Genomic DNA, 108,540 nt, shown 5'->3' on the forward strand with positions numbered 1-108,540 from the left:
ACCCACGATGAGGGAGCGGCTTTTAATCAGCCCGGCGGCTAGTGGGTGGCGATTTCGTATGCCATGCCAATATGGTCGATGCCGTCCTCGTCGTAGACATCGGTCACCGGCACAAAGCCGAAGCTGGCGTAGAATTTTTGCAGATGCGCCTGGGCGCCAAGATAGATGGCCTTCTGCGGCCAGTGTTGACGGCAGCTGGCCAGCGCCTGCTCCATCAGCTGATAGCCCAGCTTTTCGCCGCGCACCGCCGGGCTGACGATCACCCGGCCAATCACGACCGGCTCATATTCATCATCGCTCTTGAGAATGCGCGCATAGGCCACCAGTTCATCGCCGCGCCAGCCGAGAAGATGGCGGTTCTCCCCTACCAGATCGTCGCCGTCGATATCCTGATAGGCGCAGGTTTGTTCGACAACGAACACCGCACAGCGTAATTTCAGCACAGCATAGAGCTGGGGGACGGTCAGTTCAGCGTGGTGAAGATCCTGCCATGTCATCATCTGCGGTTCCTTAGTTGGTATACTTTGTTTTTTGACCCACGCCCTGAGGACACTGGACGATGGAATTACTCTTTTTGGGGACATCCGCTGGCGTGCCAACCCGTACGCGTAATATGACGTCGATGGTGCTGAATTTGCAACAGCCAACTATGGCGGAGATGTGGCTGTTCGACTGCGGGGAGGGAACGCAGCATCAGTTTCTCCACACCCCTTATCATCCCGGCAAGCTGAATAAGATCTTTATTACCCATTTACATGGCGATCATCTTTTCGGTCTTCCCGGCCTGCTGTGCAGCCGCTCAATGCAGGGTAATTCTCTGCCATTAACGCTGTACGGGCCAAAGGGGCTTAAGGAGTTTGTGGAAACCGCACTGCGTCTTAGCGGTTCCTGGACCGATTATCCACTGGCTATCGTCGAAGTCGAACCGGGTCTGGTATTTGATGAAGCCGGTTTCCGGGTCACCGCCTGGCCGTTAAACCATCCGGTTGAGTGCTACGGCTATCGGATCGAACAGCATGATAAGCCGGGTACCCTTGATGCCGCACAGCTTATCGCCGAGGGCGTACCTCCCGGTCCGTTGTTCCACCGCTTAAAACTGGGGCTGACGGTTGAACTGGAAGATGGTCGGTTGATTGACGGCAGTCGCTACCTTGGGCCGGCAACGCCGGGTAAGAAGCTGGCGATTTTCGGCGATACCGCCCCCTGCCCGGAGGCGCTGGAGCTGGCGCGCGGCGTGGACGTTATGGTTCATGAGGTTACGCTCGAACAGGCGATGGCGGAAAAAGCCAACGGTCGCGGGCATTCATCCAGCCAGCAAACGGCGGCGTTAGCGAGGGAAGCAGGCGTCGGGACGCTTATCGCCACTCATTTTAGCTCGCGCTATGATGCCGAAGGTTGTCAGCGGCTGTTGGCTGAGTGTCGGGAGGTCTTTCCCCCTACCGTGCTGGCGGAAGATTTTATGGTTTATAACATCGAATAAAAAAAACAGGCGTAACGCGGGAGATGAATGTTACCCGCGATTACGCCAAAAATTACTCTTCAACATAACCGTTATAACGCAGAATAGATTTTAAATTGCGATAGCCCAGATAATCCTGGATAGAGTCATCATCTATGCCTTTTTTGCCCAATTCATATCCGCAAGCATGGCGCAGCATCCGCGGGTGAATATTTTGCTTCAGTTTCGCCAGCTCACAGCATTCACGAATGATTTGATAAAAACGCTGGCGAGTCATCTGATTTCCCCGCGAAGAGATAAAGAGTAAATCATTATGGGCTGGATAACACTCTCTGGCCAACAGCCAGCGCTGTAATGAGATAATCTCTTTGGGTTGTAATGGATGATACCCCGAGATACCGTGACGCGCCCGGCGAATATAAATTCGTTTTCCCGGCAGGTCGACATCCCGCAAAGTTAATGCGGTAATTTCATTAATCCGACAACCGTGCAAAAAGCACATTTGGATCATGCAGCTATTTCTCTCGGGGTGCGCACAATAATGTGCGGCAAGCACCAGGCGCTCAACGTCTTTAACGCTCAGATATTCCGTCTCATCCTGCATATGACATTCCTTTTCATCCATTTAATACATACAATTACTGATAGGTAAAAGTCAGCTGCACCACCGACTCGAATTTTCCCACTTTTGCTCCGCCCTGCGTTGAATATAAGCGCGCGGCCAGCGGGAATTCGCCTTTGCCGGTGCTACCGTTAATAGCAATAGTCATCCGATCCTGGTTTTTATAGGTTGTGGAATGATCGGTATTGGTTATCTGCAGCGCGATATTTTGCGCCGCATCGCTGGCGGCCATATTGGCGAAATGCGTGGCATCATCGCCGTCGGTCACGCCATCAAATTTCACCGTCGCTTTCGTCGTACCCGCCGGGCAATTTTCAACGTTCAGGCTAAAGGTTTTCCACTCAGAAGCGGTGCCGGCAGTTTGAAAATCGATATTCAGCAGCGTGCCGAAATTCACCTCCTGATACTTCGTGTCGGTGCTGACGTCGCAGGGGAGATAATAAATATTACCCTTCACGTTCAGAGGGATGCCGCCCCAGGATGAAAAAACAGGCAGCAGCAATGCCAGCCATAGCGCCTTTTTCATTATTCACTCCTGCTATTCGATTTCTGCTTGAATGGTTGCCGTCGCCGTAAATCCGCCGCCATCGGGTACATTCCCGGTGGTATTAATCGGATAGATTTTCATGGTCGTGTCCCCTTTCTGGGTCGCGTAATTCAGATTGACCGGCAGCATTCCGGATATAACAGGGATTTTGACACCAGTAATATTTTCTATACGAACCGCAATATCACTATTTGTGGTCGCCAGCGCGGTACTGTCATTCGTATCCGCCGTTCCCTGGAAGGAAAGCGCAATTTTTACCCCTGAGGAAATATTAGTACAGGCTACCGTCATATTGACAACATGCGGCGTAAAGCCCGTCGGCATCTGACCTGAAGTTTTAAAGTTATTCGCGGCAATATCGCCGAAGTCGATATTAATCGGCTGACCGGTATTAATCTCGCAGGACTGCGGTACTGTTACCGAGCCGCTCATTGAGATCTGCGTGAGAGGAATACTGCTATAGCTCCCCGTTTTCCGCGACCCGTAAACGTTCAGGATCACCGTTGGCGGGATCGTCACCTGACCGACGAACGGCCGGGTAAAGTAGAGCGAGATATATCCCACTGAACCGGTATTAAACAGCGTACCGCCCGGGTTACAGGCATAACCCTGATTATTTAGATTGCTTTTATCCTGAATGGGCGTCGGTAAATACTGATTCACCCCGCCGGCAATAAATAGCTCGCTGGCGATTTCCAGGTATTTATTCAGCTGATAATAATTCAAGCCGCTTCGGGTTTGCGTCGCGACTAATCCCGGAACAGTGGCTCGAAAATACGTAGTACCAGTAACATCGCTACCGCAATCACATTTCGCCTGATAGGTTCCCCCGGTAGTCCAATGGTACAGACGAGGGAACGCCATTCCGGCCTGGTTTTGCGAAGGGTTAGTAAAAGTTTCAATAAATGAAAAGCTGTCCTGGAAAGGAGCTCCGCCATTACCCGTATTCTGACACCAGCCCGTTTCCGCCATAGTCTGCGGCGATATCGCCAGCGCCGCCAGACCGGTCAGTAATCCCCATGAAAATAGTTTCATTGTCTCTGCATCCTTTCGATTAACGGCATAGCCCCTGGGCTACGATAATGCCGGTGAGGCTTTTCCCTGACGGCAGCGCATACTGGACCCGGCAGCGATCTTGCGCGCTGGCCCCCCATTTCACGTTAAGTACGCCGCTAGATTCCAGCCCGGTCAGATAGACCTGGCCGCTATCGCCAACGATAAAAGCTTGCTCAGATGACGCGGCTCCAGGAATGCTGACCATGGCGCCAAAAGGCACCGGCCGCCCGTTATCCTGACGCACCGTCATCAGCACCCGGCTACCGACGCTGGTAGCGTAATTAGCGCGCACTACCGCCCCGCGGGTTGGCACCACCGTTTGCGTCGTTAGCTCAAGGTCGACATCATCCGGCATCGTGCTGGTATCAAGCGTTAAGGTGTTTTTACGATACGGCGAGGTGTAAGGCACCAGGGCATAGCCCCGCCAGTCAGTTCTGACGCCGGTCTGGTTGTTGATGCCAACGCCAGCGGCGCCTGGTGCTTTAACTAAAGCGAGGGTTTCACCAAATGGCTGCCCGAGCGTCAGCCCATTCTCATGCGCCAGAACTCCGCCGCGCAGGGCGTAGTTAAGGCGGTGGCTATATTTATCATGACTGTAGCCGCCGGTCAGTTCCGCGTAGGTCGCACGCCAGTCGGCGTTAACGCTGCCGCTCTCCCCTCTTCCCTGGCTGGTGTAACCTTCCTGTACGCTCCAGCTCAGGTTGTTACGCTCCAGCAAGGTACCGGAGAGGCCAAGGTTGTTGGTAGTGGAGCCATTTTTGCTGCTGTTAAGGGAGTAGTTGGCATAGACCGGATTAGGTAGCCATTCGCCCAGCGGTATGCTGATGCTTAAGGCGAACAGATGGTCTTCATCATTACGTTTACCGGTGTTCTGATCGGTGGTATTGCGATTGTAGCTATAGTTCATGCTATAGCTGATGCCGCGCCAGCTATTGTTGTAACCGACGCCCACGGACTCCATGGTACGACCAGTGTTCCAGTAGTCCTCGCGAATATAGCTTAGCGATAGCGACCCCATCTCATCGCCAAGACTCTGGCTGATCGTCACCTCCCCCCGGTTGCGCCGCCGTTCCACTGAAGGCGTATAGGCGTCATCGCGATAGGTATCCAGCACCTCCTGCATATCCCAGTAACCGCTGGTGGCATAGCGATATCCTGCCAGGCTGACGTTGGTCCCTAATCCCGGAAGATCTTTGCTGTAACGAAGACGAACCGACTGACCGCTCTCTTTATCTTTATCCTGGCGATTCGACCAGGCCTGGGTAACGTCGGTCGACACGGCTCCCAGTTCGCCGAGGTTTTTGCCCATACCCAACGCCAGCGACTGATATTTGCTACTAAACTGACCGCCGCCGTACAACGTCCATCCCCATGGCAGACCGTAGATGGCCGTTGCCTGAGAGAGAGGCGTCTCGTCAATACTATTGTCGTAGGCGCGATACACCCCAGTAGTTACGCTATATTTCAGACGCCCTTCACGCTGCAGAACGGGGAGTGAAGCATAGGGCACGATCAGGTTCTGCTCGCTGCCATCGGCCTCTTTGATAGTCACCAACAGATCGCCAGAACCCCCGGTCGGATACATATCGGTGATTTCAAATGCCCCGGGGGAGACATAGGTCTGATAAATCTCATAGCCGTTCTGGCGAATAATGACCTGGGCGTTAGTCCGCGCGATCCCGCGCACAACCGGCGCATAGCCGCGCAGGCTTTCCGGCAGCATATCGTCATCGGAAGCCAGCATAGCTCCGCGAAAGGGAATACCTTCAAAAACGTCGGCGTCGGTGCTACTGTCGCCCAGCGTCATCACCCCTTGCAGAGCATTAATATTGCGCTGCGCATAGGTGTAGACCGTATCCCAGCTGTTACTCGACTCGCCGCCGCCGCTGCTGCGGGTCCAGGTCGTGTAGTTACGCAAACGCCACGGTCCGATGTTAATACCGGGACGGAGGTTAACGTATTGATTATCGCTATCCGGCGTGTCGTTCTTGCGCGACCAGTTGTTGGCTCCGCTAAAAGCGTAATTCAGCAGCAGCGCCGTCACCCCGTCATCCCACTGTTTAGGATCGACCCAGCCCCGGGCTGCGCTGGACACTGCCGCCTGAGGGAAGCTTAATAACAGCCGCTGTTGGCTGAAACGAAACTCGGCTTTCGCCTGCGGTATGACGCTCATATCCGCGCAGTTTGCTGACTTACGCCCTAAATCTGGAAATCGGGAGACGCGCACGCCCCATTCCGCAAGCTCTTCGACCTTCAGGCACGGCTGCAGTTCCGTTTTCCCGGCGCCTTCCCCCTGCTGAAAAGTCACATCGCGGGTATCCATAAAAACGTTATTAAGGTAAATATCCACCCGATAGCTGCCCGGCTGCTGGCCTCCGACCTGCTCATAGGCTGATAAATCCCTGATGCCCGTCTGAGGTCCATCCATTTCCAACAGGGCCGGGTTGAAAACATCCCGCGCCAGGACCTCGTCACACAGCGGTAACAGCGCAACGGCCAGAGCTCCGGCTATCCGGTTAAGCCGCCATTTTTTATGATTATTTTTCATTTTCTCTGGAACTCCCTGGCCAGACAGCCTCTACAAATTAGCGCGGTGCTGCGCGCCGATTCCGCCGTAATCGTTAATCAGCTTCCACTGCAAAGCGCCGGCGCTGCCGCGCGGTAGTTCAAAGCGCGCCGTTTCCCCTGGCCCCACCCAGTTGGCGTCCTTGACTTCGGCCCCGCCTATTTTGACCTCGGCGAAATTCATATAGAACGCGGTCGGATTGGTTACCTGGAGCGTGTTACCGCTACGCGCCCAGCGAAGCTGTTCCGTTACCATCTCCGGCGAACCCACGACGGATTTAGGTCGATAGATGAGTTTGATGCGCGTTTTGATCGCGATCTGCAGGGTGTTGGCCCCGGCTTTCGCTTGCGAAGAAGGAATCGCTTTGATGTTCATCCAGAACATGCTCTCTTTGTTTTCCGGCAGGCCGCCGCTATAAATCACCCGCAGACGGGTTTGCTGCTCGCCATCCAGGCGAAATAAAGGCGGAGTCAACAGAAAAGGGGCGGCCCCCTGCGCAGCTTCTACCCAGCTTTGAATGAGATAAGGCGTAGCATCGGTATTGGTAACGCTCAGAGAGGACTCTTTTTTGCCCCCGGGATATATCAGGCGAGTGCCCCCGGTGACGACGCCCGCATGTGCCGCAGCGCCCACTAACAGCCATCCAGCCATTAGCACTTTCAGGTATCGTTTCATCTCCAGCTCCCTGGAAAAGCGAGCCACGCAGGGCTCGCTAACACTGTCATACAAACGGAGAATCAGTTGTAGCTGATAGTGAAGTTCGCGCTACCGTCTGCCTTACCGGCAACCACTGTGGTATCAGTCTGGATATAACGAACGCGGAACGGCAGATCGATTTTGCCGGTAGCCGGAATATTCAGGCTGGTGGAACGGGTGAACAGCGGCAGGGTATTGTTGTTGCTGCCATCAACCAGCTGCAGGGCCACGCCTTCGGCAACGTCAGGATCGGTACCGGCGCCGGTCAGCTCCAGTTTTTCATTATCACCGTTGACGTTAGGGCCGGAGAACAGTACCGATGCTTTGGCGACGGTCGTCGGGCAGTTTTCCAGTTTGATCGAGAAATCCTGTTCAGCCGCAGTAGAACCGGTACCGCTAAACGCGGTCTTGGCAATCTGCCCCATATGAACTTCCAGCGGGTTGGTCATGTCGTTAACCACGTCACAGCCAGCATCGATGATTTCGCCGAGAAACTTCACCTGACCGTCATCCGCCAGCGCAGCACCAGAGAACGCCGCGCAACCGGCAACTACAGCAGCAAGTAATGTTTTTTTCATGATTTATCCTTTTCAATGCAGTCAATGCATTAATTTAAAAGCGCAATACTGAGCGCATCCTTTTATTTACGCTTGATATTAATAACGCTTCAAAACATTGACCCATGAATGGATATAATATTTTGAAGTGGTCATTTTGTATCAATTTGACCACTTCAATTAATTGAAATATAAATTGCCAGGGAAGGCATATTTGATTTTATATTTGCCAGGTGAAACCTTAATAAACACGATAAAACACTAAGGGTCGAAAGGAGAGACAACTCATGCATTAAACTAATTTAAATAACCCCAAGAATAAATGACACCAATATATAATTTAAGCATATGAAAAACATAACAAAAAATATTGTTAATCATAAATTGACATTGTTACCACCTGTGGATAGCATAGGAGACAGTTTGATACAAAATGACTATTTCATTTACCAAACCTCTCTAAATCTTGCATCATTACTTGCTGTATAAATGACCGTATGCTGAATATTCCTGTGGCCGAGAAAATCCTGGATTAATCGCGTATCGACACCGTTGTTAGCCAGCGCAAAACCGCAGGCGTGGCGCAGCATATGGGGATGAGCGCTGATCTCCAGCTGGGCGACAAGACTCAGGTTCTTCATCATCTGATATATTCGCTGCCGGGATAAAGGTTGACCATTGCGCGATAAAAAGAGCCAGCCGGAATGATTACCGGGATAATCCTTACGCACGCGCAGCCATTCATTAAGAACTTTCACCTCTTGTTTATATATGGGATGGGTCGTTGAAAAGCCATTTTTTAACCGTCGAATATAAATAACCCCGCTTTGAATATCGATATCCGAGAGCTTCCAGTGACGAATTTCACTCACCCTGCATCCATGATTAAAACACATCCACAATAAACAGACATCGCGTTCCGGGTTAGCCCCCCGCCTGGCTGCATCAACCAAACGCTGAACTTCACCGACAGTCAAATGCTTACGCCTTGTTTTCATTCACTTTCTCCATCTACAGAACACAACAGTGTGCGTATCAATAATAGTACGGAAAATAAGAGGATGAGTGGAAACGTAAAGTGTGATTAATATGATAAAAAGCATGAATAATACGAAAAATAGGCAATATTAAAGAAAATTCCCATCGCTTGCTGGTAGAGATAAAAAAGGACCGCCGAAGCGGTCCTTGTTCGTTCCCAACCTGCGTGCAGCATTACATCAGCGGCGTCGCCAGCTGTACGATGTTGATGAGCGGTTGCGGCCACACGCCGAGCACCAGCACCAGCAGCGCGGAGATCAGCACGACGATGCCGCCGGCGCTGTACTGCCAGTTAGATGGCGCATCGCGATTCAGTTTCTCCGGCGCGCTGAGGTAGAGGCTCACCGCCACGCGCAGATAGTAGTAGAGGCCAATCGCCGAACCCACGACCACCGCCCCGACCAGCCACCACAGGTGCGCATGCACACCCACCGCCAGCACGTAGAACTTACCGATAAAGCCCAGCGTCATCGGGATACCGGCAAGAGACAGCATCATCACCGTCATCACCGCCGACAGAATAGGTCGGTGCCAGAACAGGCCGCGATAGGAGTAGAGCGAATCCGCATCCGGTCCACGATACGGGCTGGACATCAGGCTCACCACGCCGAAAGCGCCGAGGCTGCTGAACAGATATCCGGCCAGATAGACGCCCACCGCTTCCATCGACATCTCACCGCTCTGCAGGGCAATCAGCGCCACCAGCAGATAGCCAAGATGGGAAATGGAAGAGTAGCCGAGCAGACGTTTGATGTTGGTCTGGCTCAGGGCCATCAGGTTACCAAAGATAATCGATGCAAAGGCGATCAGACCCAGTACCACCCGCACTGCCTCGCTGTCACCCACCGGCATGTAAAGGAACAGACGCATGACCACGCCGAAGATAGCAATCTTGCTGGCAGTGGCCAGAAAGGTCGATACTGGGGCAGGCGCGCCCTGGTAGACGTCCGGCGTCCACAGATGGAACGGCACCAGCGACAGCTTAAAACCAAGACCGACAATCATCAGGCCGAGACCGGCCAGCAGCAGCGGCTCATGCAGCATGCCATCCGTCAGGCTCTTACCGAGCGCCAGGAAGGAGAGGTTACCGGAATTGGCATACACCAGCGCCATACCGAACAGCAGGAACGAAGAGGCAACGGCGGACAGGATCGTATATTTGATACTGGCCTCCAGCGAACGTTTCTGGCGGAAAGCGTAGCCGACCAGGCCAAACAGCGGCAGCGAAATCAGCTCAATGCCGAGGAACAGCGCTGCCAGATGGTTCGCGCCCGCCAGCAGAATGCCGCCCAGCGCGGCAATCAGCACCAGCAGATAGAACTCTTCTTTATTGTCCTTGTAACCCTCAAGCCACGGGTAGGCAAAGGTGCAGGTTGCCAGGCTGGCCAGCAGCACCAGGCCGGTATAGAGCATGGCGTAGCCGTCAACGCGGATCAGCGGCGTGACGTCCATCGCCCCGTTCTGGCCTACGAACCAGAGTGAGATCAGCGCGGCGTTAAGGCCGAGAACCGACAGCGTGGCATTAAGGAAATGATTGCGTCGCCACGCAATGGAGAGCATCACAACCACCACCGTCAAGCCGACGATCAGCAACGGTAGCAGTGCGATCAGTTGTTGTGGAGTTATTGTCATGGCGAATTACGGCCTTGTAGTAGAAACAGAATTAACAAACCACTGCTGAATGTTGCTCATCGCAGAGTGCGAGGTGTCCAGAATCGGCTGCGGGAAGAAGCCCAGCAGCACCAGCAGAACAACCAGCAGCAGGATGATCGACAGTTCACGCAGGGACATTCCCGGCAGCGCTTTGGCGGCGATTTCGCTTTTTGCTTTACCGAAGTACGCGCGATGCAGCATAGACAGCGAGTACACGGAAGCGAATACCAGACCAAAGGTAGAAATAACGGTAATCACCGGCACGGTCTTATAGCTACCGAACAGAATCATAAATTCGCCGACGAAGTTACCGGTGCCCGGCATCCCGAGGGTCGCTACCGCAAAGAACATCGACAGCGCCGGCAGCCACTTAATTTTGCTCCACAGACCGCCCATCTGGCGCATATCGCGCGTATGCAGACGCTCGTAAAGCTGACCGCAAAGGATAAACAGACCGGCTGCTGACAGACCATGAGCGATCATCTGAATCACCGCCCCCTGGTAAGCCAGCTGGCTGCCGGTGTAGATAGCAATCAGCACGAAGCCCATATGGGAGACGGAGGTGTAAGCGATCAGACGCTTAATATCGTACTGGCTGAAGGCCATCCACGCGCCGTAGAAAATACCGATCACGCCAAGCCACATCGCGATCGGCGCAAATTCGGCGGAAGCGTTCGGGAACAGCGGCAGCGCAAAGCGCAGCAGGCCGTAGGCCGCGGTTTTCAACAGGATCCCCGCGAGGTCAACGGAACCCGCGGTCGGCGCCTGAGAGTGCGCATCCGGCAGCCAGCCGTGCAGCGGAACCACCGGCATTTTTACCGCGAAAGCGATAAAGAAGCCCAGCATCAGCAGGTATTCCACGCCGTGGGACATCGGCGTCTTCAGCAGCTCTTCATAGTTGAAGGTCCATACGCCGGTAGCGTTGAAGTGCACAAACGCCAGCGCCAGGATGGATATCAGCATCACCAGACCGCTCGCCTGGGTATAAATGAAGAACTTGGTTGCCGCCGTGATACGCGTTTTACCGTCGGAAGCCTTATGGCCCCACAGCGCGATCAGGAAGTACATCGGCACCAGCATCATTTCCCAGAAGAAGAAGAACAGGAACAGGTCGATAGCCAGGAATACGCCGATCACGCCGCCGAGGATCCACATCAGGTTAAGATGGAAAAACCCCTGATATTTCTCGATTTCGCGCCACGAACAGAGCACCGCCAGCACGCCGAGCAGCCCGGTCAGTACGACCATCAGCAGCGACAGACCATCGATGGCCAGATGGATGCTAATACCGAAGCGTGGGATCCACGGCATGACGAATTCCGACTGCCACTGCGGAATGCCGGTTGATTGCGTGAGAGAATAGCCGCCCTGCATCCACAACTGCAGGCCAAGCAGAAACGTCAATCCCATAGTGATCAGCGCGATCCAGCGCGGCACCTTTACGCCAAAGCGTTCAGTCTGCCAGCACAGGAAGCCGCCGATGAAGGGAATTAATATTAGCCAGGGTAATAACATGGCGATCTTTATTCCTTGTTAAAGTCCCGTTCAGGACCGATTTTCAACGAATTCTCACAGAAAATTCACTTCGGATTGCGGGTGTTATTGCCCGGCAGCGCTATGCTTGCCGGGCCTACTGCTTGTAAGTCGGGTTAACCGACAACGCCCACAATCCTCAAACTCAGCGCAATACCATCAGTAACGCCAGCACCACGACAGCGCCAATGCCCATTGAAGCCACATACCAGCGCAGATAGCCGTTCTCGCTTACCACCAGGCCTTTACCTGCGAAGCGGGAAAGGATCGCCGGAATGTTCATCAGCGCATTCAGCGGATCGCTCTTCAGCAGCCACGCCACGCCGAGGAACGGCTTGACGAACACTTTGTCGTACAGCCAGTCAAAGCCCCAGGCGTTGTACCACCAAGTCCCGAGCAGACGACCCGGCGCGCTGTTGGCAATCGATGTGACCAACGTGCGTTTACCCAGCCACAGCCAGGCGGCAATCAGAATACCGGCGATGGCAATCACTCCGGAGGCAATCTCCAGGGTCATGACGCGTCCATGCTCAAGCTCGGTGGTCTGCGGCAGTACGCCATCCAGCGGCGGCACAATCAGCGCGCCAACGAAGGTTGAGAGCACCAGCAACACAATCAGCGGCAGATGATGGGTAATCCCCTTCCCTGCGTGAGCATGAATTTGTTCTTTGCCGTGGAACACGATGAAAATCATACGGAAGGTGTACAGGGAGGTCATAAATGCCCCGACCAGACCGGCCACCATCAGATTCAGATGACCGTTCGCCATCGCGCCCGCCAGGATCTCATCCTTACTGAAGAAGCCTGCCGTCACCAGCGGCAGTGCGGACAGCGCCGCGCCACCCACCAGGAAGCAGACGTACACCAGCGGAATAGACTTACGCAGGCCGCCCATCTTGAAGATATTCTGTTCGTGGTGGCAGGCGAGGATCACCGAGCCGGACGACAGGAACAGCAGCGCTTTGAAGAACGCATGGGTCATCAGGTGGAAAATCGCCGCATCCCACGCCTGCACGCCGAGCGCAAGGAACATGTAGCCAATCTGGCTCATGGTGGAATACGCGAGTACGCGTTTGATATCGGTCTGCACCAGCGCGGCGAAACCTGCCAGCACCAGCGTTACCGCCCCAACGATCCCGACGAGATGCAGAATTTCCGGGGTCATCAGGAACAGGCCATGCGTGCGCGCAATCAGGTAGACGCCGGCGGTCACCATGGTGGCGGCGTGGATCAGCGCGGAGACCGGAGTTGGACCAGCCATCGCGTCCGCAAGCCAGGTCTGCAACGGCAGCTGCGCAGATTTACCCACCGCGCCGCCCAGCAGCATCAGGGTTGCCCACATCAGCATGTTATTACCGGCGGCAAAGTGCGCAGGCGCCAGCTCAACCATTTCGCGGAAGTTCAGGGTGCCCAGCTCGTTGTAGAGAATGAACAGCGCGAACGCCAGGAACACGTCGCCGACGCGGGTCACTACGAACGCTTTCATTGCCGCCGCGCCGTTCTTCGGATCGGTGTAGTAGAAACCGATCAGCAGATAGGAGCAGAGGCCCACGCCTTCCCAGCCGAGGTACATCAGCAGTAGGTTATCAGCGAGCACCAGAACCACCATGCTGGCGATAAACAGGTTGGTATAAGCGAAGAAGCGGGAGTAGCCCTCTTCACCGCGCATATACCAGGAGGCGAACATATGGATCAGGAAACCGACGCCGGTGACCACGGACAGCATGGTCAGAGAGAGACCGTCCAGCACCAGGTTGAAGCCAACATTGAAGTCGCCCACCGACATCCAGGCCCACAGCGGAACGCTGACCGCCTGTTTGCCGTTGGCAAAGAAGTCGACGCCAACAAACGCCGTCGCCAGCGCCGCCAGACCGACCGAACCCACCCCCACGGTGGCGGATAAATTCTCCGACCAGCGTCCGCGAGAGAAGGCCAGCAAAACAAAGCCAATCAATGGCAAAAGAATGGTTAGGGTAAGCATGTTCATCCGCGCAACTCACTTACTGAATCGATGTTCAGGTTCTGGCGACGACGATGGAGCTGCAGCAGCAGCGCCAGGCCGATACTCGCTTCCGCGGCGGCGAGGGTGATGGCGAGGATATACATTATCTGGCCATCGGTCTGGCCCCAGTAGCTTCCTGCAACCACGAAAGCCAGCGCCGCGGCATTGATCATGATCTCCAGGCTAATCAGCATAAACAGCAGATTGCGGCGGATAACCAGCCCCGTCAGGCCGAGGACAAACAGGACAGAGGCGAGGATCAGTCCATGTGTTAAGGGGATCATGCGTGTTCCTCCGTTTTTCTTTTATCGCTGTCGTTCGGGCGGTTGCTCAGCACTTCCCCGGCGCGCTCTTCGCGGCCGATATGGAAGGCAACAACCAGGCCCGCGAGCAGCAGCATGGAGGCCAGCTCCACCGCCAGAACGTACGGACCAAACAGCGCAATACCGACCTCTTTGGCGTTAATCGCCGCACCGTCAATTCCCTGATCGTTAATACCGAGGATGGCGTAAACGATAACCACCAGCAGTACCGCAGAGAGGATGGCGGGGCCAATCCAGATCCCGGGTTTCAGCCACTGGCGCTCCTGCTCAATTTCGCTGCCGCCCAGATTGAGCATCATCACCACGAACACGAACAGCACCATAATGGCCCCGGCGTAGACGATAATTTCCAGCGCACCGGCAAAGTAAGCCCCTAGCGAGAAGAACACCCCGGCGATCGCCAACAGCGAAATGATCAGGTACAGCAGCGCGTGCACCGGATTGGTGTGGGTGATCACCCGCAGGGTTGCGAGGATGGCTATCAGGCCACAGATATAAAAAGCGAATTCCATTGCCCTCTCCTTACGGTAACAGGCTCTTGACGTCGATAGGCTTAGCTTCGTTCTCTGCTTCGCCCTTATCTTTGCCGTCGATTGCCATACCCGCCATCCGGTAGAAGTTATATTCCGGGTATTTACCCGGACCGGAAATCAGCAGATCCTCTTTTTCGTACACCAGATCCTGACGTTTGTATTCGCCCAGCTCAAAGTCCGGGGTCAACTGAATCGCCGTCGTCGGGCATGCTTCTTCGCACAGACCGCAGAAAATGCAGCGTGAGAAGTTGATGCGGAAAAACTCCGGATACCAGCGGCCGTCTTTAGTTTCGGCTTTTTGCAGAGAGATACAGCCTACCGGACAAGCTACCGCACACAGGTTACAGGCAACGCAGCGCTCCTCGCCGTCCGGATCGCGCGTCAGCACGATGCGGCCACGGTAGCGCGGCGGCAGATATACCGGCTCTTCCGGGTACATCCGAGTTTCACGTTTGGCAAAGGCGTGCATCCCGATCATGCAGATACTGCGGACCTGGGTGCCAAACCCTACCAATAATTCTTTTAAGGTCATGGTCAATTCACCCCTTATTGCGCCTGCCAGAGAATGACAGCCGCCGTTACCAACAAGTTGATCAGCGTTAACGGCAGGCATACCTTCCAGCCAAAGGACATTACCTGGTCATAGCGCGGACGCGGTAATGATGCGCGGATCAAAATGAACATCATCATAAAGAACGCGGTTTTCAGCGCGAACCAGATGAAAGGAGGTAACCATGGGCCATTCCAGCCGCCGAAGAACAGCGTCACGATCAGCGCCGATACGGTAACAATCCCGATATATTCACCGACGAAGAACAGACCGAACTTCATGCCGGAGTATTCGATGTGGTAACCGTCAGCCAGCTCCTGTTCCGCTTCCGGTTGGTCAAACGGGTGACGGTGACATACCGCCACGCCCGCAATCGCAAAGGTCACGAAACCAAAGAACTGCGGGATGACGTTCCACAGATGCGCCTGGTTATTGACGATATCGGTCATGTTGAATGAACCGGCCTGCGCCACTACGCCCATCAGGGAAAGGCCGAGGAACACTTCGTAGCTCAGGGTCTGGGCAGAAGCACGCATCGCGCCAAGCAGCGAGTATTTGTTGTTGCTCGACCAGCCGGCGAACAGCACCGCATAGACCGCCAGGCCCGCCATCATCAGGAAGAACAGGATACCGATGTTCAGATCGGCCACCACCCACGTCGGGCTGACCGGCACGATGGCGAAGGCCAGCAGCAGCGAAGTAAAGGCGATCACCGGCGCCAGAGTAAAGATCACGCGATCCGAGAAGCGCGGAACCCAGTCCTCTTTAAAGAACATTTTGATCATGTCGGCGACAAGCTGCAGCGAACCGCCCCAGCCCACGCGGTTAGGTCCGTAACGGTTCTGGAACAGGCCCAGCAGACGACGTTCGCCAAAGCTCATAAACGCGCCGCAGGTGACCACCACCAGTAGAATCACTACCGCCTTAAGGATGCCTAACAGAATGTCGATGAGATCGGGAGTTAACCAACTCATGCTTTCGCCTCCTGCAGAGTATCAATACGCGCTCCGGTCAGCACCGGCGCAATCCCTGGCAAGCCCATCGGTAAGCCAACCTGCCCTGCCGTCAGCCCCGCCGAGATTACCAGCGGCAGGCTAAGCGCCTGGCCATCAACGCTGAAGGAAACCATCGCCCCTTCGTTCACGCCAAGCTTCGCGGCATCTGCCGAGTTGAGCTTAACGTACGGCTGCGGCATGCGGCTCTGGAATACCGGAGCACGCTGCGACAGCTCGTCGCTGCCGAACAGATGATAGTAAGGCGCGATACGCCATTTCCCTTCTTCAGCCTGGAAGCTTGCCGGTACCGCGGTAAAGTACTCAAGACCGCTGGCGGAGGCTTCAATCAGACGCACGCCCGGATCGCCGTGGCGCAGTTTACCGCCCACTTCATCCTGGAACTTGTTCCACGCCTGAGGGGAGTTCCAGCCCGGAGCCCAGGCAAACGGAATTTGCGAACGCGGCGCGGACGGCTGGTTGTTCCCTTCCATAGAGAAGGCGAACATGGTGTCTTTATCCTGCGGCTGACGCGGTTCATGCACGCTGATGTTGGCGCGCATCGCCGTACGTCCGCTGTAGCGGTGCGGTTCACGAGCCAGCTTCTGACCGCGAATGCGGAAGGTCGCATCCGGCGCGGCGTCTTTGATCCCGGCCAGCTGCGGCAGGGCGGCAATGGCGGCGTCAATCACGTGGTCCAGCTGCGTCCAGTCAACCTGACGATTGTTCACTGTGCTGTGCAACGAGTGCAGCCAGCGCCAGCTTTCCAGCATCACGGTTTTCGCATCGTAATAGGCCGGGTCGTAAACCTGGAAGAAGCGCTGGGCGCGACCTTCGTTGTTGACCACGGTGCCATCGCTTTCCGCAAAGCTTGCCGCGGAGAGCACCAGATGCGCTTTTTCCATAATCGCCGTACGCTGATGGTCAACCACCAGCACCAGCGGCGCTTTCGCCAGCGCCGCATCTACGCGGGCGGCTGAAGCGTGGCGGTGCAGATCGTTTTCCAGCACGATAACCGCATCGGCTGCGCCGGTTTCCAGTTCACTCAGCGCCTCTTCAAGCGAGCCGCCGCCGATCATCCCGAGACCAACGCTATTCACTGCCCGGGCGACCATGGTCACGCCAACATCGGCGCCGCGGCCTTTCAGGGCTTTCGCCACGTTCGCTGCAGCCTGAATCACCTCGATGCTGCCGGCGTTAGTTCCGGAAACAATCAGCGGTTTTTTCGCTCCGGCTAACGCCTGAACGATCACCTCGATTTTGCCTTTCAGTTCGCTGCTCAGACCTTCGACCGCCGGCGCGCTATCGTCCAGCGCGTGGGCAATGGCGAAGCCAAGACGCGCCTGATCTTCCACCGGCGCGCGATAGGTCCATGCCGCAATGTCATCAAGACGGGTGTCGTCGATGTTGGTCACGAACAGCGGATGCTTTGCACGCTGGCCGATGTTAAGGATCGCGGCGATCTGCCAGTCGGCGACCTTCTGCGCCGCCGCCATTTCGCGCGCTTTGCCTTTCACCGCCTGACGCACCGCCAGCGCGATACGCGCGCCGGTCTGGGTAATATCTTCACCTAGGATCAGCACCGCATCGTAAGATTCGATCTCGCGCAGCGCCGGGGTATGAATACCGCCTTCGCGCAGCACTTTCAGCATCATCTGCAGGCGTTCCTGTTCGCCCTTCGCGATGCCGGTATAGAAGTTGTCGGCGCCGACCAGCTCACGCAGCGCAAAGTTGCTTTCAATGCTGGCGCGCGGGGAGCCGATACCAATCACTTTCTTCGACTGGCGCAGAATATCTGCCGCCCCCTGCATCGCCTGCTCGGCGTTAAGGGTAATCAGATCGTCGCCGCGACGCTGAACCGGCTGACGCGGGCGATCTTTCAGATTCACATAGCCGTAGCCAAAACGTCCGCGGTCGCAGAGGAAGTAACGGTTAACGGTACCGTTATAGCGGTTTTCGATACGACGCAGTTCGCCGTAGCGCTCGCCGGGGCTGATGTTACAGCCGATGGAACACTGCTGGCAGATGCTTGGTGCAAACTGCATATCCCATTTACGGTTATAGCGCTCGGAGTGTGTTTTATCGGTAAAGACGCCGGTCGGACAGACTTCAACCAGGTTGCCGGAGAATTCGCTCTCCAGCACGCCGTCTTCCGGGCGACCGAAGTAGACGTTATCGTGAGCGCCATAGACGCCCAGGTCGGTACCGTCGGCATAGTCTTTATAGTAGCGGACGCAGCGGTAGCAGGCGATGCAGCGGTTCATTTCGTGGGAGATGAACGGCCCCAGATCCTGGTTACGGTGGGTACGCTTGGTAAAGCGGTAGCGACGGAAGCTATGACCGGTCATCACGGTCATATCCTGTAAGTGACAGTTGCCGCCCTCTTCGCACACCGGACAGTCGTGCGGGTGGTTGGTCATCAGCCACTCAACTACGCTTTCGCGAAACTGCTTCGCTTCTGCGTCGTCGATAGAAATAAAAGTGCCGTCGGATGCCGGAGTCATACAGGACATCACCAGGCGGCCACGCGTGTCTTCCGCGTTCTGATATTGCTTCACCGCACACTGGCGGCAAGCACCAACGCTTCCCAGCGCCGGATGCCAGCAAAAGTAAGGAATATCAAGACCCAGAGAGAGACAAGCTTCTAACAGGTTGTCCGCTCCGTTGACCTCGTACTCTTTGCCGTCTACATGAATCGTAGCCATTAGCGTGCTTCCAAAGTAAAAAAATCTTTTCCACTTCTTCATTCAGGCGGCCTCTGCGTTGGCTGCCTTCGTTCACCCCGGTCACTTACTGTAGTAAGTCCTGGGGGTTCACTCAGTTGCCGCCTTGATGCAACCTGAATGATCTTGTGGATACATTACCAGCGCGTCTTAAGCAGGTTCGGCTGAATCCCGTTGATTGCATGGGTATTGCTGAACTGCTGTTTAATGCCAGCTTCGAATTCTTCGCGGAAATATTTAATCGCGCTCTGTAGCGGCTCAACCGCACCCGGCGCGTGCGCGCAGAAGGTTTTACCCGGTCCGAGGAATCGACACAGTTGCTCAAGCGTCTCGATATCCCCCGGCTGCCCTTCGCCGCGCTCGAGAGCGCGCAGAATTTTCACGCTCCACGGCAGACCGTCGCGGCAAGGCGTGCACCAGCCGCAGGACTCGCGGGCGAAAAACTCTTCGAGGTTGCGCACCAGCGATACCATGTTGATCTCGTGGTCAACGGCCATCGCCAGCGACGTCCCCAGGCGGCTTCCCGCTTTACCGATGCTTTCGAACTCCATCGGCAGGTCAAGATGCGCTTCAGTCAGGAAGTCGGTACCCGCGCCGCCCGGCTGCCAGGCCTTGAACTTCAGGCCATCGCGCATGCCGCCGGCGTAATCTTCGAGGATCTCGCGCGCGGTGGTGCCGAACGGCAGCTCCCAGACGCCCGGATTTTTCACCCGCCCGGAGAAGCCCATCAGCTTGGTGCCGGCATCTTTACTGGTGGAAATGTTCTGATACCACTCAACGCCGTTAGCCAGAATCGCCGGCACGTTGCACAGGGTTTCAACGTTGTTAACGCAGGTCGGTTTGCCCCATACGCCGGAGCTGGCCGGGAACGGCGGCTTCGAGCGCGGGTTCGCGCGGCGGCCTTCGAGAGAGTTAATCAACGCGGTTTCTTCGCCGCAAATATAGCGCCCTGCCCCGGTATGGACGAACAGCTCGAAGTCAAAACCGGTGCCGAGTATGTTTTTACCGAGCAGGCCCGCTTCGGTCGCTTCGGCAATCGCCCGGCGCAGATGCTGAGCCGCTTCAACATATTCTCCGCGCAGGAAGATGTAGCCGCGGTAAGCTTTCAGCGCAAAAGCGGAGATCAGCATACCCTCCACCAGCAGGTGCGGCAGCTGCTCCATCAGTAGGCGGTCTTTATAGGTACCCGGCTCCATTTCATCGGCGTTACACAGCAGATAACGGATGTTCATGGATTCGTCTTTCGGCATCAGGCTCCACTTCAAACCGGTGGAAAAGCCCGCGCCGCCGCGCCCTTTCAGGCCAGCGTCTTTTACCGCCGTGACGATTTCATCCGGCGCCATCCCGGAGAGCGCTTTACGCGCCCCGGCGTAGCCATTTTTGCTCTGGTATTCATCCAGCCATACCGGCTGCTTGTCGTCGCGCAGCCGCCAGGTCAGCGGATGGGTTTCGGCAGTACGAATAATGGTTTTCATTTATACCGCTCCAGGAGGTCAGGAATCGCTTCCGGCGTCAGATAACTGTGAGTGTCCTCATCAATCATCATCGTCGGCCCCTTGTCGCAGTTGCCCAGACAGCAGGTCGGCAGCAGAGTGAAGCGGCCATCAAAGGTCGTTTGACCCGGTTTGATATCCAGCTTCTTCTCGATCGCCGACTGAATGCCCTGGAACCCGGTAATATGGCACACCACGCTATCGCAGTAGCGAATGACGTGACGCCCTACCGGCTGGCGGAAAATCTGGCTATAAAACGTCGCCACGCCTTCTACGTCGCTGGCCGGGATCCCCAGCACATCGGCGATAGCGTAGATTGCGCCGTCCGGCACCCAGCCGCGCTGCTTCTGAACGATCTTCAGCGCTTCAATGGACGCCGCACGCGGGTCTTCGTAGTGGTGCTTCTCGTGCTCAATCGCCTCACGCTCTGCCGCACTCAGCTCAAAAGCCTCGGTTTGTGGTTGTTGATTCTCGTGCATAATTAGCGGTCCACGTCTGACATAACAAAATCGATACTACCCAGATAGACAATCAGGTCAGAGACCAGACTGCCGCGAATGGCGGCCGGGATCTGCTGCAGGTGCGCGAAGCTCGGCGTACGCACGCGGGTACGGTAGCTCATGGTGCTACCGTCGCTGGTCAGGTAGTAACTGTTAATCCCCTTCGTCGCTTCAATCATCTGGAAGGATTCCTGCGCCGGCATCACCGGCCCCCAGGAAACCTGCAGGAAGTGCGTAATCAGGGTTTCGATATGCTGCAGCGTGCGCTCTTTCGGCGGCGGCGTCGTGAGCGGGTGATCCGCCTTGAACGGGCCTTCCGGCATGTTATCGAGGCACTGCTGAAGAATGCGCAGGCTCTGGCGCAGCTCTTCCACTTTCAGCATCACGCGGGTGTAGCAGTCGGAGACGCCACCGCCGGTCGGGATCTCAAAGTCGAAGTTTTCATAGCCAGAATAGGGACGCCATTTACGTACGTCGAAGCCGATGCCGGTGGCGCGCAGGCCCGCGCCGGTGGTGCCCCACTCCAGCGCTTCTTTCGCATTATAGGCGGCAACCCCTTTCGAACGACCGATCAGGATAGTGTTGCGTAGCGCGGCTTTCTCATAGGAATCCAGACGCTTCGGCATCCACTCGAGGAATTCGCGCAGCAGGCGATCCCAGCCGCGAGGCAGGTCGTGCGCGACGCCGCCGATGCGGAACCAGGCCGGGTGCATACGGAAACCAGTAATCGCCTCCACCAGATCGTAGATCTTCTGGCGGTCGGTAAAGGCAAAGAATACCGGCGTCATCGCCCCGACGTCCTGGATAAAGGTGGAGATGTACAGCAGATGGCTGTTGATGCGGAACAGCTCGGAGAGCATCACGCGGATCACGTTGACGCGGTCCGGCACGGTAATACCCGCCAGTTTCTCTACCGCCAGTACGTACGGCATTTCGTTAACGCAGCCGCCAAGATATTCAATACGGTCGGTATAAGGAATGTAGCTATGCCAGGACTGGCGTTCGCCCATCTTCTCCGCGCCGCGGTGGTGGTAACCGATATCGGGCACGCAGTCGATAATCTCTTCGCCATCGAGCTGCAGAATAATACGGAACGCACCGTGCGCTGAAGGGTGGTTCGGGCCGAGGTTAAGGAACATGAAGTCCTCGTTTTCGGTCCCGCGCTTCATGCCCCACTCTTCCGGTTTGAAGGTCAGCGCTTCCATTTCCAGATCCTGTTTGGCTTTGGTCAGCTCAAACGGGTCAAATTCGGTGGCGCGCGCCGGATAGTCTTTACGCAGCGGATGGCCTTCCCATGTCGGCGGCATCATGATGCGCCTGAGGTTCGGGTGGCCGTCGAAGGTCACGCCAAACATCTCCCAGGTTTCACGCTCATACCAGTTAGCGTTAGGGAACAGTTTGGTGAAGGTCGGCAGATGCAGATCGTTTTCAGACAAGGCAACCTTGAGCATGATGTCGCGGTTGCGGTCTATTGAAATCAGGTGATAGAAAACGGAAAAATCCGCGGCGGGTAAACCGTCGCGGTGCGTGCGCAGACGTTCGTCCATGCCGTGCAGGTCGAACAGCATCACGTAAGGCTTCGGCAATTTCTTCAGGAAATCACCCACCTCAAGCAGCTGTTCGCGCTTAACCCAAACCACCGGAACGCCGGTGCGGGTAGGCTGAACGGTAAAGGCATCCGGCCCAAAACGGTTGCGCAGTTCGCCGATCACCGGGTCATCAAGGTGATCGCGGGTTTGCCAGGCTGGTGCGGCGTCATGCGCGGTTAAATCGGTCATATTGTTCACCATTGCAAAAGGTCCGTGGTGACTGCTGGCGAGGCTTCGCGCTGTAGTAGATTGATTTGCGAAGTTTTCATCCCGCCCGCAGGCGCAAGTTAAATCTCGTCCGGAGTCCGCAGATTGGTCACTGCAATACGCTCGCCGCGTTTACGCTCGCGTTCCGACTGCATATTGGCGCGGTACACGCCCTGATCGCCTACCACCCACGAGAGCGGACGGCGTTCTTTACCAATGGATTCCTGCAGCAGCATCAGCGCCTGCATGTAAGCTTCCGGACGCGGTGGACAGCCCGGGATGTAAACATCGACCGGAATAAACTTATCCACGCCCTGGACGACGGAGTAAATATCGTACATTCCGCCGGAGTTGGCGCATGCGCCCATCGAGATAACCCACTTCGGCTCCAGCATCTGGTCATAAAGACGCTGAATGACCGGCGCCATTTTGGTGAAGCAGGTACCCGCAACCACCATCAGGTCAGCCTGACGCGGGGAGGCACGTAATACTTCTGCACCAAAGCGCGCAACGTCATGCACCGCGGTGAATGACGTCACCATTTCCACGTAGCAGCAAGAAAGGCCGAAGTTATAAGGCCAGATTGAGTTCTTACGGCCCCAGTTCACCATGTCATGCAAGGCGTGTTCGAGTTTCCCCATATACACGCTTTTATTGACTTCTTGCTCCAGGGGGTCGGTTACGATCTCCTGTTTTTGCAGGGGGTAACGGTCGTTCTCACCGTTAGGATCGATGCGGGTGAGCGTATAATCCATCTTATTGCCTCGCTTTTACTGCGTATGACGGTTAGTGGGACTGTCTGTTTCCGGGTTAACCAGCGTGCGACGGGAGCGCGCAGGCGTCCAGTCCAGTGCGCCGATACGAACGAGGTAAACCAGACCAGCCAGTAGCACTAAAATGAAAATTGCGGCTTCCACAAAGCCGACCCAGCCGCTTTCACGGATAGAGGCCGACCATGCGTAGAGATACAGGGCTTCCACGTCGAAAATCACGAAGAACATGGCTACCAGATAAAACTTCGCAGAAAGACGTAAGCGAGCCGAACCGACGGAGTCGATCCCGGATTCAAACGGCGTATTCTTGCTACGCGCGCGCGCGCGTCCGCCAAGATACCAGCCGCCGACGAGCATCAGGCAGCACAGGCCGATAGCGATGATGAGAAATATAGCGAATGCCCAATGATGAGCGATGACTTCAGTGGATGTTGACATACGCATTGCTTAACCAAAAAAGTGTAGCGCTAAAACCCTCTGCTCTTACTGGCAGATGAACGCCACAGCGTTTCACGGGGAGGAATAAAAAAAATGCCGTGCAAAAAAGCGTCCCTGGGTGATGTGGAAGGCCAGTTGCGGTGGCTTTTTACTCCTTTCATTAACCTTTTGTCAACTTTAACAAAAGTTTTCACAACATTAATTTACATTGGATTTTTTTCATTAACATTAAATGCCCTTTCATGCGGAATAACCTTGCATACTGTTCGGCTTTAGTGTTGTTGAATCGTGTCCGTTTCCGCCGTAAATCAAAATTACCCGTCTATTTTGACAGGATTCAGACACGATTCCTCCCCCTAAGGAGGGGTATTTTCTTGATCTGCGACACGCTTTTGTTAATTCAACCAAGAAAACAGCAACAAACCAGATGGTTTTTTAACATTAGCAGGAAGTATTGAAAGTGCAGAGAAAAGTGGAGAAATGAGAGGAAGAGCAGAACTAAGCCACTGATTTAGATGCAAAGAAACCAACAAAACATTTAATTCATCAATAAAATTTGAAAAAAACGAACCACAGTGGCGATTTTGCAGGTCTGTGGTTCGTTTTTGCACTTACATTTTGTTACCAGTTTTTGTGATGTTTGTTAGCTTTTTCCCTTCAGGAAACAAGGGAATTATCTCCCCCTTCAGGGGTATAAATGCGCTGGCTAGACCATGGCTGGTACTCCGTGCTCAACGACTGGAAAATCGCCTGAGTGAGCTCGCTTGCCTTCTGAGGGTTACAGTTCAACATGTAGTGGGTATCCGGCAGCACCGGTAACCCGTCGCTTCTGCCCGGCACGCGAAACTCCGGGCTCATCATCTCTACCGGCTGCGCGGTTACGCCAAGTCCGGCTTTCACCGCCGCTTTGACCCCAGCCATTGATGACGCCGTATGGGACAGATGCCAGGGAACCCGGGCAACATCGAGTACCGTAGTGATATCTTCGCGAAACGGATCTGCGGCATCCAGCAATACAAGCGGGACCGACTCGCCCTGCGGGAGAACGTAATCCGCCGCGCAGTACCACAGGGTTGGCGAAGTGCGCAGCGTCAGCATTTCCGAACCCTTCGTTGGTCGGGTAGTTAGCGCGAGATCGATCGCCCCATTGTTCAGCATATCTACTATATCGGGATGATTGAGGACTTTAATTTCAAGGGTCAGCTTGGGATAAAAACTGCCGATCCGATTTAATAAGAACGGTAAAATGGTATCCGCTGTCTCATCAGAAGCACCCACTGTCAGCGTCCCCTGGAGGCTGCCGAACATGAGCGACATACAGGCTTCATCGTTAAAACGCAGAATCTTCCGCGCATAGCCTAACAGCTGAATACCCTGTTCTGTCAGGAGTTTATTGCGCCCGTGGCGAGCAAAAAGTTCTTTGCCGACCAACTGCTCCAGCCGCTGCATCTGCTGGCTTACCGCTGACTGAGTCCGGCACACCGCAACGGCGGCAGCGGCAAATGTACTGAGATCGGCGACGGCAACAAAGGTTCTCAAGAGGTCGAGGTCTAAATTTAGTATCGAACGATTTTCATTTATCATATTTGCTTCACTTTCAGGCGGCTAATGCTTACCTGCCTTGTTGATGCTGTGCTCCAGGCTTCCGGCTAATCCTTCAGCTTCGCGTTATCCGCCAGGAGAGAGGCGAATGAACAACTGGACGAACGTTATTGCATTAGAAAGCACTCATCCGCAGCAAATGTGCGGAATTTCTGAGTAATATTTTGTTCGTAGGCCTAAGCGCTTTTAATTACGACGCGCTGGCTTTTTGTGATGTGACGCAAAAAAACAGCCAGCGATGGCCATCTTCGGCATCCTCACGGGCGACAAACTTGCCATAGCCCTCAGGAAGATAACAAAAACCTGCAATAACAATGTATTAATAAAAAGACTAGCTACCGGGTATAGCTCTACGTCCGTATTAACGGCGATATTCTAACCGAAAACCACAATATTTATAAGAGTTAATCAGTATTAACTCAGCTAATTTTAAACGCTTTTCAGAACCTTAATTAAATTAACAAATCTAAGAATATTCCTTATGTAAAATAAAGCTCATTTATCGATTAAATACTTTCATTAAAAATAGCGCGTCAAGTTGTTACAACCTGCTGTGTATTGTGAAATAAACGTTCTCATTTAAGAGACGCTTTATTGCGCAAAAAATAATCCGCTCATCCTCCAGGCAGAAAAAACCATATAAACGTTCGCAAAAACACGACATCACACAATATAAGACCAATTATAAAACCAGAGAAGGCATAATGTATAAACAAAATCGCCTGACGCCAGGGAAATTGATTAAACCAAAAAAACATGAATAGCAAAATCTTCTCCTGTTAACCCTTCAAAACAGCGGGGATGCGGAGTACATTGTTCCGTGCTGACTTCCACGGCAGGGAGTGGCGATAACAGCTAAAAGGTCAAGGTTCATGTCCCCCATCGAAAAATCCAGCAAGTTAGATAACGTCTGTTACGACATCCGCGGCCCGGTTCTGAAAGAGGCGAAACGCCTTGAAGAAGAAGGCAATAAAGTCCTGAAGCTGAACATCGGCAACCCAGCGCCGTTCGGCTTTGACGCACCTGACGAAATCCTCGTTGACGTCATCCGCAATCTCCCCACATCCCAGGGCTATAGCGATTCAAAAGGTCTTTATTCCGCGCGTAAGGCCATCATGCAGCACTATCAGGCCCGCGGTATGCGCGATGTGACGGTCGAAGACATCTATATCGGTAACGGCGTTTCCGAGCTTATCGTCCAGGCCATGCAGGCCCTGCTGAACAGCGGTGATGAAATGCTGGTTCCGGCGCCGGATTATCCGCTCTGGACCGCCGCGGTCGCGCTTTCCAGCGGTAAAGCGGTGCATTATCTTTGCGATGAATCGTCCGACTGGTTCCCGGATCTCGACGATATTCGCGCCAAAATCACCCCGCGCACCCGCGGCATTGTGATTATCAACCCGAATAACCCAACCGGGGCGGTATACTCAAAAGAGCTGCTGATGGAGATCGTTGAGATCGCCCGGCAGAATAACCTGATTATTTTCGCCGACGAGATCTACGATAAGATCCTCTACGATGATGCGCAGCACCATTCGATAGCCCCGCTGGCCCCGGATCTGCTCACTGTAACCTTTAACGGTCTGTCAAAAACCTACCGCGTCGCCGGCTTCCGCCAGGGCTGGATGGTGCTTAACGGCCCGAAGAAACACGCTAAAGGCTACATCGAAGGCCTGGAGATGCTGGCTTCCATGCGCCTGTGCGCCAACGTTCCGGCCCAGCATGCAATTCAAACGGCCCTCGGCGGTTATCAGAGCATCAGCGAGTTTATCGTTCCCGGCGGCCGTTTATATGAACAGCGTAATCGCGCCTGGGAGCTGATTAACGAAATCCCCGGCGTCTCGTGCACTAAGCCGAAAGGCGCGCTGTATATGTTCCCGAAAATCGATGCTAAACGCTTTAATATTCACGATGACCAAAAAATGGTGCTCGATTTTCTGCTGCAGGAGAAAGTCCTGCTGGTTCAGGGAACCGCCTTTAACTGGCCGTGGCCGGATCACGTACGTATTGTGACCCTCCCGCGCGAAGACGATCTTGAAATGGCGATTACCCGCTTCGGACGCTTCCTTTCCGGCTACCACCAGCTCTGATTAAGCCTGTCCAGCCGCCGGTATTTGCATCCGGCGGCGATCCCTGCGCACAATGGCACCCGACGTCGTAACTGATTAAGGGTTCCTATGAGTCAGAGTCATTTCTTTGCCCACCTCTCCCGCCTGAAACTGATCAACCGCTGGCCGCTGATGCGCAATGTCCGCACAGAAAACGTCTCCGAACACAGCTTACAGGTCGCCATGGTTGCCCATGCGCTGGCGGCGATTAAAAATCGCAAATTTGGCGGCCAGGTTAACGCTGAGCGAATCGCGCTGCTGGCGATGTATCATGATGCTTCGGAAGTGCTGACCGGCGATCTGCCGACGCCGGTGAAGTATTTCAATTCGCAAATTGCGCAAGAGTACAAAGCCATCGAGAAAATCGCCCAGCAGAAGCTGGTCGATATGGTTCCTGACGAGCTGCGCGACATTTTTGCGCCACTCATTGACGAACATCACTATAGCGAAGAGGAAAAATCCATTGTCAAACAGGCCGATGCGCTTTGCGCCTACCTGAAGTGTCTGGAAGAGCTATCGGCGGGTAACAATGAATTTCTGCTGGCCAAGGGCCGCCTGGAGAAAACGCTGGAATCGCGCCGCAGTCCAGAGATGGACTACTTTATGCGGGTATTTGTACCGAGCTTCCATCTTTCCCTTGATGAAATTAGCCAGGATTCGCCTTTATAAATCACTTCCCGGCCGGCGCGCGCCTGACCGGGAATTTTTACAGCGCTATCAAAACGGGAACAGTACCGGGATTAGCAGTACGCACACCACCATCACCATGATGGTAAACGGTACGCCAATTTTGACGAAATCGCTAAATGAGTACTTACCCGGCCCCAGCACCAGCGTGTTCACCGGTGACGATACCGGCGTCATAAACGCCGCAGAAGCCGCCATAGCCACGACCATCGCAAAGGGATATGGCGATACGCCCATCGACTTCGCCGCAGCCAGCGCAATCGGCGCCATCAGCACCGCGGTAGCGGTATTGGAAATAAACAGGCCGATAGCCGCGCACATCACGAACAGGCAGCCCAGCATCAGATAGGGCCCTTTACTCCCCGCCACGTCCATCAGGCCTTTCACAACCAGATCCACCCCGCCGGTTTTCTGCAGCGCCAGGGCAAAAGGCATCATTCCGACGATCAAAATAATGCTCGGCCAGTGGATGGCTTTATAGGCGCTTTCCGCGTTGATGCAGCGGAATTTACCCATCAGCAGGCAGGCAATGATGGCCGCTATAGGGTTAGGTATTTCGTCAGTCAGCATAAGCGCCACCATCAGCACCAGACAGAAAATGGCGTGCGGCGCCTGGCTGTGCGCCGGCGAGGCGTCATTGACCTCAATGGGCATATTCAGCACCACGAAGTCCCGCCCCCGCTTGGCCAGCAGGGCTATCTGCCGCCAGTTGCCAACCACCAGCATGATATCGCCAAGCTGCAGGGGTTCATCGGTGACTGCGCCGTCAATGGCTTTGCCATCGCGCTTCAGGCCCACGATGTTCAAATCAAAACGGGTACGAAAAGCGATTTCGCGCACCGACTTGCCAATCAGTTCTGAATCCGGGATCAGAGAGACTTCCGCCATCCCTACGTCCAGCGCCTGATCGGAAAAATATTCACCGCGCAGCACCATCGGCTCAAGCATCTGCTCGCCGCAAAACTGGCGTAAATCAACGTCCGAAGCCGACATATCGATCAGCAAAACGTCACGGGCGCGGAATTCTGATACCCCATTAACGTTCACGATAACCCGCCGAAAGCGCCGCCAGCGCTCAACGCCGATAACGTTCGCCCCATAGCGCTCGCGTAGTTTCAGGTCGTCCAGGCGCTGGCCAATCATCGGCGAGCCGGGGCGAATAGCCAGGCGACGCGCCCTGCCGGTCAGATGATAATCTTTGATGAGATCGCGAAAGGTGCTGCGTTTACGCCCATCTCTGACCTGTTCGCTTTCATCTCCCTTAAGCATAAAGCGCATCACCAGCATATAGAAAACGCCCAGAACCAGCACCACCAGGCCTATCGGCGTGACGCTAAAAAAGCTGAATCCTTGCAGCCCTTCGCGTAATAGTTCGCTGTTGACGACCAGGTTGGGCGGCGTGGCGACAAGCGTCATCATCCCGCTGATAAGCCCGGCAAAACTGAGCGGCATCATTAACCGCGAAGGCGAGGTGTTCATGCGCATTGATACGCTGAGCACCACCGGAATAAAAATGGCCACCACGCCCGTCGAGCTCATAAAAGCGCCCAGCCCGGCAACGGTCAGCATCAAAAAAACCAGCATTTTGGTTTCGCTGTTACCGGCAACCTTCACCAGCCAGGAACCCATTTTAGTGGCAACCCCGGTACGCACCAGCCCATCGCCAATAATGAAAAGCGCGGCAATAAGGATAACGTTGGGATCGCTAAAACCGGAGAAGGCCTCGCTGAGCGTCAAGGTATCGCTGAGGACAAACGCGACAATCACCAGCAAAGCGATAGCGTCCATGCGCACTTTTCCGGTGGCAAAGAGCACGACGGCTACGGCAAGAAGAGATAACACCCAAATCAATTCACCGTTCACAACTTATCCTTGTCAGAAGATGGAGTTGGAAGTTTGGCATAAAAAAGCCCCGCCAACGCGGGGCTAAATCATGAGATTAGTTTTTAAGGCTAACATTCACCTTGCCGTCAGGCAGACGCTCAACCTGCAGGCTTTCCAGCGTCGTTAATACTAAATCCGCTTCATCAAGACGCGGTGCATCGGCGGGCACGTTGACCGCGATGGTCCGACAGCCGGCATTCAGGCCGGAAAGCAGACCGGCAGGGGCATCCTCCACGACGGCGCAATCCGCCGGGGCCAGGCCCAACAGTTCGGCCCCCAGCAGATAGGCATCCGGAGCGGGTTTCCCGTGCTTTACGCGCTCGGCAGTGACGAACACCTCAGCTTCAGGCAGACCTGCGGCACGGTGACGAGCGTGGGCCACGGGTATCGAACCCGACGTCACAATCGCCCAGGGGATCCCGGCTTCATCCAGGGTTTTGAGCAACGCAACCGCACCCGGCAGCGCCGTAACGCCATCGGTATCCGTCGCTTCTACCGTTTCCAGCAGGGTGAATTCAGCCTGAATCTCTTCTTCGCTGCGGCCGGGGAGAAAGTGACGCAACGAGGTGATTGCCTGCTTGCCATGAATGAAGTTCAGCACTTCATCATGAGGGATACTGAATCGATCCGCCCATTTGCACCACGAACGCTCCACCACCGGCAACGAATCGACTAATGTCCCGTCAAGATCAAACAGGAAACCTTTACACTGCACGGGAACCTCCATCAGGCGTTGATAATTTGATTAATTTCGTTACTGCTCAGATGATACTGACGCGGGCAGGCGTGCCAGGTGCTCAGCATACGCTGGTATTTTTCCCACATCGGGGTCTGGGAGTTAAAGCCGTGAGTCCCGGCGTCAAAGTGGCTGTAGCGTCCCTCAACGTTGACCATAAAGCGAACGTAGCCGAGATAGCGAGCTTCAGTGGCAACGTCAAAACCGAGGAATGTGACCCGACGCTCGTCGATTCCGCTGGCGTCCTTCAGGTTGGTCCAGGAGACATGCAGCGCATGATACATCTCCATGATATCAATGATGGTACGACACGTTTCCTCGGTAAGCTGGCCAAACTCGCGGTCCAGCTCGCGCATCTGCAGCCCGTATCCACGCTCAATGATGGTCTGTAGACGGCGATAGCGTTCGGCGTTGTCCGGGTCGAGCATCGTCATCATCTTGTACTGATTCGACAGAATCAGACGTTGCGCATTGGTCATTTCCATTTTTGACTCCTGTTGCACTTTTTACGGCGTGAAAAAAGAAGGCGCATGAATTATGCGCCTTCTTTTATATGCGTTTTCCTGATGCAATTACAAATCATCCAGGAAAGTTTTATCCAGTTGTTTGAAGGCGCGCTTAAGCGTGTCAGCTAAAGCCTGATAATCAGGCTTACCGTCGACCGGCGTTAATGCTTGTCCGGCCTCCTGCAATTTACCGCGCACTTCATAAAACCAGTTTAAAATCGACGGCGGCAGCGGCGTCACCGAGCGCTTGCCCAACCACCATAATCCCTGCATCGGCAGGCTCAGCGCAAACAGCGCGGTAGCCACGGCCGGGCCAAGCTGGCCGCCAAGGGCGATTTGCCAGCACAGCGTGAAAATCGCTACGGGCGGCATGATACGAATCGCATAGCGCGTGGCGCGAATAATACGGTTTTCGATAAACACCGGGGCAAGGCGCTTATCCAGAGGCCAGGTCTTTGCATAATGCTGCCCGTGGCGAAACAAGCCGAAAAAACTTACAGGGCGATTTTCTGGACCAGACATGGCTTACCTCAACTTTACATATAAAACTTAAAAAATTTGTGCAAAACACCAACTGTGTATGACAACGTTCAAAAGATTTTGGCAATGGCGGCCTCAATCAGGTATTCTGTGCGCACCTGAGGGGCGGTTAGACCCTTTTACCAGGTTAGTCAAATTATCGCATATTCTGCCACTGGCTGAAAATTATGCAAAATGACATAAAATCAAATGTACTTCTCCCATCGTGCCGAAAACAGTGCAAGGCATGATGTTAATCATAAATGTCGATGTCATCCTGCGCTACGCTTTGTGACACACTGACGTTTTTTTAGCCACGTATCATAAAAGGTACTTCCATGTCGAGTAAGTTAGTACTGGTTCTGAACTGCGGTAGCTCCTCTCTGAAATTCGCTATCCTTGATGCCGTCAACGGTGACGAATACCTGTCCGGTTTAGCAGAATGTTTTCATCTTCCAGAAGCCCGTATCAAATGGAAAATGGATGGCAGCAAACAAGAAGCCGAGCTAGGCGCTGGCGCTGCTCACAGTGAAGCGCTGAACTTTATCGTTAACACTATTCTGGCACAAAAACCAGAACTGTCTGCTCAGCTGACCGCAATCGGCCATCGTATCGTTCACGGCGGTGAGAAATACACCAGCTCCGTTGTTATCGATGACTCCGTCATTCAGGGCATTAAAGATTCCGCATCTTTCGCTCCGCTGCACAACCCTGCGCACCTGATCGGTATCGCTGAAGCGCTGAAATCCTTCCCGCATCTGAAAGATAAGAACGTTGCCGTGTTCGACACCGCGTTCCACCAGACCATGCCGGAAGAATCTTACCTCTATGCCCTGCCGTACAGCCTGTACAAAGAACACGGCGTACGTCGCTACGGCGCGCACGGTACCAGCCACTTCTATGTGACTCAGGAAGCTGCGAAAGTTCTGAACAAACCGGTTGAAGAGCTGAACATCATCACCTGCCATCTGGGCAACGGTGGTTCCGTTTCCGCTATCCGTAACGGTAAATGCGTTGACACCTCTATGGGTCTGACTCCGCTGGAAGGCCTGGTTATGGGTACGCGTTCTGGCGATATCGACCCGGCAATCATTTTCCATCTGCACGATGCCCTGGGCATGAGCGTAGACGCCATCAACAAAATGCTGACCAAAGAGTCCGGTCTGCTCGGCCTGACCGAAGTGACCAGCGACTGCCGCTATGTTGAAGACAACTACCAGGACAAAGCGGATGCTAAACGCGCTATGGACGTTTACTGCCACCGCCTGGCAAAATACATCGGTTCCTACACCGCGCTGATGGATGGCCGTCTGGACGCGGTTATTTTCACCGGCGGTATCGGTGAGAACGCGGCGATGGTTCGCGAACTGTCTCTGGGCAAACTGGGCGTACTGGGCTTTGAAGTTGATCACGAGCGCAACCTGGCTGCCCGTTTCGGCAAGTCTGGCTTCATCAACAAAGAAGGCACTCGCCCGGCTATCGTCATTCCGACCAACGAAGAGCTGGTCATCGCGCAAGACGCCAACCGTCTGACCGCCTGATTCCACACCGCCAGCCATAAACCTAAATAATTCGAGTTGCAGGAAGGCGGCGACGCAGCGAATCCCCAGGAGCGTATGAGGAGTACGTGACTGGGGTGAGCAAGTAAAGCCAACGCACATGCAACTTGAAGTATGACGGGAAGCTGGTGGTGCAGTTTTGTATCCCGCCCGATACTGGCGGTAACGAAAGAGGATATATCGTGTCCCGTACAATTATGCTGATCCCTACCGGAACCAGCGTAGGCCTGACCAGCGTCAGCCTCGGTGTTGTCCGTGCTATGGAACGTAAAGGCGTGCGCCTGAGCGTCTTTAAACCAATCGCTCAACCACGCGCCGGTGGCGATGCGCCAGACCAGACGACGACCATCATTCGCGCGAACTCCGACCTTCCGGCCGCAGAACCGCTGAAGATGAGCCACGTTGAGTCGCTGCTCTCCAGCAACCAGAAAGACGTGCTGATGGAAGAGATCATCGCCAACTACCACGCCAACGCTCAGGATGCTGAAGTGGTGCTGGTTGAAGGTCTGGTCCCGACCCGCAAACATCAGTTTGCCCAGTCGCTGAACTACGAAATCGCCAAAACGCTGAACGCTGAAATCGTCTTCGTCATGTCCCAGGGTACCGATACTCCGGAACAGCTGAAAGAACGCGTTGAGCTGACTCGCAGCAGCTTCGGCGGCGCGAAAAACACCAGCATTACCGGCGTAATCGTCAACAAGCTGAATGCGCCAGTTGACGAACAGGGCCGTACTCGCCCTGACCTGTCAGAAATCTTCGACGACTCTTCCAAAGCGAAAGTCGTGAAGATCGATCCGGCTCAGCTGCAGAACGGTAGCCCATTACCGGTTCTGGGCGCGGTGCCGTGGAGCTTCGATCTGATCGCCACCCGCGCGATCGATATGGCGCGTCACCTGAACGCCACCATCATCAACGAAGGCGACATTAATACCCGCCGCGTGAAGTCCGTGACCTTCTGCGCACGCAGCATTCCACACATGCTGGAGCACTTCCGCGCAGGATCGCTGCTGGTCACTTCCGCAGACCGTCCCGACGTTCTGGTCGCCGCCTGCCTGGCCGCGATGAACGGCGTGGAAATCGGCGCCATCCTGCTGACCGGCGGCTACGAAATGGACGAGCGCATCAGCAAGCTGTGCGAACGCGCATTCGCGACCGGCCTGCCGGTATTTATGGTCAACACCAATACCTGGCAGACCTCCCTGAGCCTGCAGAGCTTCAACCTGGAAGTTCCGGTTGACGATCACGAGCGCATCGAGAAAGTTCAGGAATACGTGGCTAACTACATTAACGCTGACTGGATCGAGTCGCTCACCGCGACTTCCGAGCGTAGCCGTCGCCTCTCTCCGCCAGCCTTCCGCTATCAGCTCACCGAGCTGGCGCGTAAAGCAGGCAAGCGCGTTGTTCTGCCGGAAGGTAACGAACCGCGTACCGTTAAAGCCGCCGCTATCTGCGCCGAGCGCGGTATCGCCACCTGCGTCCTGCTGGGCAACCCCGAAGAAATCACCCGCGTTGCCGCGTCTCAGGGCGTAGAGCTGGGCGCCGGGATTGAAATCGTCGATCCGGAAGTGGTTCGCGAAAGCTACGTAGCTCGCCTGGTCGAGCTGCGTAAGAGCAAAGGTATGACCGAAGCGGTTGCTCGCGAGCAGCTGGAAGACAACGTGGTTCTTGGCACCCTGATGCTGGAGCAAGACGAAGTTGACGGTCTGGTCTCCGGCGCGGTTCACACCACCGCCAACACCATCCGTCCGCCACTGCAGCTGATCAAAACGGCCCCTGGCAGCTCTCTGGTCTCCTCCGTATTCTTCATGCTGCTGCCGGAACAGGTTTACGTTTACGGCGACTGCGCGATCAACCCGGATCCGACCGCTGAGCAGCTGGCTGAAATCGCCATTCAGTCTGCTGAATCCGCAATTGCCTTTGGCATCGAGCCGCGCGTGGCAATGCTCTCCTACTCCACCGGCACTTCAGGCGCAGGCAGCGATGTAGAGAAAGTTCGCGAAGCAACTCGTCTGGCGCAGGAAAAACGTCCTGACCTGATGATCGACGGCCCGCTGCAGTATGATGCTGCGGTAATGGCTGACGTTGCGAAATCCAAAGCGCCGAACTCCCCGGTTGCCGGACGCGCTACCGTGTTCATCTTCCCGGATCTGAACACCGGTAATACCACTTACAAAGCCGTACAGCGTTCCGCCGACCTGATCTCCATCGGGCCGATGCTGCAAGGCATGCGTAAGCCGGTGAACGACCTGTCCCGCGGCGCGCTGGTTGACGATATCGTCTATACCATCGCCCTGACCGCGATTCAGTCGTCCCAGCAGCAAGCATAATCTGCCCGCTGCATGAAAAAAGGCGACCGGGTGGTCGCCTTTTTTATTTACAGCAGCTCGCGCGCCGCTGAGACAATATCATGCGCCGTCAGGCCATACTCCTTCTGCAAGAACTCCTGCGTTCCCACCTGACCGTAGCGCTCTTTCACTCCTACGCGCCGCATCGGTACCGGACAGGTTTCCACCAGCACCTCCGCCACCGCCGATCCCAGTCCATTGTGAATACTGTGGTTTTCGCAGGTCACGATGCGCCCGGTTTTTTCGGCGTAATTTTTCACCAGCATGCGGTCAATGGGCTTCAGGGTAAACATATCAATCACCGCCGCGCTAACGCCTTCCTGCTCAAGCTGGCGCGCCGCCTCCAGCGCTTCCGCCACCATAATCCCATTGGCAATCAGCGTGATATCTTCACCTTCGCGCAGTACATTCCCTTTACCAATGGTGAACGTTGAACCCGGCGCGTACACGCTCGGCGCCTGTTTGCGAATGGTGCGAACCCAGTAGAAGCCGTCGAGATCGATAAGCTGACGCAGAATCTCATCGAACATCACCGCATCGGTCACTTCCAGTACGACCGAATGCGCCAGGCCGCGCACAATCCCCATATCTTCAAACGACATATGGGTTCCGCCGTTATGGCAGGCGGTCACCCCCGCATCGGAAGCAATCACTTTGACGTTATTCCGCTGATAATCGAGCGACATAAACAGCTGGTCGAAACAGCGGCGGCTGGCAAAAGCGGTAAAGGTGTGCACAAACGGCTTGCGTCCGGTCAACGATAGCCCGGCGGCAGTGCCTATCACGTTGGCTTCCATGATGCCGCAGTTGATGACGTGCTGCGGATGCTCCCGCGCGACGCCGTCCATCGCCATGGAACTCATCAAATCCGCTTCCAGCGCGATAATTGGGCTCTTGTCTGCAATCTGCTCTGCGACGAACCCGGCATAAACCTTACGCATCTCTACGGCATCTTTTTGCCCTGCTGGTGCAAGCTTAATCATGTTCGGCCTCCAGTTGGCGAATCGCCTCGTTTAGCGTCTCTTTCATTTCGCCCGTCAGGCGCAAATGGTGGTTGTTGCTGAGATTTTCGAGATACGGCACGCCCTGGCCTTTCACGCTATCGAGAATGACTACCCGCGGTCGCGCATCGACGGGCGGAACGGGCTGTACCGCAGCCAGCAGTCCGGGAACGTCATCGCCTTTAACGGTCACGACATCAAAACCAAAGGCGCGGAATTTATCTTCCAGATTAAAAGCGCGAATGATCTCATCCAGCCTGCCGTCAAGCTGTAGCTTGTTCCAGTCAACAAACACAGTCAGATTATTCAGGCGATGATGGGCGATAAACTGGAATGCTTCCCAGCACTGGCCTTCATTCAGTTCACCGTCGCCAACGATACAGAACACACGATTCGTCCGTCCCGCCAGCTTATGCGACAGCGCCATCCCGCCAGCGATGGAAATCCCCTGCCCCAGCGACCCCGTTGTAGCGTCTACGCCGCGCGTTTTTAGCCGATCCGGATGGCTTGGCAGCCGCGTACCGTTCTGGTTCAGCGTGCTTAGTTCCTCCATCGGGAAATATCCCTTTATCGCCAGCGTACTGTACAGCGCCGGGCCGGCATGGCCTTTCGATAACACAAAGTAGTCGCGCTCGGGCCAGTCCGGATCGGCGGGATCAATTTTCATCACCGCGCCGTACAGTACCGCCAGCGTTTCCACGACCGACATACTGCCGCCGTAGTGGCCGAAACCGAGATCCGTCAGCGATTTAAGGGTTGCGACGCGAATGTCTCGCGCCAGTTTAGTCACTTCTTGCACATTCATGATTTCGCTCCGCTGTTCTCCTGCGCGCCGCGGCCCACAGATTTCTTTTTCGCAAAAACGTTGTACGCCACCAGCAGTACGAACAACGCCACAACCAGGCCAGTTATCGCAAACGGCGACAGATAGCGGGCCAGGTTACCCAGCACGATGCCGACGACGCCGAAATCAGCATCCGAGAAAGTGGTATTGGCAAAACCAATCGCCCCCAGTACAGGCAGGAGCAGCACCGGCAGGAAGGTGATCAGCAGACCGTTGGCAAACGCGCCGATCATTGCCCCGCGCCGCCCGCCGGTCGCGTTGCCAAACACGCCAGCGGTCGCGCCGGTAAAGAAATGCGGCACCACGCCGGGCAGAATCAACACCCACTTAAATTGCCCGCAGAGGAACAGCCCGACCAGCCCGCCGAGGAAGCTAAACAGGAAGCCAATCAGTACCGCATTGGGCGCATAGGGATAAACAACCGGACAGTCCAGCGCCGGACGGGCATTCGGCACCAGCTTTTCCGAAAACCCGGTAAAAGCCGGTACGATTTCCGCCAGAATCAGGCGTACCCCTTGCAGGATGATGAACACCCCGGCAGCGAAGGTGATCGCCATAATGATGGCGTAGACCAGGTAGTTCTGGCCGCCGCTGAAGGTGCTTTCAACGTATTCACGCCCTGCGCTCACCGCCATAATCAGATAGATGATCATCATGGTCAGCGAAATAGAGATGGAGCTGTCGCGCAGGAAGCTCAGGTTTTTCGGCAGGTTCATCTCTTCTGTTGAACGCGAGCCTTTACCGCAAACGCTACCGATCCACCCCGACAGTACGTAGCCCAGAGTGCCGAAGTGGCCGAAAGCAATGTCATCGGTTCCGGTAATACGCTTCATATAGCGCTGGGCCAACGCCGGGAAGAATGCCATGACCAGACCAAGGATCAGCGAACCGGTAAATACCAGCCCGACCCCCTCAAAACCCGCCACGGTGAGAATCACGCCAATCATGCAGGCCATATAGAAGGTGTGGTGCCCGGTGAGAAAAATGTACTTCAGGCGCGTAAACCGGGCGACCACAATATTTGCCACCATCCCAAACGCCATAATCAGCGCGGTTGAAGCACCATATTTTTCCAGCGCAATAGAAACTATCGCCTCATTATTAGGGATAATTCCCTGAATATTAAATGCGTGTTCAAACATCCCCCCCAATGGATTCAGCGAGCCGACTAATACCGTCGCGCCACCGCCGAGAACGATAAAGCCCAGAATAGTTTTAATTGTTCCCTTCACGACGTCGGAGAAAGATTTTTTTTGCGCCACCAGACCAATTAACGCAATTAAACCGACCAGTACTGAAGGGACTTTAAGAATATCAACAACAAAATTCAGCGTTTCAAGGATATACATATCCACCTCGCTATAAATAGTTATTGTCTGGCGAACCACGCGCGCAGCTGCGCTTCGAGTTCATTAATATCGATGATGTTAGTAATCACCACCAGCTGGCTTTCCGGTACGCTGGCGCTGGCAGCAATATCTTTAGCCATCACAAACAGATCCGCCGCGCCAGGAGTTGCCGACGACAGATCGGAGTGCTCTACCTCGGCCTCGATTTCGAGCTTTTTAAGCACTTTTTTAATATTCATTTCAACCATAAAACTGCTGCCCAGGCCAGAACCGCAAATTGCCATAATTTTCATTGTTATCACCTTTTTTGGGTAGAGTAGGTCCGCATCACGCAGGCGCGTAATGTCCGATAAGTCGGATGTTTAAATTAACTCAGAAGCGTGCGATGATTTTTTTAATCTCCTCAAGGCCGGTTGCCTGATGTAATTGATGCATATCTTCATCGCTGGAAAATAATTCCGCCAGAGCCGCGATCATTTCGAGATGGCTATGTTTATCCGGTGCCGCAAGCATAATGATAATATCAACCAGGTCGAACTCCTCTGAGCCAAACGATACGCCCTGTTCCAGTTTCAACAGCGATAGTCCTAAGCCCTTTGCCCCCTCCTCTGGCCGCGCATGCGGCATCGCCAGTCCCGGCGCCAGCACGTAATACGGCCCCAGCCTGCGATGCTGCTCCACGATCGCCTTCACGTAAGCAGGTTCGATAACGCCGGCCTCGAGCAGCGGCCGGGCGCAGATATCCAGCGCCTGGGGCCAGCTGTCTACGTTCTGCCGCAGCGCAATGGTGGCATCAGAGAGCCATGTGTTGAGCATTTTATCCCCCGTCTTTTAGCAAAAGATGGGCAAACTTTATGCAAGCAGGGAAGAGTTATCTGCGAGAACGATCACAAAGATAGCGCTACCAAAAAGGAACATTCAGATTTGTGATAGCGCTATCAATTCACAATCATCCTGTGAAAACGCAGCAAAAAGCCCCGGTTAAGGCGTATACTCCCTGACACGTGAAGTAATGGATGAAAATAAAAAACGTCTGTTTAGCAGGAATATGTATGTCTCTAACCCGAAAACGGCGTAGTACCGGTAAAGTGACGATCGCCGATGTTGCTCAGCTGGCAGGTGTGGGAACCATGACCGTATCCCGCGCGCTTCGCACGCCGGAACAAGTTTCCGATAAACTCCGTGAAAAAATCGAAGCGGCGGTGCAAGAACTCGGGTATATGCCTAACCTCGCCGCCAGCGCCCTGGCATCAGCCTCTTCAAGAACTATCGCGATGGTGGTCCCCAATCTGGCGGAGGCGGGCTGCTCAGCGATGTTTGCCGGGCTTCAGCAGGTACTACAGCCGGCGGGTTATCAAATCATGCTCGCGGAATCGCAGCACCGTCTTGAGCAGGAAGAAAAGTTGCTGGAAACGCTGCTGGCTTCGAATATCGCCGCCGCCATTCTGCTTAGCGTTGAACATAGCGATACCGTACGCCACTGGCTGCAAAACGCCTCGATTCCGGTGGTGGAAATGGGGGCGATGCGCGCCGATCCTATCGACATGAATATCGGCATTGATAACGTAGCGGCGATGTTCGAGCTGACGGAGATGCTCATTCACCGCGGCTATCAGAATATCGGTCTGCTGTGCGCCAATCAGGAACAGTGGATTTTTCAGCAGCATTTGCAGGGGTGGTACAAGGCCATGCTGCGCCATCATATGTCGCCTAACCGGGTGATTAACGCTGCGCTACCGGCCAACTTTTCCACCGGCGCTTCGCAGCTGCCGGAGTTTTTGCTGGCATGGCCAGAACTCGATGCGCTAGTCTGCGTTTCCGATGAGCTGGCATGCGGGGCGCTGTATGAGTGCCAGCGTCGGCGCATCAAGGTGCCTGATGATTTAGCCGTCGTCGGCTTTGGCGACAGTGACGTGAGTCGGGTGTGCCAGCCGCCGTTAACGACCATGGCTGTGCCGCACCACAAGATTGGTATAGAAGCCGGGCGAGCCCTTCTGGAGCGTTTTAATGAGGGAAACTGGAGCGACAGGAAACCCATCGCGTCCAGTTTATGCATGCGGGATAGCTGCTAAAGGCTATTCCGCCTCTTCCTGTTTTTCGGCTTTTGTTGGCTCATTGTTGGCATTGCGGGTCATCCACAGCGCCAGCGCTTTTAATGAATCCGGAGTGAACTCATCGCAGCGGGCGGTGATCTCTTCCGGCGTCAGCCAGCACACTTCGCTCACTTCTTCTTCTTGCAGCGCGAACGGTCCGTGCGATACGCAGCTAAACAGACCGCCCCAGACGCGGCAGTGCTTATCTTCGTAGTAGAACTGCCCGTGGTCAGCGAAGGGCACGCCGGCAATGCCGAGCTCTTCTTCCGCCTCGCGGCGCGCGGACTCCAGCATTTGCTCATCAGCCTGCACTACGCCACCGGCGGTGGCGTCCAGCATGCCCGGCTGGAAATCTTTCGTTTCGGTACGACGCTGCACCAGGATTTTGCCCATCCCATCATGAACAACAATGTAGGTCGCGCGATGACGCAGACACTCCGCGCGCATTTGTTCGCGGCTGGATTGTGCTATCACCTCGTTGTTTTCATTAACAATATCGACCCATTCTGTGCTTGCCAAATGATTCTGTTCCGCCATCAGGAAACCTTACTTTTTAAAGCGCTCTCGCGGCGCGTCTATACGATTGAGGGGTAAATTACGGGTAAATTGCGACCTCTGCAATAACCTGATGATCATCGAGTGCTAAAACCTGCAATCGCCCCTCGTTCAGAAGACCGTAGCTGGCGGTAAATCCCCCTTTAGGGATGCTGACCGAGCCGGGATTGAAGAGAAAAATCTCGCCGCGTTTCTCGGCTACCGGAATATGAGTATGGCCGTAAGCCAGCACATCGCCAGCGGCGAGTGGAGGCAAATTATCGGGGCTGTACAGATGTCCGTGAGTGAGAAACAGGCGGGTTCGCTCGCTCAAAACCTGCTGCCAGGGGGCGGTTATGGGGAAATGGAGCAGCATCTGATCGACTTCGCTGTCGCAGTTGCCGCGAACGGCAATCACCCGCTCCGCTACGCGGTTTAACGCCTCTGCGACCTGGGCCGGGGCATAACCTTCAGGAAGCGCGTTACGCGGTCCGTGATTCAGCACATCACCGAGAATAACCAGCCACTGCGCCCCGCTTCGCGCGAACAGCTCAAGCACGCGTTCGGCTGCAGGTAGAGAGCCATGGATATCCGAGGCAAACATCAGCTTCATACAATTCATCTCCACGCATTACGATGCCGCTATGATAACGGAACCGCTGACGCTTATCAGCCCGCTCGTTTGGCTGAGAGTGCGACGTAGCGCTGGACTGACGCTCGCTGCCACTGGAAGGTGGCATAATCAGCCAGCGCGGTCGGAACCTCATCGCCGTTCAGAACCAGACGATTGAGCATCAGCGCAAGATCGGTATCGGCTATAGACCATTCGCCAAATAAATTCTGCCCGCCATGGGATAGCAGAACGCCAGCCGTTTCAAACAGCTTGCCGGCGCTTTTTTTCCCGGCTTCGCTGAGCGGCGGTTTCTTTTCTCCGGCAAAAACCACGGCCGTCGAGCGTTCTTCACGAATCGGCATTAAATCGCTACGCAGCCAGGCCTGCACCTGACGCGCCCGCGCGCGCTTTTGCAGGTCATGCGGATACAGTCTCTCCCACTCCGGAGGCGCGAAGCGTTCATCGAGATATTCGGTAATCGCGGAGGATTCGCTCAGGAAGAACTCACCGACCTCCAGCAGCGGTACGCGCCGCGTCACGCTGTAGCCTTTCCAGCCGCTTTGCAGATGCTCGCCGCTGTCGAGATCGACGGTTTTTAGAGTAAAAGGCAGGCTCTTTTCCTGCAGGGCAACGTACACGGACATCACATAGGGCGAGAAAAAATCGGCGTCGGACCACAGGGTAATCGCGGACTGGCTCATAGCATCCTCAATGGCTAATGTAATGGGGCGATAAGCCAACATAGCCTGTCTTTCAGAAGATGTCACTGACCGTCGCCTTGAGGATCTTACATACTTAATTGCGGTGAACTTGCCTGGCAAAAATCATCCCGGATTCGGTTAGCCTGCCGAATAACGTCAGTTCACCTATACTCGAAAAGTTTGCGACCCGTAACGGCGAGGGATTTTCATGATCGATCTTTACTACGCACCCACTCCCAATGGCCACAAAATCACGCTCTTCCTCGAAGAAGCTCAGTTGGCCTATCGTCTCATCCGGGTGGATATCGGCAAAGGGGAGCAGTTCCAACCCTCCTACCTTGCGATTTCGCCAAATAACAAGATCCCGGCGATCGTTGACCATGAACCCGCCGACGGCGGTGGCCCGTTAAACCTGTTTGAGTCCGGAGCAATCCTGCTCTACCTTGCAGAAAAAAGCGGCAAGTTACTGAGCGGTGAGCTCCGCGAGCGCCACGCTACGCTCCAGTGGTTATTCTGGCAGGTCGGCGGTTTAGGGCCGATGCTCGGGCAAAACCACCACTTTAACCACTGCGCCCCGCAGGCGGTACCCTATGCCATCGAGCGCTATCAGGTTGAAACTCAGCGGCTGTACGGCGTGCTCAACCGGCGCCTTGGCGAGAGCCCCTGGCTGGGCGGCAACCACTACAGTATCGCCGATATCGCCTGCTGGCCGTGGGTGAATGCCCATCAGCGCCAGCGCATCGACCTCGCCAGTTTTCCGGCGGTTCACAACTGGTTTGAACGCATTCGTCATCGCCCGGCGACCGTTGAGGCGCTTCTGAAAACAGAAGCCTGGTAACCCCCTGCTCGGCCGGGAAGCTTTGATGTATGATGGCGGAAATTACTACCCGGAGGAAGCCTGCAATGTCTCAACCAGACGCCATTATTCGAATTAAGAACCTGCGCCTGCGTACTTTTATCGGAATTAAAGAGGAAGAGATCGCCAACCGCCAGGATGTGGTGGTCAACGTCGCTATCCACTATCCGGCGGAGAAATCACGCAACAGCGAAGATATTAACGATGCGCTGAACTACCGCACCATTACTAAGCGCATTATTAGTCATATCGAAAATAACCGCTTTTCTCTACTGGAAAAATTAACTCAGGATGTGCTCGACATCGCACGCGAACATCACTGGGTCACATATGCTGAAGTAGAGATCGACAAACTGCATGCACTGCGCTACGCCGATTCCGTCTCCATGACGATGAGCTGGCGGCGCTAGATGCATCTTCGGGAGGCGCTATGAACGTTCTGCTTACTGGCGGTACCGGCCTGATTGGCCGGCATCTGATACCCCGGCTGCTGGAGCTGGGGCATCGCGTAACGGTTTCAACCCGCAGCCCTGAAAAGGCGAAAAACCGCCTCGATTCTCGCGTCACTCTGTGGCGCGATTTTGAGCATCAGGTGAATCTTAACGGTTTTGATGCCGTCATCAATCTGGCAGGCGAACCTATCGCCGATAAACGCTGGACGGCGGAGCAGAAGCAGCGCCTCTGCCACAGCCGTTGGGATATCACCCAAAAGCTGGTCACCCTAATCAACGCCAGCGACGCGCCGCCCGCGGTGCTGATTAGCGGTTCAGCCGCCGGCTATTATGGCGATCTCGGCGAAGTTGTCGTCACCGAAGAAGAGCCGCCGCATAATGAGTTTACCCACAAGCTTTGCGCCCGCTGGGAGCAGATTGCCTGCGAAGCGCAGAGCGATCGCACCCGCGTATGCCTGCTGCGTACCGGGGTGGTGCTGGCGCCGCGAGGCGGCATTCTGGCCAAAATGGCGCCCGCCTTTAAGCTTGGCCTCGGCGGCCCTATCGGCAGCGGCAGACAGTATCTGGCCTGGATCCACATCGACGATATGGTCAACGGTATACTGTGGCTGCTTGATAACGACCTGCGCGGGCCGTTTAATATGGTTTCCCCTTACCCGGTTCGTAACGAGCAGTTCGCTCATGCGCTGGGCCATGCGCTAAACCGTCCGGCGATTTTCCGCGTCCCGGCGGCGGCTATTCGTCTGCTGATGGGAGAATCTTCCGTTCTGGTACTCGGCGGCCAGCGCGCGTTGCCTAAACGCCTGGAAGCGGCCGGATTTGGCTTTCGTTGGTACGATCTGGAAGAGGCGCTGGCCGACGTGCTGCGGTAGTTCAGTTTACTCAGGGAGAGCGCTACGTTCTCCCTGAGCGATTAATTTGTGGAACCCACCTCGCAGCGCGCAAAAATCACCATTCCTGTGTCGCCTTAACTGTGAATCTTATTCCAGTGATATGTCTTTCACTCTGCCATAACCCCTGTGTGTAATTTAACACCACCACACCGTTGACATTCGTCAACAACTTATTCAATATTACCAGGATGAATTGATGAAGGAACATCCGGATAAACATATCAGAGCAGCTATTGACTACGCGCTGGCACGGGGCTGGATTTTTATCACTGGCGGCAAAAGCGCTCACTGTTTTGGCAGGTTGATGTGTGGGACGGTCCGGCACCGGGAACATATGATGAGCATCTGGTCAACGCCTGCGGTACCCATTAACCACGCCAGGCAAATTATCAGAATGGTCGACCGCTGCCAGCCGCCTGCCTCGGGTCAGATTAACCACAAGAAGGATTAAACAATGGCGCTGTATAATTTTACGCTCACCCTCTCCGGCGTAACTTCTCGTACCGTGGGTCTGGAAGATGCACTGCATGCCGCAGGCTGCGCTGACGCCCTGGTCTGTTTTTACGGAACGGCGGTCTATCTGGAGTTCGATCGCGAAAGAGACTCTCTTGAGCAGGCTATTCTGTCAGCCATTGCTGATATCGAATCCGCTCCGGCTCTGAATGCGCGAGTCGAATCCGTTGATTCCGCGCTGGTAGGATTAAGCGATATTGCCGAACTCACCGGCCTGACGCGACAGGCCGTCGCCTTATTGAAAGATGGCGCACGAGGCTCGGGCCAGTTTCCGGGACCGGTGCAGCGCGTTAAAGGCAATTCGCCGCTATGGCGCTGGAAAACCATCGTTGGCTGGCTGGTAACGGAGGGACGACTTGCTGAAGACTCAGCGCTGGTCGCCCACGCCGAGGTGCTGGACGATCTCAATCTGGCGCTGCAGCTGAGGGCTACGCGGGAGAGCAAAACCGTGTTGCACTATCTTAGCGGGCTGGAAAGTCAGCGCCAGGCTTCACCGACGGTTGCTTAAAGGTATAAACATTCCGCGGCTTTATGGTGTTAAGGTGGCGGAATAATCCACTTGTATGGACTGCTTTATGATAACACTCACCACTCCGCGCCTGCGTCTCTCTGGGTTTAACGCATCCGACTGGCCTTTTTTTCTGCGCTTACGGCGAGATCCCGAAGTGATGCGCTATATGGGAGAGCTTCTTGAGGAGCCGGCGCTGCGGACGCTGTTTGAGTCCCGCTGCGCAGACCCTGGCGTATTCGTTTTACGTGATGCCAGCGGCGCGGCAATGGGCGATATCGGGCTGCGCATCAGCAGTAAAAACCCGCACGAAGCGGATGTCGGATACGCACTCCTGCCCGAAGCTCAGGGGAAAGGGTACGCCAGCGAAGCGCTAAAAGCGATTTGCGACTACGGTTTTCAGCAGCTCGGCGTTCACGCCATCAATGCCTGGGTGCTGGGCAGTAACGCTGGTTCCTCTCGTCTGCTGGAAAAACACGGTTTTATCCGCATTCAGGTGCTCGAAAAAGCCTATCGCCTGAACGGAATTGATTACGACGACTGGGTATATCGGCTGGAGCGTTAGCCGCCCCGACGGAGAGTATTCCGCCGGGGGCAGGACAGGGATTACTTTAAAGAGCCTTTCAGGAACTGCTGCAAGCGCTGGCTTTTCGGATTACCGAAGACTTCGTCAGGGTGCCCCTCTTCTTCTATCTTGCCCTGATGCAGGAAGATTACGTGAGAGGAGACGTGGCGCGCAAAACCCATCTCATGGGTGACCACGACCATGGTTTTCCCCTCTTCCGCCAGCTGCTGCATAATGCGCAACACTTCGCCCACCAGTTCAGGATCAAGCGCCGACGTCGGTTCATCAAACAGCAGCACATCGGGTTCCATCGCCAGCGCGCGGGCGATGGACACGCGCTGCTGCTGGCCCCCGGAGAGATGCACCGGATATTTAATCTGCTGGCGTTCGTCAATCCCCACCTTCGCCAGATATTTCACCGCCCGCTCGCGCGCTTCCTGTTTGCTCAGGCCCAGAACCTGAATCGGCGCTTCCATCACGTTTTCCAGCACCGTCATATGGCTCCAGAGATTGAAATGCTGGAACACCATCGTCAGGCGAGTCCGCAGCAGACGCAGTTGGTTCTTATCCGACACCTTGAGCTGACCGTCTTTATCACGAACCAGACCAATGTTCTGCCCGTTAACCACAATCGTCCCTTCGCTGGGCTTTTCAAGAAAGTTAATGCAGCGCAGAAAGGTGCTTTTACCGGAACCGGATGAGCCAATAATACTGATCACGTCCCCGGCTTTCGCCCGCAGCGAAACGCCTTTCAGCACCTCGTGTTCGCCGTAACGTTTATGCAGATCGATTACATTTAATTTATTGTCGGACATGGCGTTCTCAATGCGTCGAAGAAGGTTTGATATGCTGCAGCCAGCGCTTTTCCGCCCTGCGGAATAAGCTAATCAGCACATAGGAGATAATTAAATACAGAACTGCGGCAATGCCAAAAGCGGTAAACGGCTGGTAGGTTGCCGAGTTGATATCACGGGCAATTTTCAGCAGATCCGGCACCGTGGCGGTAAAGGCCAGCGCGGTGGAATGCAGCATCAGGATCACTTCGTTGCTGTAGGCAGGCAGAGCAATACGCAGCGCGGAAGGCAAAATAATGCAGCGATACATTTTGACCGCAGAAAAACCGTACGCGCGGGCGGCTTCGATCTCTCCCGCCGGCACTGAACGAATCGCTCCGGCAAAAATCTCCGTGGTATAAGCGCAGGTATTCAGCGTCAACGCCAGCACCGTACAGTTCAGACCGCTACGAAAGAAGGCGTTCAGCAGTTCTGTACCTTTGACGATCTCCAGCGTGTACATACCGGAATAGAACACCAGCAGCTGCACATACAGCGGGGTACCGCGAAAGATATAGGTGAAAAGCCAGATTGGGAACTGGATAAATTTGTTGCTCGATACCCGGCCTATGGCAAGAAAAACCGCGAGTATGCCGCCCATCACGACTGAAGAGATCAGCAGCCAGAGCGTAATCGCTACGCCGGTGAAGCGATAGCCGTCGGTCCACAGCAGAGATTTCCAGTACTCCTGAATAATATCAATCACAGGTCAGCCCTCTTCACGCCAACAGAATAACGGCGTTCGAGCATCAGCAGCACACCATTGGAAACCGTGGTAAACACCAGATAAATCAGGCCGCAGACGATAGCGAAGTAGAAAGGCTCCCAGGTGCTTTTACCCGCCAGCTGAGTTGCCTTAACCACATCTTCCAGCCCCAGCAATGAGACCAGTGCAGTCGCTTTGAGGATCACCTGCCAGTTATTGCCAATTCCGGGCAGCGCATAGCGCATCATTGCCGGAAACAGAATGCGGCGAAAGGTCTGCCCGCCGCTGAAGCCGAAGGCCGTTGCCGCTTCAATATGTCCCTTCGGTACCGCCAGGAAGGCGCCGCGAAAGGTTTCGGTGAAGTAAGCGCCGTAAATAAAGCCCAGAGTGATAATCCCCGCGACCATGGGGTCGATATCAAACTGCGCGAGGCCAAGCGCATCGGTCAGCGCGTTGAGCGCGATCTGCAACCCGTAGAAAATCAGCAGCATCAGCACCAGATCGGGTACGCCGCGAATTAAGGTGGTATAGCCTTCAAAAATCAGCGCCAGCGGACGATTACTGGAAAGCTTCGCCCCCGCGCCTGCCAGGCCGATAAGCACTGCCAGAACGACCGAGCTTAACGCCAGCTCAAGGGTGACCAGCGCGCCCTGAAAAATAACCTGAGAAAAACCGTACAGCATGCTGTCTGCCCTGTCTGTCATCAACCATCGCGCGCTAAGTCACGCGCGATGGGGTACGCGGGATGGTTAGTCGCCGTACACGTTAAAATCGAAATATTTCTTCGCCAGCTTGTCGTAGGTGCCGTCCTGGCGCATCTCGGCAAAGGCTTTATTTAATGCTTCACGCAGCTCATTATCCTCTTTGCGCAGCCCCATTCCGGTGCCGACGCCAAACAGCTTCTCGTCTTTAATCGACGGGCCGCCGAACTGATAATCTTTGCCGATAGGCTGTTTGAGGAAGCCTTCGCTGGCGGCAACTTCATCCTGGAACGCCGCGTCAATACGTCCAGCGGTCAAATCAGAATAGATATTGTCCTGGCCCTGATAGGAAACGATTTCAATACCTTTCGGCGCCCAGTGTTCATTGCCATAGGTTTCTTGTGTGGTGCCCTGCAGAACGCCAATGCGCTTACCTTTCAGCTTCGCAAGGTCTGGCGTGATATCGCTGCCTTTTTTGACGACCAGGCGAGAATCAGCCGCGTAAAGTTTGTCGGTGAAAGCAATTTCCTGCTGGCGTTTTTCGGTGATCGAAAGCGAAGACATAATGGCGTCGATCTTCTTCGCTTTTAAAGAAGGGATCAGCGCGTCCAGCGGGTTCTCAATGAAGGTACATTGCGTATTGATGCGCTTACACAGCTCTTTTGCCAGATCGATGTCAAAACCAACCAAGTCACCCTGTGCATTCTTTGATTCGAACGGGGCATAAGTAGGATCGGTGCCAATGCGGACTTTTTGCGGAATTGCTGCGAATACGGTGGAAACGCTGGAAAGGGCCAGCGCTAAGGAGAGAGACAACGCCAGTTTTTTCATAACTATCCTCAACAGACTGTCATTCTAATGGATTTATTAGAAGTACTTACGGCAGTTATCGTGCCATTATTCGCCCCGGTAAGGCAAAGCATTCTGCGCCGGAAAGCAAATTTTTTCGCATCGGAAACGCTTAACTATGCACTTTTTAACATAGAGTGCGCAATTTCCTGCACCAAATTGATCCGCTTAAAGCGCCGTTGCACCAATATCAGACAGAAATAGATACTCGTGGCCCGGAATCCGGGCCAGCGGGCGACTTAATCACCGTAAACGTTGAAGTCGAAGTATTTCTTCGCCATTTTGTCGTAGGTGCCGTCTTTGCGAAGCTCAGCCAGGGCTTTATCAAAAGCGGCCTTCAGTTCGCTATCGTCCTTACGCAGGCCAATACCGGTGCCATCTCCGAAGAATTTTTTGTCTTTAACAGAAGGTCCGGCAAAGGCAAAATCTTTACCGGCTGGTTGCTTGAGGAAGCCTTCGCTGGCGGCGACCTCATCCTGCAAGGCGGCATCCAGGCGGCCCGCAGCGAGGTCTGAGTAGATTAAGTCCTGATTCTGATAAGCCACGACGTCTACCCCGTGGCTGCGCCAGCGTTCATTGCCGTAGGCCTCCTGGGTGGAGCCCTGCAGAACGCCGACGTGCTTGCCTTTCAGAGATTCCAGCGTCGGTTGAATCGGTGAGCCTTTGGCGGCAATCAGGCGAGAGTCCGCCGCGTAGAGCTTGTCAGAGAACGCGATTTCCTGCTGGCGTTTTTCGGTGATCGATAACGAAGAGATGATGGCGTCGATTTTCTTCGCCTTCAGCGATGGGATCAGGGAGTCGAAATCGCTGCCAACCCAGGTACATTTTACTTTGATGCGCGAACAGAGCTCATTACCCAAATCAATGTCAAAACCCACGAAATCCCCTTTCGCATCCTTAGAAGAAAAAGGCGCGTAGGTGGCATCGGTGCCAATGCGAATACTCTGCGGCAGCGCGGCGAAGGCGCTGGAAGCGCTGCAAATGCCCATCATTAAAGAGAAAGCCAGGACCGTCTTCTTCATAGGTTACCCTTAAGTGTCGTGATGTTGTTATGTCATGCGTTGTCTTGTTATTGGTGCTGCCGACAAATCTTGCACGTTTTATGCCATTCTCTCAGTGCGTGCTGGAAACGGCGTTAAATTTGTTAAATAAAGGTTGCAAGTTTGTCTTGAAAGGGAAGATACCAGCAATAATGGATAAACCGCAGCGCCGTAGCGCAAAAAAACAAATTAAATGTTGAGGATTTGATCGAGGCGACAAAATTGCACTGCAGGAGCGCAGAGGTGAAGAAAGCGCACTATGTTAGTGCGCCCTACGCGCCCTGCCAGCGGGTAAAGAGGTCTGCAGGAAGAGAGATATCAAACTGATCGATAACGCGATTGACCGTTTGATTGATCACATCGTCAAGGCTTTCAGGACGATGATAGAACGCCGGAACCGGCGGCATAATCACTGCGCCCATTTCCGCCGCCTGGACCAGCAGACGCAGATGACCGAGGTGGAACGGCGTTTCCCGAACGCACAGCACCAGCGGGCGACGCTCTTTAAGCACCACGTCCGCCGCTCTGGTCAGCAGCCCATCGGTATAGCTATGAACAATGCCGGAAAGCGTTTTCATTGAACATGGCAAAATCACCATCCCGGCGGTTTTAAAAGAGCCGGAAGAGATACTGGCGGCGATATCACGGGCATCGTGCACTACGTCGGCCAACGCCTGCACCTCGCGCAGGGAGAAGTCCGTCTCCAGCGCCAGCGTCTGACGGGCGGCCTGGCTTAAAATAAGATGGGTTTCGACATCAGATACCTCGCGCAAAACCTGGAGCAGGCGTACGCCGTAAATTGCGCCGCTGGCGCCAGAGATACCGATAATGAGTCGCTTCACGATGATTGCCCCTTTCACACGATGGCGCAGACTTTGCCGGATTATGGCTGCGGACGCAACCGCAATGAACTCTCACGAACCACTAACCGCACCGGCAACAACAGGTTTCTGTCACCCTCATCGCTGAGTAAAAGACGGAACGCATCGCGGCCAAGCTCACGCTTATCAATGGCCACCGTGGTTAACGGCGGCCAGGCCCATGCAGCAGCTTCAATATCATCGAAACCGACGATCGCAATCTCATCCGGCACCTTGATGCCCTTCCGCGCGCAAACTCTCATCGCCACCAGCGCCGCCATATCGTTATAAGCAAAGATAGCATCCGGCGGCTGCGGTAGCGCCAGCAGTTTCTCCATGCCTTCTACCAGCGGTTTTTCTATCTCCTTGACCGGGGGGACTTCGACTCGATACTCCTCGGCCAGAGAAATTCCGGCATCAAACAGCGCCTGCAGATAGCCTTCAGTACGCTGACGGATGCTGTAATGGTGCTGCGAATGGCCGAGTAAGGCAATACGCTTTCTTCCCTGTTCAAGCAGGTGGCGGGTGGCGATAAATCCGCCGTGATAGTTGTCAGGATTGGCACAGGGAAAATCCGCCGCCCACAAATCAACCAGGGCAATGGGGAGCGCCGTTTTTTTCAATTCCGCCAGTATCTCTGCTTCCAGATAACCCGCGCAGATCAGCGCGTCAGGCTGATGGAGATTAATCAACTCGCCAACTGAATCTCCCGGACCAATGGGCTGGAAGCTCATGGCAATTTCATTTTCTCTACAAGCGTCAGCAACGCCAAGCATGACGGTCGAATAGAACGGCAGAGCGCTGGCAATATTGTGTTCCCTGTGCATTAAAAACAGCAGCCGCTTGATGCGACCGTTGCGCAAGCGGCTAAAATCATAGCCTTCGGCTTCCGCTATCGACAGGATCCGCTGACGAGTCTCCTCGCTAAGCCCCGGCTGCCCTTTTAGCGCTCTTGATACTGCGGCAATCGACACGCCGCAGGCCGCCGCAATATCTTTAATTCTGGTCTTTTTTACCATTCCGTTCGTTTTCACCTGTTTTACGGGGTTTACGCTGATTATCCCTGCAGCGCCTGCTCTCCAGCCCATGCTGCGCCGCGTACGCCGCTGCTGTCGCCATGCTTTGCCGGCAGAACCGGCGTCACGCAGCGTCCACCGAATATGTACTTTGCCATTTCAGCCGATAAATCGCTATACAGCTCATCGACGCCCGACAGTCCCCCACCTATCACTATCACATCCGGATCGAGCGTATTCACGACGTTTGCGAAGGCGCGCGCCAGCTGATTACGGAATTGCCGCCACAGCGCCAGCGCTTGAGGGTGTCCTTCACGCATCTTCAACACCAGTTCTTCAGCGGTTCCGCGTCCTTCATTATGTAAGCGAAACTGTCGGGCCAGCCCGCTGCCAGAGATAAACGATTCTACGCAGTTATGCTGACCGCAATAGCACAAGTGCGAAGGCCCATCGTGTTCCGGGGAATAGTGCGGCAAAGGATTATGCCCCCATTCACCGCTGCAGGCATTCGGCCCGGTCAGCAAACGCTGATGCACCACCACACCGCCGCCGCATCCGGTACCAAGTATCGCCCCAAACACCACTTCATGACCGGCGCCGCAGCCATCTATCGCTTCCGACAGCGCGAAACAGTTAGCATCGTTTGCGACAGCCACCGGCTGGGAAAAATAGTCGCTAAGGATATCATGCAGCGGATGCCCATTGACCACCTGAATATTTGAATTTTTTACTAAACAAGTAGCGGTGTCAATCGCGCCGGGCAAACCGAATCCCAGGCTTAGCTTTTCGCCTGCCCAATCCTGCGCGGCATGGACTTCTCCAATGATACCCTGTAAGAACTGCTCAATACTGGCTTTCGGTGTCGCAATGCGCTGCTGCCAGACCAGTTTTCCCTTGTCATCCAGCACGACAGTCTCAACTTTGGTCCCACCGATATCCATTCCTAAATGCATTTAATTCGACCTTTTCTCGTAAAAATGATGCTCAGCTTAGCTAATAACGCAAAAAATCCCGGCATCCTTCACGGATAAATGTGATCAAGATCGGCATTAAAAATAATTTATAGTAAAAATCAAGATCAAAATCACAAGCAAAAAAGTCAAAAATGTACGAAAAGAGAAGATTGGATCTATGCTCGGCAGCGTATGAAGTTTACTAAAAACATAAAAACAGATCGTAATGACCTGTGTACCCTCACACTCTGCTTAGCAAATAAGGATTGGTTATGGCTACAGTCGATAATCTGGACACGAATGTGCAGATGGTTGATGCGGGCGAAACGCTCTCCACCCGCGAAAAAATAGGCTATGGGCTGGGAGATGCCGGTGGACACTGCATCTCTGACTTAATCAGCGGCTTCCTGCTTTTTTTCTACACCGATGTGTTCGGCCTCAGCCCGGCCATCGTCGGGGCAATGTTCTTTACCCTGAGAATTTTTGATGCGATATCAGACCCGGTTATGGGCGTTATTGCTGACAGAACCCGCAGCCGCTGGGGCCGCTTTCGCCCGTGGCAGCTCTGGACTGCCGTGCCGCTTGCGGTTATCGGCATCCTGACGTTTACCGTGCCAGACATGAGCCCAAACATGAAAATTGCCTGGGCGTTCGGGACCTATTTTTTGCTCTCTATTGGCTATACCGCCAATAACGTCCCCTACTGCGCCCTGATAAACGCCATGACCAACCGTCACGATCAGGTAATGTCCTGCCAGTCCTGGCGCTTTGTCTTAAGCGGTATCGCCGGCTTCCTGGTCTCCGTCGGGCTGCCATGGATGGTCGAGCTTTTTGGCCAGGGCAATCTGGCTAAAGGCTACCAGTACGGCGTGGCCGTGCTGTGCGCCGTTGGTATGATCATGTTTTTACTTTGCTTTTTCTGGGTCAAAGAGCGGGTTCCGCTGTCGCTGGCCGGAAAATTCACGCTGCGCCAGCATCTGCAAGGGCTGCGTAAGAACGACCAATTACTGCTGATGCTGGTGATGTCCTTCCTGCTGGTGAATATTCTGTGCATTCGCGGCGGCGGCTACATGTACTTTATCTCCTACGCGCTGCAGGGCAGCGCCGGCTTTATGTCGCTGTTTTTTGCTATCGTCACCGTGGCTGCGATTATTGGCGCGGTGATCGTCAACCCGCTTTCACGCCGCGTCGACATGGTTACGCTGTACTTCCGCACTAACCTGGTGCTGGTTATTTTCGGCGTGGCGATGTGGTTCCTGCCCACCGGCCCGCAGCATCAGACACTATGGCTGGTCTGTATCCTGATCAACAACGTTGTGCTTGGTTTCACCCTGCCGCTGCACTTCTCGATTATGGCCTTCGCCGATGATTACGGTGAATGGAAGAATGGCGTGCGTTCCTCCGGTATGAACTTCGCCTTTAACCTCTTTTTTATCAAGCTCTCCTGGGCCTCATCCGGCGGCATTATCAGCCTGTTGCTGATTCTGGTCGCGTACCGTCCAGGCCTGGAAAATCAAACTGCCGCGTCTATTCAGGGCATCACCCTGCTGCAAACCGTAATACCGGCAATTTTCCATCTGGTGCTGGCCCTGTGTCTGCTCAAGTGCCGACTGGACGGCCCAATGATGAAACGTATCTCCACCGATCTTAACCAAAGACATAGCCAAATTTCCTGAGGTAAACATGATGCAGTCCGATGTAATTGAAGCCGACCTGAACCGAATTACCGTTACCGATCCTTTCCTGGGAGAGTATCAGCGTTTGATTCGTGATGTCGTCATTCCTTATCAGTGGGAAGCGCTGAACGACAATATTCCCGATGCGGAGCCCAGCCACGCGCTGGCCAACTACCGCATTGCCGCGGGACAAGAGGATGGCCAATTTTACGGAATGGTTTTTCAGGATAGCGACGTCACCAAATGGCTTGAGGCGGTCGCCTGGTCGTTAAGCCAAAAACCTGACGCGACGCTCGAACAAACCGCTGACGAAGCGATCGAACTGCTGGCGCAAGCGCAGTGTGAAGACGGCTATCTCAATACCTGGTATACCGTAAAAGAACCGGGTCAGCGCTGGACTAACCTGGCAGAGTGTCATGAACTGTACTGTGCCGGGCATCTTTTTGAAGCAGCTGTCGCTTTTTATCGCGCCACCGGTAAACGTCGTCTGTTGGAAATTTCCTGCCGCTTTGCCGACCACATTGATACCGTCTTCGGGCCTAACCCCGGACAGCTTCGCGGCTATCCGGGACATCCGGAAATCGAACTGGCGCTGATGCGCCTGTATGAAGTCACCCGGGAACCTCGCTATCAGGCGTTGGCCTGCTTCTTCGTCGAAGAACGTGGGAAGCAGCCCTACTATTACGATATCGAGTTCGAAAAACGCGGCGGTACCCGGCACTGGATCGGTTGGGGCGACGCCTGGCCAGGAATGATCAAAGACAAAACTTACACCCATGCGCACAAACCGCTCGCTGAACAGAACGAAGCGGTCGGCCACGCCGTACGTTCGGTCTATCTGATGACCGGCCTGGCGCATATCGCCCGTATGACAAATGACGAAGAGAAACGTCAGACCTGCCTGCGGATCTGGAACAACATGGTGCAGCGTCGGATGTATATCACCGGAGGAATCGGCTCTCAGGGGATCGGCGAAGCTTTTACCAGCGACTACGATCTGCCCAACGATACCGCCTACGGTGAAAGCTGCGCTTCAATTGGCCTGATGATGTTCGCCCGTCGGATGCTGGAAATGGAAGGCGATGCGCACTATGCCGACGTGATGGAACGCGCTTTTTACAATACGGTACTCGGCGGGATGGCGCTGGACGGTAAACACTTCTTTTATGTTAACCCGCTGGAAACCTATCCGAAAAGCATTCCGCATAACCATATTTACGACCATATCAAACCGGTTCGCCAGCGCTGGTTTGGCTGCGCCTGCTGCCCGCCAAATATCGCCCGCACGTTGGTGGCTATCGGGCACTACCTGTTCACGCCGCGCCGGGATGCGCTGTTTATCAATTTCTACGCCGGAAGCGAAGCGCAGTTCACCATTAATGACCAGCCGCTGGCGCTAAAAATCAGCGGTAACTATCCATGGGATGAGGAGGTCAACATCACTTTCAGCCACCCGCAGGCCGTTCAGCATACGCTGGCGCTGCGCCTGCCGGAATGGTGTGAAGCGCCGCAGGTGCTCATCAACGGCGAAGCCGCGCAGGGCGAACAACTGAAAGGCTATATGCATATTACGCGCCAATGGCAGCAGGGGGATATCATTACGCTGCGCCTGCCGATGACCCTCCGCCGGGTCTACGCCAACCCGCTGGTTCGCCATAACGCCGGTAAAGTCGCCATTCAGCGCGGACCGCTGGTTTACTGCCTGGAAGAGGTTGATAACGGCGCCGAACTGCACAACCTGTCGCTACCCAAAGCGAGTCAGATACGCGAGATTCCAGGGACCGGGGTGCTAGAAGGAAAAATCGTGCTGCAGGCGGAGGGGCTTCGGGTACTGACCGCCCAGGAGGATAAACCGCTCTACAGCTTCGACCATCGCCAGACGGCGGTAGAGAAACAGACCTTAACCTTTATTCCATGGTTTAGCTGGGCCAATCGTGGCGAAGGCGAAATGCGAATTTGGATCAACGAGGCCTGACCTCTAAAAACAAAAAGCCCGCAGTCTCCGGACCGCGGGCTTCCAGTGAATCAAGGCATTACCCTTCGTTGTGCATCTCCAGGTTTTCCACTTCGTTCTGCAGCTGAACCGCTTTTGCGTCGTCGTTGCGCAGAGAGTCAAGGAAATCCAGATAGGTCTGATCAACATCTTTAGTGACGTAGATACCGTTGAAGACCGAACATTCAAACTGCTGGATATCTGGATTCTCAGCACGCACCGCGTCAATCAGATCGTCCAGATCCTGGAAAATCAGGCCATCCGCACCGATGATCTGGCGAATCTCATCCACTTCACGCCCGTGAGCAATCAGCTCATTGGCGGTCGGCATATCGATGCCATACACGTTCGGGAAACGAATTTCCGGCGCAGCGGAAGCCAGGTAGACTTTCTTCGCCCCGGCTTCGCGCGCCATCTCAATAATTTGCTCAGAGGTGGTGCCGCGCACGATGGAATCATCCACCAACAGCACGTTCTTATCGCGGAACTCGGCGCGGTTGGCGTTAAGCTTACGCCGCACCGATTTCCGGCGCAGCTGCTGGCCCGGCATGATGAAGGTTCGGCCTACGTAGCGGTTTTTAACAAACCCCTGACGGTACGGCTTGTCGAGGATGCGGGCGATTTCCAGTGCGATATCGCAGGAGGTTTCCGGAATGGGAATGACCACATCGATATCCAGATCTTCCCACTCGCGGGCAATTTTCTCGCCCAGCTTCGTGCCCATATTGACGCGGGCGCTGTAAACGGAAATTTTGTCGATGAAGGAGTCCGGACGCGCAAAGTACACGTACTCGAACAGGCACGGGTTGCTGACCGGGTTTTCCGCGCACTGGCGAGTAAACAGCTGGCCTTTTTCGGTGATATACACCGCTTCGCCAGGCGCCACGTCGCGCAGGAACTCAAAGCCCAGCGTATCGAGCGCCACGCTTTCCGAAGCGACCATATACTCGGTACGGCCATCGCCAATATCGCGCTTGCCCAGCACCAGCGGACGGATGCCGTTCGGGTCGCGGAAGGCCACCATGCCGTGACCGATAATCATCGCCACGCAGGCGTAAGCGCCGCGAATCTGGCGGTTGGTGGCGGCAATCGCCGCAAAAATATTGTCGGCTTCCAGCGGGTAGTGGCGGAAGTTGTCCAGCTCGCTGGCAAAGATATTGAGCAGGATTTCGGAATCGGAGGTGGTGTTGATGTGGCGGCGTTTTTCTTCAAACAGCTTTTTACGCAGCTCGTGAGCGTTGGTCAGGTTACCGTTGTGCGCCAACGTAATACCATACGGTGAGTTGACGTAGAAAGGCTGAGCCTCAGAGGCGCTGGAGCTGCCAGCCGTCGGGTAACGAACGTGACCAATCCCCATATTGCCCTGCATACGCTGCATATGGCGAGCTTCAAAAACATCGCTCACCAGTCCGTTCGCCTTACGCAAACGGAAACAATTGTTCGCATCAATGGTGATGATGCCTGCGGCATCCTGGCCACGATGCTGAAGCACCGTTAACGCGTCATAAATCGACTGGTTTACCGGCATGACACCGGCGATACCGACAATACCGCACATACGTCTTTTCCTCGTTAAGCTACATCCCAACGCTTATGCTTTGGGCAAGAAACTTGACGAGCTCTGCAGATAGTCAAAGAACCATCTGATAACGAAACTGAACTGCGGGATAAGCTCAGACTTTTGCCAGTCTTCGCTTTTCGCCATACCGGTAAAGCTATCGAGAAAGAACAGAATCGCTGAGACGATTAGCACACCGCGCAGGGCGCCAAAGCAGATCCCTAAGACCCTGTCGGTACCCGACAGGCCGGTTTTCTCCACCAGCTGACCTATCACAAAGTTTACGATAGCGCCGACGATAAGCGTTGCGATAAACAGTATCGCGATAGCAATCCCATTTCGGACCAGTTCGTCTTCAAAGCCCGTGAACCAGACAGCCAGGTAAGTGTAGTAATGACTGGCAACAAAGAAAGCACATCCCCAGGTTACCAGCGATAAAGCTTCACGAACAAAGCCGCGGATCAGGCTAACCAGTGAGGAAAAACCAATCACCGCAATTATGGCGTAATCAATCCAGACCATATACGTCCCACGATTTTACGCCCTGTCGTCCGGTTCGGGGCGCATTCTAACAGAAAAAGAAAACGTTTGCGTAGGGATTTCCGTGCCCTACATAAATAAAAATGGCGCTGAAAAAACATTCAACGCCATACTGCCTTTCGCCTCTTCAGGGCACGTCAGACAGGGGTTTCAGCTCGCTACTCTTTTAAAAAAGAGAGAGTTAGTTCGGGCTGTAGCCCATGACCACGCCGCTGAGTCCTGAAAGCTGCTTCAGTTCTCCAAGCTGGCCTTTAAGCTTATCCTTTGAGGTATCCGGCCCCACAAGAATACGGGTAATTTTACCCTGCACCGGTGTCGAAGGCGATGTGTAAACCTTAAAACCGGAAGCGCGCAGCTTGCCCACAATTTCGTTGACCTTATCGGCGTTCTTTAGCGCGCCCAGCTGCACTACGTATGCTTTACCGGTCGGCGCAGGGATTTCAGCCTGCTGCTGTGGCTTAGGCGGCGGCGTCTGCGCCGCAACCTGCTGCTGCTGTGGTTTCTCTACCGGCTTCGGCTGAGGTTTCGGCTGCGCCTGCGGTTTTGGCGCGACAACCGGCTCCTGAACCACATCAAAACTGTTGTTGTTCACCGGTATGCGCGACGGATCCAACGATGGCGCCGCGGCGTCACCGGCTCTCACCTCTTCCGCCGCCCCTTCCGGAGGCTGCGAAGGCAGCGCCTGAGTCGCCGCTGGCAGCATATCCGGCTCATCGCGGTCCCCTGGTTTGGGCACCAGCGGAATGGCGGCAAACTCATCCTGATAATGTTTTTTCTGACCATCCAGTAGCCCTGGCAGGATAATCACCCCCAGCGCTACCAGCACAATCGTCCCGACTAAACGGTTCTGAAACTTACTTGCCACCGGTTCTCCCCGCGTCTATTTCTTCCATTACATGCGCCACCGTGTGGAATGAACCACAGACCAGCACCGTATCTTCAGGTCTGGCATCCGCCATCGCCGCATGCCACGCTTTCGCAACGCTGGTATAGACTTTACCTGCGCGTAAATGTTCCAGCAGCTGCTCCGCCGTGGCTCCGCGCGGTCCTTCCAGCGGCGCGCAGTACCAGTCGTCAACTTCCGCCTGCAAATTCGCCAGCGTACCTGCGATATCCTTATCATGCAGCATACCAACAACCGCCAGTACGCGCCCCGTTTTCGATAAGGTTTTGAGACGCCCGGCGAGATAGGCCGCCGCGTGCGGGTTATGAGCAACGTCAAGGATCGTCCGCGGCGCTTCGCTGATTATCTGGAAACGCCCAGGCAGCATCGCGTTTTGAATGCCGTCGCGCATCGCCTGCTCCTTCACCTTAAGCCCGCTGGCGCGCAGGGCCGCGAGCGCGGTTGCCGCATTCGGCAGCGGTACCTGCGGCAGCGGCAGATCGTTTAACGTCCCCAGCCGATCGCGGAAGGACCAGCCTTGTTGACTAGCGTCGTACTGCCAGTCAACGCCACGGCGCAGGAGCTGCGCCCCTTTTTCGCTCGCCACCTCTGCGATGGTCAACGGCATATCGGGTTCGCCGACAATGGCCGGTTTGCCTGAGCGGAAAATCCCCGCCTTTTCACGACCGATACTTTCGCGATCGGGCCCCAGCCAGTCAGTATGATCGAGGGCAATACTGGTGACCACCGCCACGTCAGCATCGACGATATTGGTAGCATCAAGGCGGCCGCCCAGGCCCACCTCAAGAATCACCACATCCAGTCGCGCCTGCTGAAACAACCACAGCGCAGAGAGAGTACCGAACTCGAAATAGCTCAGGGAAATCTCGCCGCGCGCGGCTTCAATTTCGGCAAAAGAAGTCGTATGCGCGAGTTCCGGCAGCTCTTCGCCCTGCACGCGCACCCGCTCGGTGTAGCGCACCAGATGCGGCGAACTGTATACGCCAACCTTGTAGCCCGCCGCCATCAGCACCGATTCCAGGGTACGGCAGGTGGTGCCTTTGCCGTTGGTCCCCGCGACCGTAAAGACAAACGGCGCAGGTTTTATTACCGCCATCCGCTGCGCGACCTCGCTGACGCGCGCCAGCCCAAGATCGATAGTTTTGCTGTGCAGATGTTCCAGATAAGAAAGCCACGTAGCCAGGGGCGACGTGGCCTGAGGAATAGGTTGTTTTTCCATGATGTCCGGCAAGAGTTAGGATAACTACGCGTATAAAAAAGGGCAGCGCCGTCAGGCCTGCCCTCTGCATTATCAGGCCTCTGGTTCCTGATCCGGCACCGGTGGCACCACCTCACCTTCGTGAGCGGGTTCCGGATTTGGCGCCGGAAGATTCATTAGCTTCGCCAGAATACTGGCCAGCTTCAGGCGCATTTCCGGGCGGCGTACGATCATGTCGATCGCCCCTTTCTCAATCAGGAACTCACTGCGCTGGAATCCTGCCGGCAGCTTCTCGCGAACGGTCTGCTCGATAACGCGGGGACCGGCAAAGCCGATCAGCGCTTTCGGCTCGGCGATATTCAGATCGCCCAGCATCGCAAAGCTCGCTGAGACACCACCCATGGTGGGGTCAGTCAGCACGGAGATATACGGCAATCCGCGCTCCTGCATTTTCGCCAGCGCAGCGGAGGTTTTCGCCATCTGCATCAGCGACATCAGCGCTTCCTGCATACGCGCGCCGCCGGATGCGGAGAAGCAAATCAGCGGGCAGTTGTCTTCCAGAGCCTGCTCAACCGCGCGGACAAAGCGCGCGCCGACCACAGAGCCCATTGACCCGCCCATAAAGGAGAATTCGAAAGCTGCGGCAACAACCGGCATAGCATGCAGAGTGCCTTTCATGACCACCAGCGCGTCTTTTTCGCCAGTCTCTTTCTGGGCTGAGGCCAGACGGTCTTTATACTTTTTCGAATCGCGGAACTTCAGCACATCTTTCGGCTCGAGCTCGCTTCCCAGCTCCACGAGGGAACCTTCGTCCAGCAAGCTATGCAGGCGGTTGCGCGCCGACATACGCATGTGGTGATCGCACTTAGGGCAAACCTCCAGGTTGCGCTCCAGCTCTGCGCGGTACAATACCTGACCGCAGCTGTCGCACTTGGTCCATACACCTTCAGGGATACTTGCCTTACGGGTGGGGGTTATATTGCTTTTAATTCGTTCAATCCAGCTCATTGATAACCTTTCTACCTGAACCTGGTCGATGCCAGTTTTGTCGCAAGGGGCGCATAATGCCATTTTTGCCCCTCACAGACCATGAATGTTGCACATTAAATCATAACATCCCGTAACATGGGATAAAAAAGTGGTCGAACCGCTCACACTTCACTCTTCGGACGGCGGCATACCGTCCGAAGATCGTCGCCGCGTTATTTCGCCTGTTTCGCCGCCGCCCGCTTGTGGCGGATGACTTCAATGACGCCAGGCAGTACGGACAGAACAATAATCGCGACGATCAGCAGCTTAAGGTTTTCCTGTACGATCGGCAAATCGCCAAACAGATAACCCGCATAGGTAAATAACAGTACCCAAAGCAGCGCGCCAACGACGTTATACATCGCAAAATGACGATAGGACATATGCCCCATTCCCGCAACAAACGGCGCAAACGTTCTGACAATCGGCACGAAACGGGCCAGGATGATGGTTTTGCCGCCGTGGCGTTCGTAGAAGCTATGGGTCTTATCCAGATAGCTGCGGCGGAAAATTTTCGAATCGGGGTTGCTGAAAAGCTTTTCACCGAACAGCCGGCCAATCGTGTAGTTCAGCGCATCGCCAACAATCGCCGCAATGACCATCAGCAGCACCATTAAATGCACGTTGAGATCGTTAGTCGGCAGCGCGGAGAGCGCTCCTGCCACAAACAGCAGAGAATCCCCCGGCAGAAACGGCGTGACCACCAGGCCGGTTTCGCAGAACAGAATCAAAAACAAAATCGCGTATACCCAAATACCGTACTCCGCGACCAGCTCAGCCAGATGCACATCAATGTGCAGGATAAAATCGATTAAAAAGTGAATCAGATCCATAATTTGCGTTAGCCCTTAATGACCAGGTTAGTCCGCCAAAAACAGCGGGCCCATCGGCATGACAGGGAGGTCGTAGCGCGCCGGGTAATCCACCGCCACCAGATACAATCCTTCCGCCTTTGCCGTTGCGGCGGCAAGCGTCCTGTCTTTTGCCGCCAGAAGTTCTGCAATCCAGCTCTCTGGCTGGTTACCGGCACCTACTTCCATCAGACTGCCGACAATATTCCTTACCATATGATGTACAAAGGCATTCGCTTTGATGTCCACCACCACATATGCACCATAACGAGTGACGTTAATGTGCATCACGTTCCGCCACGGCGTGCGCGACTGGCACTGCACCGCACGAAACGAGGTGAAATCATTCTCTCCCAGCAGGCACTGAGCGGCGCGCTGCATCCGTTCTGCATCCAGCGGGTGATAATAATGGGTTACGCCGCGGCTCAATACCGCCGGCCGCAGACGATGATTATAGATAACATAACGATAGCGGCGCGCGGTGGCGCTGAAGCGGGCGTGAAAATCCTCAGGAACCCGCTTCACCCAGCGAACCGCGATATCGCCGGGTAAATTGGCATTGACGCCCAGGGTCCATGCGGCATCCTGACGCTGCGAGCGCGTTTCAAAATGCACGACCTGGCCGGTTCCGTGAACGCCGGCATCCGTACGGCCCGCGCAAAAAACGTTAACAGGCTCGTTCGCTACCTGCGAGAGCGCCTTTTCCAGCTTCTCCTGTACGCTGCGGACTTCGTTCTGCCGCTGCCAGCCGTAGTACTTGCTGCCATCGTATTCGATGCCCAGCGCGATTTTGTAGACCGGCGGCTGCTCCATCTCAGACATCAGTACAAATACTCCTGAACCAGCTTCTCAGCGATTTTCACCGCCATCAGCGCGCCGCCAAAACGAACGTTATCGGCGACTGACCAGAACTGCACCTGTTCAGGCATACCATAGTCGTTATGCACGCAGCCGACGGAAAGGCGGGCGTTGCCGGAAGCATCCCCGACCTGCGTCGGGAATTCGCCCTCTTCGGACAGCTCGATATCTTCCCCGCGGCTAAAGGCATCGCGCGCCTCTTCGGCCGCCAGTGGACGCTGCGCTTCAAAGCTCACCATCTGCGCGTGGCCATAGAACACCGGCGACTGCACGACGTTAGCAGAGATCATCAGACCGTCATCCTGCAGTATCTTGCGGGCTTCATCGACGATACGCCGCTCTTCGCGCACGCTTCCTTCACGATCGGGCAGCAGCGGCAGCATATTGAACGCCAGCTGGCGGCCGAAGAAATCATCGTCATCGATTGGCATACCGTTGAGTAATTTAGCGCTCTGGCCCGCCAGCGCATCAACCGCTTTTTTACCGTGAGCGGAAGCAGAAAGCAGGCTGGTTACGCTTATACGCGACAGGCCGCCCTGATCGATCAACGGTTTTAACGCCGACAGCAGCTGGCTTGTCAGGCTATTCGCTACCGCGATAACGTTGCGGTTGCGGTAATCCGCCAGTACGAACGGGTTAACATCCGGCACCACCAGCGGCACATCCGGCTCCAGAGCAAACAGACCGCTTAAGTCAATCACCAGGCAGCCCGCGTTCGTGGCCTCTTCGACATACGCTGCGGTCGCTTCTACACCCGCGGCAAAAAATGCCAGCTGGGCCTGGGTCCAGTCGAACTCCGCCGCATCCTGAACGAGAACCGACTTGCCCGCAAAACGCAGATGTTCACCGGCGCTGTCGCTACGCGCAAGGGCATAAATATCCCCCACCGGGAACTGACGATCGGCAAGAGTTTCGAGCAGGGCTTCGCCTACGGCGCCCGTTGCGCCCAGTATGGCAATATTCCAGCCTTCAGACATGGTGGTGTACTCCAGAAAAAAAGCGGCCCTGCCGGATTATCCAGCAGGAGCATTAAGATGATATTAACGAACAGGATGATGTACGGCGTTAAAGCCAAGCTGGCGCAGCAGCGTCGCCGCCTGGGCATCACTACACTGCACGTACAGCGAAGACCATTCGCGACGTTCTTGGTAATTCTTGCGCAGCTTATCGAACTCGCCCGCAACGCCCGCGACTTTTCGCAGCGGCGCATCATCGCGGCGCACATCATACACCAAATGCGCCAGCCGTTTTAGCGTTGCCTGATCGAGCGGCCCGTGCAGCGTAATGCGGCCAAACTCCGGCGCCGGTAGCAGCGTGTCCAGCGCCACCTGCTGCGGGTGGCCAATAAACGCGCTGTAGGCCTCAAAAACCTGGGTCGTACCGCGCGCTTTTCCTTCAAGGGTGTAGCCGGCAATATGCGGCGTACCAATATCCACCCGCTTGAGCAGCTCGATATTCAGGTCCGGCTCCGGCTCCCAGACATCCAGCACCACGCTTAACGGCTGATTTTCCTGTAGTCGTTTAAGCAGCGCAGCGTTATCCACCACTGCCCCACGGCAGGCGTTGATTAATATCGTCCCCGGCTTCAGGCGGCGAATCAGCGCCTCATCCGCCAGGTGCAGCGTTTTGTACTGCCCTTCCTTATAGAGCGGCGTATGGAAAGTCAGAATGTCGGCTGCCTGCACCAGCTCGTCAAGAGGACGGAAGTCGCCCTCATCGCCGCGATCGGCGCGCGGGGGATCGCAAAGCAGCGTTTTAATTCCCAGCGCCTCGAGACGTTTGTACAGGCGCCCGCCCACGTTGCCGACGCCTACGATCCCGACGGTACGGTCGCGCAGCGCAAAGCCATCGCGTTCAGCCAGCATGAGCAGCGCTGAAAAGACATATTCCACCACCGCGATAGCGTTACAGCCCGGCGCCGCGGAAAAACCGATTCCCGCCCGCTGCAGCCACGCCTGATCGACATGGTCGGTGCCTGCCGTTGCGGTGCCAACAAATTTGATAGCCTTGCCGGAGAGCAGCGCTTCGTTAACTTTGGTGACGGATCGCACCATCAGCGCATCAGCGTCATTGAGCGCTTCGACCGGAACGGGACGACCCGCAACGGCCTTCACTTCCCCCAGGCGGCTAAAAAGCTCACGCGCATAGGGCATATTTTCATCAACGAGGATTTTCACGGTTCAGTACCTGTCTGAGAGCGAGAGTAAACCGGGGAAGTGTGCCATAATCTGCCCGCCAGGAACATCACCACCCGGCCCTGAGTACAGTAATTTAGTACAGCACTACGCAAAGGATTAATCATGACGCATCCCGTTTCAGGTATGTCCGATCGCCCTCCGGGGACAGGCGAACCTCCGCTCACGACCCAGCAGCGCACCGCGCTTGAGCGGCTCATTACGCGCCTGGTGGCGTTAACATCGCAGCAAAGTGCGGAAGTGTGGGCCTGCGTAAAGCACGATCTGAGCCTGAAAAACGACGCCCCGCTGTTGGCAAGCCATTTTGCGGCCGCCGAACACAGCCTGAACCAGCGCTTAATCCTTGCCCAACAGAATCACCACCGCCGGCAAATCCTGGCGCAGCTGAGCGAACTGCTGAACCAGGGTAATAATCGTCAGGCGGTCAGCGATTATATTCGTCAGCATGACGGTCAAACCGCGCTGCATGCGCTCACCCAGCCGCAGCTGGAGAACGTTTTGCAACTGCTGCAAAGCGGCCAGCTCTCGATTCCTCAGCCGCAGCAGCGTCCGCCAACCCATCGTCCACTGCTGCCAGCGGAGCACAATACGCTCAATCAACAGGTGACCAAACTGGCAGCAGCTACCGGGGAGTCCAGCAAGCTCATCTGGCAGTCGATGCTGGAGCTAAGCGGCGTCAAAAGCGGGGAACTGATCCCGGCGACCCACTTTACTCCCCTCTCTTACTGGCTCCATGCGCGGCAAACGCTCAGCACGCAGGCTACGCCGACGCTGATGTCATTGCAGGCCGCCTTGAAGCAGCCGCTTGAAGCCGCGGAGTGGCAAAGAGTGATGGATTTTGCGCAAACCAGCTGGCACGCAACGGCGCAAACGCCGCTAAGCGCAGCCCAGCTGCTGACGCTGCTGAACAAAATTTTCGTGCTCAGGGTCGCCAGAGCGCAAGAGACGCTGGCGATCCCGCCGGTTCAGGCGCCGCCTTCATCGCCGTGGCTGGCGTTTAAAAAGCCCTGGGCTATCGCGTTGACGCTGCTCACGGTGCTTATTTTGCTGTGGTTGGTGATTTAACCGCCTGTTCGGCCCGTATACCGGGCCGAACAAAAGGCCTATTTACGCAGCGATACCAGCGTAATGAGGATCCCCAGCACGGCGCATATTGCCGCCGCCAGGAAGACGGAAGAATAGCCTAAAGAAGTCGCAAGCAATCCGGTAAGCGGGCCGGTGACGCCGTAGGAGATATCCTGAAACGCGGCGTAGCCGCCAAGCGCCGTTCCTCGAACCTGCGGCGGTACCCGCTTCACAACCTCTACGCCCAGCGCCGGGAAGATAAGCGAGCAACCGCAGCCGGTTAGCGCCGCGCCCGCCAGCGCGACCCAGGCATTGGGCGCCTGCCAGAGCAGCGCCAGGCCTACCGCCTCAATCAACAGCGAAACGATGGCCACTTTCACCCCACCGAAGCGGTCCGGCATCCAACCAAACAGCACGCGCATCAGCACAAATGCTCCACCAAACGCTGTTAAGGTAAAACCGGCCATCGCCCAGCCGTTGCTGGCGAAATAGAGGGAGACGAACGTGCCTATCACCGCGAAACCGACGCCCTGCAGTCCAAGACCAATACCGGGCCGCCAGATCATTCCCACCACGCTCCACAGCGACGGACGCTCGCCGCCGAGGGCGGGAATTTTACGCACCGTGCCGTTAATCGCCCACGCCACCAGCGGCAGCACCATGGTGACGCCGGCCAGCGCTGCAACGCCGTAATGGCTGTAGATCAGCAGCCCCAGCGGAGCTCCTGCCGCCAGCGAGCCGTATATCGCCATGCCGTTCCACGACATCACTTTACCTGAGCGCATCGGGCCCACCAGCCCCATTCCCCAGCTTAAATTGCCGGTGAGCAGCTGGCTTTCACCAAACCCCAGGATCAGACGGCCCAGCAACAGCAGGCCAAACTTCGCCATTACGGGGACCGGCAGCAGCGCGGCGCATAGCCAGGCACCTCCAGCCAGCGCACAGGCCAGCATCCCCTGTAGCACAGAGCGTTTCGCGCCGTACTGGTCCGCCAGGCGACCTGCATAGCCGCGGGTTAATACGGTCGCCAGAAACTGGATACCAACGGCGATACCAACCATGGTGTTGCCGAAGCCCAGTTCCTGATGAACGAACAAGGGGATAACCGGCAGCGGCAGGCCAACGGTCATATAGGTAAGAAAAACGGCGAAAGTGATCCGAAACAGCGAACCATTCGCTGAAGGCATTTTTTTTGTTTCAGTGACTGCGGACATGCTTTACTCCAGTTCGCAGAGTAAGGCGAGGTGATGGCCACGCCCTCTCCACCTGATTATCAGGTTTAAGGCGCGTTGGATGACGTTAAACGCTTACGCATTATCTGAGAGAATAATGTTGTGGCAGGAGTTTGCCTTTACACCCAGGGGTCTGTCAAGAATACAAAAAAGGGGAGCCGGCAGGCTCCCCTTGCAAAGCGTGCTCGTTATGCGCTGTATTTACGCATCACCAGCGTGGCGTTAGTACCGCCAAAGCCGAAGCTGTTAGACATTACGGTAGTCAGCGCACGCTCGGTCGGCTCGGTCACAATGTTCAGACCAGCTGCCTGTTCGTCCATCTCTTCAATGTTGATGCTCGGGGCAATAAAGCCGTGTTCCAGCATCAGCAGAGAGTAGATAGCCTCCTGTACGCCAGCGGCGCCCAGGGAGTGACCGGTCATCGCTTTGGTCGCGGAGATAGCCGGGCTGTTATCGCCGAAGACTTCGCGAATCGCCCCCAGCTCTTTCACATCGCCTACCGGCGTAGAGGTACCGTGGGAGTTCAGATAGTCAATCGGCGTATCTACGCCTTCCATCGCCATCTTCATGCAGCGAACCGCACCTTCACCGGACGGGGCAACCATATCTGCGCCATCGGAAGTTGCGCCGTAGCCAACGATTTCAGCATAGATGTGCGCGCCGCGCGCCAGAGCATGTTCCAGCTCTTCAACCACAACCATACCGCCGCCGCCAGCAATAACGAAACCATCACGGTGGGTATCATAAGTACGGGAAGCTTTATCCGGCGTTTCGTTATATTTGGTGGACAGCGCGCCCATCGCGTCGAACTCACACGCCATCTCCCAGCACAGCTCTTCGCCGCCACCGGCAAACACGATATCCTGTTTGCCCAGCTGGATTTGTTCCACAGCATTACCGATGCAGTGCGCAGACGTTGCGCAGGCGGAGCTGATAGAGTAGTTCACACCGTAAATTTTGAAAGGTGTTGCAAGGCAAGCGGAGACCGCGGATGCCATCGCCTTGGTCACCACATAAGGACCTACAGCTTTCAGGCCGCGTGGGCTGCGCATGGCATCAGCGCCAAAAACCTGAGACTTAGAAGAACCGCCAGAACCGGCAATCAGGCCCACGCGCGGGTTTTGCTGATAGACCTCATCTTTCAGGCCTGCATCTTCAATCGCCTGCTGCATGGAGAGATAGGAATAGATAGAGGCATCGTTCATGAAACGAACCACTTTACGGTCGATCAAACCGGTTGTATCCAGTTTAACGTTGCCCCATACGTGGCTGCGCATTCCCGAATCTTTAAACTCTTCAGAGAAAGTGATCCCGGAGCGTCCTTCACGCAGAGATGCCAGGACTTCCTGCTGGTTATTACCAATACTGGAAACGATGCCCAGGCCAGTAATCACTGCACGTTTCATTCAATACCTCTGTAAGTCGCACTATATTAAGTTTCGAGTCGCACAATAGCGTACACTTGTACGCCGAACAAGTCCGATCAGCCAATTTGTGTATAAATTTGCGCCCTCAGGCACACATCGTTAAGATCGTTCTACGCCTTGTGATTCGAGTAACTTACGTGAAACAAAACGCCATACAACCTGCCAACCTGGAATTCAACGCTGAGGGTACACCTGTTTCCCGAGATTTCGACGATGTCTACTTTTCCAATGACAACGGTCTGGAAGAGACGCGCTACGTTTTCCTCGACGGCAACCGGCTCAACGAACGTTTTTCAACACACTCACGTCCGTTATTTGTGGTTGCCGAAAGCGGGTTCGGTACCGGCCTTAACTTTCTGACGCTGTGGCAGGCGTTTGACGTTTTTCGCCGCGATAACCCTCAGGCTACCCTGCAAAGATTACACTTCATCAGTTTCGAAAAATTCCCGCTGCGCGCGGACGATCTGCGCCTCGCTCACCAGCACTGGCCGGAGCTTGCGCCCTGGGCCGAGCAGCTGCAGGCCCGTTGGCCGCTGCCGTTTGCCGGCTGTCATCGACTGCTGCTGGACGAGGGCCGCGTCACGCTGGATTTATGGTTTGGCGATATTAACCAACTGACCAACGAGTTGGACGACTCGCTCAATCAGCAGGTGGACGCCTGGTTTCTGGATGGCTTTGCGCCCGCCAAAAACCCGGACATGTGGACGGCGGAACTCTTTGCGGCAATGGCTCGCCTGGCGAGACCCGGCGGCACTCTGGCCACCTTTACCTCCGCAGGTTTTGTGCGCCGCGGGCTGGAGGAAGCCGGTTTCAGCATGCAGAAACGCAAGGGCTTTGGCCGCAAGCGAGAAATGCTCATCGGGGAAATGAATCAACGACTCAACTTTCCCGCGCGTGCGCCGTGGTTTGCCCGCAGCGGCACCGAACAGCGCGATGCGGCGATTGTTGGCGGAGGGATCGCCAGCGCCCTGCTCGCTCTGGCGCTGCTGCGGCGCGGGTGGCAGATGACACTATACTGCGCCGATGACGCTCCGGCACAAGGCGCATCCGGCAATCGTCAGGGAGCGCTCTATCCGCTGCTCAGCCAGCACGACCCCGCCCTGGCCCGCTTTTTCCCCGCTGCATTTACTTTCGCTCGCCGCCTCTACGACGATCTGCCGGTCATGTTCGATCATGACTGGTGCGGGGTGACGCAGCTGGGCTGGGATGAAAAAAGCGCGCATAAAATTGCCCAGATGGTTGAGCTTAATCTGCCGCCGGAAATCGCTCTCCCCGTTAATGCGCAGAGCGCTGCGGAACAAGCAGGAGTGGAAACCGGCTGCGGAGGAATAACCTATCCCGCCGGAGGCTGGCTGTGCCCCCAGCAGTTAACCGCAGAACTGTTGGCGCTCGCCGCCACTCGCGGATTACGGGTTCACTACCGCTATCCCGTAGAGACTATCAGCGCGGACAATACCGGCTGGCAATTAAACGATCGTCAGTTTCATGAAGTCGTGGTGCTGGCCAATGGCCATCAGGTAACCCGCTTCAGCCAGACGGAGCATCTTCCGATGTATCCCGTCGCCGGCCAGGTCAGCCATATACCAACAACGCCAGGGCTATCGTCTTTACGCCAGGTGCTGTGCTACAACGGCTACCTGACGCCGCAAAACCCGCACAACCAGCAGCACTGCATCGGCGCCAGCTATCATCGTGGACAGACGGATACCGCGTTTAGCGCCGACGATCAGCAGCAGAATCGACAGCGTCTGATAGACTGTTTCCCGCAGGCGCAATGGACGCGGGAGGTTGACGTAAGCGCGAATGAGTCCCGCAGCGGCGTGCGCTGTGCGACGCGCGATCATTTGCCGATGGTCGGCAGCGTGCCTGATTATGACGCGACCTTAAGTGAATATGCCTCGCTGGCTGAACATCAGGATAAGGCCGGAGCAGCGCCGGTTTACCGCAATCTTTATATGCTGGGAGCGCTGGGTTCGCGCGGCCTCTGCTCCGCCCCGCTCGCGGCAGAGATCCTCGCGGCGCAAATGAGCAATGAGCCATTACCGATGGATCAAGAGACGCTAGCTGCGCTGAATCCGAACCGGCTATGGGTAAGAAAACTGCTGAAAGGGAGAGCGGTGAAATAATAGCGGAGGAACCGTGCCCGGCGGGATGAACGCCGGGCGTCGGCTTAAGGAAGCGCTACAGAACTACGCCTGCATCGCCTTCTGATACAAACTGTCCCACATTCCCTGCACCAGTATCTGATCCGGCGGCGACAGTTCGCCCGCGCTGATGGCTTTTTCCAGGCTTTGGGTCACTTTATCATGCACCGCCTGCGCAGTATGCTCCCCTTCTCTTTCCAGCTCGGCCACCGCCAGCGTCAGGTGGCCGCGCAGATAACCGCCGGCAAACAGTTCATCATCACTGGCGTGGTCTACCATATTGTCAATTAACGCCAGAATGCGTGATTCAAACTCCGCGATCATCTTCTTTCCTCATATTATGTAAAGCGCGGCCTTAGTGCAGGTCTTCCGGCCACGGGAACTGTTCTGCCGTCAAAGGCGGCGTTTGGTAATATTCTTGCAGCGCCTTGATAAAACGCGCGGGACGCTCAGGGATCCCTTGCTCCAGATAGATCATGACCTGGGCATGTACCCGCCGCTGAAAAGCGATCCGATCGGGTTCAAAATCCCCTTCCAGATTGTCGCAGCTGACGTTAAACGGATATCCCGCCGCCACGCAAAACAGCCAGTCGAACGCCTGAGGTTTCACCTCGACGTCTTCAAATTTTGACTGTGTCATCGCGTCGCGCCCGTCCGGGCAGTACCAGTAACCGAAATCAACCAGCTCGCGGCGCGCCTTTCCGGCAATGCACCAGTGTGAAATCTCGTGCAGCGCGCTGGCATAAAAGCCGTGGGCAAAGACGATGCGGTTATAGGGCACCTCTTCATCTGCTGGAAGATAGATCGGTTCGTCATCGCCTTTAATCAGACGGGTATTAAAATCATCGGCAAAACAGCCGTCGAAGATTTCGATCAGCTGTTCGTATTTATGCGTACTGTTCATTAGTTCATCCCCAACCAGCGGAGGATCTCCTGTCCATGGCTATCATAAAGAAGTTTCGCGCTCATCACCGCCGACACCACAACGATCATTGGCCGAATCAGTGACTGTCCTTTGCTCAGCACCAGTCGAGATCCCGCGCGAGCGCCGATAAACTGCCCGGCCATCATCACAAAGCCGGTCGCCCAAATCACCTTACCGCCAATAATAAACAGCAGCAGGCCGCCAACGTTGGACGTCGCGTTAAGCAATTTTGCATGCGCGGTCGATTTCGCCAGATTGAACCCCGCCAGGGTGACGAAAGCCAGCGCGTAAAAGGATCCGGCGCCCGGGCCAAAGAAACCATCGTAAAAACCGACGCAGCCGCCAGCCACCAGGGCAAACGGCAGACCGTACAGACGTCGCTGCCGGTCCTCTTCGCCGAGTTTCGGCATCAGCAGAAAATAGAGGCCAATGCCGATAACCAGGATTGGCAGTATCTGTTTGAGAACATCAGACTGGACGTGCTGGACCAGCAGCGCGCCGCCGGTCGAGCCGAGAAAGGTCATCAGAATATTGAGCTTCTGGTCGGCCAGATTCACTACCTTGCGGCGGATGAAATAAAGCGAAGCGGACAGCGACCCGCCGCAGGCCTGCAGCTTATTCGTTGCCAGCGCCTGCGCTGGAGGAAGACCCGCCGCCATCAGGGCCGGGACGGTTAATAGCCCGCCGCCGCCCGCCAGGGAGTCAATAAATCCCGCCAGAATGGCCACGAAAAACAGCACCACCATTACCGTCGGCGATACCATAAAAAGATCGATAAAACTATCCATTAAAGAACATGCTCATCCAGTAGCGCCTGGCAGGAAGGGGGCAGCGGAGGCGGCGTCTTCTTCACAGGTGGGGTTGATCCTGGTTTAGGGGGTTCAAACCAGCTTTGTAATTCCGCACCGCAGCCATCGCCGGCCGGAGGCGGAGCCTGATCTTCGCACTCAAGGCTGCCTGCCGGACAGCGCAGGCGCACGTGCATATGCGCCCGGTGCTGGAACCATGGGCGAACTTTGCGTAGCCAGTCGCGATCGTTACCGGCATCCAGGCACAACTGCTGCTTAATTGCCGGGTTGACGAAAATACGCGTGACGTCGCTATCTTCCGCCGCCATCTTAATCAACTGGCTAATTTGCGGGCTCCACAACGACGGCACGACGCGCTGACCATCGCGGGCCACCAGATCCAGCGCCTGCGGCTTCAGCAGCTGAGCTGAACTCCAGCGCGCCTGCGGAAGCTGCAGAAAAATATCGACGTCAAGCCCGGACTGATGGCTGGCATGACCGCCGTTGAAACGCCCCCCGGCTGGCATCCCCATATCGCCAATCAGTACCGTTCCCATACCTCTGTTATACGCCTGGTTGCTTAGACGCTGAATAAACTGCACGAGATCCGGATGGCCGAAGTAGCGGCGCTGATCGGTACGCATCACCTGATAGCCGGTGGCGTTTAACGGCAGCGCCTGCGCGCCAACGATGCAGCCATTGGCAAATGCACCGATCGACTGCGGGCTGCCGCTGATGGGCTGGGTGATTTTCTGCCACGGCGTTGCCGCCAGGCTGGTACCGCTGGCGAGAAGCGCCAGCAGTGCGATAACGGTTTTTTTCATCTATTACCAGCGTGGAATTGATGTCGTCACGTCGCCATTTTGCGCGCGCTGACGCATAAAGTGATCCATAAGCACGATCGCCAGCATCGCTTCGGCAATCGGTACCGCACGAATGCCAACGCAGGGATCGTGACGCCCTTTGGTGATCATCTCGACTTCTTCGCCAGAGCGATTAATCGTATGTCCCGGAACGGTAATACTGGAGGTAGGCTTCAGCGCAATGTTCGCCACGATCTGCTGACCGCTACTGATACCACCGAGAATGCCGCCCGCGTGGTTGCTCTGGAAACCCGCTTTGGTAATTTCATCGCGGTTTTCGCTGCCGCGAAGCTTCACCACCTCAAAACCATCGCCAATTTCCACGCCCTTCACCGCATTAATGCTCATCAGCGCGTGCGCAATGTCCGCATCGAGGCGGTCAAATACCGGCTCACCGAGCCCCGGCGGAACGCCATCGGCCACCACGGTTACTTTCGCTCCGATGGAGTCGCCCTCTTTTTTCAGGCCGCGCATCAGTTCATCGAGCGCTTCAATTTTCTCTGGATCCGGACAGAAGAACGGGTTTTGTTCAACCTGTTCCCAATCTTTGATAGCCAGAGGAATATCCCCCATCTGGGTCAGGCAGCCGCGAATCACAATCCCGAATTTCGCGGCGAGGAATTTCTTGGCAATCGCTCCGGCAGCCACGCGCATAGCGGTTTCACGGGCAGAGGAACGACCGCCGCCGCGATAGTCGCGCAGGCCATATTTCTGTTCGTAGGTGTAGTCAGCGTGCCCCGGGCGGAAAACGTCTTTAATCGCGCCGTAATCCTGAGAACGCTGATCGGTATTCTCAATCAGCAGACCAATGCTGGTCCCGGTAGTCACCCCCTCGAATACGCCGGAGAGGATTTTAACCTGGTCCGGTTCGCGGCGCTGGGTAGTATAGCGCGATGTTCCCGGACGTCGGCGATCGAGATCGTGCTGCAGATCGGCTTCGGTTAGCGGAATGCCGGGCGGTACGCCGTCGACGATACAGCCCAGCGCCAGGCCGTGCGATTCGCCAAACGTCGTGACGCGAAAGAGTTGTCCAATTGTGTTTCCTGCCATCACGGCTCCGTTCTTGTCGTTATGTTTGCGTGTTGTTTTAGTCTTTATAGATGCCGAAATGCGCGCGGGCGGCAATCAGCTGCGGTTTAGTCAGCATAAAGACGCCATCGCCGCCGTTTTCAAACTCCAGCCAGGTAAATGGAACGTCAGGATACTGTTCCATCAGATGTACCATGCTGTTGCCGACTTCACAAATCAGGATACCGTCATCGCTGAGATAATCCGGCGCGCAGGCCAGGATCCGCCGAGTTAGCTTCAGGCCATCGCTACCGGACGCCAGGCCGAGAACCGGTTCATGACGATATTCACCCGGCAGGTCGGACATATCTTCTTCATCGACGTACGGCGGATTAGTGACGATCAGATCGTATTGCACCTTCGGCAGGTCGCGGAACAGATCGGAGCGAATTGGCGTCACGTGGTGAATTAAGCCATGGTCTTCTACGTTCTGCTCGGTAACGGCCAGCGCATCAGGGGAAATATCGACCGCATCGACTTCCGCTTCCGGAAAAGCGTAAGCGCAGGCGATAGCGATACAGCCGCTGCCGGTGCACATATCGAGGATGTGCTGCGGATAGTGGTCAATCAGGCCGGAAAAATGGTTATTAATGAGTTCGCCAATCGGCGAGCGCGGCACCAGCACGCGCTCATCGACGTAAAACTCATGTCCGCAGAACCAGGCTTTGTTGGTCAGATAAGCGACCGGAATGCGTTCGTTAATGCGGCGAATCACGCGCTCAACGATGCGGTGTTTCTCACTGGAAGTCAGGCGCGCGGTGCGCATATCTTCCGGAATATCGAGCGGCAGATACAGCGACGGCATCACCAGCTGCACCGCTTCGTCCCACGGGTTGTCGGTACCGTGTCCGTACCAGATATTTGCAGCGCTGAAGCGACTAACCGCCCAACGCAGCATGTCCTGAATGGTATGAAGCTCATTAACGGCTTCATCAACAAAAATTTTATCCACGCTATCCCCCAGGGCACGCTCTGCTATAAATTCGGCGGCTAGTTTGCCACGAAGACGGGGATAAATCAGCATTCTTACGTCACGCTGAGGGGGAAAAAGAGGTTTTCCTTGCCTGGATGCGTGGCGAGTCGGGTAAACTACCGGCAAAGAAAAAATGAGACCAGGTAATGAAAAAGAAAACAACGCTAAGCGAGGAGGATCAGGCATTGTTCCGGCAGCTAATGACCGGCACTCGTCAGATTAAGCAGGACACCATTGTTCACCGTCCGCAGCGCAAAAAAATCGCTGAAGTACCGCCCAAGCGGCTGCTCCAGGAGCAGGCCGATAACAGCCACTACTTTTCTGATGAGTTTCAGCCGTTGCTGAATACCGAAGGATCGGTGAAGTATGTGCGTGCGGACGTCAGCCACTTTGAGCTGAAAAAACTGCGTCGGGGTGATTATTCGCCGGAGCTGTTTCTCGATCTGCACGGTTTGACCCAGCAGCAGGCCAAGCAGGAGCTGGGGGCGTTGATTGCCGCCTGCCGTCGCGAGCACGTATTTTGCGCCTGCGTAATGCACGGGCATGGTAAGCATATTCTCAAACAGCAAACGCCGCTATGGCTGGCTCAGCACCCGCATATCATGGCGTTTCATCAGGCACCAAAAGAGTACGGCGGTGACGCCGCACTGCTGGTACTGATTGAAGTAGAAGAGTGGCAACCGCCGGAGCTTCCGTAAAACGTCGGCTCCGGAGGAAATCAGATAGCTTTCGCCATCTTCAAATTGCAGGGGCTCATTTGCCAGTTGAACTCGCCTTTGCCGCTGGCATCAAGCGTAACGCAGGCAATCGCCGAAGTGGTGAACATCGGGGGAGTTTCCCCCGGGCACAGCTCTGAGACGAGGTACCCCACCAGAGGGAGGTGGGACACGACCAGCGCCGTCGCCACACCTTCATTCGCCAGCGCCTGGAGATAAGCGCTGACCATGCCAACATCGCCGCACGGCGTGAGTTCCGGCATCACGTCGACATCTTTTGGCAGATTCATGCACTCCCCAACGATTTCCAGCGTCTGTTCTGCACGCAGGTAGGGACTGACAAGAACTCGCTCAATATCCACTTTTTGACCTTTCAGCCAGGTTGCCATCTGACGAGACTCATCGCAACCGCAGACGGTTAATGGACGAACCGAGTCACTGGCTGCATCGAGGGCAGCGTCGCCGTGACGCATGATAAAAACTTGCATATTGCACCGCTTTTGTTAACCAGAAGCACCGCGGTCTTACCCACGTAGACGATACGCAGGTGACCCGGTGGCCGGGCATTGTGCCTGATCCATTCAACGAATGAAACGCTGTTTTTTACCTCAATGGCGTAAGTATAGTCAACTATCGCTTACAAAATCGCCAAAGCACTGCGCCATTCACAAACGGATTTACCTTCTTTGACCACAACTTAGGTCGTACGTTCATCAGCGGGCCAAAAGGCCGCCCCCTGCTCGGCCATGTGTAACAAAGTGTCACATGGTGTAAAACGCGGGCCGTATTGAGCAGCCAGACGCTGCAAAATCGCTGCGACTTCCCCCGCCCCCAATCTATCCATATAGCGGAACGGGCCACCAAGGAACGGCGGAAAGCCAATGCCAAACACGGCGCCGATATCGCCATCGCGAGCGTTGCGAATAACCTGCTCATCGAAGCAGCGCGCCGCTTCGTTGAGCATCATCATGACGCAGCGTTCCGCCACCTGCTGCGCGGACAAGCGCGCCTGTGGAGAAGCGATACCCAGCAGGTTGTAAATCGCCGGGTCGGGCCGTTTTTTGCTTTTACGCCCTTTTGCCGCATAAAGATAGAAACCCCGGTTATTTTTTCTCCCTTTGCGATCGTCATTCAGAATTGTGCTAATGATGTTTGCAGGCGGGCTAAAACGCTCTCCCCATGCCGCCTCCAGAACGGGAATAATTTTAGTGCCGGTATCGATCCCCACTTCATCAAGAAGCTGAATTGGCCCTACCGGAAAGCCAAATTGAACCAACGACTTATCAATGTGATCGATCGGCTCCCCTTCTATTAACAGGCGCATGGCTTCATTAATATAGGGCGCGAGAATTCGGTTAACATAAAATCCGGCTTTATCCGCGACGACAATCGGCGTTTTCCCCTGCAGCTTCGCCAGCTTTACCACCGTGGCAATAGTCTGCCGATCGGTACCACGATGTGGAATCACTTCGACCAGCGGCATTTTTTCTACCGGGCTGAAAAAGTGCAGGCCGATAACCCGCTGCGGTCTGCTCGCTTGCGCCGCGATCTCTGCGATCGGTAAAGACGACGTATTAGAGGCAAAGATCGTCTCCGGGTGGCAGTGTTGTTCCACTTCGCTGACCATTTTCTGCTTGAGCGCCAGATCTTCAAATACCGCTTCGATCACCACATCGCGATGAGCAAAGCCCTGGTAATCCAGCGAACCGGTAATCAACCCCATCTGGCGATCGCGCTCGCTGGCGCGCAGATAGCGGCGGCGCACCTGTTTATCGAGCAGCTCCCAACTGTATTTCAATGCATGATTTATCCCGCGCGGCTGAATGTCCTTAATGCGGACCGGCAATTCTCCTTTGCATGCGGTGACGTAGGCGATGCCGCCCCCCATCAGTCCTCCGCCAAGAATGCCCACGCTACGCAGCGCGACGGGCTGCGCATCCGCACCGCGGTCTTTTTTTAGATCGGTGCTGGCGAAAAAAATCGATCGTAGCGCCTGCGATTGCGGCGTCATCGCCAGCTCGCCAAAAGCGCGGGCTTCTTCTGCGTATCCGCTGCTGCAGCCCTGCGCCAGTCCGGTCTCAATCACCTGCAGAATGCGCTCAGTTGCCGGGTAGTTGCCCTGGGTTTTGTGATGCGTCTTTTTCGCTACCAGACGAAACAGCAGGCTGCGGGCGAGAGGTCCTGCGAGAATACGTTCGCGCGCCGGAACGGTACGGCTTGCCGGACGACCTTTAAGAGCCCGTTCAACTGCGGTTTGTAGCAGGATGGTCTGTGGCACCACTTCATCGACCAGTCCCGCCTTCAGAGCCTGGCGCGGGCGAAGCTGTTTGCCGGTCAGGATCATCTCCAGCGCGCTGCTGACGCCAATTAATCGCGGTAAACGCTGGGTGCCGCCAGAACCTGGCAGCAGGCCCAACTGAACTTCCGGCAGGCCAAGCCGGGTTTTATTATCATCGCTGCATACCCGCCCGTGGCAGGCCAGCGCCAGTTCCAGGCCTCCGCCCAGGCATGCGCCGTGAATTGCGGCGATCACTGGAATGGGGAGCCCGTGGATCTCGGCCATGATTTGCTGCCCCTGACGGGCCAGCGCCTCCGCTTCCTGAGCGGAATGACAGCGGGCAATCATGTTGATATCGGCCCCGGCGATAAAGTTATCCGCTTTTGCGGAAATAAATACCGCGCCGCGCAGTTCTTTATTGTCGCGGAGCTGACGGATAATTCCCCGCACCTCGCTGGCGAACTCAGCTTTCAGGGTGTTCATTTTTTCACCTGGCGCGTCAATGGTGATGACAGCGATATTGTCCGGGCGAACCTCAAGCGTAAATGCCGACACGGTTTCCATCATTCGGCCTCCAGAACCATAGCTGAACCCAACCCACCCGCCGCGCAGGCGGTAACCAGCCCAAACCCTCCGCCGCGACGCCGCAGTTCATGCAGCGTTTGGGTAATCATTCGCGCGCCGGTGGCGGCAAAGGGATGGCCGTAGGCAATCGAACCGCCAAGCACGTTGAATTTGCTCTCATCGACTTCGCCGATAGCCTGAGAGCGGCCAAGCACCTCACGGGCAAATCGATCGCTGGCCATGCATTGCAAATTCGCCAGCGTTTGCGCAGCAAAGGCTTCATGCATATCAATCAGGGTTAAATCGGCCAGCGTCAGCCCGGCTCTTTCCAGCGCCAGCGGCGTCGACCACGCCGGACCCAGCAGCATATCCTGACGAACATCAATCGCGGTAAAAGCGTAGCTGCGCAGGTAGCCCAGCGGTATTAACCCAAGCGCTTTAGCCCGGGATTCGGTCATCAGGATCACCGCCGCCGCCCCATCGGTTAACGGCGTACTGTTAGCGGCGGTCACGCTACCGTGTTTGCGATCGAAGGCCGGACGTAACTTTTGGTAATCTGCCAGCGTTGAATTCTTACGGATGTTGTTATCCTGTTCCAGAGGTTCAAGGAACGGCGGCGTGTAGGCAGTCATGACTTCTGCCGTTAATTTCCCTTCCTCCCAGGCCCTCGCCGCAAGCTGGTGCGAACGAAGCGCCAGCGCATCCTGCCGCTCACGCGTGATACCCCACGTTTTCGCCATCTGCTCAGCGGTATCGCCCATCCGCAGACCGGTGGAATATTCGGCAACAGCTGGTGGCACAGGGAGAAGATCGCGGAAACGCAGCCGGGAAAAGAGCTTCAGGCGCTGTCCCAAAGTGCGGGCTTTGTTGGCATCAACAAGCGTTCTGGCAAGTTTTTTGCTCACGCCAATGGGCAATACGGAAGAGGAGTCGGCCCCGCCGGCGATGCCTGCATGAATGGTTCCCGCCATCAGGCTCTCCGCGACGTTGGCCACCGCCTGAAAGCTGGTCGCACAGGCGCGACTGACGCTATAGGCATCAGTATGTACGCTCATACCGGTACCCAGTACAATTTCCCGCGCGATGTTCGGTGCTTCCGGCATCTGTACCACCTGACCAAATACCAGCAGGTCTATTATATCCGCGGGGATATTGCTGCGAGCCAGCATTTCGCCGACCACCAGCTTACCTAAATCAACGGCTGGAACGCCGTGGAAAGCCGTCGCCTGCCGGGCAAACGGCGTACGTAAACCGCTGACGATGGCGATACGATCGCCCTGACGGGTGACTAGCGGTAATGCCTGACTCATAACGCTCCCCTGTTAACCGATAAAACAAAGTGGTCTGACCTGATAACAGTTTTAACTAATATTTTACATTAAGCCAATCGGGGAACAGAAAAAGTGCGAGCCAAAACACATTGATTAGAAAAGATAACGCCCCTGCGAGGAGGAGCGTTTGGGAAGGGATTAACGCAGGCCGAGCTGGAAAATCAGGGTTTCAGCTTCGCAGCTGAACACGAAATCGATATCCAGCTTCACGCCGCCATCAACTTCAGTAAAGGTCGGGGTGATTTTGCACGGCTCCGATTCAACATTACGCGCTCTTTCACTCAATGCGGCAAGCATTTCTTCCGCTTCGGCGCGGTTCGCAAACACGCGGCTATAAGATGCGGTGCAATCGGTGTTGTCCATGATGGTACCAACATCCATACAGCAGCAAACCGGGGTTTCATCAGCACTGCATTTACTCATCGTAGATTTCCTCTGTATATGCACTCAAGGTGCCAGACAAATAATGTGCTTATTTTACGCCCGGGGCATGCCTGCCTCCAGTCGTTAATGGCGACAAAGGAGATAAGTGACCGAAATCACACTTAAAAATGATCCAAAACAAAAAGTGCCTGCTTTGGATTGCGGGTACCCCGGCAAATTTGCCAACTGGATCGCGTTTCTTAGATCACAATTGAAAAAACTTATAAACAAACTTGCAACATGTCATCTGGTCAGACCTATACTCAGCGCACTGGTCTGATTTCTCTGTCGTAAAGCAGACCCTACACTTCGCGCTCCTGTTACAGCATGTAACATTGTTTAAATAAAAATAACTCTATGAGGTTATGGGCATGAGCCAGAAAACCCGCCTTACCCAATCTGCCCTTGCAGTGGCTGTAGCACTTGTTTCAAGCCAGGCCTGGTCGGCAGGCTTTCAGTTAAACGAATTCTCTTCATCGGGCCTTGGTCGCGCCTATTCAGGTGAAGGAGCTATTGCTGACGATGCTGGAAACGTCAGCCGTAACCCGGCATTGATTATGATGTTCGACCGTCCGACTTTCTCGGGCGGCGCTATTTTTGTCGATCCTGATGTCAACGTCACCGGCAGTTCAGTTATCGGTAATGACGCCAGCCAGGACAATATCGCGCCAACCGCATGGGTACCCAATCTGCACTTTGTGGCGCCGATTAACGACCAGTTTGGCTGGGGGGCTTCTCTGACGTCTAACTATGGTTTAGCCACCGAGTTCAACAATGATTTTGCCGCGGGCTCAATGGGCGGTACAACCGACCTCGAAACCCTCAACCTCAATCTGAGCGGCGCCTATCGTCTCAACGATCACTGGAGCTTTGGTTTAGGCTTTGACGCCGTCTATGCCAGAGCTAAACTAGAGCGCTACGCGGGCGATTTACCGGATATTATCGGCGCGCAGCTACCGGGAATGGTGAAAGCCGGCAAACTCTCTCCGGCCCAGGCCGCGGCAATTGGTCAACAGGCTGGCGGTATCAGCCGCGATACGCAAATCGCTCGTCTGAAGGGTGATGAGTGGGGCTTCGGCTGGAATGCGGGCATTTTATATGAAGTCGATAAAAACAACCGCTACGGCTTAACCTACCGCTCTGAGGTCAAAGTTGATTTTGACGGAGATTATAAGAGCAGTCTGCCGTCATCCCTCAACCCTATTAACTCTGCCCTCGGTCTGGGACTGCCTTACGGCACAGGTGGTTCGACAATCGGCGGTTCTCTGACGTTGAATCTGCCCGAAATGTGGGAAATCTCAGGTTATAACCGCGTAGCGCCAAAATGGGCCGTTCACTACAGCCTGGCTTATACCAGCTGGAGCCAGTTCCAGGAGCTGAAAGCCACCAAAACCAGCGGCGGCGAAACGCTGTTCTATAAAGATGAAGGTTTTAAAGATTCCTATCGTATCGCTCTGGGTACCACCTATTACCATGACGATAACTGGACCTTCCGTACCGGTATCGCCTTTGATGATAGCCCGGTTCCGGCTTCCAATCGTTCTATCTCTATCCCGGATCAGGATCGCCTGTGGCTCAGCGCCGGTACGACTTACGCCTTTAATAAAGATGCTTCCGTCGACGTCGGTGTGTCCTATATGCACGGTCAGCACGTCGAATTTACAGAAGGGCCGTATACCTTTAAATCAGAAGGTAAAGCCTGGCTGTACGGCGCAAACTTTAACTACCGTTTCTAATCAACAGCAGCAACAAAAAAGGGTGAACATCATGTTCACCCTTTTTACTTTCAACCCGACGGTTACTGTGAATCGATATCTTTGAGATCGCCTTCAATCGCCTGAGCGTTGGGGTTCTCATTCGGAGAAAGTTTACCGCCGTTGGCGATAAAATCATGACGCTGGAAGTAAGCTTCACGCATCAGGATATACGGATCGGAGGACTGACGGAGCAAGCCATCGGAATCCAGCAGCTGCGCGCGGGTTTCGACTCCCTCTACCATCCATTTACCAATAGACATCGGCCATGTCAGCCAGGAAAGAACCGGATACAAGTCATCAGCCATATCACCGCCTTCATCACGCAGCGTAAAGCTGCCGTAGAAAGGCAACTGCACATAGGGGCCGTATCCCACACCATAGTGACCCAGGGTGCTACCGAAGCGAGCAGGCTCAACGCGCTGCAGTTTTGGATTCGCCATTCCCGCTACATCAACCAGCCCACCCATCCCGAGGAGTGTGTTCAGGAAGAAACGCGTAAAGTGCACCATACCTTTATAGGGATCGCCCTTCAGGAAGGAGTTCACCATTACCGCAGGTTCTTCAAGGTTGCTGGTAAAATTGCTCAGACCATTACGCGCCGGCTGCGGAACATAATCTCGCCACGCCACGGCAACAGGCCGAAGAACATAAGGATCGACAACATTGTAGTTGAAGTTGAACATGGTTCGGTTAAAACCTTCAAGCGGATCTGAACGCCCCTGCGGTAGATCGCCAGAACCAGAACTGGCGCACCCCACCAGCAATGTGGCGCCAAGCGCAAGCGCCGACAGGCGAAAATTCATAGGTATCTCCCTGTTAATTTTAGCTATCGCTGGGGGTTATCCGAGGACAGCCGCCTCCATTAAGATATCGCCCGTAAGCATGTGCCTGCTTTCAGCATAGCCTTTTTTGGCATTGTTGTTGATGCCCCCGATTCTATACACATTTTGCAATTTCCGTATTGCTAATCTTGTCATTACAAAGAATTTAGGAGCTTATCCACTCCAAATAACCGAAACCGCTCTACGATTATAATAAAGACCAGCCGTTGAGGAAAAGTTATGAAGCCGCAAACTCACCATGATAGTGAAGATGTTGAGGTTGAAAGTGAAGAAAAACAGAATGGTGAAGAAATTGAGGTGGATGAAGAACGCCTGCCTTCACAGGCGATGGCTACGCATGAAGTGATTCGCCAGGAAGGAGAGAAAGAGCTTGAGCGCGATGCCATGGCGCTCCTCTGGTCAGCGATTGCAGCAGGACTCTCAATGGGGGCTTCGCTGGTTGCCAAAGGCATATTCCATGTCCATCTCAGCGAGCTGCCCGGCGGTTTTTTGCTGGAAAATCTCGGCTACACCTTTGGCTTTGTTATCGTCATTCTCGCTCGGCAACAGCTGTTCACCGAGAATACCGTCACCGCCGTCCTGCCGATTATGCATAAACCCACGCTCAGCAATATCGGCCTGCTGTTACGTTTATGGGGTGTTGTACTGGCGGGTAACTTAATTGGAACCGCTATCGCAGCATGGGCGTTCGATGTCATGCCCGTGTTCGATGAACCGACTCGCGAAGCCTTTCTTAAAATCAGCCTGAAGGTGATGCAAAACCCTCCGCTGGAGATGTTTGCCAATGCGATTATCTCCGGTTGGCTGGTCGCAACCATGGTGTGGATGTTTCCCGCCGCAGGCTCCGCGAAAATTATCGTCATCATCCTGATGACCTGGCTTATCGCCCTGGCGGACACTACGCATATTGTGGTGGGCAGCGTCGAGATTTTCTACCTGGTGTTCAACGGCACGCTGCCGTGGCAGGAATTCATCTGGCCGTTCGCGCTCCCGACCCTTGCCGGAAACATCTGCGGTGGGACCTTTATTTTCGCGTTATTAAGCCATGCTCAGATCCGTAATGATATGAGCCACGAGAAGAACGCCCGTGCGGCTGAAGAGAGAAAAAAGCGCTAAATGGCTATAGATTAAGCAGTTGGGCCGCGCAAGCTTAACGTGCGCCGAAAATAACGCTATAATCCCGGCGCCATGTCCCCTTAGTTAAATGGATATAACGAGCCCCTCCTAAGGGCTAGTTGCAGGTTCGATTCCTGCAGGGGACAATCTGCCTTGTTACATCGGGAAATCCCTGCCTGACACCCCGCCACCTTTAGAGATATTTTCGTGTTGCAGGCCTGATGCAAGCGATGGCAGCCCGCTGTTCAACCTTCCAGCTACGCTCGTTAACCGGCGTTTATCGAACAGTTTACGTTCTGAGAACTCCCACCTCCAGCTAAAGCACACGATCCCGTATTGTCATTAACGTCGTATACACCTCCGGATTTAATTCACTACATAAATAATTAAATGCAGATCATTCCCTGTAATAATAGCTATCAATTATAATTTTCTATTAGCGATATATTTAATTACTGCAGAAAAAGTGATAGACTGCACGACAGATAACGGTCTGACCCGATTCAACAATTGATATACAACATCATCTCTGATAAATTATTTAGCATGAATTAAACATCATACAATCATCAATACGTAGACAAAATTCAGCTTAAGAAACTCAAAAGCCAACCTATTTTTCATAAGATAATAATGACCATGGAAAGAAAAGAACGGAACATATGGAAACTCAACAACCTTCCGCCACTGGAATATTGTTCAATCTCTCGCGCTCAAAAATTATTAAATTGTGAATTAGAAGATCTGCTTCATTGGCATGATATTGGTGCAATAAGCCTTTGTATCAAATTAGGCAGAACCAACGGAACGTTAAAGAGTGCTATCCGCCATCAGCAGGGCGGCAACAAACCCTATTTTTTTAACACATCAAATATTGATGAATTGAGCAGAAGCGAAAGATCGTGGTCCCCTCACTCCAAAATAAACAAAATTTTTAGATTCAATGAAAGTGAACCGAACCTGGATGCCCAATATGGAACGCCTGTTACCCAGTTAAAACTCCGGGTTTCCGTATCTGGCCTGTGGTACAGCCACACGAGGAATTTAACGGAAGTACTAGAAAACCCCGATAGCATCATTACTGAACAGCGGATCAGCATAATTTCACCGGCAAGAAACGTCCTCTTCTGTCACTTCACCCCCGATGAGGATGAGAAGCCAACCATCACGATGAATAAGCTTTACATCACTAATCAGGCGATTGAGAAAATTTATGAGCATACCATCAGCAGCCGCCCTCTGGAATTTGCAGAAAAACCGCTAAATATAATTGAGGATAAAGAGGTGCATAATCCCTCAATTATTCTTCAAAATAAACTGCTCATTGAATTCATCAATCACATCATTCAAGCCAACCCACACTTTGGTGATAATATTCTAAACGCAACGGAAAACAATAAAAATAAAATATTCAATATCGCAATGGATAGACTAAGGGCAGAAGGCGTGGTCTCCAGCTACGGCAGCATTAATCTCCCGGCATCAGAATACACGCTCAAATGACTAACCGTGAATTTAAACATTAGAATAAAAACCCTTTCTGGCGCCATGAAGCGGTGGCGCATACCTCAGTTTTAAACGTCAAATGGCCTTCAATATAATTTCAGATATGAACCTGACTTCATAATAAGACCATACTTTATGAATTACCAGTCTGCTAATAAGTCATTTCATATAAACATAAATCAACATAACAACAAAGCTCGCTTATTCAGTATCTGTAAGACCTTCACTGATCTTCATCGCAGCCCGATGCGCCATCAGTATAAATTCGCGGGCCGCGGCGCTTTGCCAGGCGCCCTTTCGCTGTAGCAGACATGCGGTTCTCGCGAGTAACGGTGGGGTGAGTTCAATGGCAGTGAGATCGTCACGCGCCAGAATAATGGACGCCGGAAGCAGGGTTGCCAGCGATGTGCGTTCTACCACGGCCAGGAGAGCGCTAATCGAGTTAGCCTCCATCTGAACTTTCGGTTGAATATCACGCTGCCGGCAGTAACGTTCGATTTGCTGGCGAGTCGCGAAAGCGCGACTGAGCAGAATCAGAGATTCCTGACTGAGCGCAGCCAGCTTGACGCGTTCGGCCGTCGCCAGAGGGTGACGCCGGCCTACCACCAGCGCCAGGGTTTCCGAAAGCAGCGGCTGATAAACAATATCTCGCGCATCGTTGCCTTCAAAAGCAATGCCGATTTCGAGCTCATCATTGAGCAACATGGTCTCCATTCGCTCCTGGGTCATCTCTTGCAAATCCAGCGTAATATTTGGGTAACGTTGATAGAACGAAGCCACCAGCGGCCCCACAAAGTAAGTCGTAAAGGTAGGCATCATCGCAATACGTAGCGAACCGCGCTGCAGGTCCTCCACATCATGAAGCGCACGCTGCCCCTCAGCGAGCTCCTGCCGCGCCCTGTGCGCGTACGTCAACCACACCTTCCCGGCATCCGTCAGACAAGTATGACGCCCGCTGCGATCAAAAAGCCGTACGCCCAGAGACTCCTCCAGCTGGCGAATCTGTTGCGATAAAGCCGGCTGCGAAATATGCAGTATCGCTGCGGCCCGTGTAAAACTACCTTGTTCAGCAACGGCAATGAAGTAATTGAGATGTCGCAGCAACATGAATTCACTCATAAGCAATTCAAATGAACTCAATCATAAATAAGTATTTTAACTTATCAAACAACAGGCGTACTCTCCCTGCGCCTTTTGACTGATAGCCCCAGGAGATCGCAATGAATTCCCCCCATCCTTACTTCAGCGCTCAACACGCCACGGTCACCCGGCAATGAATCAGACGCAACGTAACGGCGCCATGCTGCTGGTGTTGGTGCTTATCGGAATGAATATGCGTCCGCTGCTGACATCGCCAGGCCCGCTCCTTCCCCAGATACAGCAGGCAAGTGGTATGAGCTTCACGCTTGCCTCCCTGCTCACTGCGCTCCCGGTGATCGCGATGGGTCTGCTGGCGCTTGCCGGCGGCTGGATTAACAGCCGATTCAGCGAACGTCAAAGTATCGCCTTCAGTCTGTTAATCATCGCCGCCGGAGCTTTACTTCGCGAACTGGCGCCGCAGAGCGCGCTATTACTCAGCAGCGCGCTTCTTGGCGGGATCGGCATTGGTATTATCCAGGCGCTCATTCCTGCGGTAATAAAACGCCTGTTTCATCGTCGGACGCCTCAGGTGATGGGACTCTGGTCAGCGGCGCTGATGGGCGGTGGCGGTCTGGGAGCCGCATTTACGCCGTGGCTGGCGCAGCACAGCGCTATCTGGTATCACGCGCTTGCGTGGTGGGCGCTACCCGCAGCGACAGCGCTCCTTTGCTGGTGGCCGCTAAGCAGAACGTTACCTGTCCAGACGCCATCGACAATACAGCTCTCTGTTTTTCGCCATCGTCGAGCGTGGATACTTAGCCTCTATTTTGGTTTGATAAACGGCGGTTACGCCAGTTTGATCGCCTGGCTGCCACCCTACTATATGCAGTCAGGCTATAGCGCGCAGTTTAGCGGTACCCTTTTGGCGTTAATGACCGTCGGCCAGACTGGCGGAGCGCTACTTCTGCCTGTTCTGGCCAGGCATGAAGATCGGCGAAAGCTTCTGATGCTGGCGCTGGCGCTGCAGCTCATCGGCTTCTGCGGCTTTATCTGGCTACCGCAGCAGCTACCGCTTGCCTGGGCTATCTGCTGCGGTATTGGACTTGGCGGCGCGTTTCCGCTCTGCCTGGTACTGGCGCTCGATCACGCGAAGCACCCCGCTATCGCGGGTCGCCTGGTGGCCTTTATGCAAGGAGTGGGCTTTATTATTGCAGGTATTTCCCCCTGGCTTTCAGGGCTGCTGCGGAGCTTAAACGGCAATTTCCTTCCGGGCTGGATGTTTCACGCCGCCTGCGTCCTGGCGTTAATGCTCCTCACATTGCGTTTTGCCCCGGCACGCTATCCGCAAGAGTGGCAACATCAGAACTCAGCCACTAGCTAAACCCGTCTAATCCTCTTACGGGATGGTTACCCCATCCCGTATTCAGGCAGAAAAAAGCCCAAAATCAAGTAACTATATCCCTACAAAAACCATTGTTAACGACCGTCGCCAGAATGAAATTTAATACCGAATGAAATTAATGTGTCGCCGAATCACGACACTCGTAAGTAACTAAAAATTAATAAAAAAATGGCTCTTGTTTCCCTCATTTTTTAGGCGTACATTAGCGCCATCTGGAGCCGTTTACGCTCAGAATTTACAGCTACCGCCGGCTAAAAAAGTGTCGTTTTAGTTAGCGATAACTGAGCAGGCAATGAAGAGCAAATTCATGTAAGGCGTCTCGCCGAGAGCGCGGAGTGATGAGTCGTGAAATATTTCTTAATGGGCATTTCTTTTATGGTCATCGTTTGGGCCGGTACTTTCGCCCTGATGATCTAGCTTTAACGGTGTTAAAAAAAGGAGCCTCTCGGCTCCTTTTTTTATTCGTTGCTTTCGCTGGTTAACTTAGCCGCTGCCGGAAGCAGCCCGTCGGCGCGGAACATTGATTTAATACCGCGTACGGCCTGGCGGATACGATCGCGGTTTTCGATTAAAGCGAAGCGTACGTGAGTATCACCGTAATCACCAAAACCGATGCCGGGTGAAACGCAGACTTTAGCATCCTGCAGCAGCTTTTTAGCAAACTCCAGGGACCCCATGGCCGCGTACTGCTCAGGGATCTTAGCCCATACGTACATCGAGGCCTTCGGGCACTCCACCATCCAGCCCGCCTCATGTAACCCTTTCACCAGCACGTCCCGGCGGCGTTTGTACTGTTCGGCGATGTCGCGAACGCACTGCTGATCGCCTTCAAGCGCAGCAATAGCCGCAACCTGCAGAGGAGTGAAAGTGCCGTAATCGTGGTAGCTTTTAATGCGCGCCAGCGCATTAACCAACGTTTTGTTACCCACCATAAAGCCAATACGCCAGCCTGCCATATTGTAGCTTTTTGAGAGCGTAAAGAATTCGACGGCCACATCGCGCGCGCCGGGAACCTGCATAATAGAAGGCGCTTTCCAACCGTCATACACAATATCGGCGTAGGCCAAATCGTGCACGACAAGTACGTCATAACGCTTCGCCAGCGCGACGACTTTCTCGAAGAACTCCAGTTCAACGCACTGCGCTGTCGGATTGGATGGAAAACCGAGGATCATCATTTTCGGCTTCGGATAGCTCTCACGAATAGCGCGCTCAAGCTCGTTAAAAAAATCCACGCCTTCAACGAGGGGAACTGAACGAACCTGAGCTCCGGCAATCACCGCACCGTAAATATGAATTGGATAGCTGGGATTCGGCACCAGCACGGTGTCGCCATGGTCAAGCGTCGCCAGCATCAGATGCGCCAGCCCCTCCTTTGAACCGATGGTCACAATCGCTTCTGATTCCGGATCGATCTCTACGTCATAGCGATCCTGATACCAGCGAGAAATCGCCCGGCGCAGTCGCGGGATGCCGCGAGAGGTGGAATAACCGTGCGTATCGGGGCGCTGGGCAACGGTACATAGCTTTTCAACGATATGCGGCGGCGTCGCGCCATCGGGGTTACCCATGCTGAAGTCAATAATATCTTCGCCGCGGCGTCGCGCAGCCATTTTGAGTTCGGCAGTAATATTAAAAACGTACGGGGGGAGACGATCGATACGCGTAAAACGGCGTTCAGGACTGAATTCAGCCATAGATTCCTCGGATTAACGTTAGCGCCCGGACCGTCCGAGCGACGCGGCTGCAACCGCAGCACGTTTAGAAAATAACCCGAATATTTTCTTCTTGTCGAGAGGTGGATTAAAAAAAATTTTTCACGCTGAAAACGGGCATCATTTCAGCTAAATACGGCAGAAAGAAGCATCCTGGATATCATACTCTTCATTAAATTTAACATTTTGATATCTTTAACTTTACGCAAAAAGCACCGCCTGCGCAGACGCTATTGAAACTCAGCGCATCGTCATTAATCCCCTTTTATTTGTGTGACTTTTCCTCATTCCTCTCTTCGGCTGGTCTTCTGCGACGAGGTTTTCTATCATATTGCTTTCTCGCGATTAACACGGCGCACACATGCACGAAATATTTACTATGCTGCTGGCGGTTTTTGACCGCGCGGCATTAATGCTGATTTGTCTCTTTTTTCTCATTCGCCTGCGCCTGTTTCGTGAACTTCTGCATAAATCCGCGCACACGCCAAAAGAGCTGCTGGCCATTACCGCCATTTTCTCCCTGTTTGCCCTTTTCAGTACCTGGTCCGGCGTACCGGTCGAAGGTTCACTGGTCAACGTGCGTATTATCGCAGTCATGTCCGGCGGGATCCTCTTCGGCCCCTGGGTAGGCGCGATAGTGGGCGTCATTGCCGGCGTACATCGCTATCTAATCGATATTGATGGCGTCACCGCCATCCCCTGCTTTATCACCAGCATTGTCGCCGGTCTACTCTCCGGGTTAATCAGTCGTAAAGTCCCTAAAGCGCAGCGCTGGAAAGCGGGGATCCTCGCCGGGATGCTGTGCGAAACCTTAACCATGATACTCGTGGTGGCGTGGGCTCCATCGTTCTCGCTGGGGATAGATATCGTGTCAAAAATCGGTATTCCGATGATCCTTGGCAGCGTATGCATCGGTTTTATCGTTTTGCTGGTGCAGAGCGTTGAAGGGGAAAAGGAGGCCAGCGCCGCGCGTCAGGCGAAACTGGCGCTCGACATCGCTAACAAAACGCTCCCCTTGTTTCGCCACGTCAATAGCGAGTCCCTGCGTCAGGTATGCGATATTATCCGCCGCGATATTAATGCCGATGCCGTCGCCATTACCAATACTCAACATGTGATGGCCTACGTCGGCGTCGGGGAAATCAACTACCGGGATAACGACGACTTTATCAGCCCGACAACGCAACAGGCGATTCGCTATGGAAAAATCATTATTAAAAACAATGACGAAGCTCATCGGACGCCGGAAATACACTCTATGCTGGTCATTCCGCTATGGGAAAAAGGCATCGTCACCGGTACGTTAAAAATCTATTATTGCCACGCTCACCGCATAACCTCATCGCTACAGGAAATGGCGATTGGCCTGTCGCAAATCATCTCGACTCAGCTGGAGGTCTCCCGCGCAGAGCAGCTTCGTGAAATGGCTAATAAAGCCGAACTGCGCGCACTGCAAAGCAAAATTAACCCCCACTTTTTATTCAATGCCCTGAACGCGATTTCGTCGTCGATTCGCATGAATCCGGACACCGCGCGCCAGTTAATTTTTAATCTGTCGCGCTATCTCCGCTACAACATTGAATTAAAAGATGATGAACAAATAGACATCAAAAGGGAGCTGTATCAAATCAAGGATTACATCGCCATTGAACAGGCTCGCTTCGGCGACAAGCTGACGGTGATTTATGATATTGATGATGAAGTCAGCTTTATGATCCCCAGCCTGCTTATTCAGCCGCTGGTGGAGAATGCGATTGTCCACGGGATTCAGCCTTGTAAAGGTAAAGGGGTGGTGACCATCGGCATTAATGAGTGCGGAAATCGGGTACGAATTAGCGTTCGCGATACGGGGAACGGTATTGACCCTGCGGTAGTGGCGAGAGTCGAGGCTAACGAAATGCCGGGAAATAAAATTGGCCTGCTCAATGTTCATCATCGGGTCAAGCTGCTGTACGGCGAAGGCCTGCATATCCGACGCCTGACGCCAGGGACCGAAATCGCCTTCTATGTGCCTCACCAGCACGCGCCCCAGGCGGCCAGGGAGTCGCTGCTGTCATGAGCGGAGATAAAATGAAAGTCATCATTGTTGAAGATGAGTTCCTCGCGCAGCAAGAGCTCACCTGGTTGATTAACACCCATAGCGAGATGGAGATTGTCGGCACCTTTGACGACGGGCTGGACGTACTGAAGTTTTTACAACACAACAAAGTCGACGCCATTTTTCTCGACATCAATATTCCTTCGCTGGATGGCGTACTACTGGCGCAAAATATCAGCCAGTTCGCGCATAAGCCCTTTATCGTATTTATTACCGCGTGGAAAGAACATGCGGTGGAAGCCTTTGAGCTGGAAGCCTTTGATTACATCCTGAAGCCCTATCAGGAGTCGCGCATCATCAATATGCTGCAAAAGCTGACCAGCGCCTGGCAGCAACAGCAGCAGCCGAGCGCCGGTGCGATGCCTAATCCGGCCAGGGAAAATGACACCATTAACCTGATTAAAGATGAGCGGATTATCGTCACCAGCATCCACGATATTTACTATGCGGAAGCGCATGAAAAGATGACTTTTGTTTATACCCGAAGAGAGTCATTTGTGATGCCGATGAATATTACGGAGTTCTGCAACAAGCTACCGACGGCGCACTTTTTCCGCTGTCACCGCTCGTACTGCGTCAACCTGAACAAAATTCGCGAAATCGAACCCTGGTTTAACAACACCTATATTCTGCGGCTTCGCGATCTGGAGTTCCAGGTTCCGGTCAGCCGCAGCAAGGTCAAAGAGTTTCGCCAGCTCATGCATCTGTAGGAAAGTTACCCGGATAAGCGATTTATCCGGGTTAACGTCAGGATTAAAGAACCTGTCCCAGAGTCTGACGCAGGTGGGCTCCGGATCCCAGTAGCCCCGGATTGTCGTGGACGATCAGATAGACCGGGATATCCTGCACGAAGGCTTTAAACCGACCTTTATCTTCAAAACCGCCGCGAAAACCTGAAGCTTTAAAGAAATCGAGGAAGCGCGGCACAATGCCGCCAGCGATATACACGCCGCCAAAAGTACCGAGCGTCAGCGCCAGGTTACCGCCAAAACGGCCCATAATGACGCAAAATAGCGATAGCGCGCGACGGCAATCGATGCAGGTATCGGCCAGCGCACGTTCAGTCACATCCTTAGGCTGCAGATTTTCCGGCAGACGCCCGTCAGATTTAACGATCGCATGATAAAGGTTCACCAGTCCGGGCCCTGAAAGTACGCGCTCGGCGGAGACGTGACCCAGCTCGGTACGCAGCTCTTCCAGAATAATGCCTTCCTCTTCGCTGTTAGGCGCAAAATCCACGTGCCCGCCCTCTCCCGGCAGGCTCACCCAGCGCTTATCGACATGAACCAGATGAGCAACGCCCAACCCGGTACCTGCGCCATAGACGGCTATCGGCTTGCCTTCAATCGGCTTCGCGCCGCCAAACTGAATCAGATGTTCGGCTTTCAACATCGGGATCGCCATCGACACCGCCGTGAAATCATTAATGATTTCCAGATGCGAGAACCCCAGATTTTTTTTCATCTCGGCGATAGAAAATGCCCAGGTGTGGTTGGTCATCGCCACCCAATCGCCGGTAACGGGACAGGCGATGGCTATACAGCCGTCCTCAACCTTGACGTTATGCTCTTCCAGATAGACCTGAACAACAGCTTCAAGACTGGGATAATCGAGCCCGGAATAGGTCTTTGCACGGGAGATCTCCCCGCTTGCCAGATCGCACAACGCCAGACGAGCATTCGTTCCGCCTACGTCCCCTACTAAAGCAAATTTTGTCATTCCGTTACGGCTCCGCTAAAGTCAAAATAATTCTTTTGGCACACTCTAAATTCATGAAGCGCTAACAACAACGACCAACGCATAAGCGCCCCTGGTTTAGCGATCTGCGTCACAATTGAACTGAAATTCATGAAAAATTGAGCATCCTGGCGCTTACAATTTTCAGGTTGCATCATTACTTTATCGTTTCAGCACCATTTGCGTCGACGCTCTTTACGAGTCCATGCAAATTAGTGCCCAGGATACTCAGAAGGATATTTTTCATGCTGCACCCACGCGCCAGAACCATGCTCCTATTATCGATACCCGCAGTCGTCATTGGTATTGCTTGCAGTCTGGTTTTAATCGTGGCGATGAAAATAGCCGCCGTTTTGCAAAATATCCTGTGGACCAGCCTGCCTGCGAGCGTAGGCATCAATGCCGATGGCCCTTTGTGGACGATAGCTATTCTTACCGGAACCGGCATCGCCGTTGGGCTGATCGTGCGCTTTAGTCCCGGGCACGCGGGACCGGACCCGGCAACAGAGTCGCTGATAGGCGCACCGGTCAGCACCAGCGCGCTGCCGGGTCTGCTTGCGGCGCTGATAGTGGGTCTGGCGGGCGGCGTTAGCCTGGGGCCGGAACATCCTATTATGGTCGTGAATATCGCCCTGGCGGCTGCGGTGGGCAGTCGCCTGTTTCCACGCATTACCCCTCTGGACTGGACGATTCTCGCCGCCTCCGGCACCATCGGCGCGCTATTCGGCACTCCGGTCGCGGCGGCGTTGATATTTTCGCAAACGCTGAACGGCAGCAACGATGTTCCCCTGTGGGACAAGCTATTTGCTCCGCTGCTTGCGGCGGCAGCGGGTTCCCTGACCACCAGCCTGTTTTTTCACCCCCATTTTTCGCTACCGCTGCCTTATCTGTCGGAGCTGCGCTTCGTCGACATTATTAGCGGCGCCATCGTGACGCTTATCGCGATTGCCGTTGGCATGGTCGCCGTCTGGTGCCTGCCGCGTCTACACACGCTGATGCATCGTCTGAAAAATCCTGTGCTTACGCTGGGCGTCGGCGGGTTTTTATTAGGGATTCTGGGCGTCATCGGCGGGCATATCACGCTATTTAAAGGCCTTGATGAGATGCAGCAGTTGCCGGTAAGCCTGACGCTTGGCGCCAATGATTACCTGCTTATTGCCGTGATCAAGCTTGCGGCGCTGATACTTGCCGCCGCCTGCGGTTTTCGCGGCGGGCGTATTTTTCCTGCCGTGTTCGTCGGCGTCGCGCTCGGTCTGATGCTGCATGCACACGTTCCCGCCGTGCCGGCAGCCATCACGGTTTCCTGCGCTATCCTCGGCCTGACGCTGGTAGTGACGCGTGATGGCTGGCTGAGCCTGTTTATGGCGGCAGTGGTCGTGTCGGATACCACGCTACTGCCGCTACTGTGCATTGTTATGCTTCCGGCCTGGCTGCTGCTGGCCGGAAAGCCGTTGATGATTGCCAGAAAGCATAGCGATTAAACGCGACTGTTCCTCTCTTCCAGCGCCTGAGTGACCGTGCGCAGAAAGTCGGGGATATCCATTTTGGGCAGCATCACCTCTACCAGCGTCAGTCTGTCTGAGGCGACGCTGCTGTTCATCGCTTCTCTCAGCTCATGCGTGCGAGTCACGCGCCAGCATCGGGACGGGACATCGGGAGCAAAAGCATCAGGCAGACGATTCCAGTCCCAGAGCGCAATATCGTTATACCGCTGCTCGGGGCCGTGAATCGCGCGCTCCACCGTATAGCCTTCGTTATTGAGCAACAGAATCAGCGGACGTTGCTTATCCCTGAGCATCGATCCCAGTTCCTGAATAGTTAACTGCGCTGCGCCATCGCCGACAATCAGCACGACCCTTCTGTCCGCCGCTGCTATTTGCGCCCCGTAGGCTGCCGGAAGGGTGAAACCTATCGATCCCCATAGCGGCTGGACAATCAGCGTTGCGTCAGTGGGCAGCTTAAGCGCGGCGGCGCCAAAAGCCGCGGTTCCCTGATCGGCAAGAATAATGTCTCCCGGGCGGAGCTGTTCCTGCACCGTACTCCAGAAGTTTTTCTGCGTCAGGCTTCCTTCAGGCGCGCCGCTCACCCCGGGCGCCTGAATATTCGGCGGCACCCATTCCCCCGCCAGACTTGCGGAGAGCTCAATGACTATTTCGAGCGCCTTATCCATCGGAACCCGGCTGAACCAATGGTCGCCTACCCGAACGGCAAACGGCTGGATTTCAATCGTTTTTTCCTGCGGCAGATGCTGGGTAAAGCCCGCGGTAATGGTGTCGGTAAAACGGGTGCCGATACAAATAATGGTGTCAGCGTTTTCAATGGCCTCGCGGGTTTCCTCTGCGCTCGCAATCCCGCTGTAAGTGCCAACAAAACCGCTTTGTTGCTCATCAAAAAGCCCTTTGCCCATTAACATCGTGGCGCAGGAGACGGGCACGCTGGCGACCCATTTTCTGAGAACATTTTGTAGCCCATAGCGCTGAGCAAGAAAATCAGCCAGCAGCGATACGCGACGACGACTTCTGAGCATCCGCTCCGCGTGCTCTCGGAATCCCGCCAGCTGGTTCTCATCGGCAGGCAGATTCGGAATAAGCAAAGGATGTGCAGGGGGTGTCGCTTTTGCCTTCGCCACATCGGCAGGCAGCATCAAATAACCGGGGCGATGATGGGTGAGCATCTCGCTGAGTACGCGGTCAATTTCATGGCAGGCATTTCCCGCCGCCAGTACCGCCTGAGAACAGGTAATCTGCTCGCTCATGCGCGAGAAGTGGCTGAAATCACCGTCGCCCAGCGTATGGTGCAGCAGCTCGCCGCGCTGCTGCGCGCCGGTTGAGGGGGCGCCGACAATATGCAGAACCGGAACATGTTCGGCGTAGCTGCCGGCAATACCGTTAAGCGCGCTCAGTTCGCCGACGCCGTAGGTGGTCAACAGCGCGCCTGCGCCTTTGATACGCGCATAGCCATCAGCGGCGTAGGCCGCGTTGAGCTCGTTAGCGCAACCTACCCACCCTAAATTCTGCTGCGCAATAACGCTATCGAGAAACTGTAAATTGTAATCACCAGGTACGCCAAACAAGCGGTCTATGCCGCAATCTACGAGACGATCCAGCAGATAATCGCCAATGGTATAAGTCGGTTGCATATCCTTACTCTCCTCTCGTGCAGGTAAGTTGAGTATTGAATAAGCAGTTGCGCTGTCCAGATTGCACTCAACAAAGACGGTGGAAAGCAAAATTTACGCGTTCCGGGAGTATACTCGCCGGCAAACATTCTTTAGTGTAAACGTATACACAACCCTGTTTTAAGTGCGGAGGAAGTATGGTTTACCAGGCAAACACCACGCGATATCAAACGATGGAATACCGCCGTTGCGGTCATAGCGGGCTAAAGCTACCGGCAATTTCTCTTGGGTTTTGGCATAATTTCGGCGACGAAACGCGGGTGGAAACCAGCCGTCAGCTTCTGCGTCACGCATTCGATCTCGGCATCACCCATTTCGACCTGGCCAACAACTACGGGCCACCGCCGGGTTCCGCGGAGAGCAATTTTGGTCGCATCCTGAAAGAGGACTTCTTGCCCTATCGCGATGAACTGATTATCTCCAGTAAAGCCGGTTACACCATGTGGGACGGCCCCTATGGCGACTGGGGCTCACGCAAATATCTGATTGCCAGCCTCGACCAAAGCCTTAAACGAATGGGCCTCGACTATGTCGATATTTTCTACCACCACCGTCCCGATCCTGAAACGCCGCTGCAGGAAACCATGCGCGCGCTGGACCATCTCGTCCGCCAGGGGAAGGCCCTGTACGTTGGATTATCGAATTATCCTCTCGAACAGGCCCGGGAAGCCGTCAATATTCTTAACGAGCTGGGCACACCGTGTCTGATTCATCAGCCTAAATATTCCATGTTCGAACGCTGGGTCGAGGAGGGTTTACTCGATTTCCTGCAGAGCGCAGGGGTGGGAAGTATAGCGTTTTCACCGCTTGCCGGCGGCCAGTTAACTAACCGTTATCTGCACGGCATTCCGGCGGATTCCCGCGCCGCCAGCGGCAGTCAATTCCTGCAACCGGATCAGCTTACCGAAAGCAAACTGGAAAAGATTCGTCAACTTGACGCAGTGGCCGAAGCCCGCGGGCAGAAGCTCTCGCAGATGGCCCTGGCCTGGGTGCTGCGCGACGAGAAAGTGACTTCGGTATTGATTGGTGCCAGCAAAACCACGCAGCTCGACGATGCGATTGGCATGCTGGAAAACCGCCGTTTCACCGCCGAAGAACAGGCAACGATTGACGCAATCCTTGCGGTGTAAATTCATTTTTACTTTAGCAAAAAGTGCTCTCACTGGCGATTTAGGAGTTCCTCCGATGCGACGGGGCTTTACTGCCCCGTAATATCGGGTTAACAGGCCGACAACGGCCCCGATCGTGAAGGAGAAGAGTATGTTCAGGTCACTGATTTTGGCTGCAGTGCTTCTGGCTTCAGCGCCATTGGTCGCTAACGCTGGTGAAATCACCCTGTTGCCATCAATAAAATTACAAATTGGCGATCGCGACAATTATGGTAACTACTGGGACGGTGGCGGCTGGCGCGACCGTGATTACTGGCGTAAACACTATGAATGGCGCGATAACCGCTGGCGTCGTCACGATAACGGCTGGCATCGCGGCTGGGATAAAGGTAAAGCCTACGAACGCGGCTATCGCGAAGGCTGGAAAGATCGCGACGACCGACGCGGCGGCTGGGGACGAGGCCATGGCGGCCGCGGCCATGGTCACGGGCATCATTAATCGCAAAAGGGAGCCATCCGGCTCCCTTTTTTAATTACCTGCTTAACCGACCAGCGTTCCAACAATCAGCCAGCCGTTGAGCACCACAACCACCGCGACAATCGCCCACCCCAGCACTTTCACCCACCGGGAATTAACCAGATCCCCCATCAGCCGCGCATTGCTGGTAAAGATGAGCAGCGGCACCAGCGCCAGGGCGATACCGAAGCTCAGCAAGACCTGGCTCATCACCAGAATACGCGTCGGATCAAGCCCCATCAAAATCACAATGAATGAAGGCAGCATGGTAATGGCCCGGCGAAACCACAGCGGGATATGAAAGCGAATAAAACCCTGCATTACGACCTGCCCCGCCAGGGTGCCTACAACCGTGGAGGATAAACCGGCGGCGACCAGGCTCAGCCCAAAGATGGTGGCTGCCGCGTGGCTCAACAACGGCTCCAGCGTCAGATAGGCCTGATCGAGATCGGCAACGCCGGTGTGACCATTGAAATGGAAGGCCGCGGCGGCGGTCGCCATCATGGCCAGGTTAACAAAACCTGCGATGGTCATAGCGATGGCAACATCCCAGCGCGTGGCGTTATAGCGCTCTTTGCGCGTCCCCCCGTGCAGGTGCTGAGTGAGCGATGAGTGTAAATAGATAACATGCGGCATGATGGTCGCCCCCAATACCCCGGCGGCAAGGAATACCGCTTCGCTGGTTGGCAGAGACGGTACGAGCATGCCTTTCGCCAGCGGCGCCAGCGCCGGCTGGGAGAAGATAAGTTCAACGACATAAGCCGCCGCAACAAACAGCAGCAGTCCGCCGATGACTTTTTCCAGCGGTTTTTGTCCGCGGCGCTGTAGCATCAGGATCAGGAACGTCGCGATCCCCGTCAATACCGCGCCCTGCAGCAATGACACGCCGAGCACCAGCTTAAATCCAATGGCTGCGCCAATAAACTCTGCAAGGTCGGTCGCCATAGCGATAATTTCCGCCTGCACCCAGTAAAACCACACCACCGGACGCGGGTAGTGGTCGCGAATTTGCTCTGCCAGATTTTTACCGGTAGCAATACCCAGCTTCGCCGACATCACCTGAATCAGCATCGCCATCAGGTTTGCCCACACGACCACCCATAGCAGTTGGTAGCCAAAGCTGGCACCGGCCTGGATGTTAGTGGCGAAATTACCCGGATCGATATAGCCAATGGCAGCAATGAACGCAGGCCCCATCAGGGCGAGCTTAATCTTGCGCGCTGCGCGACCGCTGCTATTCTCAACGCGACTGTTTGTCATTTTCTGCCTCTGGAAATATAGCCTTTGCTATGTTTCATGCTATCAAAATGCGAATGATTATCAAGTTCATTTGGAGCGATGATAATGATTGCTGTGATAGGGGGGAACGATAGCAGGTCAGTAACTTAAAACCGGGGAACTGATAAATTCTCTTAATCAGTCATCAGAATAGTACAACAGCGCAACTTTTAAAACTTTTACGTAACATAACAAAAATGCATGGTTGATCACTATTTTTGCCATTAGTCACATATCCTTGCAATAGTGTGTGCTGGCTCTCGTTTTCTTTGCGCTTGTTACATAGAATGTGCACAGAAATTTAACCTGCCTCATATTTGGAGCAAATATGGACCGCGTCTTGCACTTTATTCTCGCGATCGTAGTGGTGGCTATTCTGGCCCTGTTGGTCAGCCACAACCGTAAGCAGATTCGTATTCGTTATGTCATTCAGCTGCTTGTCATTGAAGTGCTGCTGGCCTGGTTCTTCCTGAACTCTGACATTGGTCTGGGTTTTGTGAAGGGCTTCTCCGAGATGTTCGAAAAACTCCTCGGCTTTGCCAATGAAGGGACAAACTTTGTCTTCGGCAACATGAACGACAAAGGCCTGGCTTTCTTCTTCCTGAAAGTTCTGTGCCCTATCGTCTTCATTTCCGCGCTGATTGGTATTTTGCAGCATATTCGTATTCTGCCTATCGTCATTCGCGCGATCGGAACCGTACTGTCCAAAATCAACGGTATGGGCAAGCTGGAATCCTTTAACGCAGTCAGCTCGCTGATTCTGGGTCAGTCTGAAAACTTCATCGCGTATAAAGATATTCTTGGCAAAATGTCCCGCAACCGCATGTACACCATGGCTGCGACCGCGATGTCTACGGTATCCATGTCAATCGTAGGTGCGTACATGACCATGCTGCAGCCGAAATACGTTGTTGCGGCGCTGGTACTCAACATGTTCAGTACCTTTATCGTTCTGTCGCTGATTAACCCGTATCGCGTTGACGAAAGCGAAGAAAATCTGCAGATGTCTAATCTGCATGAAGGCCAAAGCTTCTTCGAAATGCTGGGTGAATATATCCTGGCGGGCTTTAAGGTGGCGATTATCGTGGCCGCCATGCTGATTGGCTTTATTGCCCTGATCTCCGCGCTGAACGCCCTGTTCGCCACCGTTACCGGCTGGTTTGGCTATAGCATCTCCTTCCAGGGGATCCTCGGCTATATCTTCTATCCGGTGGCGTGGATCATGGGCGTACCGGCAGGCGAAGCGCTGCAGGTAGGTAGTATTATGGCAACCAAGCTGGTTTCTAACGAATTCGTCGCCATGATGGATCTGCAGAAAGTGGCCGCCACGCTCTCACCGCGTGCGGAAGGTATCATCTCTATCTTCCTGGTCTCCTTCGCTAACTTCTCATCTATCGGCATTATCGCTGGCGCAATTAAAGGCCTGAACGAAGAGCAAGGTAACGTGGTTTCTCGCTTCGGCCTGAAGCTGGTTTACGGTTCCACTCTGGTGAGCGTGCTTTCTGCGTCTATCGCCGCGCTGGTACTGTAATCCCTCTTCGCTAGAGAGAAAGCCGGGCAAGTCCCGGCTTTTTTACGTCCGCAGCTCGCTCAGCGGCTGCGGTTTACCTACCAGATACCCCTGGAGGTAATCGACCCCTAGCTGAAGAAGTTTTTCCCGCTGCTCCGGCGTTTCAACGTATTCCGCCACCACCTTCATCTTTTTAACCTTAGCCATTTCGATAATCGATTTGACCATAATGGCGTCCAGCGGATCGGTTTCGATATCCCGCACGAAGCAACCGTCAATTTTTAAAATATCGGCCTGCAGGCTTTTCAGCCGCTCATAGTTAGCGTAGCCGGTGCCAAAATCATCGATAGCGATAGCGCAGCCGAATTCTCGCAGCTGCTGTATGTTATACATACTGGTTTCCACATCGGAAAACGCCTGCTCTTCGGTGACTTCAATCGTTATCGCCTCCGCCGACAGGTTATAGCGTTTAAAAAGCGAGATAATTTGCGTCGCGCTATCCTTTTGCATCAGCGTATAGGGCAGCAGATTCACGGAGAAGTGCTGCCCTTGATGGTGCCTGAGCGAGCTGAACAGCGTTTCCAGTACCTGCATATCAAAGCGCTGGCTCAGATTAAACTGCGCGATCGGCGGAATAAACTTATCGGGCGTAATGATGTTATTACCGCAGCGCATACGGCAAAGAACTTCGTAGTATCCCTTTCCTGCGGCATCGCGGATGGGCTGGGCATACAGTACCAGACCGCGCTCGTTAAGCGCCTGCTTAATCTGCGCCAGCAGCCGGACCTGTTCGCTTGTTTGATCGGAAATCTGTTCCTGAGCGGCGTCAAGCGCTAACACGCGACGAGCCGCGCCGGCCTGCTCCGATAGCCAGCTAAGCTGACCAAGCATCGGGTGAATATCCGATTCGGTACCGCTATAGCCTCCCCACGATGCGCCAAACTCGAGATCCAACGTCTGGTTGTTCCAGCTGAACTTCTTATGGTTAAGCGTGGAAACGATATGATTTAAACGCGCCTCAGGTTCAGGGCCGTTTAGCACCAGCAATAGCTCGCTGCCGGGAAGCTGAAAAATCCGCTCTCCCTGAGACAATAGCGGCTGTAGCTTACAGGCGATTTGCCGTTTGCTCTCAACCCTCATCATCATGCCGTAATGGCGGCTAAGGAAATCCAGATTCTGTATTCGCAGGCTGCTTATAGCAACCGCGGGGTTACGCTGCAGATGACTCTCCAGCGCACGCAAATTGGGCAAACCGGTTAGCGGATCTTCTTCCGCCTGGTCTCGCCATCTGAACTTCATTCTTTCACTGCGCGCGTAGATATCCGCCATATAAAACAGACAGATAGTGAAACAAATTAGCACCGAAAGCACAAATGACAGGGAATATTCAGTTTGTACCCCATGCAAAAAATTCTGGTTATAGGCCACGAGTAAAAATGCTGAAACGGACCACGAAATGCGAATCAGCGTATGCGCCAGACGACTAATACCAATAAAGTACAAAATGAAAATAAGAGGAACTAAATAACCAGCAATAAAAACAGAATCATAAGGCGTACATAGCACCAGTAATATTGCCGCCAGCACTACAAACCAGTACAGCGTAAATACTCGCTGCTCGCGCACTTGCCATGAATGACAAAGATTGCGCCAGAATACTCGCGCATATCGCGGACTGATAATCATCCGCAACGGATAATAAAAGAAGGTCGTAAAAATTAACGCAGCGCTAATCAGGCTCTGTATATCGATAACGGTGTAGATAACCGACATATTGCCGAAATAGCTGGAAATCGCCAGCGGAAACGAAAAGAAGCGCCCCGCCAGATACATTGTGATCTTGAGCAGAATTGGCGCGAAGAAACCGCCCCAGAAAACCCTCACGCCCATATGTTTCGCCGTCAGCCCGGCGCGCCAGCGCCTTCCAAGCTGATAACGGACAATAGCGCAGGAGAGGAATACCGAGAAGAGCTGGCAAAAAAGCAGGATGACCGCCTGAGTGAAGGTCAGATCGATTATCCAGGCATTGGTAATCGCAAACGCGATTACCAATGGAGCAACGGCATAGCGGCCAAAAATAAAAAGCACAGCATACATTAAGCTCAACGGCAGCCATGCCAGATAAATTTGATTTCCGTCAATAATAGTTTGAGGAGAAATAAATCGGGACAGCGGAATTGCGATAAAGCAGACCAGGAGCGCCAGCAGAGTTTTTTTGATCTTAATGTTAAAATGATCAATCATTATTGTTAATTAAAACTCCTGCGGCAACAAATATATTTAGGCAGCAAATATTATGTTGCTTAATAAAGGCAGGCAAGATTTTAAATAGTGAAAAAATCTGAAATTACTTAACGCGGAGATTTACTGACTTATTCAGAAAGTACTTTACATTTCCCTGATAAAAACAAAAACCCCCGCCGCAGCGAGGGTTCGGAATTTGGTGGAGCTAAGCGGGATCGAACCGCTGACCTCTTGCATGCCATGCAAGCGCTCTCCCAGCTGAGCTATAGCCCCACAGGACCTCTTTACGAACCAAATCTGCTGGGTGCAGGATTTGGTGGAGCTAAGCGGGATCGAACCGCTGACCTCTTGCATGCCATGCAAGCGCTCTCCCAGCTGAGCTATAGCCCCGTAACGTAAAGCGTGTCGTGTTGACGGGCGGCATAATATGAATTCCTTCGTCAGGTGTCAACGGCAAAATGAATCCCCGCAATTTGATCGCTGAAAAAGCAGGCAAACGGCTGACATTGCGAGCCTTATCGCAGCCAGAAGCTAAACATGTCACTCTTTCCTGTAAAAGGATGCTATAACATGTGCAACTAATTCCCACATATTTACTCAGGAAATAGTATGCTCAAGGAACGAATGACACCTGAAGAAATAGCGCATCTGACTGGCTTCAGTCGGCAAACCATAAACAAATGGGTACGTAAAGAGGGGTGGCAAACCTCCCCGCGCCCCGGCGTTCAGGGCGGTAAAGCGCGCCTCGTACATGTCAATGAGCAGGTTCGCGAATTCATACGCAGCGCGCAGCGCGTGGCCGAAAACCCGGTCCCCTACTCCGCAACGGATAACGAACTGGAATCTCTGCTTCTTACGCTGTGCAAAGAGATGACGCCGGGTGAGCAAAAGTTGCTGATGTCGCTGCTGTTGCGTGAAGGGATCACAGGATTACTCAACCGACTGGGTATCCGCGATCGGTGAAAGCATGATGAAACTTAAAGATAAAATGACGCCAGCGGAGCTCGCCGAGAGTCTTAACCTCGCCCGACAAACCATAAACCGCTGGGCCAGAGAACAAAAATGGCGGACGGAACCGATACCCGGAGTCAAAGGGGGGCGCGCTCGTCTTATCGTCATCGACAGGCCGGTTATCGATTTCCTCGCCAATATTCCGGCGCTACGGCATCTGGCGATAGATAATCAGCTGGCTGAACAGCCCGTCAAATACTTTGTGAATGATGCTGACGCCATATGGCGGCAGATTGTCGAAACCATGCACCTGATGACCCCGACCGAACAGTTACACCTGCGCGATCTTCTTGCGCGCGAGGGGATTAGCGGATTTCTCTCCCGGCTTGGTATTACTGATGCAAAGTAGCAGGCAAAAAAAACGGCGGGGTTAGCTATCCCCGCCGTTTTGCAATGTCTGTTTCAAGTATCAGGATTGTTGGCTTTCGCGTTCAGCAATAAAGGCCAGCGCCTTATTGATACGTTCTACGCTACGGGATTTGCCAATTGCATGCACGGTCACATCAAGCGCCGGAGACTGGCCTGCGCCGGTTACGGCAACTCGCAGCGGCATCCCGACTTTGCCCATCCCGACTTCCAGTTCATCAGCCGTCGCCTGAATCGCGTGATGAACATTTTCCGCAGTCCAGTCACTGATAGCGGCTAATTTATCGCGTACCACTTCCAGCGGCTGACGAGCAACAGGGCGCAGGTGCTTTTTCGCCGCATCGGCATCAAACTCGGCAAAATCTTCATAGAAATAACGGCAGCTCGCCGCCATCTCTTTCAGCGTTTTGCAGCGTTCGCCCAGCAGCTTAACCAGCTCAGCCAGCTGCGGGCCGTTACGGGTGTCGATATTTTCCTGCTCAATGTGCCACTGTAAATGCGTTGCCACATATTCCGGGGCCAGCGAGTTGATATAGTGATGGTTCAGCCACTGCAGTTTTTCGGTGTTGAACGCGCTCGCAGATTTGCTCACCGCTCCCAGGCTAAACAGCTTAATCATCTCTTCGCGAGAGAAAATCTCCTGGTCGCCGCTGGACCATCCCAGACGCACCAGATAGTTCAGCAGCGCTTCCGGCAGGTAGCCGTCGTCGCGATACTGCATAACGCTGACCGCGCCGTGACGCTTGGATAATTTTTTACCGTCATCGCCGTTAATCATCGAAACGTGGGCGTAAACCGGCACAGGCGCATTCAGCGCTTTCAGGATGTTAATCTGGCGCGGTGTATTGTTGATATGGTCTTCACCACGAATAACGTGGGTGATTTCCATATCCCAGTCGTCAACCACGACGCAGAAGTTATAGGTTGGAGAACCATCGGTACGGCGAATAATCAGATCGTCCAGCTCATGGTTGCTGAATTCGATCGGACCGCGGATCTGGTCGTCAAAAACAACGGACCCCTCTTCCGGGTTGGCAAAACGAACAACGCAAGGTTCATCATCAGCATGATGTTCGTGACCATGGCGGCAGCGACCGTCATAACGCGGCTTTTCGCCTTTTGCCATTTGTTCTTCACGCAGCGCTTCCAGACGCTCTTTAGAGCAATAGCATTTATAGGCCGTGCCCGCCTCCAGCATTTCATCAATGACGGCGTTATAGCGATCAAAACGCTTGGTCTGGAAGTACGGACCCTCATCCCATTCCAGGCTCAGCCAGTTCATACCATCCATGATGGCTTCAATGGCCTCCGGCGTGGAGCGCTCAAGATCGGTATCTTCAATACGCAGCACAAACTCACCGCCGTGGTTACGTGCAAAAAGCCAGGAATAGAGAGCAGTACGCGCGCCGCCAACGTGCAGATAGCCTGTCGGGCTGGGCGCGAAGCGAGTTTTGATTTTCATGAAGTGGCCTTACGTTTGATAAAGGTGCCGACACGCGGCAGTGTTCGTTGGATTTTATGGAGGAATATTCTAACACCGTGGGCTGATTCCTCAATGTTGTTACCGTTTCAACGTCACGCTTTACCCTTTTTGTTTATAAATCATGCGTCATAGATGACATTGCGATCGTTTTGTTTAATTTTACGACGAACAAACAAATTATTTAGAAAAGGCGTTGACTCATTTTCAACTCTCCCTATAATGCGACTCCACACAGCGGGGGTGATTAGCTCAGCTGGGAGAGCACCTCCCTTACAAGGAGGGGGTCGGCGGTTCGATCCCGTCATCACCCACCACT

General features: G+C 54.5%; 101 protein-coding genes and 4 tRNA genes. 32 read left to right on the plus strand and 73 right to left on the minus strand.

What is annotated here, in order from left to right; translation table 11 throughout:
- Nucleotides 1-38: 38 nt before the first annotated feature.
- Complete coding sequence (locus ABLV12_RS14055) at nt 39-500, minus strand: GNAT family N-acetyltransferase (RefSeq protein ID WP_004104042.1); 462 nt, start codon at nt 498-500, stop codon at nt 39-41.
- A gap of 59 nt (nt 501-559) precedes the next feature.
- On the opposite strand from ABLV12_RS14055, the gene rnz reads away from it, so the two are divergent.
- Complete coding sequence (rnz, locus tag ABLV12_RS14060; protein ID WP_004114227.1) at nt 560-1,480, plus strand: ribonuclease Z; 921 nt, start codon at nt 560-562, stop codon at nt 1,478-1,480.
- Nucleotides 1,481-1,532: 52 nt separating this feature from the next.
- On the opposite strand, the gene ABLV12_RS14065 is transcribed toward rnz, so the two are convergent.
- From ABLV12_RS14065 to ABLV12_RS14165, 21 genes are all read right to left on the minus strand, one after another.
- Nucleotides 1,533-2,063, minus strand: a complete 531-nt coding sequence (locus ABLV12_RS14065) for a tyrosine-type recombinase/integrase (RefSeq protein WP_004114230.1) — start codon at nt 2,061-2,063, stop codon at nt 1,533-1,535.
- A 34-nt stretch (nt 2,064-2,097) separates the two neighbouring features.
- Entirely contained in the window at nt 2,098-2,607 is a 510-nt protein-coding gene (locus tag ABLV12_RS14070) for a fimbrial protein (protein ID WP_023321365.1), read from the minus strand.
- A 12-nt stretch (nt 2,608-2,619) separates the two neighbouring features.
- Entirely contained in the window at nt 2,620-3,663 is a 1,044-nt protein-coding gene (locus ABLV12_RS14075) for a fimbrial protein (RefSeq protein ID WP_348867117.1), read from the minus strand.
- Between the two features lie 19 nt (nt 3,664-3,682).
- Nucleotides 3,683-6,232, minus strand: a complete 2,550-nt coding sequence (locus tag ABLV12_RS14080; protein WP_064396428.1) for a fimbria/pilus outer membrane usher protein — start codon at nt 6,230-6,232, stop codon at nt 3,683-3,685.
- A gap of 30 nt (nt 6,233-6,262) precedes the next feature.
- The gene (locus ABLV12_RS14085; protein ID WP_004104055.1) at nt 6,263-6,925 is read right to left on the minus strand and encodes a molecular chaperone; all 663 of its coding nucleotides are present in this window, start codon (nt 6,923-6,925) and stop codon (nt 6,263-6,265) included.
- Nucleotides 6,926-6,987: 62 nt separating this feature from the next.
- Nucleotides 6,988-7,524, minus strand: coding sequence for a fimbrial protein (locus ABLV12_RS14090; protein ID WP_004104056.1), 537 nt, complete (start codon nt 7,522-7,524; stop codon nt 6,988-6,990).
- A gap of 425 nt (nt 7,525-7,949) precedes the next feature.
- Nucleotides 7,950-8,501 carry a tyrosine-type DNA invertase gene (locus tag ABLV12_RS14095; RefSeq protein WP_004104057.1) on the minus strand — a complete coding sequence of 184 codons (552 nt, stop codon included), beginning with the start codon at nt 8,499-8,501 and terminating at the stop codon, nt 7,950-7,952.
- Between the two features lie 214 nt (nt 8,502-8,715).
- Nucleotides 8,716-10,173, minus strand: coding sequence for an NADH-quinone oxidoreductase subunit NuoN (gene nuoN, locus ABLV12_RS14100; RefSeq protein WP_004104058.1), 1,458 nt, complete (start codon nt 10,171-10,173; stop codon nt 8,716-8,718).
- A 6-nt stretch (nt 10,174-10,179) separates the two neighbouring features.
- The gene (gene nuoM / locus ABLV12_RS14105) at nt 10,180-11,709 is read right to left on the minus strand and encodes an NADH-quinone oxidoreductase subunit M (protein ID WP_004114239.1); all 1,530 of its coding nucleotides are present in this window, start codon (nt 11,707-11,709) and stop codon (nt 10,180-10,182) included.
- Between the two features lie 163 nt (nt 11,710-11,872).
- Nucleotides 11,873-13,714 (minus strand): NADH-quinone oxidoreductase subunit L, encoded by a 1,842-nt coding sequence (gene nuoL, locus ABLV12_RS14110; RefSeq protein ID WP_348867118.1) that lies wholly within the window; start codon nt 13,712-13,714, stop codon nt 11,873-11,875.
- Nucleotides 13,711-14,013, minus strand: a complete 303-nt coding sequence (gene nuoK / locus ABLV12_RS14115) for an NADH-quinone oxidoreductase subunit NuoK (RefSeq protein ID WP_004104062.1) — start codon at nt 14,011-14,013, stop codon at nt 13,711-13,713. Before nuoK ends, nuoL begins: the two co-directional genes overlap by 4 nt.
- Nucleotides 14,010-14,564: an NADH-quinone oxidoreductase subunit J gene (gene nuoJ, locus ABLV12_RS14120; protein ID WP_004104064.1), complete on the minus strand. Its 555-nt coding sequence runs from the start codon at nt 14,562-14,564 to the stop codon at nt 14,010-14,012. Before nuoJ ends, nuoK begins: the two co-directional genes overlap by 4 nt.
- A 10-nt stretch (nt 14,565-14,574) precedes the next feature.
- Nucleotides 14,575-15,117, minus strand: coding sequence for an NADH-quinone oxidoreductase subunit NuoI (gene nuoI, locus ABLV12_RS14125; protein WP_004104066.1), 543 nt, complete (start codon nt 15,115-15,117; stop codon nt 14,575-14,577).
- Between the two features lie 14 nt (nt 15,118-15,131).
- Nucleotides 15,132-16,109, minus strand: a complete 978-nt coding sequence (gene nuoH / locus ABLV12_RS14130) for an NADH-quinone oxidoreductase subunit NuoH (RefSeq protein ID WP_004104068.1) — start codon at nt 16,107-16,109, stop codon at nt 15,132-15,134.
- Entirely contained in the window at nt 16,106-18,832 is a 2,727-nt protein-coding gene (gene nuoG / locus ABLV12_RS14135; RefSeq protein WP_064396430.1) for an NADH-quinone oxidoreductase subunit NuoG, read from the minus strand. The genes nuoH and nuoG overlap by 4 nt, the downstream gene beginning before the upstream one ends.
- Before the next feature lie 155 nt (nt 18,833-18,987).
- Nucleotides 18,988-20,325, minus strand: coding sequence for an NADH-quinone oxidoreductase subunit NuoF (gene nuoF, locus ABLV12_RS14140; protein WP_004104072.1), 1,338 nt, complete (start codon nt 20,323-20,325; stop codon nt 18,988-18,990).
- Nucleotides 20,322-20,822 (minus strand): NADH-quinone oxidoreductase subunit NuoE, encoded by a 501-nt coding sequence (gene nuoE, locus ABLV12_RS14145; RefSeq protein WP_004104075.1) that lies wholly within the window; start codon nt 20,820-20,822, stop codon nt 20,322-20,324. Before nuoE ends, nuoF begins: the two co-directional genes overlap by 4 nt.
- Nucleotides 20,823-20,824: 2 nt before the next feature.
- The gene (gene nuoC / locus ABLV12_RS14150) at nt 20,825-22,633 is read right to left on the minus strand and encodes an NADH-quinone oxidoreductase subunit C/D (protein ID WP_004104077.1); all 1,809 of its coding nucleotides are present in this window, start codon (nt 22,631-22,633) and stop codon (nt 20,825-20,827) included.
- Nucleotides 22,634-22,719: 86 nt separating this feature from the next.
- Nucleotides 22,720-23,394: an NADH-quinone oxidoreductase subunit NuoB gene (gene nuoB, locus ABLV12_RS14155; RefSeq protein WP_002913178.1), complete on the minus strand. Its 675-nt coding sequence runs from the start codon at nt 23,392-23,394 to the stop codon at nt 22,720-22,722.
- Nucleotides 23,395-23,409: 15 nt separating this feature from the next.
- Nucleotides 23,410-23,856 (minus strand): NADH-quinone oxidoreductase subunit NuoA, encoded by a 447-nt coding sequence (gene nuoA, locus ABLV12_RS14160; RefSeq protein WP_004104081.1) that lies wholly within the window; start codon nt 23,854-23,856, stop codon nt 23,410-23,412.
- Nucleotides 23,857-24,507: 651 nt separating this feature from the next.
- On the minus strand, nt 24,508-25,434 hold the full coding sequence (locus tag ABLV12_RS14165; RefSeq protein ID WP_004104083.1) for a LysR family transcriptional regulator: 927 nt from the start codon (nt 25,432-25,434) through the stop codon (nt 24,508-24,510).
- An 890-nt stretch (nt 25,435-26,324) separates the two neighbouring features.
- Between ABLV12_RS14165 and alaA the strand changes: the two genes are divergently transcribed.
- Entirely contained in the window at nt 26,325-27,542 is a 1,218-nt protein-coding gene (gene alaA, locus ABLV12_RS14170; RefSeq protein ID WP_004104085.1) for an alanine transaminase AlaA, read from the plus strand.
- A gap of 87 nt (nt 27,543-27,629) precedes the next feature.
- Nucleotides 27,630-28,229, plus strand: coding sequence for a 5'-deoxynucleotidase (yfbR, locus tag ABLV12_RS14175; protein WP_004104086.1), 600 nt, complete (start codon nt 27,630-27,632; stop codon nt 28,227-28,229).
- 48 nt (nt 28,230-28,277) lie between these two features.
- Here the strand turns inward: yfbR and ABLV12_RS14180 are convergent, their stop codons facing one another.
- From ABLV12_RS14180 to yfbV, 4 genes are all read right to left on the minus strand, one after another.
- The gene (locus tag ABLV12_RS14180; protein WP_004104087.1) at nt 28,278-30,110 is read right to left on the minus strand and encodes an SLC13 family permease; all 1,833 of its coding nucleotides are present in this window, start codon (nt 30,108-30,110) and stop codon (nt 28,278-28,280) included.
- A 76-nt stretch (nt 30,111-30,186) separates the two neighbouring features.
- Entirely contained in the window at nt 30,187-30,846 is a 660-nt protein-coding gene (locus tag ABLV12_RS14185) for a sugar phosphatase (RefSeq protein WP_016808374.1), read from the minus strand.
- Between the two features lie 11 nt (nt 30,847-30,857).
- Nucleotides 30,858-31,352 carry a YfbU family protein gene (locus ABLV12_RS14190; RefSeq protein WP_004104089.1) on the minus strand — a complete coding sequence of 165 codons (495 nt, stop codon included), beginning with the start codon at nt 31,350-31,352 and terminating at the stop codon, nt 30,858-30,860.
- A gap of 87 nt (nt 31,353-31,439) precedes the next feature.
- Nucleotides 31,440-31,895 (minus strand): terminus macrodomain insulation protein YfbV, encoded by a 456-nt coding sequence (gene yfbV / locus ABLV12_RS14195; protein ID WP_004104090.1) that lies wholly within the window; start codon nt 31,893-31,895, stop codon nt 31,440-31,442.
- Nucleotides 31,896-32,230: 335 nt separating this feature from the next.
- Here yfbV and ackA point away from each other — a divergent pair, with 335 nt between their 5' ends.
- Both ackA and pta read left to right on the plus strand, forming a co-directional pair.
- Nucleotides 32,231-33,433 carry an acetate kinase gene (gene ackA / locus ABLV12_RS14200; protein WP_004104091.1) on the plus strand — a complete coding sequence of 401 codons (1,203 nt, stop codon included), beginning with the start codon at nt 32,231-32,233 and terminating at the stop codon, nt 33,431-33,433.
- Between the two features lie 200 nt (nt 33,434-33,633).
- A complete protein-coding gene (gene pta, locus ABLV12_RS14205) occupies nt 33,634-35,778 on the plus strand; it encodes a phosphate acetyltransferase (RefSeq protein ID WP_004114247.1) in 2,145 nt (714 codons plus the stop codon).
- Between the two features lie 47 nt (nt 35,779-35,825).
- Here pta and ABLV12_RS14210 read toward each other — a convergent pair whose 3' ends face one another.
- The 5 genes from ABLV12_RS14210 to ABLV12_RS14230 all read right to left on the minus strand — a co-directional run bounded on the left by ABLV12_RS14210 (nt 35,826) and on the right by ABLV12_RS14230 (nt 39,806).
- Complete coding sequence (locus tag ABLV12_RS14210; RefSeq protein ID WP_004104093.1) at nt 35,826-36,779, minus strand: transketolase family protein; 954 nt, start codon at nt 36,777-36,779, stop codon at nt 35,826-35,828.
- On the minus strand, nt 36,772-37,602 hold the full coding sequence (locus ABLV12_RS14215; protein ID WP_004114251.1) for a transketolase: 831 nt from the start codon (nt 37,600-37,602) through the stop codon (nt 36,772-36,774). The genes ABLV12_RS14210 and ABLV12_RS14215 overlap by 8 nt, the downstream gene beginning before the upstream one ends.
- Nucleotides 37,599-38,990, minus strand: a complete 1,392-nt coding sequence (locus tag ABLV12_RS14220; protein WP_023321371.1) for a PTS ascorbate transporter subunit IIC — start codon at nt 38,988-38,990, stop codon at nt 37,599-37,601. Before ABLV12_RS14220 ends, ABLV12_RS14215 begins: the two co-directional genes overlap by 4 nt.
- 20 nt (nt 38,991-39,010) lie before the next feature.
- On the minus strand, nt 39,011-39,283 hold the full coding sequence (locus ABLV12_RS14225; protein ID WP_004104098.1) for a PTS sugar transporter subunit IIB: 273 nt from the start codon (nt 39,281-39,283) through the stop codon (nt 39,011-39,013).
- Between the two features lie 79 nt (nt 39,284-39,362).
- A complete protein-coding gene (locus ABLV12_RS14230; protein WP_348867119.1) occupies nt 39,363-39,806 on the minus strand; it encodes a PTS sugar transporter subunit IIA in 444 nt (147 codons plus the stop codon).
- Between the two features lie 236 nt (nt 39,807-40,042).
- On the opposite strand from ABLV12_RS14230, the gene ABLV12_RS14235 reads away from it, so the two are divergent.
- Complete coding sequence (locus ABLV12_RS14235) at nt 40,043-41,062, plus strand: LacI family DNA-binding transcriptional regulator (RefSeq protein ID WP_004104102.1); 1,020 nt, start codon at nt 40,043-40,045, stop codon at nt 41,060-41,062.
- 3 nt (nt 41,063-41,065) lie between these two features.
- On the opposite strand, the gene yfcD is transcribed toward ABLV12_RS14235, so the two are convergent.
- Genes yfcD through yfcF form a run of 3 tightly spaced genes read right to left on the minus strand, consistent with a single transcriptional unit; the run spans nt 41,066 to nt 42,931 of the window.
- Nucleotides 41,066-41,620, minus strand: coding sequence for an NUDIX hydrolase YfcD (yfcD, locus tag ABLV12_RS14240; protein WP_004104103.1), 555 nt, complete (start codon nt 41,618-41,620; stop codon nt 41,066-41,068).
- A gap of 58 nt (nt 41,621-41,678) precedes the next feature.
- A complete protein-coding gene (gene yfcE, locus ABLV12_RS14245) occupies nt 41,679-42,230 on the minus strand; it encodes a phosphodiesterase (RefSeq protein ID WP_004104104.1) in 552 nt (183 codons plus the stop codon).
- Between the two features lie 56 nt (nt 42,231-42,286).
- Nucleotides 42,287-42,931, minus strand: coding sequence for a glutathione transferase (yfcF, locus tag ABLV12_RS14250; protein WP_004104105.1), 645 nt, complete (start codon nt 42,929-42,931; stop codon nt 42,287-42,289).
- A gap of 208 nt (nt 42,932-43,139) precedes the next feature.
- Here yfcF and yfcG point away from each other — a divergent pair, with 208 nt between their 5' ends.
- The 6 genes from yfcG to ABLV12_RS14280 all read left to right on the plus strand — a co-directional run bounded on the left by yfcG (nt 43,140) and on the right by ABLV12_RS14280 (nt 46,718).
- On the plus strand, nt 43,140-43,769 hold the full coding sequence (gene yfcG, locus ABLV12_RS14255) for a GSH-dependent disulfide bond oxidoreductase (protein ID WP_004104106.1): 630 nt from the start codon (nt 43,140-43,142) through the stop codon (nt 43,767-43,769).
- A 65-nt stretch (nt 43,770-43,834) separates the two neighbouring features.
- Nucleotides 43,835-44,197: a dihydroneopterin triphosphate 2'-epimerase gene (gene folX / locus ABLV12_RS14260; RefSeq protein ID WP_004104107.1), complete on the plus strand. Its 363-nt coding sequence runs from the start codon at nt 43,835-43,837 to the stop codon at nt 44,195-44,197.
- A gap of 20 nt (nt 44,198-44,217) precedes the next feature.
- A complete protein-coding gene (locus ABLV12_RS14265; RefSeq protein ID WP_004104109.1) occupies nt 44,218-45,111 on the plus strand; it encodes a TIGR01777 family oxidoreductase in 894 nt (297 codons plus the stop codon).
- Between the two features lie 217 nt (nt 45,112-45,328).
- Entirely contained in the window at nt 45,329-45,583 is a 255-nt protein-coding gene (locus ABLV12_RS14270) for a hypothetical protein (protein ID WP_238759342.1), read from the plus strand.
- Between the two features lie 3 nt (nt 45,584-45,586).
- Complete coding sequence (locus tag ABLV12_RS14275) at nt 45,587-46,153, plus strand: hypothetical protein (protein ID WP_004104113.1); 567 nt, start codon at nt 45,587-45,589, stop codon at nt 46,151-46,153.
- Nucleotides 46,154-46,220: 67 nt separating this feature from the next.
- Nucleotides 46,221-46,718, plus strand: coding sequence for a GNAT family N-acetyltransferase (locus tag ABLV12_RS14280; RefSeq protein ID WP_064396474.1), 498 nt, complete (start codon nt 46,221-46,223; stop codon nt 46,716-46,718).
- A gap of 41 nt (nt 46,719-46,759) precedes the next feature.
- On the opposite strand, the gene hisP is transcribed toward ABLV12_RS14280, so the two are convergent.
- From hisP to ABLV12_RS14320, 8 genes are all read right to left on the minus strand, one after another.
- On the minus strand, nt 46,760-47,533 hold the full coding sequence (gene hisP / locus ABLV12_RS14285) for a histidine ABC transporter ATP-binding protein HisP (RefSeq protein ID WP_004104116.1): 774 nt from the start codon (nt 47,531-47,533) through the stop codon (nt 46,760-46,762).
- Nucleotides 47,534-47,540: 7 nt separating this feature from the next.
- Nucleotides 47,541-48,257 (minus strand): histidine ABC transporter permease HisM, encoded by a 717-nt coding sequence (gene hisM, locus ABLV12_RS14290; RefSeq protein ID WP_004104118.1) that lies wholly within the window; start codon nt 48,255-48,257, stop codon nt 47,541-47,543.
- The gene (locus ABLV12_RS14295) at nt 48,254-48,940 is read right to left on the minus strand and encodes a histidine ABC transporter permease HisQ (protein ID WP_004104120.1); all 687 of its coding nucleotides are present in this window, start codon (nt 48,938-48,940) and stop codon (nt 48,254-48,256) included. Before ABLV12_RS14295 ends, hisM begins: the two co-directional genes overlap by 4 nt.
- A gap of 66 nt (nt 48,941-49,006) precedes the next feature.
- A complete protein-coding gene (gene hisJ, locus ABLV12_RS14300; protein WP_064396442.1) occupies nt 49,007-49,789 on the minus strand; it encodes a histidine ABC transporter substrate-binding protein HisJ in 783 nt (260 codons plus the stop codon).
- A gap of 257 nt (nt 49,790-50,046) precedes the next feature.
- A complete protein-coding gene (argT, locus tag ABLV12_RS14305; RefSeq protein ID WP_004104124.1) occupies nt 50,047-50,829 on the minus strand; it encodes a lysine/arginine/ornithine ABC transporter substrate-binding protein ArgT in 783 nt (260 codons plus the stop codon).
- 290 nt (nt 50,830-51,119) lie between these two features.
- A complete protein-coding gene (locus tag ABLV12_RS14310; protein WP_064373222.1) occupies nt 51,120-51,689 on the minus strand; it encodes a UbiX family flavin prenyltransferase in 570 nt (189 codons plus the stop codon).
- Nucleotides 51,690-51,730: 41 nt separating this feature from the next.
- Nucleotides 51,731-52,726: a LacI family DNA-binding transcriptional regulator gene (locus ABLV12_RS14315; protein WP_348867120.1), complete on the minus strand. Its 996-nt coding sequence runs from the start codon at nt 52,724-52,726 to the stop codon at nt 51,731-51,733.
- Nucleotides 52,727-52,764: 38 nt separating this feature from the next.
- Nucleotides 52,765-53,676, minus strand: a complete 912-nt coding sequence (locus ABLV12_RS14320) for an ROK family protein (protein ID WP_016808383.1) — start codon at nt 53,674-53,676, stop codon at nt 52,765-52,767.
- Between the two features lie 272 nt (nt 53,677-53,948).
- Here ABLV12_RS14320 and ABLV12_RS14325 point away from each other — a divergent pair, with 272 nt between their 5' ends.
- Together ABLV12_RS14325 and ABLV12_RS14330 are read left to right on the plus strand one after the other, a co-directional pair.
- The gene (locus tag ABLV12_RS14325; RefSeq protein ID WP_004114267.1) at nt 53,949-55,352 is read left to right on the plus strand and encodes an MFS transporter; all 1,404 of its coding nucleotides are present in this window, start codon (nt 53,949-53,951) and stop codon (nt 55,350-55,352) included.
- A 7-nt stretch (nt 55,353-55,359) separates the two neighbouring features.
- Nucleotides 55,360-57,327, plus strand: a complete 1,968-nt coding sequence (locus ABLV12_RS14330; protein ID WP_023321378.1) for a beta-L-arabinofuranosidase domain-containing protein — start codon at nt 55,360-55,362, stop codon at nt 57,325-57,327.
- A 58-nt stretch (nt 57,328-57,385) separates the two neighbouring features.
- Here the strand turns inward: ABLV12_RS14330 and purF are convergent, their stop codons facing one another.
- The 9 genes from purF to pdxB form a co-directional block, all read right to left on the minus strand.
- A complete protein-coding gene (gene purF, locus ABLV12_RS14335) occupies nt 57,386-58,903 on the minus strand; it encodes an amidophosphoribosyltransferase (protein WP_004104140.1) in 1,518 nt (505 codons plus the stop codon).
- Nucleotides 58,904-58,936: 33 nt separating this feature from the next.
- Entirely contained in the window at nt 58,937-59,425 is a 489-nt protein-coding gene (gene cvpA / locus ABLV12_RS14340) for a colicin V production protein (protein ID WP_004104143.1), read from the minus strand.
- A gap of 199 nt (nt 59,426-59,624) precedes the next feature.
- Entirely contained in the window at nt 59,625-60,308 is a 684-nt protein-coding gene (dedD, locus tag ABLV12_RS14345) for a cell division protein DedD (RefSeq protein WP_004114272.1), read from the minus strand.
- Nucleotides 60,298-61,566, minus strand: coding sequence for a bifunctional tetrahydrofolate synthase/dihydrofolate synthase (folC, locus tag ABLV12_RS14350; RefSeq protein WP_064396451.1), 1,269 nt, complete (start codon nt 61,564-61,566; stop codon nt 60,298-60,300). Before folC ends, dedD begins: the two co-directional genes overlap by 11 nt.
- Before the next feature lie 72 nt (nt 61,567-61,638).
- Nucleotides 61,639-62,553, minus strand: a complete 915-nt coding sequence (gene accD, locus ABLV12_RS14355; RefSeq protein WP_016808402.1) for an acetyl-CoA carboxylase, carboxyltransferase subunit beta — start codon at nt 62,551-62,553, stop codon at nt 61,639-61,641.
- 194 nt (nt 62,554-62,747) lie between these two features.
- On the minus strand, nt 62,748-63,407 hold the full coding sequence (locus tag ABLV12_RS14360; protein WP_004104153.1) for a DedA family protein: 660 nt from the start codon (nt 63,405-63,407) through the stop codon (nt 62,748-62,750).
- 27 nt (nt 63,408-63,434) lie between these two features.
- Nucleotides 63,435-64,247, minus strand: coding sequence for a tRNA pseudouridine(38-40) synthase TruA (gene truA / locus ABLV12_RS14365; protein ID WP_004104154.1), 813 nt, complete (start codon nt 64,245-64,247; stop codon nt 63,435-63,437).
- On the minus strand, nt 64,247-65,260 hold the full coding sequence (locus tag ABLV12_RS14370; protein WP_004104155.1) for an aspartate-semialdehyde dehydrogenase: 1,014 nt from the start codon (nt 65,258-65,260) through the stop codon (nt 64,247-64,249). The genes truA and ABLV12_RS14370 overlap by 1 nt, the downstream gene beginning before the upstream one ends.
- 63 nt (nt 65,261-65,323) lie before the next feature.
- Nucleotides 65,324-66,460 (minus strand): 4-phosphoerythronate dehydrogenase PdxB, encoded by a 1,137-nt coding sequence (gene pdxB, locus ABLV12_RS14375; protein ID WP_064396453.1) that lies wholly within the window; start codon nt 66,458-66,460, stop codon nt 65,324-65,326.
- A gap of 123 nt (nt 66,461-66,583) precedes the next feature.
- Between pdxB and flk the strand changes: the two genes are divergently transcribed.
- Nucleotides 66,584-67,543, plus strand: coding sequence for a flagella biosynthesis regulator Flk (flk, locus tag ABLV12_RS14380; protein ID WP_064396455.1), 960 nt, complete (start codon nt 66,584-66,586; stop codon nt 67,541-67,543).
- A gap of 38 nt (nt 67,544-67,581) precedes the next feature.
- Here the strand turns inward: flk and ABLV12_RS14385 are convergent, their stop codons facing one another.
- Nucleotides 67,582-68,757 carry an MFS transporter gene (locus ABLV12_RS14385; RefSeq protein WP_016808404.1) on the minus strand — a complete coding sequence of 392 codons (1,176 nt, stop codon included), beginning with the start codon at nt 68,755-68,757 and terminating at the stop codon, nt 67,582-67,584.
- 206 nt (nt 68,758-68,963) lie between these two features.
- Nucleotides 68,964-70,181, minus strand: a complete 1,218-nt coding sequence (fabB, locus tag ABLV12_RS14390; protein WP_004104161.1) for a beta-ketoacyl-ACP synthase I — start codon at nt 70,179-70,181, stop codon at nt 68,964-68,966.
- A gap of 158 nt (nt 70,182-70,339) precedes the next feature.
- Between fabB and mnmC the strand changes: the two genes are divergently transcribed.
- Nucleotides 70,340-72,328 (plus strand): bifunctional tRNA (5-methylaminomethyl-2-thiouridine)(34)-methyltransferase MnmD/FAD-dependent 5-carboxymethylaminomethyl-2-thiouridine(34) oxidoreductase MnmC, encoded by a 1,989-nt coding sequence (mnmC, locus tag ABLV12_RS14395; protein ID WP_348867121.1) that lies wholly within the window; start codon nt 70,340-70,342, stop codon nt 72,326-72,328.
- Between the two features lie 63 nt (nt 72,329-72,391).
- Here the strand turns inward: mnmC and ABLV12_RS14400 are convergent, their stop codons facing one another.
- Genes ABLV12_RS14400 through prmB form a run of 6 tightly spaced genes read right to left on the minus strand, consistent with a single transcriptional unit; the run spans nt 72,392 to nt 76,942 of the window.
- Nucleotides 72,392-72,670 (minus strand): YfcL family protein, encoded by a 279-nt coding sequence (locus ABLV12_RS14400; RefSeq protein WP_348867122.1) that lies wholly within the window; start codon nt 72,668-72,670, stop codon nt 72,392-72,394.
- A gap of 31 nt (nt 72,671-72,701) precedes the next feature.
- Nucleotides 72,702-73,250 (minus strand): elongation factor P hydroxylase, encoded by a 549-nt coding sequence (locus ABLV12_RS14405; RefSeq protein WP_016808406.1) that lies wholly within the window; start codon nt 73,248-73,250, stop codon nt 72,702-72,704.
- A complete protein-coding gene (locus ABLV12_RS14410; RefSeq protein WP_004104169.1) occupies nt 73,250-74,059 on the minus strand; it encodes a sulfite exporter TauE/SafE family protein in 810 nt (269 codons plus the stop codon). The genes ABLV12_RS14405 and ABLV12_RS14410 overlap by 1 nt, the downstream gene beginning before the upstream one ends.
- On the minus strand, nt 74,059-74,883 hold the full coding sequence (gene mepA / locus ABLV12_RS14415) for a penicillin-insensitive murein endopeptidase (RefSeq protein ID WP_004104171.1): 825 nt from the start codon (nt 74,881-74,883) through the stop codon (nt 74,059-74,061). The genes ABLV12_RS14410 and mepA overlap by 1 nt, the downstream gene beginning before the upstream one ends.
- A gap of 3 nt (nt 74,884-74,886) precedes the next feature.
- On the minus strand, nt 74,887-75,972 hold the full coding sequence (aroC, locus tag ABLV12_RS14420; RefSeq protein WP_004104176.1) for a chorismate synthase: 1,086 nt from the start codon (nt 75,970-75,972) through the stop codon (nt 74,887-74,889).
- Between the two features lie 37 nt (nt 75,973-76,009).
- Entirely contained in the window at nt 76,010-76,942 is a 933-nt protein-coding gene (prmB, locus tag ABLV12_RS14425; RefSeq protein WP_024274529.1) for a 50S ribosomal protein L3 N(5)-glutamine methyltransferase, read from the minus strand.
- Nucleotides 76,943-77,109: 167 nt separating this feature from the next.
- On the opposite strand from prmB, the gene smrB reads away from it, so the two are divergent.
- Nucleotides 77,110-77,661, plus strand: coding sequence for an endonuclease SmrB (gene smrB / locus ABLV12_RS14430; protein WP_004104178.1), 552 nt, complete (start codon nt 77,110-77,112; stop codon nt 77,659-77,661).
- Nucleotides 77,662-77,681: 20 nt separating this feature from the next.
- Here smrB and sixA read toward each other — a convergent pair whose 3' ends face one another.
- From sixA to ABLV12_RS14450, 4 genes are all read right to left on the minus strand, one after another.
- The gene (gene sixA, locus ABLV12_RS14435; protein WP_014230284.1) at nt 77,682-78,167 is read right to left on the minus strand and encodes a phosphohistidine phosphatase SixA; all 486 of its coding nucleotides are present in this window, start codon (nt 78,165-78,167) and stop codon (nt 77,682-77,684) included.
- Nucleotides 78,168-78,376: 209 nt separating this feature from the next.
- Nucleotides 78,377-80,521 carry a fatty acid oxidation complex subunit alpha FadJ gene (gene fadJ / locus ABLV12_RS14440; RefSeq protein ID WP_348867126.1) on the minus strand — a complete coding sequence of 715 codons (2,145 nt, stop codon included), beginning with the start codon at nt 80,519-80,521 and terminating at the stop codon, nt 78,377-78,379.
- A complete protein-coding gene (gene fadI, locus ABLV12_RS14445; protein WP_049127944.1) occupies nt 80,521-81,831 on the minus strand; it encodes an acetyl-CoA C-acyltransferase FadI in 1,311 nt (436 codons plus the stop codon). Before fadI ends, fadJ begins: the two co-directional genes overlap by 1 nt.
- A gap of 159 nt (nt 81,832-81,990) precedes the next feature.
- Nucleotides 81,991-82,275 carry a YfcZ/YiiS family protein gene (locus ABLV12_RS14450; protein WP_004114294.1) on the minus strand — a complete coding sequence of 95 codons (285 nt, stop codon included), beginning with the start codon at nt 82,273-82,275 and terminating at the stop codon, nt 81,991-81,993.
- Nucleotides 82,276-82,646: 371 nt separating this feature from the next.
- Between ABLV12_RS14450 and fadL the strand changes: the two genes are divergently transcribed.
- Nucleotides 82,647-84,011: a long-chain fatty acid transporter FadL gene (fadL, locus tag ABLV12_RS14455; protein ID WP_004104187.1), complete on the plus strand. Its 1,365-nt coding sequence runs from the start codon at nt 82,647-82,649 to the stop codon at nt 84,009-84,011.
- Between the two features lie 62 nt (nt 84,012-84,073).
- On the opposite strand, the gene mlaA is transcribed toward fadL, so the two are convergent.
- Entirely contained in the window at nt 84,074-84,835 is a 762-nt protein-coding gene (gene mlaA, locus ABLV12_RS14460; protein WP_004104189.1) for a phospholipid-binding lipoprotein MlaA, read from the minus strand.
- Between the two features lie 258 nt (nt 84,836-85,093).
- On the opposite strand from mlaA, the gene ABLV12_RS14465 reads away from it, so the two are divergent.
- The 3 genes from ABLV12_RS14465 to ABLV12_RS14475 all read left to right on the plus strand — a co-directional run bounded on the left by ABLV12_RS14465 (nt 85,094) and on the right by ABLV12_RS14475 (nt 87,493).
- Nucleotides 85,094-85,990, plus strand: coding sequence for a formate/nitrite transporter family protein (locus ABLV12_RS14465; RefSeq protein WP_348867123.1), 897 nt, complete (start codon nt 85,094-85,096; stop codon nt 85,988-85,990).
- A 74-nt stretch (nt 85,991-86,064) separates the two neighbouring features.
- A tRNA-Arg gene (locus tag ABLV12_RS14470) sits at nt 86,065-86,136 on the plus strand.
- Between the two features lie 487 nt (nt 86,137-86,623).
- Nucleotides 86,624-87,493: a hypothetical protein gene (locus ABLV12_RS14475; RefSeq protein WP_004114296.1), complete on the plus strand. Its 870-nt coding sequence runs from the start codon at nt 86,624-86,626 to the stop codon at nt 87,491-87,493.
- A gap of 204 nt (nt 87,494-87,697) precedes the next feature.
- Here the strand turns inward: ABLV12_RS14475 and cynR are convergent, their stop codons facing one another.
- Nucleotides 87,698-88,603, minus strand: a complete 906-nt coding sequence (gene cynR, locus ABLV12_RS14480) for a transcriptional regulator CynR (protein ID WP_348867124.1) — start codon at nt 88,601-88,603, stop codon at nt 87,698-87,700.
- A 166-nt stretch (nt 88,604-88,769) separates the two neighbouring features.
- On the opposite strand from cynR, the gene ABLV12_RS14485 reads away from it, so the two are divergent.
- Nucleotides 88,770-89,957, plus strand: a complete 1,188-nt coding sequence (locus tag ABLV12_RS14485) for a cyanate transporter (protein WP_335270124.1) — start codon at nt 88,770-88,772, stop codon at nt 89,955-89,957.
- A 366-nt stretch (nt 89,958-90,323) separates the two neighbouring features.
- Nucleotides 90,324-90,395 (plus strand): membrane protein YpdK, encoded by a 72-nt coding sequence (gene ypdK / locus ABLV12_RS14490; protein ID WP_077777854.1) that lies wholly within the window; start codon nt 90,324-90,326, stop codon nt 90,393-90,395.
- A gap of 41 nt (nt 90,396-90,436) precedes the next feature.
- Here ypdK and alaC read toward each other — a convergent pair whose 3' ends face one another.
- Nucleotides 90,437-91,675 carry an alanine transaminase gene (gene alaC / locus ABLV12_RS14495; RefSeq protein WP_004104296.1) on the minus strand — a complete coding sequence of 413 codons (1,239 nt, stop codon included), beginning with the start codon at nt 91,673-91,675 and terminating at the stop codon, nt 90,437-90,439.
- Nucleotides 91,676-92,072: 397 nt separating this feature from the next.
- On the opposite strand from alaC, the gene ABLV12_RS14500 reads away from it, so the two are divergent.
- Nucleotides 92,073-93,752, plus strand: coding sequence for a sensor histidine kinase (locus ABLV12_RS14500; RefSeq protein WP_160886158.1), 1,680 nt, complete (start codon nt 92,073-92,075; stop codon nt 93,750-93,752).
- An 11-nt stretch (nt 93,753-93,763) separates the two neighbouring features.
- Entirely contained in the window at nt 93,764-94,501 is a 738-nt protein-coding gene (locus tag ABLV12_RS14505) for a LytTR family DNA-binding domain-containing protein (protein WP_023321391.1), read from the plus strand.
- A 43-nt stretch (nt 94,502-94,544) separates the two neighbouring features.
- Here ABLV12_RS14505 and glk read toward each other — a convergent pair whose 3' ends face one another.
- Nucleotides 94,545-95,510 (minus strand): glucokinase, encoded by a 966-nt coding sequence (gene glk, locus ABLV12_RS14510; RefSeq protein WP_160886088.1) that lies wholly within the window; start codon nt 95,508-95,510, stop codon nt 94,545-94,547.
- A 263-nt stretch (nt 95,511-95,773) separates the two neighbouring features.
- On the opposite strand from glk, the gene ABLV12_RS14515 reads away from it, so the two are divergent.
- Nucleotides 95,774-97,009 (plus strand): ion channel protein, encoded by a 1,236-nt coding sequence (locus ABLV12_RS14515; RefSeq protein ID WP_142448110.1) that lies wholly within the window; start codon nt 95,774-95,776, stop codon nt 97,007-97,009.
- Here the strand turns inward: ABLV12_RS14515 and ABLV12_RS14520 are convergent.
- On the minus strand, nt 97,006-98,667 hold the full coding sequence (locus ABLV12_RS14520) for a thiamine pyrophosphate-binding protein (RefSeq protein WP_016809330.1): 1,662 nt from the start codon (nt 98,665-98,667) through the stop codon (nt 97,006-97,008). The genes ABLV12_RS14515 and ABLV12_RS14520 overlap by 4 nt on opposite strands.
- A 176-nt stretch (nt 98,668-98,843) precedes the next feature.
- Between ABLV12_RS14520 and mgrA the strand changes: the two genes are divergently transcribed.
- Nucleotides 98,844-99,836: an L-glyceraldehyde 3-phosphate reductase gene (gene mgrA / locus ABLV12_RS14525; protein WP_348867125.1), complete on the plus strand. Its 993-nt coding sequence runs from the start codon at nt 98,844-98,846 to the stop codon at nt 99,834-99,836.
- Between the two features lie 130 nt (nt 99,837-99,966).
- The gene (locus ABLV12_RS14530; protein ID WP_004104306.1) at nt 99,967-100,314 is read left to right on the plus strand and encodes a DUF2502 domain-containing protein; all 348 of its coding nucleotides are present in this window, start codon (nt 99,967-99,969) and stop codon (nt 100,312-100,314) included.
- 42 nt (nt 100,315-100,356) lie between these two features.
- Here the strand turns inward: ABLV12_RS14530 and ABLV12_RS14535 are convergent, their stop codons facing one another.
- Nucleotides 100,357-101,592, minus strand: a complete 1,236-nt coding sequence (locus tag ABLV12_RS14535) for an Nramp family divalent metal transporter (RefSeq protein ID WP_004114311.1) — start codon at nt 101,590-101,592, stop codon at nt 100,357-100,359.
- Nucleotides 101,593-101,938: 346 nt separating this feature from the next.
- Between ABLV12_RS14535 and ABLV12_RS14540 the strand changes: the two genes are divergently transcribed.
- Nucleotides 101,939-103,141, plus strand: coding sequence for a NupC/NupG family nucleoside CNT transporter (locus tag ABLV12_RS14540; RefSeq protein WP_023329888.1), 1,203 nt, complete (start codon nt 101,939-101,941; stop codon nt 103,139-103,141).
- Between the two features lie 42 nt (nt 103,142-103,183).
- Here ABLV12_RS14540 and ABLV12_RS14545 read toward each other — a convergent pair whose 3' ends face one another.
- The 3 genes from ABLV12_RS14545 to ABLV12_RS14555 all read right to left on the minus strand — a co-directional run bounded on the left by ABLV12_RS14545 (nt 103,184) and on the right by ABLV12_RS14555 (nt 105,754).
- Entirely contained in the window at nt 103,184-105,364 is a 2,181-nt protein-coding gene (locus ABLV12_RS14545; RefSeq protein ID WP_160886094.1) for an EAL domain-containing protein, read from the minus strand.
- A gap of 197 nt (nt 105,365-105,561) precedes the next feature.
- Nucleotides 105,562-105,637: transfer RNA gene (locus tag ABLV12_RS14550), tRNA-Ala, on the minus strand.
- 41 nt (nt 105,638-105,678) lie between these two features.
- Nucleotides 105,679-105,754, minus strand: a tRNA-Ala gene (locus ABLV12_RS14555).
- 219 nt (nt 105,755-105,973) lie between these two features.
- Here ABLV12_RS14555 and ABLV12_RS14560 point away from each other — a divergent pair.
- Both ABLV12_RS14560 and ABLV12_RS14565 read left to right on the plus strand, forming a co-directional pair.
- A complete protein-coding gene (locus tag ABLV12_RS14560; protein ID WP_004104315.1) occupies nt 105,974-106,327 on the plus strand; it encodes a YfeC-like transcriptional regulator in 354 nt (117 codons plus the stop codon).
- 4 nt (nt 106,328-106,331) lie between these two features.
- A complete protein-coding gene (locus ABLV12_RS14565) occupies nt 106,332-106,724 on the plus strand; it encodes a YfeC-like transcriptional regulator (protein ID WP_004104316.1) in 393 nt (130 codons plus the stop codon).
- A gap of 60 nt (nt 106,725-106,784) precedes the next feature.
- Here the strand turns inward: ABLV12_RS14565 and gltX are convergent, their stop codons facing one another.
- Nucleotides 106,785-108,203, minus strand: coding sequence for a glutamate--tRNA ligase (gene gltX / locus ABLV12_RS14570; protein ID WP_004104317.1), 1,419 nt, complete (start codon nt 108,201-108,203; stop codon nt 106,785-106,787).
- A gap of 259 nt (nt 108,204-108,462) precedes the next feature.
- On the opposite strand from gltX, the gene ABLV12_RS14575 reads away from it, so the two are divergent.
- Nucleotides 108,463-108,538: transfer RNA gene (locus tag ABLV12_RS14575), tRNA-Val, on the plus strand.
- Nucleotides 108,539-108,540 lie beyond the last annotated feature (2 nt).

It is taken from the genome of Klebsiella sp. CN_Kp100 (genome assembly GCF_040065315.1).
GTDB lineage: Bacteria > Pseudomonadota > Gammaproteobacteria > Enterobacterales > Enterobacteriaceae > Klebsiella > Klebsiella oxytoca.

Excerpts from the sequence above, each read along its gene's own strand:
- ABLV12_RS14055 (WP_004104042.1), bottom strand. The coding sequence starts at position 500 with ATGATGACATGGCAGGATCTTCACCACGCTGAACTGACCGTCCCCCAG.
- rnz (WP_004114227.1), top strand. The coding sequence starts at position 560 with ATGGAATTACTCTTTTTGGGGACATCCGCTGGCGTGCCAACCCGTACG.
- ABLV12_RS14065 (WP_004114230.1), bottom strand. The coding sequence starts at position 2,063 with ATGCAGGATGAGACGGAATATCTGAGCGTTAAAGACGTTGAGCGCCTG.
- ABLV12_RS14070 (WP_023321365.1), bottom strand. The coding sequence starts at position 2,607 with ATGAAAAAGGCGCTATGGCTGGCATTGCTGCTGCCTGTTTTTTCATCC.
- ABLV12_RS14075 (WP_348867117.1), bottom strand. The coding sequence starts at position 3,663 with ATGAAACTATTTTCATGGGGATTACTGACCGGTCTGGCGGCGCTGGCG.
- ABLV12_RS14080 (WP_064396428.1), bottom strand. The coding sequence starts at position 6,232 with ATGAAAAATAATCATAAAAAATGGCGGCTTAACCGGATAGCCGGAGCT.
- ABLV12_RS14085 (WP_004104055.1), bottom strand. The coding sequence starts at position 6,925 with ATGAAACGATACCTGAAAGTGCTAATGGCTGGATGGCTGTTAGTGGGC.
- ABLV12_RS14090 (WP_004104056.1), bottom strand. The coding sequence starts at position 7,524 with ATGAAAAAAACATTACTTGCTGCTGTAGTTGCCGGTTGCGCGGCGTTC.
- ABLV12_RS14095 (WP_004104057.1), bottom strand. The coding sequence starts at position 8,501 with ATGAAAACAAGGCGTAAGCATTTGACTGTCGGTGAAGTTCAGCGTTTG.
- nuoN (WP_004104058.1), bottom strand. The coding sequence starts at position 10,173 with ATGACAATAACTCCACAACAACTGATCGCACTGCTACCGTTGCTGATC.
- nuoM (WP_004114239.1), bottom strand. The coding sequence starts at position 11,709 with ATGTTATTACCCTGGCTAATATTAATTCCCTTCATCGGCGGCTTCCTG.
- nuoL (WP_348867118.1), bottom strand. The coding sequence starts at position 13,714 with ATGAACATGCTTACCCTAACCATTCTTTTGCCATTGATTGGCTTTGTT.
- nuoK (WP_004104062.1), bottom strand. The coding sequence starts at position 14,013 with ATGATCCCCTTAACACATGGACTGATCCTCGCCTCTGTCCTGTTTGTC.
- nuoJ (WP_004104064.1), bottom strand. The coding sequence starts at position 14,564 with ATGGAATTCGCTTTTTATATCTGTGGCCTGATAGCCATCCTCGCAACC.
- nuoI (WP_004104066.1), bottom strand. The coding sequence starts at position 15,117 with ATGACCTTAAAAGAATTATTGGTAGGGTTTGGCACCCAGGTCCGCAGT.
- nuoH (WP_004104068.1), bottom strand. The coding sequence starts at position 16,109 with ATGAGTTGGTTAACTCCCGATCTCATCGACATTCTGTTAGGCATCCTT.
- nuoG (WP_064396430.1), bottom strand. The coding sequence starts at position 18,832 with ATGGCTACGATTCATGTAGACGGCAAAGAGTACGAGGTCAACGGAGCG.
- nuoF (WP_004104072.1), bottom strand. The coding sequence starts at position 20,325 with ATGAAAACCATTATTCGTACTGCCGAAACCCATCCGCTGACCTGGCGG.
- nuoE (WP_004104075.1), bottom strand. The coding sequence starts at position 20,822 with ATGCACGAGAATCAACAACCACAAACCGAGGCTTTTGAGCTGAGTGCG.
- nuoC (WP_004104077.1), bottom strand. The coding sequence starts at position 22,633 with ATGGTGAACAATATGACCGATTTAACCGCGCATGACGCCGCACCAGCC.
- nuoB (WP_002913178.1), bottom strand. The coding sequence starts at position 23,394 with ATGGATTATACGCTCACCCGCATCGATCCTAACGGTGAGAACGACCGT.
- nuoA (WP_004104081.1), bottom strand. The coding sequence starts at position 23,856 with ATGCGTATGTCAACATCCACTGAAGTCATCGCTCATCATTGGGCATTC.
- ABLV12_RS14165 (WP_004104083.1), bottom strand. The coding sequence starts at position 25,434 with ATGATAAATGAAAATCGTTCGATACTAAATTTAGACCTCGACCTCTTG.
- alaA (WP_004104085.1), top strand. The coding sequence starts at position 26,325 with ATGTCCCCCATCGAAAAATCCAGCAAGTTAGATAACGTCTGTTACGAC.
- yfbR (WP_004104086.1), top strand. The coding sequence starts at position 27,630 with ATGAGTCAGAGTCATTTCTTTGCCCACCTCTCCCGCCTGAAACTGATC.
- ABLV12_RS14190 (WP_004104089.1), bottom strand. The coding sequence starts at position 31,352 with ATGGAAATGACCAATGCGCAACGTCTGATTCTGTCGAATCAGTACAAG.
- yfbV (WP_004104090.1), bottom strand. The coding sequence starts at position 31,895 with ATGTCTGGTCCAGAAAATCGCCCTGTAAGTTTTTTCGGCTTGTTTCGC.
- ackA (WP_004104091.1), top strand. The coding sequence starts at position 32,231 with ATGTCGAGTAAGTTAGTACTGGTTCTGAACTGCGGTAGCTCCTCTCTG.
- ABLV12_RS14210 (WP_004104093.1), bottom strand. The coding sequence starts at position 36,779 with ATGATTAAGCTTGCACCAGCAGGGCAAAAAGATGCCGTAGAGATGCGT.
- ABLV12_RS14215 (WP_004114251.1), bottom strand. The coding sequence starts at position 37,602 with ATGAATGTGCAAGAAGTGACTAAACTGGCGCGAGACATTCGCGTCGCA.
- ABLV12_RS14220 (WP_023321371.1), bottom strand. The coding sequence starts at position 38,990 with ATGTATATCCTTGAAACGCTGAATTTTGTTGTTGATATTCTTAAAGTC.
- ABLV12_RS14225 (WP_004104098.1), bottom strand. The coding sequence starts at position 39,283 with ATGAAAATTATGGCAATTTGCGGTTCTGGCCTGGGCAGCAGTTTTATG.
- ABLV12_RS14230 (WP_348867119.1), bottom strand. The coding sequence starts at position 39,806 with ATGCTCAACACATGGCTCTCTGATGCCACCATTGCGCTGCGGCAGAAC.
- ABLV12_RS14235 (WP_004104102.1), top strand. The coding sequence starts at position 40,043 with ATGTCTCTAACCCGAAAACGGCGTAGTACCGGTAAAGTGACGATCGCC.
- yfcD (WP_004104103.1), bottom strand. The coding sequence starts at position 41,620 with ATGGCGGAACAGAATCATTTGGCAAGCACAGAATGGGTCGATATTGTT.
- yfcE (WP_004104104.1), bottom strand. The coding sequence starts at position 42,230 with ATGAAGCTGATGTTTGCCTCGGATATCCATGGCTCTCTACCTGCAGCC.
- yfcF (WP_004104105.1), bottom strand. The coding sequence starts at position 42,931 with ATGAGCCAGTCCGCGATTACCCTGTGGTCCGACGCCGATTTTTTCTCG.
- yfcG (WP_004104106.1), top strand. The coding sequence starts at position 43,140 with ATGATCGATCTTTACTACGCACCCACTCCCAATGGCCACAAAATCACG.
- folX (WP_004104107.1), top strand. The coding sequence starts at position 43,835 with ATGTCTCAACCAGACGCCATTATTCGAATTAAGAACCTGCGCCTGCGT.
- ABLV12_RS14265 (WP_004104109.1), top strand. The coding sequence starts at position 44,218 with ATGAACGTTCTGCTTACTGGCGGTACCGGCCTGATTGGCCGGCATCTG.
- ABLV12_RS14270 (WP_238759342.1), top strand. The coding sequence starts at position 45,329 with ATGAAGGAACATCCGGATAAACATATCAGAGCAGCTATTGACTACGCG.
- ABLV12_RS14275 (WP_004104113.1), top strand. The coding sequence starts at position 45,587 with ATGGCGCTGTATAATTTTACGCTCACCCTCTCCGGCGTAACTTCTCGT.
- ABLV12_RS14280 (WP_064396474.1), top strand. The coding sequence starts at position 46,221 with ATGATAACACTCACCACTCCGCGCCTGCGTCTCTCTGGGTTTAACGCA.
- hisP (WP_004104116.1), bottom strand. The coding sequence starts at position 47,533 with ATGTCCGACAATAAATTAAATGTAATCGATCTGCATAAACGTTACGGC.
- ABLV12_RS14295 (WP_004104120.1), bottom strand. The coding sequence starts at position 48,940 with ATGCTGTACGGTTTTTCTCAGGTTATTTTTCAGGGCGCGCTGGTCACC.
- hisJ (WP_064396442.1), bottom strand. The coding sequence starts at position 49,789 with ATGAAAAAACTGGCGTTGTCTCTCTCCTTAGCGCTGGCCCTTTCCAGC.
- argT (WP_004104124.1), bottom strand. The coding sequence starts at position 50,829 with ATGAAGAAGACGGTCCTGGCTTTCTCTTTAATGATGGGCATTTGCAGC.
- ABLV12_RS14315 (WP_348867120.1), bottom strand. The coding sequence starts at position 52,726 with ATGGTAAAAAAGACCAGAATTAAAGATATTGCGGCGGCCTGCGGCGTG.
- ABLV12_RS14320 (WP_016808383.1), bottom strand. The coding sequence starts at position 53,676 with ATGCATTTAGGAATGGATATCGGTGGGACCAAAGTTGAGACTGTCGTG.
- ABLV12_RS14325 (WP_004114267.1), top strand. The coding sequence starts at position 53,949 with ATGGCTACAGTCGATAATCTGGACACGAATGTGCAGATGGTTGATGCG.
- ABLV12_RS14330 (WP_023321378.1), top strand. The coding sequence starts at position 55,360 with ATGATGCAGTCCGATGTAATTGAAGCCGACCTGAACCGAATTACCGTT.
- purF (WP_004104140.1), bottom strand. The coding sequence starts at position 58,903 with ATGTGCGGTATTGTCGGTATCGCCGGTGTCATGCCGGTAAACCAGTCG.
- cvpA (WP_004104143.1), bottom strand. The coding sequence starts at position 59,425 with ATGGTCTGGATTGATTACGCCATAATTGCGGTGATTGGTTTTTCCTCA.
- folC (WP_064396451.1), bottom strand. The coding sequence starts at position 61,566 with ATGGAAAAACAACCTATTCCTCAGGCCACGTCGCCCCTGGCTACGTGG.
- accD (WP_016808402.1), bottom strand. The coding sequence starts at position 62,553 with ATGAGCTGGATTGAACGAATTAAAAGCAATATAACCCCCACCCGTAAG.
- ABLV12_RS14360 (WP_004104153.1), bottom strand. The coding sequence starts at position 63,407 with ATGGATCTGATTCACTTTTTAATCGATTTTATCCTGCACATTGATGTG.
- truA (WP_004104154.1), bottom strand. The coding sequence starts at position 64,247 with ATGTCTGAGATGGAGCAGCCGCCGGTCTACAAAATCGCGCTGGGCATC.
- ABLV12_RS14370 (WP_004104155.1), bottom strand. The coding sequence starts at position 65,260 with ATGTCTGAAGGCTGGAATATTGCCATACTGGGCGCAACGGGCGCCGTA.
- flk (WP_064396455.1), top strand. The coding sequence starts at position 66,584 with ATGACGCATCCCGTTTCAGGTATGTCCGATCGCCCTCCGGGGACAGGC.
- ABLV12_RS14385 (WP_016808404.1), bottom strand. The coding sequence starts at position 68,757 with ATGTCCGCAGTCACTGAAACAAAAAAAATGCCTTCAGCGAATGGTTCG.
- fabB (WP_004104161.1), bottom strand. The coding sequence starts at position 70,181 with ATGAAACGTGCAGTGATTACTGGCCTGGGCATCGTTTCCAGTATTGGT.
- ABLV12_RS14400 (WP_348867122.1), bottom strand. The coding sequence starts at position 72,670 with ATGATCGCGGAGTTTGAATCACGCATTCTGGCGTTAATTGACAATATG.
- ABLV12_RS14405 (WP_016808406.1), bottom strand. The coding sequence starts at position 73,250 with ATGAACAGTACGCATAAATACGAACAGCTGATCGAAATCTTCGACGGC.
- ABLV12_RS14410 (WP_004104169.1), bottom strand. The coding sequence starts at position 74,059 with ATGGATAGTTTTATCGATCTTTTTATGGTATCGCCGACGGTAATGGTG.
- mepA (WP_004104171.1), bottom strand. The coding sequence starts at position 74,883 with ATGAAAAAAACCGTTATCGCACTGCTGGCGCTTCTCGCCAGCGGTACC.
- aroC (WP_004104176.1), bottom strand. The coding sequence starts at position 75,972 with ATGGCAGGAAACACAATTGGACAACTCTTTCGCGTCACGACGTTTGGC.
- smrB (WP_004104178.1), top strand. The coding sequence starts at position 77,110 with ATGAAAAAGAAAACAACGCTAAGCGAGGAGGATCAGGCATTGTTCCGG.
- sixA (WP_014230284.1), bottom strand. The coding sequence starts at position 78,167 with ATGCAAGTTTTTATCATGCGTCACGGCGACGCTGCCCTCGATGCAGCC.
- fadJ (WP_348867126.1), bottom strand. The coding sequence starts at position 80,521 with ATGGAAACCGTGTCGGCATTTACGCTTGAGGTTCGCCCGGACAATATC.
- fadI (WP_049127944.1), bottom strand. The coding sequence starts at position 81,831 with ATGAGTCAGGCATTACCGCTAGTCACCCGTCAGGGCGATCGTATCGCC.
- ABLV12_RS14450 (WP_004114294.1), bottom strand. The coding sequence starts at position 82,275 with ATGAGTAAATGCAGTGCTGATGAAACCCCGGTTTGCTGCTGTATGGAT.
- fadL (WP_004104187.1), top strand. The coding sequence starts at position 82,647 with ATGAGCCAGAAAACCCGCCTTACCCAATCTGCCCTTGCAGTGGCTGTA.
- mlaA (WP_004104189.1), bottom strand. The coding sequence starts at position 84,835 with ATGAATTTTCGCCTGTCGGCGCTTGCGCTTGGCGCCACATTGCTGGTG.
- ABLV12_RS14465 (WP_348867123.1), top strand. The coding sequence starts at position 85,094 with ATGAAGCCGCAAACTCACCATGATAGTGAAGATGTTGAGGTTGAAAGT.
- ABLV12_RS14475 (WP_004114296.1), top strand. The coding sequence starts at position 86,624 with ATGACCATGGAAAGAAAAGAACGGAACATATGGAAACTCAACAACCTT.
- cynR (WP_348867124.1), bottom strand. The coding sequence starts at position 88,603 with ATGTTGCTGCGACATCTCAATTACTTCATTGCCGTTGCTGAACAAGGT.
- ABLV12_RS14485 (WP_335270124.1), top strand. The coding sequence starts at position 88,770 with ATGAATCAGACGCAACGTAACGGCGCCATGCTGCTGGTGTTGGTGCTT.
- alaC (WP_004104296.1), bottom strand. The coding sequence starts at position 91,675 with ATGGCTGAATTCAGTCCTGAACGCCGTTTTACGCGTATCGATCGTCTC.
- ABLV12_RS14500 (WP_160886158.1), top strand. The coding sequence starts at position 92,073 with ATGCTGCTGGCGGTTTTTGACCGCGCGGCATTAATGCTGATTTGTCTC.
- ABLV12_RS14505 (WP_023321391.1), top strand. The coding sequence starts at position 93,764 with ATGAAAGTCATCATTGTTGAAGATGAGTTCCTCGCGCAGCAAGAGCTC.
- glk (WP_160886088.1), bottom strand. The coding sequence starts at position 95,510 with ATGACAAAATTTGCTTTAGTAGGGGACGTAGGCGGAACGAATGCTCGT.
- ABLV12_RS14515 (WP_142448110.1), top strand. The coding sequence starts at position 95,774 with ATGCTGCACCCACGCGCCAGAACCATGCTCCTATTATCGATACCCGCA.
- ABLV12_RS14520 (WP_016809330.1), bottom strand. The coding sequence starts at position 98,667 with ATGCAACCGACTTATACCATTGGCGATTATCTGCTGGATCGTCTCGTA.
- mgrA (WP_348867125.1), top strand. The coding sequence starts at position 98,844 with ATGGTTTACCAGGCAAACACCACGCGATATCAAACGATGGAATACCGC.
- ABLV12_RS14530 (WP_004104306.1), top strand. The coding sequence starts at position 99,967 with ATGTTCAGGTCACTGATTTTGGCTGCAGTGCTTCTGGCTTCAGCGCCA.
- ABLV12_RS14535 (WP_004114311.1), bottom strand. The coding sequence starts at position 101,592 with ATGACAAACAGTCGCGTTGAGAATAGCAGCGGTCGCGCAGCGCGCAAG.
- ABLV12_RS14540 (WP_023329888.1), top strand. The coding sequence starts at position 101,939 with ATGGACCGCGTCTTGCACTTTATTCTCGCGATCGTAGTGGTGGCTATT.
- ABLV12_RS14545 (WP_160886094.1), bottom strand. The coding sequence starts at position 105,364 with ATGATTGATCATTTTAACATTAAGATCAAAAAAACTCTGCTGGCGCTC.
- ABLV12_RS14560 (WP_004104315.1), top strand. The coding sequence starts at position 105,974 with ATGCTCAAGGAACGAATGACACCTGAAGAAATAGCGCATCTGACTGGC.
- ABLV12_RS14565 (WP_004104316.1), top strand. The coding sequence starts at position 106,332 with ATGATGAAACTTAAAGATAAAATGACGCCAGCGGAGCTCGCCGAGAGT.
- gltX (WP_004104317.1), bottom strand. The coding sequence starts at position 108,203 with ATGAAAATCAAAACTCGCTTCGCGCCCAGCCCGACAGGCTATCTGCAC.